At 40.4% G+C, this 115,343-nt stretch carries 112 protein-coding genes (2 of these 112 cut by a window edge); 47 read left to right on the top strand and 65 right to left on the bottom strand.

The features are described from left to right. The 3 genes in view from CH377_RS12335 to CH377_RS12345 are tightly spaced (at most 4 nt apart) and all read left to right on the top strand, a layout consistent with a single transcriptional unit that may run on beyond the window. Positions 1–754, top strand: the 3' portion of a protein-coding gene (locus CH377_RS12335) for an LA_3334 family protein (RefSeq protein WP_100724100.1). 119 nt of this gene lie to the left of the window's left edge; 754 of the gene's 873 nt are visible here — the last part of the coding sequence; the start codon falls outside the window, past its left edge; it ends in the stop codon at positions 752–754. Then, positions 751–2,136 (top strand): kelch repeat-containing protein, encoded by a 1,386-nt coding sequence (locus CH377_RS12340; RefSeq protein WP_100724101.1) that lies wholly within the window; start codon positions 751–753, stop codon positions 2,134–2,136. The genes CH377_RS12335 and CH377_RS12340 overlap by 4 nt, the downstream gene beginning before the upstream one ends. Before the next feature lie 4 nt (positions 2,137–2,140). After that, positions 2,141–2,770: a tetratricopeptide repeat protein gene (locus CH377_RS12345; protein WP_100724102.1), complete on the top strand. Its 630-nt coding sequence runs from the start codon at positions 2,141–2,143 to the stop codon at positions 2,768–2,770. 126 nt (positions 2,771–2,896) lie between these two features. Here the strand turns inward: CH377_RS12345 and CH377_RS12350 are convergent, their stop codons facing one another. The 6 genes from CH377_RS12350 to CH377_RS12375 form a co-directional block, all read right to left on the bottom strand. Further along, on the bottom strand, positions 2,897–4,216 hold the full coding sequence (locus CH377_RS12350) for an N-acetylmuramoyl-L-alanine amidase (RefSeq protein ID WP_423789933.1): 1,320 nt from the start codon (positions 4,214–4,216) through the stop codon (positions 2,897–2,899). A 134-nt stretch (positions 4,217–4,350) separates the two neighbouring features. After that, the gene (locus CH377_RS12355) at positions 4,351–5,106 is read right to left on the bottom strand and encodes a hypothetical protein (RefSeq protein WP_100724104.1); all 756 of its coding nucleotides are present in this window, start codon (positions 5,104–5,106) and stop codon (positions 4,351–4,353) included. Between the two features lie 54 nt (positions 5,107–5,160). Next, entirely contained in the window at positions 5,161–5,847 is a 687-nt protein-coding gene (locus CH377_RS12360; protein WP_100724105.1) for an O-methyltransferase, read from the bottom strand. Between the two features lies 1 nt (position 5,848). Continuing rightward, the gene (locus tag CH377_RS12365) at positions 5,849–6,679 is read right to left on the bottom strand and encodes an MBL fold metallo-hydrolase (RefSeq protein ID WP_100724106.1); all 831 of its coding nucleotides are present in this window, start codon (positions 6,677–6,679) and stop codon (positions 5,849–5,851) included. Further along, positions 6,679–8,112, bottom strand: coding sequence for a M16 family metallopeptidase (locus tag CH377_RS12370; RefSeq protein WP_100724107.1), 1,434 nt, complete (start codon positions 8,110–8,112; stop codon positions 6,679–6,681). The genes CH377_RS12365 and CH377_RS12370 overlap by 1 nt, the downstream gene beginning before the upstream one ends. Further along, a complete protein-coding gene (locus CH377_RS12375; protein WP_100724108.1) occupies positions 8,109–9,686 on the bottom strand; it encodes a M16 family metallopeptidase in 1,578 nt (525 codons plus the stop codon). Before CH377_RS12375 ends, CH377_RS12370 begins: the two co-directional genes overlap by 4 nt. Before the next feature lie 95 nt (positions 9,687–9,781). Here CH377_RS12375 and CH377_RS12380 point away from each other — a divergent pair, with 95 nt between their 5' ends. Then, positions 9,782–10,402: a hypothetical protein gene (locus tag CH377_RS12380; RefSeq protein WP_100724109.1), complete on the top strand. Its 621-nt coding sequence runs from the start codon at positions 9,782–9,784 to the stop codon at positions 10,400–10,402. Positions 10,403–10,418: 16 nt separating this feature from the next. Continuing rightward, positions 10,419–10,838: a lipoprotein gene (locus CH377_RS12385; protein ID WP_100724110.1), complete on the top strand. Its 420-nt coding sequence runs from the start codon at positions 10,419–10,421 to the stop codon at positions 10,836–10,838. A 101-nt stretch (positions 10,839–10,939) separates the two neighbouring features. Here the strand turns inward: CH377_RS12385 and mpl17 are convergent, their stop codons facing one another. From mpl17 to CH377_RS12415, 6 genes are all read right to left on the bottom strand, one after another. After that, complete coding sequence (gene mpl17, locus CH377_RS12390; protein ID WP_100724111.1) at positions 10,940–11,335, bottom strand: cell surface protein MPL17; 396 nt, start codon at positions 11,333–11,335, stop codon at positions 10,940–10,942. Between the two features lie 37 nt (positions 11,336–11,372). Then, positions 11,373–11,867, bottom strand: coding sequence for a YajQ family cyclic di-GMP-binding protein (locus CH377_RS12395; RefSeq protein ID WP_100724112.1), 495 nt, complete (start codon positions 11,865–11,867; stop codon positions 11,373–11,375). Position 11,868: 1 nt separating this feature from the next. Continuing rightward, a complete protein-coding gene (alaS, locus tag CH377_RS12400) occupies positions 11,869–14,628 on the bottom strand; it encodes an alanine--tRNA ligase (RefSeq protein ID WP_100724205.1) in 2,760 nt (919 codons plus the stop codon). An 83-nt stretch (positions 14,629–14,711) separates the two neighbouring features. Continuing rightward, positions 14,712–15,110, bottom strand: coding sequence for a 30S ribosomal protein S9 (gene rpsI, locus CH377_RS12405; protein WP_100724113.1), 399 nt, complete (start codon positions 15,108–15,110; stop codon positions 14,712–14,714). 13 nt (positions 15,111–15,123) lie between these two features. Further along, positions 15,124–15,573: a 50S ribosomal protein L13 gene (gene rplM / locus CH377_RS12410; protein WP_100724114.1), complete on the bottom strand. Its 450-nt coding sequence runs from the start codon at positions 15,571–15,573 to the stop codon at positions 15,124–15,126. Between the two features lie 67 nt (positions 15,574–15,640). Beyond that, positions 15,641–16,456, bottom strand: a complete 816-nt coding sequence (locus CH377_RS12415; RefSeq protein ID WP_100724115.1) for an LA_0442/LA_0875 N-terminal domain-containing protein — start codon at positions 16,454–16,456, stop codon at positions 15,641–15,643. A 179-nt stretch (positions 16,457–16,635) separates the two neighbouring features. Between CH377_RS12415 and CH377_RS12420 the strand changes: the two genes are divergently transcribed. Both CH377_RS12420 and CH377_RS12425 read left to right on the top strand, forming a co-directional pair. Then, positions 16,636–17,214, top strand: coding sequence for a hypothetical protein (locus CH377_RS12420; protein WP_243402043.1), 579 nt, complete (start codon positions 16,636–16,638; stop codon positions 17,212–17,214). A gap of 188 nt (positions 17,215–17,402) precedes the next feature. Further along, positions 17,403–17,960 carry a hypothetical protein gene (locus CH377_RS12425; protein ID WP_243402044.1) on the top strand — a complete coding sequence of 186 codons (558 nt, stop codon included), beginning with the start codon at positions 17,403–17,405 and terminating at the stop codon, positions 17,958–17,960. 58 nt (positions 17,961–18,018) lie between these two features. On the opposite strand, the gene CH377_RS12430 is transcribed toward CH377_RS12425, so the two are convergent. Next, positions 18,019–18,663: a YceI family protein gene (locus CH377_RS12430; protein ID WP_100724118.1), complete on the bottom strand. Its 645-nt coding sequence runs from the start codon at positions 18,661–18,663 to the stop codon at positions 18,019–18,021. 58 nt (positions 18,664–18,721) lie between these two features. Here CH377_RS12430 and thiL point away from each other — a divergent pair, with 58 nt between their 5' ends. From thiL to CH377_RS12445, 3 genes are read left to right on the top strand one after another with little or no spacing between them, the layout of a single operon-like run. After that, positions 18,722–19,642 (top strand): thiamine-phosphate kinase, encoded by a 921-nt coding sequence (gene thiL / locus CH377_RS12435; RefSeq protein WP_100724119.1) that lies wholly within the window; start codon positions 18,722–18,724, stop codon positions 19,640–19,642. A 48-nt stretch (positions 19,643–19,690) separates the two neighbouring features. Further along, positions 19,691–21,019, top strand: coding sequence for an MFS transporter (locus CH377_RS12440; protein WP_100724120.1), 1,329 nt, complete (start codon positions 19,691–19,693; stop codon positions 21,017–21,019). Between the two features lie 8 nt (positions 21,020–21,027). After that, entirely contained in the window at positions 21,028–22,191 is a 1,164-nt protein-coding gene (locus tag CH377_RS12445) for a DUF418 domain-containing protein (protein ID WP_100724206.1), read from the top strand. Positions 22,192–22,198: 7 nt separating this feature from the next. Here the strand turns inward: CH377_RS12445 and CH377_RS12450 are convergent, their stop codons facing one another. Continuing rightward, positions 22,199–25,975, bottom strand: a complete 3,777-nt coding sequence (locus CH377_RS12450) for a PAS domain S-box protein (RefSeq protein ID WP_243402045.1) — start codon at positions 25,973–25,975, stop codon at positions 22,199–22,201. 220 nt (positions 25,976–26,195) lie between these two features. On the opposite strand from CH377_RS12450, the gene CH377_RS12455 reads away from it, so the two are divergent. Further along, positions 26,196–26,630 carry an MAPEG family protein gene (locus CH377_RS12455; RefSeq protein WP_100724121.1) on the top strand — a complete coding sequence of 145 codons (435 nt, stop codon included), beginning with the start codon at positions 26,196–26,198 and terminating at the stop codon, positions 26,628–26,630. Here the strand turns inward: CH377_RS12455 and CH377_RS12460 are convergent. From CH377_RS12460 to CH377_RS12525, 14 genes are read right to left on the bottom strand one after another with little or no spacing between them, the layout of a single operon-like run. Further along, positions 26,614–27,234, bottom strand: coding sequence for a hypothetical protein (locus CH377_RS12460; RefSeq protein ID WP_100724122.1), 621 nt, complete (start codon positions 27,232–27,234; stop codon positions 26,614–26,616). The two genes, CH377_RS12455 and CH377_RS12460, sit on opposite strands and share 17 nt — an antisense overlap. Before the next feature lie 26 nt (positions 27,235–27,260). Continuing rightward, a complete protein-coding gene (locus CH377_RS12465; RefSeq protein ID WP_100724123.1) occupies positions 27,261–27,776 on the bottom strand; it encodes an SseB family protein in 516 nt (171 codons plus the stop codon). 1 nt (position 27,777) lies between these two features. Then, entirely contained in the window at positions 27,778–29,256 is a 1,479-nt protein-coding gene (locus CH377_RS12470) for an NADH-quinone oxidoreductase subunit N (RefSeq protein ID WP_100724124.1), read from the bottom strand. Next, positions 29,253–30,902, bottom strand: a complete 1,650-nt coding sequence (locus CH377_RS12475) for a complex I subunit 4 family protein (protein ID WP_100724125.1) — start codon at positions 30,900–30,902, stop codon at positions 29,253–29,255. The genes CH377_RS12470 and CH377_RS12475 overlap by 4 nt, the downstream gene beginning before the upstream one ends. Beyond that, on the bottom strand, positions 30,903–32,834 hold the full coding sequence (gene nuoL, locus CH377_RS12480; protein ID WP_100724126.1) for an NADH-quinone oxidoreductase subunit L: 1,932 nt from the start codon (positions 32,832–32,834) through the stop codon (positions 30,903–30,905). It abuts the gene before it with no gap. A 4-nt stretch (positions 32,835–32,838) separates the two neighbouring features. Further along, a complete protein-coding gene (gene nuoK / locus CH377_RS12485) occupies positions 32,839–33,174 on the bottom strand; it encodes an NADH-quinone oxidoreductase subunit NuoK (protein WP_020768973.1) in 336 nt (111 codons plus the stop codon). Next, positions 33,171–33,782 carry an NADH-quinone oxidoreductase subunit J family protein gene (locus CH377_RS12490; protein WP_100724127.1) on the bottom strand — a complete coding sequence of 204 codons (612 nt, stop codon included), beginning with the start codon at positions 33,780–33,782 and terminating at the stop codon, positions 33,171–33,173. The genes nuoK and CH377_RS12490 overlap by 4 nt, the downstream gene beginning before the upstream one ends. After that, entirely contained in the window at positions 33,776–34,834 is a 1,059-nt protein-coding gene (gene nuoH, locus CH377_RS12495; RefSeq protein WP_100724128.1) for an NADH-quinone oxidoreductase subunit NuoH, read from the bottom strand. The genes CH377_RS12490 and nuoH overlap by 7 nt, the downstream gene beginning before the upstream one ends. Beyond that, the gene (gene nuoF / locus CH377_RS12500; protein ID WP_100724129.1) at positions 34,835–36,133 is read right to left on the bottom strand and encodes an NADH-quinone oxidoreductase subunit NuoF; all 1,299 of its coding nucleotides are present in this window, start codon (positions 36,131–36,133) and stop codon (positions 34,835–34,837) included. It abuts the gene before it with no gap. Positions 36,134–36,144: 11 nt separating this feature from the next. Further along, entirely contained in the window at positions 36,145–36,624 is a 480-nt protein-coding gene (locus CH377_RS12505; RefSeq protein ID WP_100724130.1) for an NADH-quinone oxidoreductase subunit NuoE family protein, read from the bottom strand. Beyond that, positions 36,624–37,838, bottom strand: a complete 1,215-nt coding sequence (locus CH377_RS12510) for an NADH-quinone oxidoreductase subunit D (RefSeq protein ID WP_100724208.1) — start codon at positions 37,836–37,838, stop codon at positions 36,624–36,626. The genes CH377_RS12505 and CH377_RS12510 overlap by 1 nt, the downstream gene beginning before the upstream one ends. Positions 37,839–37,848: 10 nt before the next feature. After that, positions 37,849–38,370: an NADH-quinone oxidoreductase subunit C gene (locus tag CH377_RS12515; RefSeq protein ID WP_100724131.1), complete on the bottom strand. Its 522-nt coding sequence runs from the start codon at positions 38,368–38,370 to the stop codon at positions 37,849–37,851. Further along, the gene (locus CH377_RS12520; protein WP_020768877.1) at positions 38,367–38,927 is read right to left on the bottom strand and encodes an NADH-quinone oxidoreductase subunit B; all 561 of its coding nucleotides are present in this window, start codon (positions 38,925–38,927) and stop codon (positions 38,367–38,369) included. Before CH377_RS12520 ends, CH377_RS12515 begins: the two co-directional genes overlap by 4 nt. Then, positions 38,918–39,295, bottom strand: a complete 378-nt coding sequence (locus CH377_RS12525) for an NADH-quinone oxidoreductase subunit A (RefSeq protein ID WP_036089115.1) — start codon at positions 39,293–39,295, stop codon at positions 38,918–38,920. The genes CH377_RS12520 and CH377_RS12525 overlap by 10 nt, the downstream gene beginning before the upstream one ends. 505 nt (positions 39,296–39,800) lie before the next feature. Between CH377_RS12525 and CH377_RS12530 the strand changes: the two genes are divergently transcribed. Then, complete coding sequence (locus CH377_RS12530; RefSeq protein ID WP_100711069.1) at positions 39,801–40,265, top strand: MaoC family dehydratase; 465 nt, start codon at positions 39,801–39,803, stop codon at positions 40,263–40,265. An 18-nt stretch (positions 40,266–40,283) separates the two neighbouring features. After that, positions 40,284–40,709 (top strand): MarR family winged helix-turn-helix transcriptional regulator, encoded by a 426-nt coding sequence (locus tag CH377_RS12535; protein ID WP_008594860.1) that lies wholly within the window; start codon positions 40,284–40,286, stop codon positions 40,707–40,709. 6 nt (positions 40,710–40,715) lie between these two features. On the opposite strand, the gene CH377_RS12540 is transcribed toward CH377_RS12535, so the two are convergent. Beyond that, positions 40,716–42,428, bottom strand: a complete 1,713-nt coding sequence (locus CH377_RS12540) for an HsdM family class I SAM-dependent methyltransferase (protein ID WP_100724132.1) — start codon at positions 42,426–42,428, stop codon at positions 40,716–40,718. Positions 42,429–42,575: 147 nt separating this feature from the next. Continuing rightward, on the bottom strand, positions 42,576–43,544 hold the full coding sequence (locus CH377_RS12545) for an ankyrin repeat domain-containing protein (RefSeq protein ID WP_100724133.1): 969 nt from the start codon (positions 43,542–43,544) through the stop codon (positions 42,576–42,578). 206 nt (positions 43,545–43,750) lie between these two features. On the opposite strand from CH377_RS12545, the gene CH377_RS12550 reads away from it, so the two are divergent. Further along, positions 43,751–45,241, top strand: a complete 1,491-nt coding sequence (locus tag CH377_RS12550; protein ID WP_207797614.1) for an amidase — start codon at positions 43,751–43,753, stop codon at positions 45,239–45,241. A 6-nt stretch (positions 45,242–45,247) separates the two neighbouring features. Here the strand turns inward: CH377_RS12550 and CH377_RS12555 are convergent, their stop codons facing one another. Beyond that, positions 45,248–45,589 (bottom strand): hypothetical protein, encoded by a 342-nt coding sequence (locus CH377_RS12555; protein WP_100724135.1) that lies wholly within the window; start codon positions 45,587–45,589, stop codon positions 45,248–45,250. Positions 45,590–45,700: 111 nt separating this feature from the next. Between CH377_RS12555 and CH377_RS12560 the strand changes: the two genes are divergently transcribed. From CH377_RS12560 to ileS, 4 genes are all read left to right on the top strand, one after another. Then, a complete protein-coding gene (locus CH377_RS12560; RefSeq protein WP_100724136.1) occupies positions 45,701–46,180 on the top strand; it encodes a flavin reductase family protein in 480 nt (159 codons plus the stop codon). Between the two features lie 70 nt (positions 46,181–46,250). Beyond that, positions 46,251–48,482: a phosphoribosylformylglycinamidine synthase subunit PurL gene (purL, locus tag CH377_RS12565; RefSeq protein ID WP_100724137.1), complete on the top strand. Its 2,232-nt coding sequence runs from the start codon at positions 46,251–46,253 to the stop codon at positions 48,480–48,482. Next, positions 48,479–49,123, top strand: coding sequence for a leucine-rich repeat domain-containing protein (locus tag CH377_RS12570; RefSeq protein ID WP_100724138.1), 645 nt, complete (start codon positions 48,479–48,481; stop codon positions 49,121–49,123). The genes purL and CH377_RS12570 overlap by 4 nt, the downstream gene beginning before the upstream one ends. Positions 49,124–49,126: 3 nt before the next feature. Further along, positions 49,127–51,865, top strand: coding sequence for an isoleucine--tRNA ligase (gene ileS, locus CH377_RS12575; protein WP_100724139.1), 2,739 nt, complete (start codon positions 49,127–49,129; stop codon positions 51,863–51,865). 13 nt (positions 51,866–51,878) lie between these two features. Here ileS and CH377_RS12580 read toward each other — a convergent pair whose 3' ends face one another. From CH377_RS12580 to CH377_RS12590, 3 genes are all read right to left on the bottom strand, one after another. Beyond that, positions 51,879–52,565, bottom strand: coding sequence for a DUF1003 domain-containing protein (locus CH377_RS12580; protein WP_100724140.1), 687 nt, complete (start codon positions 52,563–52,565; stop codon positions 51,879–51,881). An 18-nt stretch (positions 52,566–52,583) separates the two neighbouring features. Continuing rightward, positions 52,584–53,327, bottom strand: coding sequence for an LA_1326/LA_4305 family lipoprotein (locus tag CH377_RS12585; protein ID WP_100724209.1), 744 nt, complete (start codon positions 53,325–53,327; stop codon positions 52,584–52,586). 61 nt (positions 53,328–53,388) lie between these two features. Further along, positions 53,389–53,751 (bottom strand): STAS domain-containing protein, encoded by a 363-nt coding sequence (locus tag CH377_RS12590; protein WP_100724141.1) that lies wholly within the window; start codon positions 53,749–53,751, stop codon positions 53,389–53,391. 113 nt (positions 53,752–53,864) lie between these two features. On the opposite strand from CH377_RS12590, the gene CH377_RS12595 reads away from it, so the two are divergent. The 4 genes from CH377_RS12595 to CH377_RS12610 all read left to right on the top strand — a co-directional run bounded on the left by CH377_RS12595 (position 53,865) and on the right by CH377_RS12610 (position 58,345). Then, complete coding sequence (locus tag CH377_RS12595) at positions 53,865–55,691, top strand: hypothetical protein (protein WP_100724210.1); 1,827 nt, start codon at positions 53,865–53,867, stop codon at positions 55,689–55,691. Between the two features lie 21 nt (positions 55,692–55,712). Further along, positions 55,713–56,429 (top strand): amidohydrolase, encoded by a 717-nt coding sequence (locus CH377_RS12600; RefSeq protein WP_100724142.1) that lies wholly within the window; start codon positions 55,713–55,715, stop codon positions 56,427–56,429. 66 nt (positions 56,430–56,495) lie between these two features. Further along, positions 56,496–56,807: a DUF485 domain-containing protein gene (locus tag CH377_RS12605; RefSeq protein ID WP_100724211.1), complete on the top strand. Its 312-nt coding sequence runs from the start codon at positions 56,496–56,498 to the stop codon at positions 56,805–56,807. Next, on the top strand, positions 56,807–58,345 hold the full coding sequence (locus CH377_RS12610) for a sodium:solute symporter family transporter (RefSeq protein ID WP_100724143.1): 1,539 nt from the start codon (positions 56,807–56,809) through the stop codon (positions 58,343–58,345). The genes CH377_RS12605 and CH377_RS12610 overlap by 1 nt, the downstream gene beginning before the upstream one ends. 20 nt (positions 58,346–58,365) lie before the next feature. Here CH377_RS12610 and CH377_RS12615 read toward each other — a convergent pair whose 3' ends face one another. From CH377_RS12615 to CH377_RS12635, 5 genes are read right to left on the bottom strand one after another with little or no spacing between them, the layout of a single operon-like run. Further along, positions 58,366–59,460, bottom strand: coding sequence for an AI-2E family transporter (locus CH377_RS12615; protein WP_100724144.1), 1,095 nt, complete (start codon positions 59,458–59,460; stop codon positions 58,366–58,368). Then, on the bottom strand, positions 59,453–59,980 hold the full coding sequence (locus CH377_RS12620; protein WP_100724145.1) for a cyclic nucleotide-binding domain-containing protein: 528 nt from the start codon (positions 59,978–59,980) through the stop codon (positions 59,453–59,455). The genes CH377_RS12615 and CH377_RS12620 overlap by 8 nt, the downstream gene beginning before the upstream one ends. Positions 59,981–59,982: 2 nt before the next feature. Continuing rightward, positions 59,983–60,540, bottom strand: coding sequence for a lipoprotein signal peptidase (locus CH377_RS12625; RefSeq protein ID WP_008594863.1), 558 nt, complete (start codon positions 60,538–60,540; stop codon positions 59,983–59,985). Further along, entirely contained in the window at positions 60,537–62,240 is a 1,704-nt protein-coding gene (locus CH377_RS12630) for an ABC1 kinase family protein (RefSeq protein ID WP_100724146.1), read from the bottom strand. The genes CH377_RS12625 and CH377_RS12630 overlap by 4 nt, the downstream gene beginning before the upstream one ends. Before the next feature lie 11 nt (positions 62,241–62,251). Next, a complete protein-coding gene (locus tag CH377_RS12635) occupies positions 62,252–63,295 on the bottom strand; it encodes a Gfo/Idh/MocA family protein (RefSeq protein ID WP_100724212.1) in 1,044 nt (347 codons plus the stop codon). A 91-nt stretch (positions 63,296–63,386) separates the two neighbouring features. Between CH377_RS12635 and CH377_RS12640 the strand changes: the two genes are divergently transcribed. From CH377_RS12640 to CH377_RS12665, 6 genes are all read left to right on the top strand, one after another. After that, complete coding sequence (locus CH377_RS12640) at positions 63,387–64,799, top strand: UDP-N-acetylmuramoyl-tripeptide--D-alanyl-D-alanine ligase (protein WP_100724147.1); 1,413 nt, start codon at positions 63,387–63,389, stop codon at positions 64,797–64,799. A 47-nt stretch (positions 64,800–64,846) separates the two neighbouring features. Continuing rightward, on the top strand, positions 64,847–65,335 hold the full coding sequence (gene purE / locus CH377_RS12645) for a 5-(carboxyamino)imidazole ribonucleotide mutase (RefSeq protein WP_100724148.1): 489 nt from the start codon (positions 64,847–64,849) through the stop codon (positions 65,333–65,335). After that, positions 65,332–66,456 (top strand): 5-(carboxyamino)imidazole ribonucleotide synthase, encoded by a 1,125-nt coding sequence (locus CH377_RS12650; RefSeq protein WP_100724149.1) that lies wholly within the window; start codon positions 65,332–65,334, stop codon positions 66,454–66,456. Before purE ends, CH377_RS12650 begins: the two co-directional genes overlap by 4 nt. Before the next feature lie 181 nt (positions 66,457–66,637). Next, positions 66,638–67,690 (top strand): glycosyltransferase family 4 protein, encoded by a 1,053-nt coding sequence (locus tag CH377_RS12655; protein WP_100724150.1) that lies wholly within the window; start codon positions 66,638–66,640, stop codon positions 67,688–67,690. Between the two features lie 8 nt (positions 67,691–67,698). Then, positions 67,699–68,436 (top strand): class I SAM-dependent methyltransferase, encoded by a 738-nt coding sequence (locus CH377_RS12660; RefSeq protein WP_100724151.1) that lies wholly within the window; start codon positions 67,699–67,701, stop codon positions 68,434–68,436. 78 nt (positions 68,437–68,514) lie between these two features. Further along, positions 68,515–69,375, top strand: coding sequence for a lysylphosphatidylglycerol synthase domain-containing protein (locus CH377_RS12665; RefSeq protein ID WP_165780476.1), 861 nt, complete (start codon positions 68,515–68,517; stop codon positions 69,373–69,375). 18 nt (positions 69,376–69,393) lie between these two features. On the opposite strand, the gene CH377_RS12670 is transcribed toward CH377_RS12665, so the two are convergent. From CH377_RS12670 to rsmH, 8 genes are all read right to left on the bottom strand, one after another. Beyond that, on the bottom strand, positions 69,394–70,335 hold the full coding sequence (locus CH377_RS12670; RefSeq protein ID WP_100724153.1) for a glycosyltransferase family 2 protein: 942 nt from the start codon (positions 70,333–70,335) through the stop codon (positions 69,394–69,396). Positions 70,336–70,441: 106 nt separating this feature from the next. Continuing rightward, the gene (gene murC / locus CH377_RS12675) at positions 70,442–71,839 is read right to left on the bottom strand and encodes a UDP-N-acetylmuramate--L-alanine ligase (protein ID WP_100724154.1); all 1,398 of its coding nucleotides are present in this window, start codon (positions 71,837–71,839) and stop codon (positions 70,442–70,444) included. Then, complete coding sequence (locus CH377_RS12680; protein WP_100724155.1) at positions 71,839–72,915, bottom strand: UDP-N-acetylglucosamine--N-acetylmuramyl-(pentapeptide) pyrophosphoryl-undecaprenol N-acetylglucosamine transferase; 1,077 nt, start codon at positions 72,913–72,915, stop codon at positions 71,839–71,841. The genes murC and CH377_RS12680 overlap by 1 nt, the downstream gene beginning before the upstream one ends. Then, complete coding sequence (locus CH377_RS12685; RefSeq protein WP_100724156.1) at positions 72,912–74,063, bottom strand: FtsW/RodA/SpoVE family cell cycle protein; 1,152 nt, start codon at positions 74,061–74,063, stop codon at positions 72,912–72,914. The genes CH377_RS12680 and CH377_RS12685 overlap by 4 nt, the downstream gene beginning before the upstream one ends. Continuing rightward, positions 74,060–75,172: a phospho-N-acetylmuramoyl-pentapeptide-transferase gene (gene mraY / locus CH377_RS12690; RefSeq protein ID WP_100724157.1), complete on the bottom strand. Its 1,113-nt coding sequence runs from the start codon at positions 75,170–75,172 to the stop codon at positions 74,060–74,062. Before mraY ends, CH377_RS12685 begins: the two co-directional genes overlap by 4 nt. A gap of 192 nt (positions 75,173–75,364) precedes the next feature. Then, positions 75,365–76,867, bottom strand: a complete 1,503-nt coding sequence (locus CH377_RS12695; protein ID WP_207797615.1) for a UDP-N-acetylmuramoyl-L-alanyl-D-glutamate--2,6-diaminopimelate ligase — start codon at positions 76,865–76,867, stop codon at positions 75,365–75,367. Further along, on the bottom strand, positions 76,833–77,192 hold the full coding sequence (locus CH377_RS12700) for an FtsB/FtsL family cell division protein (RefSeq protein WP_100724159.1): 360 nt from the start codon (positions 77,190–77,192) through the stop codon (positions 76,833–76,835). The genes CH377_RS12695 and CH377_RS12700 overlap by 35 nt, the downstream gene beginning before the upstream one ends. Next, on the bottom strand, positions 77,189–78,151 hold the full coding sequence (rsmH, locus tag CH377_RS12705; protein ID WP_100724160.1) for a 16S rRNA (cytosine(1402)-N(4))-methyltransferase RsmH: 963 nt from the start codon (positions 78,149–78,151) through the stop codon (positions 77,189–77,191). The genes CH377_RS12700 and rsmH overlap by 4 nt, the downstream gene beginning before the upstream one ends. Before the next feature lie 309 nt (positions 78,152–78,460). Between rsmH and CH377_RS12710 the strand changes: the two genes are divergently transcribed. Both CH377_RS12710 and CH377_RS12715 read left to right on the top strand, forming a co-directional pair. Then, on the top strand, positions 78,461–80,455 hold the full coding sequence (locus tag CH377_RS12710) for a methyl-accepting chemotaxis protein (protein WP_100724161.1): 1,995 nt from the start codon (positions 78,461–78,463) through the stop codon (positions 80,453–80,455). Between the two features lie 25 nt (positions 80,456–80,480). Further along, entirely contained in the window at positions 80,481–82,472 is a 1,992-nt protein-coding gene (locus CH377_RS12715; RefSeq protein WP_100724162.1) for a methyl-accepting chemotaxis protein, read from the top strand. A 26-nt stretch (positions 82,473–82,498) separates the two neighbouring features. Here the strand turns inward: CH377_RS12715 and CH377_RS12720 are convergent, their stop codons facing one another. Genes CH377_RS12720 through CH377_RS12730 form a run of 3 tightly spaced genes read right to left on the bottom strand, consistent with a single transcriptional unit; the run spans position 82,499 to position 84,018 of the window. Further along, positions 82,499–82,849 carry a rhodanese-like domain-containing protein gene (locus CH377_RS12720; protein WP_100724163.1) on the bottom strand — a complete coding sequence of 117 codons (351 nt, stop codon included), beginning with the start codon at positions 82,847–82,849 and terminating at the stop codon, positions 82,499–82,501. 20 nt (positions 82,850–82,869) lie between these two features. Beyond that, the gene (locus CH377_RS12725; RefSeq protein ID WP_100724164.1) at positions 82,870–83,745 is read right to left on the bottom strand and encodes a CheR family methyltransferase; all 876 of its coding nucleotides are present in this window, start codon (positions 83,743–83,745) and stop codon (positions 82,870–82,872) included. A 3-nt stretch (positions 83,746–83,748) separates the two neighbouring features. After that, complete coding sequence (locus CH377_RS12730) at positions 83,749–84,018, bottom strand: STAS domain-containing protein (protein ID WP_100724165.1); 270 nt, start codon at positions 84,016–84,018, stop codon at positions 83,749–83,751. A gap of 176 nt (positions 84,019–84,194) precedes the next feature. On the opposite strand from CH377_RS12730, the gene CH377_RS12740 reads away from it, so the two are divergent. Next, positions 84,195–84,944: a menaquinone biosynthetic enzyme MqnA/MqnD family protein gene (locus tag CH377_RS12740; RefSeq protein ID WP_100724167.1), complete on the top strand. Its 750-nt coding sequence runs from the start codon at positions 84,195–84,197 to the stop codon at positions 84,942–84,944. 79 nt (positions 84,945–85,023) lie between these two features. Here the strand turns inward: CH377_RS12740 and CH377_RS12745 are convergent, their stop codons facing one another. The 4 genes from CH377_RS12745 to CH377_RS12760 all read right to left on the bottom strand — a co-directional run bounded on the left by CH377_RS12745 (position 85,024) and on the right by CH377_RS12760 (position 90,517). After that, the gene (locus tag CH377_RS12745; RefSeq protein ID WP_100724168.1) at positions 85,024–85,698 is read right to left on the bottom strand and encodes an LIC11874 family lipoprotein; all 675 of its coding nucleotides are present in this window, start codon (positions 85,696–85,698) and stop codon (positions 85,024–85,026) included. A gap of 84 nt (positions 85,699–85,782) precedes the next feature. After that, positions 85,783–87,138, bottom strand: coding sequence for an ammonium transporter (locus CH377_RS12750; RefSeq protein ID WP_100724169.1), 1,356 nt, complete (start codon positions 87,136–87,138; stop codon positions 85,783–85,785). A 58-nt stretch (positions 87,139–87,196) separates the two neighbouring features. Then, the gene (locus tag CH377_RS12755) at positions 87,197–89,053 is read right to left on the bottom strand and encodes a SpoIIE family protein phosphatase (protein ID WP_100724170.1); all 1,857 of its coding nucleotides are present in this window, start codon (positions 89,051–89,053) and stop codon (positions 87,197–87,199) included. Positions 89,054–89,290: 237 nt separating this feature from the next. Further along, positions 89,291–90,517 (bottom strand): alpha/beta fold hydrolase, encoded by a 1,227-nt coding sequence (locus CH377_RS12760; protein WP_100724171.1) that lies wholly within the window; start codon positions 90,515–90,517, stop codon positions 89,291–89,293. Between the two features lie 98 nt (positions 90,518–90,615). Between CH377_RS12760 and CH377_RS12765 the strand changes: the two genes are divergently transcribed. Then, the gene (locus tag CH377_RS12765) at positions 90,616–91,050 is read left to right on the top strand and encodes a hypothetical protein (RefSeq protein ID WP_100724172.1); all 435 of its coding nucleotides are present in this window, start codon (positions 90,616–90,618) and stop codon (positions 91,048–91,050) included. 1 nt (position 91,051) lies between these two features. On the opposite strand, the gene CH377_RS12770 is transcribed toward CH377_RS12765, so the two are convergent. Beyond that, positions 91,052–92,599, bottom strand: a complete 1,548-nt coding sequence (locus tag CH377_RS12770) for a glycerol kinase 5 (protein WP_100724173.1) — start codon at positions 92,597–92,599, stop codon at positions 91,052–91,054. A gap of 107 nt (positions 92,600–92,706) precedes the next feature. Continuing rightward, the gene (locus tag CH377_RS12775; protein ID WP_100724174.1) at positions 92,707–93,135 is read right to left on the bottom strand and encodes a host attachment protein; all 429 of its coding nucleotides are present in this window, start codon (positions 93,133–93,135) and stop codon (positions 92,707–92,709) included. 463 nt (positions 93,136–93,598) lie between these two features. Between CH377_RS12775 and CH377_RS12780 the strand changes: the two genes are divergently transcribed. From CH377_RS12780 to CH377_RS12810, 7 genes are all read left to right on the top strand, one after another. Next, positions 93,599–94,294, top strand: coding sequence for a hypothetical protein (locus CH377_RS12780; RefSeq protein ID WP_100724213.1), 696 nt, complete (start codon positions 93,599–93,601; stop codon positions 94,292–94,294). A 68-nt stretch (positions 94,295–94,362) separates the two neighbouring features. Then, positions 94,363–95,001 (top strand): HmuY family protein, encoded by a 639-nt coding sequence (locus tag CH377_RS12785; RefSeq protein WP_100724175.1) that lies wholly within the window; start codon positions 94,363–94,365, stop codon positions 94,999–95,001. After that, on the top strand, positions 95,001–97,493 hold the full coding sequence (locus CH377_RS12790) for a TonB-dependent receptor plug domain-containing protein (protein WP_100724176.1): 2,493 nt from the start codon (positions 95,001–95,003) through the stop codon (positions 97,491–97,493). The genes CH377_RS12785 and CH377_RS12790 overlap by 1 nt, the downstream gene beginning before the upstream one ends. 22 nt (positions 97,494–97,515) lie before the next feature. Then, complete coding sequence (locus CH377_RS12795; RefSeq protein WP_100724177.1) at positions 97,516–98,370, top strand: heme/hemin ABC transporter substrate-binding protein; 855 nt, start codon at positions 97,516–97,518, stop codon at positions 98,368–98,370. Continuing rightward, positions 98,367–99,497 (top strand): FecCD family ABC transporter permease, encoded by a 1,131-nt coding sequence (locus CH377_RS12800; protein ID WP_100724178.1) that lies wholly within the window; start codon positions 98,367–98,369, stop codon positions 99,495–99,497. The genes CH377_RS12795 and CH377_RS12800 overlap by 4 nt, the downstream gene beginning before the upstream one ends. Beyond that, positions 99,494–100,351: an ATP-binding cassette domain-containing protein gene (locus CH377_RS12805; protein ID WP_100724179.1), complete on the top strand. Its 858-nt coding sequence runs from the start codon at positions 99,494–99,496 to the stop codon at positions 100,349–100,351. The genes CH377_RS12800 and CH377_RS12805 overlap by 4 nt, the downstream gene beginning before the upstream one ends. Beyond that, positions 100,338–101,423, top strand: a complete 1,086-nt coding sequence (locus CH377_RS12810) for a hemin-degrading factor (protein ID WP_100724180.1) — start codon at positions 100,338–100,340, stop codon at positions 101,421–101,423. Before CH377_RS12805 ends, CH377_RS12810 begins: the two co-directional genes overlap by 14 nt. Before the next feature lie 53 nt (positions 101,424–101,476). Here the strand turns inward: CH377_RS12810 and CH377_RS12815 are convergent, their stop codons facing one another. From CH377_RS12815 to CH377_RS12825, 3 genes are all read right to left on the bottom strand, one after another. Further along, positions 101,477–101,905 carry a DoxX family protein gene (locus CH377_RS12815; protein WP_008595326.1) on the bottom strand — a complete coding sequence of 143 codons (429 nt, stop codon included), beginning with the start codon at positions 101,903–101,905 and terminating at the stop codon, positions 101,477–101,479. A gap of 128 nt (positions 101,906–102,033) precedes the next feature. Then, the gene (locus tag CH377_RS12820; protein WP_100724181.1) at positions 102,034–102,606 is read right to left on the bottom strand and encodes an MORN repeat-containing protein; all 573 of its coding nucleotides are present in this window, start codon (positions 102,604–102,606) and stop codon (positions 102,034–102,036) included. Positions 102,607–102,662: 56 nt separating this feature from the next. Then, positions 102,663–103,898, bottom strand: coding sequence for a metallophosphoesterase (locus CH377_RS12825; protein ID WP_100724182.1), 1,236 nt, complete (start codon positions 103,896–103,898; stop codon positions 102,663–102,665). Positions 103,899–104,030: 132 nt separating this feature from the next. On the opposite strand from CH377_RS12825, the gene CH377_RS12830 reads away from it, so the two are divergent. Then, positions 104,031–105,794 (top strand): GAF domain-containing SpoIIE family protein phosphatase, encoded by a 1,764-nt coding sequence (locus tag CH377_RS12830; RefSeq protein ID WP_100724183.1) that lies wholly within the window; start codon positions 104,031–104,033, stop codon positions 105,792–105,794. Between the two features lie 2 nt (positions 105,795–105,796). On the opposite strand, the gene CH377_RS12835 is transcribed toward CH377_RS12830, so the two are convergent. Then, positions 105,797–106,942: a M14 family metallopeptidase gene (locus CH377_RS12835; protein ID WP_100724184.1), complete on the bottom strand. Its 1,146-nt coding sequence runs from the start codon at positions 106,940–106,942 to the stop codon at positions 105,797–105,799. Positions 106,943–107,315: 373 nt separating this feature from the next. Here CH377_RS12835 and CH377_RS12840 point away from each other — a divergent pair, with 373 nt between their 5' ends. Beyond that, entirely contained in the window at positions 107,316–107,600 is a 285-nt protein-coding gene (locus CH377_RS12840; RefSeq protein ID WP_086448304.1) for an LIC10816 family protein, read from the top strand. Between the two features lie 95 nt (positions 107,601–107,695). Next, the gene (locus CH377_RS12845; protein WP_100724185.1) at positions 107,696–108,358 is read left to right on the top strand and encodes a DsbA family protein; all 663 of its coding nucleotides are present in this window, start codon (positions 107,696–107,698) and stop codon (positions 108,356–108,358) included. Between the two features lie 43 nt (positions 108,359–108,401). Here CH377_RS12845 and CH377_RS12850 read toward each other — a convergent pair whose 3' ends face one another. Continuing rightward, positions 108,402–109,424 (bottom strand): zinc-dependent alcohol dehydrogenase, encoded by a 1,023-nt coding sequence (locus CH377_RS12850; protein ID WP_100724186.1) that lies wholly within the window; start codon positions 109,422–109,424, stop codon positions 108,402–108,404. A 90-nt stretch (positions 109,425–109,514) separates the two neighbouring features. Here CH377_RS12850 and CH377_RS12855 point away from each other — a divergent pair, with 90 nt between their 5' ends. Then, the gene (locus CH377_RS12855; protein WP_100724187.1) at positions 109,515–110,090 is read left to right on the top strand and encodes a TetR/AcrR family transcriptional regulator; all 576 of its coding nucleotides are present in this window, start codon (positions 109,515–109,517) and stop codon (positions 110,088–110,090) included. On the opposite strand, the gene epsC is transcribed toward CH377_RS12855, so the two are convergent. From epsC to CH377_RS12875, 4 genes are all read right to left on the bottom strand, one after another. Then, positions 110,082–110,627 (bottom strand): serine O-acetyltransferase EpsC, encoded by a 546-nt coding sequence (gene epsC, locus CH377_RS12860; RefSeq protein WP_100724188.1) that lies wholly within the window; start codon positions 110,625–110,627, stop codon positions 110,082–110,084. The genes CH377_RS12855 and epsC overlap by 9 nt on opposite strands. 9 nt (positions 110,628–110,636) lie before the next feature. Then, a complete protein-coding gene (locus tag CH377_RS12865) occupies positions 110,637–111,038 on the bottom strand; it encodes a phage holin family protein (RefSeq protein WP_100724189.1) in 402 nt (133 codons plus the stop codon). Positions 111,039–111,046: 8 nt separating this feature from the next. Next, the gene (locus tag CH377_RS12870) at positions 111,047–111,235 is read right to left on the bottom strand and encodes a hypothetical protein (protein WP_100711012.1); all 189 of its coding nucleotides are present in this window, start codon (positions 111,233–111,235) and stop codon (positions 111,047–111,049) included. A gap of 61 nt (positions 111,236–111,296) precedes the next feature. Then, positions 111,297–111,899, bottom strand: a complete 603-nt coding sequence (locus CH377_RS12875) for a hypothetical protein (RefSeq protein WP_100724190.1) — start codon at positions 111,897–111,899, stop codon at positions 111,297–111,299. Between the two features lie 183 nt (positions 111,900–112,082). Between CH377_RS12875 and CH377_RS12880 the strand changes: the two genes are divergently transcribed. The 4 genes from CH377_RS12880 to CH377_RS12895 form a co-directional block, all read left to right on the top strand. Then, positions 112,083–112,958 carry a hypothetical protein gene (locus CH377_RS12880; RefSeq protein ID WP_243402047.1) on the top strand — a complete coding sequence of 292 codons (876 nt, stop codon included), beginning with the start codon at positions 112,083–112,085 and terminating at the stop codon, positions 112,956–112,958. Next, on the top strand, positions 112,897–113,508 hold the full coding sequence (locus tag CH377_RS12885) for a tetratricopeptide repeat protein (RefSeq protein ID WP_207797616.1): 612 nt from the start codon (positions 112,897–112,899) through the stop codon (positions 113,506–113,508). The genes CH377_RS12880 and CH377_RS12885 overlap by 62 nt, the downstream gene beginning before the upstream one ends. Positions 113,509–113,817: 309 nt before the next feature. Further along, positions 113,818–115,059 (top strand): 2-isopropylmalate synthase LeuA2, encoded by a 1,242-nt coding sequence (gene leuA2 / locus CH377_RS12890; RefSeq protein ID WP_243402056.1) that lies wholly within the window; start codon positions 113,818–113,820, stop codon positions 115,057–115,059. Between the two features lie 74 nt (positions 115,060–115,133). Then, positions 115,134–115,343, top strand: partial view of a DUF2079 domain-containing protein gene (locus tag CH377_RS12895; RefSeq protein ID WP_100724191.1) — the 5' end (the start) only. Its footprint extends 1,227 nt past the window's final position; the window shows 210 of its 1,437 coding nt (coding positions 1–210); its start codon is at positions 115,134–115,136; its stop codon lies beyond the right edge, outside the window.

Here is a 115,343-nt window from a genome sequence, read left to right on the forward strand (position 1 = left end):
AAATGTTCAAGTAAATTGGAAGGGTAGAGTTTATACTATTCCGAAAAAGGAAGTTCAGAAATTAGATTATTCTAAGAAGGGAAGTCAAACTTCTTATCGTTATTCTACTTTTATTTTAAAAGATGGAAGTAGGATTCGTGGTGTTATTGCCGAAGAAAGGGATAAGGGCTATACAATTAGGACTGATGTCGGATTTTTAGAAATAGAAAAATCTCAAATCCAAGATATGGACAATGGAGGTAGTTCTTCTCCAGATCTTCCAAATGAGTATTTAACTGAATCTGTAAAGCAACCTGAAACTATTCTTGGAGGGAGTCTAAGTTTTTTAGCTAATACTGCCCCGATCGCACCCGCTCATAGTGTAACTGGAGGTGCAGGATTTTTCGTTGAACCAGCTTTCTTATTTTTATCTGAAAAATATCAAGTTGGTTTTAAAACAGAATATCTCATTTCACCTGGAAATTCTAATTACTCCTTTCTAAACGCATATTCTTATATTAAGAAAGATTTTGGTTCGGGTGAATCAAAAAACTGGTATGGAATTCTCGGAGCAGGATTTGGTTCTGTTAGATATCAAAGGGGAGAAACACAAGTCTCTGGAGTAGACCCACTTGGTTATGTTGAGTTTGGATACCAAGGATGGAAACTAGGTAATATGGTTTTTCGATCGGGACTAAGAGCGAACTGTTATTTTGAATCAAGAGGAACAGTCTGCATGGGCGGATTAGAAATCTCTTTAGGTTATAGAATATGAAAAGTTTATACCGAAGTATTTTCTTTCTGCATTTAATAGCTACATTATCTTACTGCGATAATTCACCTTTGAATGAAGGAGGTGGATTAGAAGATGTTTCGATAAAATCTTTTTATCTATCGAACGGGTCAAAACAAGTTCAGTTCACATGGACCTGTTCAGAATCCGCTGAAGGGTATATCCTTTATTTTAACGGTAGCGGTTCGCAGAATATTCTGATAAGTCCGATGGAAGGAAAAACACATTTACTTCCGATAGCTAACCTGACGCCAAATTCCGAATATACTGCATATTTAGGATGTGGAAAACCAGAAGACAGAAGAGTCATGATGGTTCCCTTTAAAACTTGGATTAGTGATGATCCAATTAAAACAAGGGGTATTTGGATAGTAGGAGGAGTTGGAGCGGATAATAACCCAGTTGCACAGATAGACCTGTATGATCCTGTAGAAAACCGCTGGTACTCTTCTATAACAAGAGTACCAACTCCAAGAGCGTTTGCTTCTGTAGTAAATTTTAAAGGTAAGATTTTTGTGATTGGGGGATTAACAAAGTCTGGATCTACATTCTCTGTTTCATCAGTTGTTGAAGCTTATGAACCATTTACTGGGATATGGACAACCTATGGTTCTGCTCCAGATGCGATACATAGCGGAATTCCTGCTACCGTAGGGAATGAAATTTATATCATCGCTAATGCATTGGATACTAACGTAACCGTAGGGTATCCGACAAGCCGCGTATATAAACTATTTCCAGAAATCGGAACGCTAGGGACTTGGTCACCGCTCTTTACTTCCTTAACTCAAATCCTTCCGAGAGTTGATATGGGAGGTTGTGGAATCAACGGCAGTATTTTCTATACAGGAGGAAGATTAGCTTCCGACGGATCTGCATCTGCTTTTAATTCTGATGCATATATCCCCGCCTCTAACTCCACTACTTCAATTGGAGAGCCATCGATCAATACCTCAGCTCGTCACGGAATAGGGTCAGCTTGTTATCGTCCGATTCCAAGTGATCCAAATCCAGGGGATGGTCCTGGCGTATTAGCAGTCGGTGGTTCTACTTCTGGTAATCTATTCCAACCTGTTACACAAGTTACTCCAACGAATCTTTATGATTTTTATAGGCTAGGTACAAGTTCTGCGAATTTTCAAGCTGGTCCAGTATTACCAGTAGCAACATATTTTCCCGCAGTAGAAATTTCTTACGATCTCCGTAGGGCTTTTGTTTTTGGTGGTGCTACAGCATTAAATATCCCAAGTAAATCAGTCTATTCAATCGATTTGGGTAACCCTGTTGCAGGACCTTGGGCAAGCATTACTTCAGAAATGCCAGTCGCAAGATATGGACACTCAGCAGTAATTATAAGTAGGTAAAAGAATGCGAGAATTGTTCAGACCATTTTTTTTCTTTCTGCTTATTTCATCTTTTATTAATATTTATTCAGAATCAGCAGATACAAATTATTCTCAGATACGTGAATTGATTAACCGAAACAAAATCTCTGAAGCGCAAGAAGCTCTCAAACCGTTAATGGAATCTGATCCAGATAATCCCACACTTAATCTTTATCAAACAGAGATTTGGATAATTCAAGGAGAAGAAAATTACCATACCGGGAACTTAAAAACCGCCTATGAATATTTTACAAAGGCGCAGACTACTTGGGTAAGTCATCCTACTGTTAGAAGCAGAATAGCTGAGTTACGAGGAAAGACGTTGGTTGATCGACCTAAGACTGAGTTAAGATTTAAAACGAACAAACCGATTTCTTCAGAAATTCAGAATAAAGGAAATGTAATAGTTTTAGCAGACCCGGAAATCTTAGAGTTAACGAATCAACTTAAAGACGGGCTAAAGAATAGGATCACCGAGTTAGAACAAAGGATCATGGAAACCGATACAAAAAAAGAGTCCTTAAATATCCCGCAAAAATGGATTCTATCTTTATTTGGTATATCACTTTTGACTAATTTATTTCTATCGATATTATTCTTTAGAAAAAGTTAGAATGAAATACAGCAAGAACTCCCTCTGTAGGAGCTTACTCTTATGAAACAGATCATTTAGGCCCAACTACAATGTTGATCGATGGATACGGGAACCAGCTACCGATCATATCATGAACCACAAAAATCATTCCTCCCTTACAACCCTAAAGTAATTCCCTTCCTTCAAGTTTTCATAACGTGCCCAGTCTATTTTTTTCCCCTTTGGGACGTAAGGTAAATCCGCAGATTTGATTTTGATCCCATGGAATAAGGAATAAACACCCACTGCCAAGCTGATCGCAGTGTCCTTTCTTCTTTGGGTAAGGATTTTCATATCCTTCTCCTTATCAATATAACCAATTTCTAAATAAGCCGAGATTGCATTGATAAATGTAGGAAGACTATAAGTGGAGATATACGGTTTATTGATAGGACCGGGATTGGATAATTCTTCTTCCGAATTAGGCAAGGTTCTGAGACCATATTGCAAAAATCTCATGAGTTCGGTTGCAGCGTAATGATTGTCTCCTCCGAATCCTTCTGCGCCGTCTTCTCTTCTCCAGAGTTCAGGTTCGGCTCTTTCTCTATCCCAAAATTTTCCCTTGGCGGAATATTCCGAATGTTTTTTGGCATAGGGCCCAGGACCATCTAACACTGCTTTATCGATCCAACCGGTCGAGTCAGCATATTTCCAAGTCACCATGTTTTGGCGATATCCTTCGAAATTGGAAAGATCCGTTTTTTTCCCGGATTTGTTCGGCCAATAACCGTTAAAATAGATCCATGCATCCGCTACTGCGTTTTCTAAACGGGACCATTCCATTTTGAAACGCATCCACTCACTCCAAGGTCCATCTTCAAAAGATTTGGAAGATTTTCCTTCTGAGATTTTTCGCAAATTATAGAATGTGCGATAAGAAGGAGAAAGAACTGCTGCCATTCCTCCCGGATGTCCTTTCCAACTTGGATTCAAATGCAAAGATAAAACTAAATAAGGTCGAGCAGCGTTGATCCTAGAAATTCTTCCGGGTTTGATCTTTCCGGATTTTTTATCGGGATAATCATACAATCTATAAAAAGCATTCGGGTCAGAAGATAGATCGGCTCCTTCTTCCTTTGCTGTTTCTTCTCTAGTAAGATCCGAATCGATTCGGATCCAAGGGAGTGTATCGTTCGTGAATTTTTTTGCGTATGATCTGAATGTTTCGAATCCTTCCTGAGTTTTGGTAAGGTCCAGGATTTCTTTTACTTCTTTTGCAAGAGCTAATACTACTTCACTTTCTCTTCTAGATTTTGTTTGGGCGCCTGCCTTATAAGGTTCTAGATATTTATTAGAGATTGGGTCGTATTTATCTCCATGTTCTTCCTTAGGTTTTAGATCCAGACCGCCATGGCCTGGATCTATGACTATATTATAGGTTCTTTTCGGGTTTGTTTCTTGGGAAGAAACGGAAAATGAAAGAATAAGAACTAAAAGGATGGAAATTATTTTTCGTATCACGTATGGAAATTTATTTCTCCGGGGATATCAGGCACAGCCTGTTATCCCCATGTGATACGTCAAGGAAGGAATCCGAATGTTTTCGGCTGGGGAATCTTTTAAAGTTTAGATTCTGCGTACACCATATTGCGGTTGTCGCTCAGATCCACCTTGTATTTCTCCCGGACATTTTTACTTTCCTCTTCCGTTTTTAATTTGCTGAGGATAGAAATTCCGTATTCTTTCGCGATCCTTAGATGCATCAGGCTATCCTTAAATCTGGAGTCCCTTCTCATCTTCTCTGCTTGGATAAATTGGTAATAAGCGATCTGAAGTTTGTGTTGGTTATAAGACACTTCTCTTCCTGCGTATCCTTTCGCAGCTGCACCAGGTCCGGACTTTTGTTCGATGGATACGATCGCATCCGCGCATTCTCCCAAGAGCTGATCCACTTTTTGGTTATATAGATCGGAGAATTTTCCGTATAGTTTATTGGTCTCGTCTTCCGTTTCTCTCATCTTACGGCCGGCGACAATATATTTGCGCATTAAAGAATATCGATATGCTTCGTTGTATTTTTTCCAGATGGTATCGAAATCCTGTTGGGAATTCTGGACCTGAGATCCGAAATTTTTTACAACCACTTCTAAAGCGCCTAAATCATTTTTGATCTTGATCTGAGTGGAATCCAAGGTTCTGGCAAAATGGAATTCCTCCAAATAATCTCCCTGGTATTTAGGATCTTCAGCCGCATTGGCCAAGGCAGAACCCTTACCGTCATTACTTGTAGGTTTATTTTGTGCAGATACGCCGTACGAAATTATAAAGAATGCCGCAAGAACCGCGACGATCCGAGGGAAAGAAATTTTTGTCATGTGATCGACCCTTCGCGGTAATATAACACAACGCTTAAGAAGCAAACAAGCTTTTTATTGCTTAAAATCGAAACATAATATTCCGTCACCAACAGGGAATAAGGTGTATTCTATCTTGGAACTTTTGATTAGGGACCATAATTTGCGCACAGCCTGATCAGAAGGAGCTTGGTTTTCAGGATCAGCAATCCTTCCATGCCATAAAACATTATCATAGATCACTCTTAAATTTCTGGTTTTACCCTTTTCGAGGATCATTTCCAAAATTTCCGGATAACGGATCTTATCACAATCCACGAACATCAGCTCTTTTTTGCCTAAGGAAGAAGGTTCTAAAAATCCTTTTGCGATCTCAGAACAATCCGCATTTGTAAATTCCACTCTATTCGAATTAGGTTCCAACTTGGCAAAAAATTCTTTCGCGACTTGGATGAAGTCTGCTTCTCTATCTACTGTTTGGATCTTTGTATCTTTTCGGACTGAGGAGATAAGCCAGAATAAGGAAATCCCGTAACCGGTTCCTAGTTCCAAAATTACATCCGGATCCCAAGAAGAAGCTAAAAATGCAAGTACTGCTCCTGAAGCAGGAGTTAAAACAGGGAACTGATCTTGAGCGGCTCTCTTTTCCAGATCCTCCAGCCAATCAAAAGGGCGCTTTACTAATTCTGAATGGATCCAATCCTCTAATCCATCTTTATAAATAGAAGTCCCGTATTTCTGTTTTGGATTTTGTGAAGGCATATTATTCTGGAAGGAAAAGGTGGATCCTATCTTTTTCGGAGGGAGGGATTCTTTTAGATAACACTTTTCGAATATATGCCGGTGGATAACGTTTTGAAAAATGGATCAGAACTATTTTTTCATTTTTGAAAGAAGAGATATGATGTAAGATCTCATCCAGATGGATATGCCCCCACTCTCTTGCATTCTCTACATTCCTTTCATGGTCTATATAAGTGCATTCTAAAAATAGGATCTCTGATTCTGCCACATCCTTATGAGTAAGCACGTATTCTATTTTAGTATCTCCTGAAAAACTGACCACAGGCTTGGAATGAATTTCGTTGACGTCGATCCCTTCTTCTTTCTTTTTTAAAAGTTCGTTTCTGTCTAATCCTACAAATTCGGTCTTTAACTTTTTCTTCCTTTCGTAGATTGTATAACCCTGGGAATCAACTCTATGAAACGTTTTCCATACTTTAAAAAAATGGTACGCATCTATTTCTATTTCTTCCCCTTCTTCCAATCCTTTCATTTCGTAGGAATAAGGAAAATCCTCTATTTTAGAATAGAGGGATAAAATTTCTCTCATAGGCGCTTCTAAGGTTTTAGGAAGATATATTTTAGGAGGTCCTAATTTACGTAAGGACCTTTGAGAAATATAATAAGGAATTCCTGCAGAATGATCCAAATGTGCATGGGTCAGTAATAATCTATCTATATTGATACGATTTGGATTTTGGTGTCCTATATCGAACATCAAACTCAAACGTGGCATTACAATGGAGGTACGAATTCCTCCTTCTGAAATTCCTTCGAATAAATATCCTTTATGTTCGAACTTACAATCCATTATGGAATAGGATCTTCCGGACCAATCGTTTTTTGTCCAGGTAGCTCAGAAGAGACAGAAGATTTTGGCCCAGAGATCACTGCAGTCAGTTTATCTCTTCTAAAATATATTTTACCCACTCTTCTCAAATCCGCAAGAGATACATTCTGGATTTTATCCCTATAATTTTTAAGATAATCCTTAGGCATTTTATGTTCTCTGAAACGGACTTCGTTACGCAGAATTTCGACGGAATCGGTGAATAAGAAGATAAACTTGTTCAGGATCGCTTCTTTTGCATTCTTCAATTCTTCTTCACTTATATTAGAGAAGGTAGAATCTCCCAGAATTTCTCCCATCAGATTATAAACTTCCATGGTGCTTTGTGATTTTGTCTGAGTAAAAAAGTAAATTACAGAGTGATCTTTTTCAAAAACAGGATGACTGGAAGAAGAATAAGCCAACCCCTTATCCGAGCGGATCTTGCTCATAAAGTAGGAAGTAAAACCGCCACCTCCGACAAGATAATTCAAAACTTGGACGGCATAAAAATCCGGATCGTTATGAGCAGGCCCTACTCCTAAAAACAGAACCACATTCTGGGTGTTCGCCTTATCTATGATCAGATTTTTAATGTCTTTCTGTTTTAGGTTTTTATTTAATTCTTCCGGACTAGAGACTTGGGATTCCATCACAGGAGTTCCGGAAAATCCCGGCAGAATATCTCCTAAAAACTGAGGAATTTCTTCTTGGTTCCATTTGCCGCTTACAAGTATGGAACGCCTTGAACTTAATAATTGGTTCTTATAATATTCCTCTAGATCTTCTTCTTTTAATTGTTCAAGTGTCGCCAAGGAAAGAGCCTTTCCTTTTACTTTTCCTTGGTATACAAGTTCGTTCGCCTTTCTAAAAGCAAGACCTACGATATTATCATTTCTTCTTTTGATCTGTTCACCTAACTGCAATCTTGCGATCTCGAACGCTTCTTTTCCAAAGATAGGTTGTTTCAGAAATTCTGAAATGAGAGCCTTGGACTCTTGGTCATATCTGGAAAGCCAGGAGAATGTGAGGGTCACTGTATCCAGATCGGAATCCACTCTCAATTTGGAACCGTAAGATTCCCAAATCTCCGCAAAACTTTCTCCTGGATGAGAGGTTGTACCTCCCTTCTTCCAAGCCTCTGGAAAAATTTCCACTAGCTCAAAAGAGGTTTTAGCCTGAAAAGAAGGTCCTGAATAAAACGTGATCTCCAGAGTTTTGATCGGAAATTCGGAATTTTCCAGATACAAAATCCGCGTATTGGAATCCTGACCAATCTCCTTAATTTCAGGAAAATGGAATTCTAAGGCGGGGATCTTTACGTCTTTTACGAAATCTCCGGGAGCAGCAGTTAAGCTAACAAAAGAGAATAAAAATACAAAAGCGGAGATAGTTAATCTTTTTAGAATATTCATTTTTTTTCTCCGTCTGAATTGATCAGATCGCCTACAGTCAGGTTTCGAGGCGTAAAATATTTTTGGGCCACTCTCATAATATCATCAGGAGTGACCCTATCCAAACGTGCATAATCATCGAAAATTTCTGTCCAATCCCCGGCCACTAATTCGTAATAAGTAAGAACATCCGCAAGTTTGGAATTGCTATTTAAACCTCTGATATAATCGGCAACGATCTGATTTTTAATCTTTGCCAGCTCCTCTTCGGTAACCGCTTCTTTTTTAAGAGTTTCGATCTCTTCCAAGATAGAAGATTCTATCTTATCCGGATCGGCTCCCCTTACGTTGGTCACATAGATCGCAAATAAATTCGCGTATCTTTCTCCAGGCTCTCCGGTCCAACAAGCAACTCTTTGAGCGAGTTTGTCCCTAAGCACGAGGCGTTTATACAATCGTCCGGTTTCACCTTGGGATAATACTGCATCAATCAATTCCAAAACAGGTTTATCAGGATGAGGAGAAGCCGGAGTCAACCACCCCATCACTTTCATCGGACCGGAAGAATGTTTTACACTCACTCTCCTTGTTTCATGATCGAAACTTTCTGCCTCATGAGAAAGTTTTGGTGAAGGTCCGTCTGGAATATCTTCGAAATATTTTCTGACCAGTTTTTCGGTCTTATCAAAATCCAGATCTCCTACGATCCCTATCGCCATTTTATGTGGTCTATAATTCTTTTTGAAAAATTCTTCCGTTTTGTCTATATCCAAAAAAGGAAGATTAGATTCGTAACCGATCACAGGCATTCCATAAGAATGTTTAGGAAAAGCGGCCCCTAAAAATTTCTCTCTTAAGATCCCCATTCCTTGGTTTTCCACTCTCATCCTGCGCTCTTCCAGGACAACATCCCTTTCAGTATAATATTCTCTTAATATAGGATCTTTTAATCTATCAGATTCTAACTTTGCCCAGATCTCTAATCTATTTGCGGGAAGAAGTATCTGATAATTCGTAACATCATTTGTTGTGTACGCATTAAAACCTGTTCCCCCATTTTTTTCGTAAATATAAGAGTCCTCATTGGAAACTACGAATTTACGATGGAGCTCCAACAAGTTTTTGAATCTGATCTCTAAAATATTTTTATCTTTGATAAGTTTTTCAGGAACAGGCTCACCTTTAGCTGCCAATTCTCTTTCCTGAATACGATATGAATCTAAACGTTTTCCCCAAACACGAATCTGATCCAGATATACTTTTTCTTTTTTAGCATCAGTGACTCCTATATTCTTAGTGCCCTTAAAAAGCATATGCTCTAAAAGGTGGGCAGTACCCGCGATCTCAGGAGTTTCATCAGCAGCACCGACCAAAAATTTGGTATAAACTGCAACAGTAGGAGAATCGGCCCTTTTCATCATAAGAAGCCTGATCCCATTCTTCAAAGTCACCTTCTTCACTCTGGATTCCAAAGTGGTTCGGATCTCTGAGAAGATATCTTCGTTAGCGAATGCTTCGAAGTTTATAAAAATACAAAGAGTGAAAAACAAAAAGTTGAAACGAGAAATGACGGACTTGGAAAGATATTCCCACATAACCAACAAGATTTCCCCTAAAAGTTATGTTGTCCAGAAGATACCGGGAAAAAATCCCGCTGGTTTTTGTAGAGGGGAGCTTTAAACTAGGAACTATGTTGCGGGTTTCGTCGGTCTTATTCCTGACATTTTTTTTAGGGTATTGTGAGCCTGCAGATCCAGAATATAGAAGAAAGGTTTGGGATAATCTGAGCGACTCAGGTTTTATCTCTCATGATTATTTCCAAGTAGTTGTGACAGTTCCAGTCCCGAACCAAGAAAAACCTATTTTAACATTGAGAGAAGATTGTAAGGCAAGAGCCATCCGCAAAAGAGATGAGATGTCCGTGAACTTACTATTAGCTCAGATCTCGGAAGAAAGAAAAACTTGGATCGGAGTCGGGGTCAATTCTACAGTTCCCAAGTATGAACCACTTCCTGGACCACCCCAAGCAGTTCGGACCAAATCAAATTCTCCTATGGGTGCCGCTTCTATTGCTACCCAAAACGTACAATCCCCAGTAGAGGACGATTCTCCGGAAGAAAAAAAAGAAAAGAAGAAGACGGAAATCGTAAATGCTGATTATTTAACCTACCGAGCTTCTTTCGCTTGGCTTTTGGATAAACTGTTCTTATACAGAGAAGATTATAGCGACCCTAAAAGCTGCACATTTGTTTTTAGAGTTGTGAATGCGGATTTACTTAAGCGAACCTTAGAATCAAAAATAATTCCATAACAAAGGAATCCATCGCATGTATACAAAAACGATTTTCGCATTACTGATCATTTCTCTCATTTCCGTATGTAAAACACCCCAAACGGAAGAACCTAAAAAAGAAACTCCCAAGAATGTAATACAAGAATCCGCTCCGACTGAAGACGACCAATTCGTAAAAGCGACCGAAGGTTTTATCAACTCTTCAACTTACCAAGTTGTTGTATCATCCTTGGATGGAAACGAAGGTGAGGCATTGGATCTAGCCAAAAAAAGAGCCTTAAATCTTTTTATAGCGGAGAAGGGAGATTCATTCCGCCCTACCGACCGTAAATTCCTGAAAGAATTAGTGGATACTAAAGGAAAGTTTGTAAAAGTTTCTAAGCCGATCAACGGAAAGACATATTATTTATTTCATGTATCCCAACCGGATCTTAAGATAGAAATTAAGAAGTGATGAGACTTTGCGTGTAGGAACTCCAACACGCGTGACTAAAACAAGTTCACATAAAAAAAGCGGCTCTTTTGCCGCTTTTTCTTTCTAATAACTCTATTCGATTATTGTATAATTTCTTTTTGTAATATCTTTCCTGGGATACAGATATTCCTGTTATAGTCGCAGTAGAAAATTTTAGCGTGGATTTCCAACTCACCTTTTCCTTCTAATTTAACCTGCATAGGCTCTACCGATTCGAAATATTCTTTTTTACGGGTAGAAACTTTTCCTTTCAGTTTTAGATCCGCAGAAACTACCTTTAATCCCGATCCGGCATTAAGCAAAATACGGTGCGGAGCTTCTTTTTGGACCCCGAAATTTTCAGGATATGTAACTTTTAAAAGATAAACTGAAGGAGAGGATTTTTCTATCTTGAACTTGATCGGGTTTTCTTCCTCTGCAGAGAGTCCAGAGATCAGAAAAAGTGAAATAATTGCGAGAAATGTAAAACGTTTCATACGTAAATTAGACCCTTGGGATTTCGAAAGGTTTTGATTAACCCTTAAAATTTTGGAATTGAACGTCAAAAGGAAGATCTGCAGATTTCAAGAGTCTCATGATTTCCTGAAGATCGTCCTTCTTCTTTCCTTGTATCCTAACACAATTTCCCATAATAGTCGGGATCACTTTCAATTTAGAATCTTTTACGATCTTAGTAATCTCTTTGGTCTGTTCTTTTTCAAGACCATTACGAATTTTTACTTTCATCCGAACAGTATTACCTGTAGCAGGTTCCAATTTGGATTTAAAATCGAATGACTTAAGACCGAGCCCTCTTTTAGCCATCTTGTTAATAAGAACATCGATCACACTTTCTAACTTTGCTTCGTTATCTGAAATAAGAGTTAGGTTTTCTTCTTCCAGTTTGATCTCCGACTTAGAACCCTTAAAATCGAATCTGTTCTTGATCTCTGCGATTGCTTGGGTAACTGCGTTTTGTAATTCAGGTCTATCTATTTCAGAAACAACATCGAATGATGGATCGCTCATTTTATTTTCCCCCGTTCAAACTGGAACTTGCCTTTTCTAATGCGGAACTGACTGCTTCTTCTACTTTGGAAACTTCTTTTCCTCCGCCTTGGGCCATATCAGGTTTTCCACCGCCCTTTCCGCCTAAAATTTCACAGGCAGTTTTTACGAGTTCTCCACAATGGATCTTTCCAACCAAAGAAGAAGAACAAGTGATTACTATACTCGCATCTTCTGCGTTTTTGCTGGCAAGAATTGCTACTATTTCTTTTTCTCTAACTTTGATATTATCGGAAAGTCCTTTTAATGCCTTTGCATCCTTGGACTCGAAGATTGCAGAAACAATTTTAGCGGATCCAATTACTTTAGAATTTTCGAATACTTTCGCAATCACTTCCGGATTATTCTCGAAATCTCTGGACTCTCTGTTCTTTTTCTCTTTCAAGAACTTGGATTGGGTATCTTCCAATTCAACGGATAGTTTTTCGGAAAGATCTCTGAGAGAAACTACCGCGTCCGCACCTTTAGATTCGAACAAAGATCTGATCTCATCGGGTCCAGGAATGATAGTTTTGATAGAAAGTGAACTTCCTTCCACGCCCAATTCGTCTTTGATCTTAAGATTTAGATTTTGGACCGCTTCCGTTAATTCTGCAAATCTGTTTTGGAAGGTTTCCACAACCAGTGGACCTGCCACCGCTTCTATCCTTCTATTTCCCGCACCCGGGCTGGATTCTTTTTTAATGAAGAAGTATCCGATATCTCCAGTATTCCCTACGTGAGTTCCGCCACAGAATTCCAAGGAGCGATCTCCCATTTGAAGAACCCTTACGCTATCCCCGTATTTTTCGTCGAATGCAGCAACAGCTCCAGTCTTCTTAGCTTCTTCGATCGGTAAAACTTTGGTATCTACCGGGATATGGCGGACGATACTTTCGTTTACCCAGGATTCTATATTACGAATTTCTTCTACACTTAAAGGACTTGGATGGGAGAAGTCGAAACGCAAATATTCAGGAGAAACAATGGATCCTTTTTGAAGAACATGATTTCCGAGAAGTTTTCTGAGAGCACCATTCAATAAGTGAGTTCCTGAGTGATGGAATTTCAGCCTTTCTCTCCTTTCCTTCTCCACTTCTAGGGTTGCTTTGTCTCCCATGGAAAAACTTCCGGAGAGAACTGTTCCGATATGAAGAATGATATCATTTTCTTTTTGGGTATCTAAAACCTTAAAGACCGATTGTCCTTTTCGGATAAATCCTATATCTCCAACCTGTCCTCCACCTTCTGGGTAGAATGGACTGGAAGAAAACACCAACACTCCCGACTCGCCTTCTTTGAGAGAAGCTGTTTGTTTATTATCGGAGAATATAAATTTAAGATCTGATTCTGCTTCTAAAACATCATAACCCAAAAATTGGGTCTTGTCTGTCTTGATCCCTGTGAATAAGGAAACCTTGTTTGCTTTCCAAGTCTCGCGAGATGATTGCCTATCTTTCTCCAGTTCCTCTTCGAAACCTTTTTTGTCGAAAGAAAGTCCATGTTCTGCTACGATCTCTTCTGTCATCTCAGCGGGGAAACCATAAGTTCCATAAAGTAAAAAGCTATCTTTTCCGGAGAATATGCTGGAACCTTCTGATTTTGTTTTGGAAACAAGAACTTCTATCTTCTCTAAACCGATTTCTAAGGTTTTGAGGAATAATTCCTCTTCTGCGAGAAGTGTTCTTTCTACGGAAGAAATATGTTTTTCTAGATCGGGATATCTTTCTTTATAAATATTACATACCGATTTTGCTAGTTTGTACAGGAAAGGTTCTCTTAGATCCAGTTTTCTGGCGAATAATACTGCTCTACGGATCAAACGTCGAATAACGTATCCTCTTCCTGTTCTGTCAGGATAGATCCCATCAGACACAGTAAACAGAACGGAACGAATATGATCCGTAATTACCCTGAAAGGGACCTTAGTGGATTCGTTATAGGTTTTGCCTGAAATTTTTTCTACTTCAGTAATGATCCCACGAAGCTCGTCAGTATCATAAACTGAATCCACTCCTTGTAGTAGCAGGGCCACTCTTTCTAATCCGGAGCCAGTATCGATCCCGGTCTGTTTAAGAGGATGAAGATTTCCTTCAGTGTCTTGGTTGAATTGGTTGAATACTATATTCCAAAATTCTAAAAAACGATCGCAATCGCAACCTGGCTTGCACTCGTATTTAACTCCACAGTCCGGAAAAGCTTTTTCAGGTCCCCTGTCCAAGTATAATTCGGAACAAGGTCCACAAGCGCCACTGTCTCCAGCAGGTCCCCAGAAATTATCTTTTTTGCCTAAACGAGTAATCCTTTCCTTTGGAATACCTTTGGAGATCCAGATCTTCTCAGCTTCATCATCATTTTCGAATACTGTGATCCAGATCTTTTCTTTAGGAAATCCAAGATGATTTACGGAACAATCTAATGCATATTCGATAGCTTCTTCTTTAAAATAATCTCCGAAGCTGAAGTTTCCGAGCATTTCGAAGAATGTACAGTGCCTTTCTGTTTTACCAACATTCTCCAGATCGGTGGTTCTTAAACATTTTTGAGCAGAAGTTGCTCTAGTATAAGGAAGCTCTACTGCACCAGTGAATAAAGGTTTGAACTGCACCATCCCCGCAGTAGTGAATAGAAGTGTAGGATCTCCCGCAGGTAGTAGAGAGGAAGAAGGAACTACTGTGTGGCCCTTCTGCTTAAAATAATCTAAAAAGATTTTGCGGACTTCGGAAACTTTTTTAAAATTCATGATACCCCTTAAAACAGAAAATGCCCGAGGTCTTGCTGGCAAGAACTTCAGGCATTCCCAAAAATAGATCTAAAAAGCGTAGATTAACGTTTAGAGAACTGAGTTCCTCTACGTGCTTTGTGTAGACCGTATTTTTTACGCTCCACCATACGTGGGTCACGAGTCAGAAGGCCTTCTTTTTTAACAGTAGCTCTGAACTCGGGATTATAACGACAAATCACTCTTGCAAGTGCATGACGGATTGCTCCAACTTGCCCGATGATCCCTCCTCCGGAAACGTTTACTTTAAGATCGAACTTCTCAGCAACATTCATCAGAGTTAAAGCAGTGATAGCTTCTTTGATATTAGAGCGGCTGTTTTGCAGATAATCTTTGTAATCTTTATCATTGATTACAATTTTACCGGAACCTTCTTTTAATTTTACGCGGGCGATTGCGTTTTTACGACGACCTACTGCCCAGATTTCCTTGGCGCTTGCCATATTCTAATATCTCCTAGAGTTCCAGTTTGATCGGCTTTTGAGCGCCGAGATTATGCTCGGTTCCTGGGAAAATTCTGAAATGAGTTAACATTTCAGCACCGAGTTTACTTTTAGGAAGCATACCCTTTACTGCTTCATACAGGATTTTTTCAGGTTGTTTCACTCTCATGCTTTGGAGAGTAGTAGCTGTCATACCACCCGGATAACGAGAGTGATGGAAATATTCTTTTTGAGTCTCTTTATTTCCAGTCACAGCTACCTTAGCAGCATTGATAACAATAATATTATCTCCACAATCAACGTTGGGAGTAAAAGTAGGCTTATGTTTACCGCGGAGTCTAGTAGCGATCTCCGAAGCGAGACGACCTAAGGTTTTGCCTTCTGCGTCGACTACGTACCAAGCTTTATTAGCTTGTTCCTTTTTTAAGGAAGGAGTTCTATGCGGTTTAGATACGATTGGCATGGGTATGTCCTGTATTGGCCAATTTCGCGTACCGGCCTAAGGGGTCAAGGAAATACGGACAAAATTCCTAGAAACCTAGAGTAAAACTTGCTTCTGCGCCCCAACCCATTCTGCCAGCGGACCAATCAGGCCTAGGCACGACTGTCCAGGCTACCGGATTGGCGGATGCCGCCTGCTCCCAGGATTTTCCCAGGAAATAAGTGCGCACCAATTGGGCTAGATACACTCCACCCAATACATAAACAGAAGTATTATATGCATGGACGGAACTATCATAATCTGCTCTTGCTCCAGGGACTACTGTGAGAAGGTAGAAGTTTGCAACTCCTCCTCCGTATATATAAGCGCCAGTGGTGCTACTTTTGGAGACTGCATCGTCATATTTACTTTTTGCCGATTCTGCCTCGGACCTGGAATACCCTGCGTATCCTAAGCTAACTAAGAATGCCCCACCTGTAATCTTTGCTTCCAGTTTATTATCAGTATACCATTGTCCCCAGCCAGGTAAAATAGCAGAACGCCATACTGCGCTCCATCTGCTCCTGCTAGGTCCGGCAGAAGTGGGAGGTGGTATGATCTGGACAGGTTCCTCAACTACTTGAGGGTTTTCTTGGACCTTCTTCTCTTCTTCCTTACGGATACGGTTCTCTTCTTCCCTTGTGATATCTTTATAAATAATTTTTAATATATCTCTTTTGTTGATGTTTTGTTTGCCCGATTCGGTTTGCACGACGATCGTTTTCTCGTTTTGACCTACTACATTACCGATTACCTTGCCACCTTTGCGGAGAAGAATGGTCTGATCGGCAAATAACAGACCTGGAGTTAGGACCATTGCCAATAGGAAAAAAATTGTAAAACGGACTTTAAGATTTGGGCACATCTTGGCAGAATAAAATACTTTCAGATATTTTAGTCAAGTTTAATGAGAAATTCAAGGAGCTTTGTATTATATGAAGAAGGAAATTTCTTGCAAAAACAACTACTTTGGTTTTTAATCGTGCGGTGAAATCTTTTATTCGGCTGTCCTTCTTCTTTTTTATTCTTTCCTCAAACGCATGTATGAGCTCGAAAGTTTGTTCCGATCAGGATAAAAATTGTAGTATTCAAGAACAGATATATTCGATGATCTCCGCTCCTCAAGGGATATACTTATATTCAACTCAAACAACCTATCAAGGAAATTTAGCGGCCTACGGTTCCACTCTAGATGATAGCCTTCATAATATCTGTACTGTAAATCGTGTATTTGCATCGATTATCAATCCGAGTTGTATGAATGTTCTTCCTTTAGTTTCTACTTCTACGAATGTTATGTATAATTTTCCCGGGCTCTATGGTGTTCCAGACAATGTAAATTTCCCCATAAGAGGAGCAAGAGGAGAATTAATTGCTAACACTTGGTCAAATCTGTTTGCCGGATTATTCTTAACTTTTGAACAAGCAGGTGTTACTTCCCAAACGTTTTGGACATTTGCGAATGGAGGAGGAGGCTATAATTCTGCGGATAATTGTATTGTAGGTACAAACACGGGAGCTACAGGCGCAATCGGATCTCCTATAGACAATACTACAAATTGGCCTTTAACGGGAGCCCCTGCATGTGCTGAATCTCATCCTATCATTTGTGTTTGTTATTAATAAAGGATAACATTTTCGCCGATAAGCGAAGTTATAATTTCTTGCCTAAGGATTAACGAAGTTTTACCATTGGTTAGATGAAGCTTCGTATTCTTGCCATTTTATTTTTTTGTGTTTTATCCAACGGCTGTATTTCCGACAAAATCTGCTCCGACCAGGATAGAAGCTGCAATCCTGTCGCGAGCCTATTGAGCCTCTTCTCTGCTCCGGAAGGGATCTATGTATATTCTTCGATTCCTTCCTACGGTGGAAATTTAGCAATTTTAGGTGTGGGTACCCTGGACCCGAGCTTATCGACCATTTGTAAACAAGAACGCCCTTTTGCTGCTATCCTAGATGCAGGATGCCAAAGCGTTGCTCCATTAGTATCTACTCCTGGAGTGTCTGCCAATAACTTGACCTCGTTGTATGCCGATATTCCGACTAACTTACCAATGAGAGGAGGACCCACAGGCACAATACTCGCCGATGATCTGGCTTCTTTTTTCACCGTGGATTTGCATGTGACCTTAGAAGCTGCAGGTTTGGGCAGTACTGATTTCTGGACCTATGGAGATGCAAACGGGAATTACGCTTCTGGCGTTACTTGTAATGATGGAAGCGATAATACAAACGCCTTTACAGGATATATAGGGAGTCCTCTTCTATCTGCAGTGGGCTGGAATAATGTTATGGCTGCAAACTGCGACCAAGCTTATAAAGTATTCTGTATTTGCTATAGACCGGTAAGCGGCGGTGGCGGATAAGATAGAATATCTGAAATTTATAATATGCGGAGTGAATCGTTCACCCCGCTTTCAAGTTTTATTTACAATCTTTCTTTAAAGTAGATTTAATAGTAATCTCTACATCCGGCCAAAGAACGGATTTACCGTCCTTACTTTTATGAAGATCGCTACAAACTGTATTCAATGCAGTTAAAGCCTTGCCGGCATTCCAATTGTTTACGTCCACGAGGCCTTTTGCTTCTAAAACTTCTCCAGTTAAAGTAAATTGTAATGGAACATCCTTACTCACTCCATTCCAAACAAGTTTCACTATTCCGGTTCCGGATTTTCCATCTGTATCTAGTTTTGCAGAAGATACTGATCCTTCTATCTTTCCGCTCTTTTTCAGATTTCCGAAAAATGCTCCCTTGATCTTAGGATCTCTTTCTGCATTGCCACTGTCCAGATCCAAAGGATCGATAGAAAATTTTAAACCTTTTAACGCGTCCGGAACATTAGCCGAGGATTTAGCTCCTGAAATACTCACTTTTGTAAACTTGCCACCAACTCCGGTTTTTTCAGTGAATTTAAAAGCTTTCCATTCCAGACCGGTTGTCTCTTGGCTCACGGAATATTTGCAAGAAGCCTCTGCAGATAACGAATTGAATTGCAAACTTCCCGCAAGGGAGAATACTGAAAAAATCAGTACGGATTGATAAAAAGAATTTATACGTGATTTCATGGCCTTATACTAGGGTTGAAATAAAACAAAGTCAAGATTTTTAGATATTGGAAAACACTTGAACGAAGAAGAACTTATCTCCTCCTTATATCCTCCCGGTAAAGAACAGGAAAACGACTGTTATTCGGACAAAGAAGGAAACTTAATCACAACAGATACGATTGTAGAAGGAACTCATTTCCGTTTGGACTGGAGTCGTCCTGAAGATTTGGCAAACAAATTGGTCGAAGTGAACGTATCGGACATAGCAGCAGCTAACGGAATACCCCAAAAAGCATTTTTCAATTTTGGGCTTTCTCCTTCCTGCAATCGAAAAGAATTTTTAGAACCGTTTATCGATTCATTTAAAAATGCATTGAACTCTTATAAGATAGAATTATGTGGTGGTGACACTTATAGAACCCAAGAGTTAAACTTAACTTTAACTCTATTAGGAAAATCTACTTCTCCTGTAGACAGAAAGGGTGGAAAACCAGGAGATAATGTATATCTGAGCGGCCATATAGGAGCTTCTCTTTTAGGTTATAAAATATTAGAAGGCGCCCATATCTCGCTTTCTCCGGAAGTCAAAAAGGCCGCCTTGGATCGGCATTTAAGGCCTAAATCCAGGCTAAACTTAAGTCGTTCCTTATATTCAAAAAGCAGAATACATGCAGGAATGGATCTAACGGACGGACTCAAACAGGATGTATTCAAATTAGCAAAATCTTCTGGAGTCGGGATAGAACTGGATCTAGATAAACTTCCTTTTGAAGAAGGAGTAAAGGAAGCAATCGGGATCGAAGGTGTTTTAATATCTGGAGAAGAATTGGAACTTCTATTTTTATCTCCGGACGAATTGCCTTCTTCTTGGGAAGGGGTCCCTATCCGAAAAATCGGTAATGTTTTCGCTTTGGAGAAAGGTGAATCTCCTCAGGTAAGATATTCTTACGAAGGAAAAATGTATTCTCCTAAAGAATCGGGTTTTAGACATTTTTAATCAAATTCTACTTGTGCTTAATACATATACGATCATTCTTCCCGATCGATGAGAAACGGCCTATTTTCTTGGATTTTACCCAGCCCCTCTAAACCATTACGCTCCGAATCGGAAATCCGAACGCTTTATCCAAAGTTTCGTTGGAGAATTTTAGAAGCCACATTCTTAGGATATTCCGTATTTTATACTGTCCGAAACAATTTTCCGGTGGTTTCAAAGGAAATAGGTCAGGCACTCTCCTATTCACAAGAACAGATCGGGAACATTTTAGCGATCACTGCAATCTCTTATGGAATCGGAAAATTCCTAATGGGAGTATTATCGGATAGAAGTAATCCTAAGATCTTTATGCCCTTGGGCCTTGTTCTAACAGGAATTTGTAATATATGTTTCGGAGCTTCTTCTGATTACCAAACGCATTTGATCTTATGGGGATTAAACGGTTTATTCCAAGGAATGGGATGGCCTCCTTGCGGAAGATCCTTAGGGCATTGGTTTTCCGTTAAAGAAAGAGGAGAAAAATTTGCAGTCTGGAATATTGCGCATAATGTAGGAGGCGGACTCGTAGGAGTGATCGCAGCTTACAGTGCTTCTTGGTTCGGCTGGAGGAATGCATTTTATATTCCCGCCGCTCTTTCATTTTTAACCGCAATCTATTTGCATTTTAGATTATTAGACACCCCTCAATCTGTTGGACTTCCTTCTATTGAAGAATATTCAGGAACAGAAACTGATTCCGCAAAAGTTTCCGAATCAGAAAGAGAACTCAGCTTTAAGGAAATTTTTATAGATCTGGTGCTTCTAAATAAGTACATCTGGGTCTTTGCAATTGCGAATTTTTTTGTATATATTGTCCGGTATAGCCTGACGGATTGGGGGCCTTCTTATTTAAAATTTGCGAAAGGAGCAAGTTTAGAAAAAGGAGGGATCAGCACTTTAATCTATGAATTCGCGGGAATAGGCTCAACGTTGCTCGTTGGTTGGTATTCGGACAAGGTGGGAGGGAAAAGAGGATTAGTCAGCTTGGTTTGTATGGTCCCTATCCTATTCGCATTATTCGGAATATTACTTGTTCCTTCCGGATATTTATGGGCGGACCTTACACTATTCGGTGTGGTCGGATTTTTTATCTATCCACCTGTAATGTTACTCGGAGTAGCAGGATTGGATTTCACTTCTAAAAAAGCGGTCGGGACCGCAGCTGGATTTATAGGTCTATTCGGTTATTTAGGAAGGACTGCGCTTTCCAAAGGATTGGGATGGATGAGTTCGTATCCTTGGTTTCGCTGGGAACATTCTATATTTATAATATTTGCATCCGCAATTTTGGCCATAATATTTCTTGCATTCACCTGGAATTGGAAACCCAAACATTAGGGATGAACATGAAAAATAGGATAGGATTTATAGACTTCTTAAGAGGATTTGCGCTATTAGGAATACTCGCAGTTAACCTGCCCTATTTTTCAAAGCCGATGTATTTAGTCGCTTCCTTAGGAGAAAATTTAACTCTTCTGGATTCGATAGGCTCTTGGGTCGTGGCATTTTTTTTCGAATCTAAGTTTTATGTATTATTCTCCTTCCTATTCGGTTATGGATTTTTTATCCAATTAGAGAATAATCCCGAAACAAATTCCGGATCCAGGTATTTCAGAAGGATATTCGGTTTAGGAATATTAGGACTTCTGCATGGTGTTTTCTTATTCATCGGAGATATTCTTCTTTCGTACGCGATATTAGGAGCATTACTCTGGTTTTTAAGGAACAAAACTTCTTCTTGGTTATTAAAACTTTCATTATTCTTCCTTGTGATTGCAGTGTTCTGCAGGATAGGTATGAGTTTTGCAGAAGTAGAATTCAAAACCCAGTTAGAGGCAAACCTTCCCCGCCTCTTGGAAGAAAGTAGAAAAGCATATTTAGGAGGTTTTTGGGAAAGTAATGTGCAGAGGACAAAAGATACCATTCTTTCCATTCCATTTTTAGTATTTTACCAATGGCCTACCGTTTTCTCCATGTTTTGTTTGGGCTTTTACGCAGCCAAAAGTTCAATCTTTACGGATTGGGAAAGAACAAAGCCTGGATTTAAGAGACTTTTTCCTTGGGCCTTAATCCTTGGAATTTTAGGAAACCTGTTATATACATTACATTCTCGTCATATTCTGCCCGAGAATCCGGGTGCGTTCTTAAAAATTATTTATGCCATTTCCGATACTTTCAGCGCGCCTGCACTCACATTCTGTTATGTGTATTTACTCGGAAATTATTATCATTCAGAAAGAAGTTTTGCCGATAGGATTTGGTTCGAGACAATGGGAAAACTTTCTTTAACCTGCTATTTAGGAGAATCCTTAGTTTGCACTTGGATCTTTTGCGGCTGGGGACTGGGATATTTCGATCAAATCGGTAGTTATATTGTCTTAGTTCTGACTGTTCCGATTTGGATCTTCTGGGGAATGTTCTCGATCGTGTGGAAAAGGATTTTTTCTTTAGGTCCCATGGAATGGATACTAAGATCTTGGACTTATTGGAAGATGATCAAAATAACTTAAGACTCGATCAACTCATCCAGCGGAATATGATCCGAGCAAAATCCGCTTTTACCGCAGGCTTACTGATATAATCATCCATGCCTGCTTCTAAACATCTTTCCCTTTCACCGGAAACGATACCTGCAGTTACCGCAATGATAGGAACTCTATGACCTTCTTTCTCCAAAATACGAATCGCCTTAGTAGCCTCATATCCATTCATCTCAGGCATCTGTATATCCATAAAGATAAGATCAGGATTGATCTCTCTAAACTTGTCTACTGCTTCCCTTCCAGTTAATGCCTCTATACATTTTGCCTTAGGAAGGATCTTTTTAACGATACTTTTTGCGAGCATCATATTCACGGAATTATCTTCCGCTATCAGAACAGTTGCAGTTTTATGAATTGTAGGAGCCCCTTCTTGGTCCCTAGTATTCAAAGGGAATTCAAAAGGTTCTTTAAAGATCTGATTTCTAGCGAGAATATCGAATAACTTCTGCATATGAAGAGGTTTAGAAATTACTTCTTGGACTCCCAACTTTCTGGATTTTTCAGTGAGCAATTCTCCTTCTTCCGGATTTACGATCAGCACAATCGGTTGATCCTCACTTCTTATTTTCAGATCTTCTCTTACTTTTCGGACAAGTTCTAAACCGTCTCCTTCCGGCATTTCAGAATCCATCAAAATGATATCATATCTATTTCCATTGGATAAGATTCGCAACATCTCTTCTCCGTTTTTGGAAAAATCAGCCGGAATATTCTGCATGGATAACATTTCTCCGATCAACTTTATGTTTTCTTGATCCTTATCGGCTACCAAGACCTTTTTAATAGAACGTAATCTGATCCAATCCTCTCCCACAGTTTCGGAAATATTCAGCTTTAGATCGAAATAGAATGTGCTTCCTTTTCCCAATTCACTTTTTACTTGGAGGCCACTTCCCATCATAGATAAAAGTTTATTTGAGATAGCGAGGCCTAGCCCCGTTCCTCCAAATCTACGAGTAGTAGACACATCTCCTTGTGTAAAGGCTTCGAATATTTTGTCTTTTGCACCCGGTGCAATCCCGATCCCGGAATCTCTTACTGAAAATCTGAACTCTCCTTCTGTTTCTGAAATTTTTCTGAGAAGTTCTATTTTAAATTCTATCTCACCTTCTTCCGTAAACTTTACGGAATTACTGAATAGATTTACTATGATCTGCCGAAGCCTTACGTTATCCGCTTTTACATAACGAGGCACATCCCATGCGACATTCACTATTACTTCTAATCCTTTTTTTTGAGCTTGGAACTTGATCGTATTTACGATCTGGCTACAAAGTTCCAGAAGATTCGTTTTTTCATAAGATAATTCAAGTTTTCCAGCTTCAATCTTAGAAAAATCTAATATATCATTTATAATATCCAGCAATGATTCGGCAGACTGAAACACGGTCATCATATATTGGTGTTGCGTAGAATCCATTGAAGTCCGTAATAATAGATCGGAGAATCCTATGATCCCATTCAAAGGAGTTCTGATCTCATGACTCATATTCGCTAAGAAGTCCGATTTAGCTCTATTCGCCTGTTCAGCAGTCAGTTTCGCTTTTTTTAATTCTTCTCTTTGTAAGCAACTCTCAGTAATGTCCTGAGTGAACATCATGATCCCGCCTATAGAACCATCCAACTGATACCAAGGCCTGACTTCCCAGCGAAGATATTGGTCATGATCCCAGCCTTCCGGCCTCCAAACATCTTCGTCATTTTTTAAAACTTCTCCGGATAAACATCTTTGGTGAATATCCTTCCATTCTTGGGAAACATTCGGAAATACCTCGTAATGAGAAAGTCCTATGATATTCTTTCCAGACAAATGATACTCTGCTAGCCATCTTTCACTGATTGCAACGTATTTGATCTCTGTATCGAACATAGCGACTGCAGCAGGAGCATGTTCAACGAACGCAGAAAGTCTGGATTTTTCTTTGAATAATTCCAGCTCGGCCTTTTTTCTTTTATCTATATCGTATAATGCGCCGAAAATGCGGACACATTCACCATTCTCGAACTCCGCGCTCCCTACAGTTCTTACCCAAAGTTCATTACCCTTTGCAGTTACTATTTCCATTTCCAGATCGTAAGGAATACCTTTTGTTAAAAGTAAATTTACCGCCTCAGTTACCTTCTCTCTACTTTCACCTTCCTTTACGAATTGCAAACCTCCTTTGATATCCGGAACGTAGTCAGGAGGAACCTCATGCATTTCTTTTGTCACTGCGGACCAAGATCCTACGTTACGCTTAAGATCCATATCCCATGCCCCGATACGGACAAGTTTGCTCGTTTGTTCCAGTAATTCTTTCGCGTGTCTCAGTTCTTCTTCCGCTTTCTTGATCTCGTCAATATCCAATATCTGGGAGATAAAATGATTCGGTTTTCCATTCGCATCTCGGACTAAAGCTACGGAAAGAAGTGCCCATACAATCTCTCCATTTTTCTTAATATAACGTTTTTCTAAATGATAACCGGACCTTTTCCCATCCAAGGTCTCTGCTAATAGCTGAAGATCTTTTCCTAAATCTTCTTCATAAGTGATATCTTTAAAAGTTAACTTGGATAATTCTTCCCAATCGTATCCGAATAACTTAATTAGATTTCCATTCACTTGCATCCATCGTCCTTTCGGATCTAAGATGGCCATTCCGATGGCAGAATATTCGAAAGCACTCCTAAAGGAACTTTCCATCCTTTTTCTTTCGCCAATATCTCTTGCTATTTCCGCCGAACCCGTCATCTTCCCGGACGAATCGAACATCGGAGAGAGTGTGATGGACATTTCAATCCAATGTCCGTCCTTTGCCTTTCGGACAGATTCAAAATGAAGGTTCTCTTTTTCAGATTTGATCTTAAGATCGATCCTGGATTCTAAAGGTTTGGATTCATCCGGAACTAATAGATCAAATTTAGATCCGATCATTTCCATGGGAGTGTAGCCGAAAATTTTCTCCGCTCCATGATTCCAAGAAGTAATAATCCCATCCAAGTCTTTGCCGATGATGGCATCGTCAGAAGATTCCACAATTTTTGCCAAACGAAGATTGGCTAGCTCGGCATTTCGTATCTCAGAAATATCGTTAACGATTACTGAAAACCCTACTACCTTTCCATCCCTAAAATCAGGTATATATTTCGTTAATGTGTATCTGGAATGTTTCCCATCGGGAGAAGGGACCCTTCTTTCGAATAATTGCGCCTCTCCTTTTAAAGCCCCTTGTATATAAGGATAATTTAATTCGAATAATTGATCTCCTAAAACAGTTCTTATATGTTGGCCGACTATTTTTTTGGTCTCTATTCCGAACCATTCTTGATAGGCATCATTCGCCAATCGATTGATCAAATTGGAATCCCAATAACCAACCAGATCCGGAAGAGTATTTATTAGAAAAAGAAAATCCAATTCCTTTTTCAAAGAATAGATCTCCGACCCTTTTAAAATTTTAATTCCGCCGATACAAATTTGATCACCGGATCCATTTTTTAGGATTTTAAGTTTAGTATCTGTCTCTAACTCTTCGCCGGAGAATGTTTTATAACGGATCGGAAGAATTTTTGACTCTTGGATCTTATCTATCTGAGAATCCAATAGCTCATGATCTTTTTTGAAAAATATATCCTTCCAATTGATATCAGGGCTCGGGTCGGAAAATCCAAGAACAGATTTGAACTTGGGATTCATCCAAAATCGATTTCGATCCGAAAGATCCAAAACCCAAACACCATCCAAACCTTCGGTTTGAATGAACTGGAACACTTCCCAATCATTTTGTATCCAGTGGTAGACTAACTTTTCCAGGGAATCTTGCATTTTAAGTATAAGGATAAGACGAGAATAAAGGGTCCTTACATTATTCAAAAAGTCCCTGGAGTCAATGAAAATAGAAATGGAAGATCTTGAAATTCTGTGTCTTTTGCTTGATGATTAAAAGCAAAAGTATTTCATATAAAATTCTTCTCGATCTAAAGGTTTAGAAATGCAAAAAGAATATTGGCTTCTTCCGATCGGAGCGTTAGCTCTATTGACTTTTTTCGTATTATTGCAAATCCCAATTCGCCGCTTATACGCGGGCATTATCGGAAAAGTAATCGCAGACGATTTTAAGTTCGGAGAATCTAAAAATGTTCCTCAATGGGTATCCATTGCGAATCGGAACTATATGAATCTGCTGGAAATCCCCTTATTGTTCTACCTTATTTGTTTGATACAATACTTAACGGGCTCTAATGACTCTTTAAATTTTCAGTTGGCTTGGATCTATGTGGGACTTAGAACTATACATAGCTCGATCCATCTTACTTATAATAACGTTATTCACAGATTGATCATTTTCGCTACGAGCAATTTGATCTTGTTCGGGATCTGGGTGAATTATTTCAGAAAATTTTTGGAGATTACTTTTTGGGGATAAAAATTTCCTTAGACAATGCCCTATCTAAGGTCTTTAGTCCCATAAAACGTCCTAACCTTTCGTATTCCCCGCCTGAAGAATAAAAAGGCATTAGGAATATAAAGAAAACTTGATAATAGTAATCGTATTTTTCAGTTAAATCGACTGAACCTAAAAGTTCGCCCTTAGAATTATAAAAATCAGTGCTCATCGCAAAAGAGCCTTCTTCCCTGTATGGGCGAAAACCCCAACCCTTGGAGAATGCGTAATCCATTCCCCTATCCTCTGCCTGAGATTCCACAATCTTAATTTGGACTTTAAGATCTCCATCAGGAGATACGCTGACCTCTCTAAACAATCCGGAGTCTTCATATGCTGAAACCAGATATTGTGTCCAAGTTTCTTCTCTATTTTTCTGCTCATCTTCTTCCAAATTATAAGCGTGATCATCCTTTTCTGGAATATAGATCACTTTAATAGAAACCTTTTTATAATGTTTCAATACTTTTCCCTCATTTAAGGTAGAAGGAGAAGAAAGTTCCGATCTCGAAACTAAAATACAATTTGCGAATAATATGGATAAAAGAAGAAGGTTGAGAAAATATATTCGAAAAGAAGAATACATGGATGCGTTCGATCAAAAGGGAAGGATTATTTTTCCTTTTGCAATAATTCCAAATGATCCCTGGAAAGCAACCATAACGTAGAACCAGGATCTATAGCCACTCCGGAAACTCCCTTATTCTGTAGACCTAATGCCCATAATTCCTTTGCAGTGATAGGAACGAGTGCAGTATCTTTTTTAAAATAACGGAATGATTCGGAAGGATGAGAGAATGCAGGGAGGAACACTCTACCATGCTCATCACTTACATATAATAATACGATAGGTTCCGGTCCTTTTTTAGGGGGAGTTTTTTTCTTTTTTTTAGCGGCAGCTTTCTTTTTAGGTTTCGCCTTCTTCTTAGTAACTGCTTCTTCACCTGCATGAGGTATCAGAAAGTAAGCTTTAGTAAGTTCAGCGGAAAGTTTTTCCAAATTTTTTTCGGAACGATTCTTAGAATAAAGATAAATCGCTTCTCTAAACTTTGCATTCTCTCCATCGAACTTAGGAGTAGGCTCAAAATATTCTTTAATTGAAGAGAGAACTTTTTTAAAATTGGCCATCTTACTTTTGTAATTCTGCGGATTTGTTTGCAAATTTCAAACTATTCAAATCCTTAGGCTGGATAAAATACCATCCCACTAAAACTGCCGCCAAAGAAATCGCGGATACGAATAACACTCCGTAACTCGCTTTAGGAGAATCTAATTTAGAAATTTCTCCTTCTTCAGAACTCATATAAGTAAGTATTCCTACTTTTGCATAATAATATAGTGCTAATGCAGAGTTAGCAATCCCTCCGATGAGTAACCATCTTGAGATCTGATCCGTCCCTTCTGCAATTTTTTGGAATAGAAATAATTTGGCCCAGAACCCGCCTAAGGGAGGAATTCCGGCCAACGATAAGAAGAAAATAAATAATGCAAAACTAGTCCAAGGCCTGGACTTTGCAAGTCCTGCAATGGACTCATACGTTACATGACGATTTCCTTCTTCCAAGAAAGAAAGAATCGCGAATGCTCCCAAACTCATAAAAGAATACACGATCAGATAAAATAATGCTTCTTCTTTTCCGCCTAAGGAAATCCCCGCAACAACATAGCCTGCATGAGCGATGGAAGAATATGCCAAAACTCTTTTTAAACTTGTCTGCTTTAAAGCCACAAAGTTTCCGTAAGTCATGGACATCAGGGCTAAAATTCCCATAATCCAGGTCCATTCTCCAACGGAAGCTGAAACAGGAAGTTTTGAAAATACAACGAGCAATAATCCCATAGAAGCGGACTTAGAAGCCGTTGCCATAAATCCGGTTACTGGAGTTAAGGCACCTTCGTAAGCATCAGGTGTCCAAGAATGATAAGGAAATAATGCGATCTTGAACGAGATCCCGGTTAATAGAAGTAATAATCCGATTTTAGTAAAATTGGAATCAAATCCTGAACTCAGCAAAGGTTTTAAAGAATCCTGTAGATGAGTTGTGCCTGATCCCCCGAATAAGAATGCCATTCCGAATAAGAAAAACCCTGTGGAAAAACTTCCTAAAAGAAAATATTTCAGACTAGCTTCTAAAGAATAAACATCACTTCTTGCCATTCCTACTAGGACATACAAGCATACTGACATTAACTCCAATCCTACAAAGATTGTAACAGTATCCGTTCCAGAAGTCATCAGGAACATTCCGACCAGCGAAAAAAGAAGAAGAGGATAGAATTCCGGAAATTCCATATTATGTTGTTCTAATACTCGAGGAGAAGCAAGAACAGTGCAGAATGCGGCGATCAAGTATAACGCCCCAAACCAAAAACCTAATGTGGAAATCTCATAATGTCCTGAAAAATAAGTCCCCAATCCAGGATTCGATTGAGAAACAAACAAGGAGAAGAATGCCGCAATCAAAACCAAACCGGAAGTAAATCTTACGATCCTAAATTCAAATCCTTGGAAAAAGAACTGTAATCCAAGTAATAAGATCCCTCCTCCGGAAAGTACCAGAATTGGGAGTATAGAAATTAGATCATTGGAATTTGGAATTAAATTCATTCTTCCGCCTCTTGGGACACTGTCTTTTTACCTGGGATCCCTGTTCCTCTTCCGGAACTGATCCTATCCTCATAACTAGGAGGCTCGGTGCCCAAGGTCCTATAATTTATAAATTTCTTCTTAGTATTTTTCAAAGTACCTTCTTGTTCCAAAAAGGCCCTTTCTTGTAACGCTTGTTTAGAAGTCAGGTTTAATACCACTCGAGCGCTTGGTTTTAAATACGTTAGCAGAATATTAGGAAAAATCCCGGTTAATATTATAATTCCTGCAACTATGGAGATTATAAACTTCTCCCTTACATTCATAGGGGATAAACCGGAAGATAAAGAATTCGGCTCACCAAATAATAGGTTTCGAGCAAAGTATAACATATACCCTGCTGCGAAAATCACCGCAGTTCCCGCCAAAAATCCATAAATAAGGCTGTATTTGAAAGTCCCGATAAGAACCAAAAATTCTCCCACGAATCCGTTTGTTCCAGGAAGCCCGGCACTCGCAAAAGCAGCTAGACCGATCGCTACTGCCAAAAACGGAGCGGATTTAGCAAGACCGGAATAATCTTTTAGCTCGTTAGTTCCGGTTCTTTCATGCAAAAATCCTAATATAAAGAACAAAAGACCGGAAGTGAATCCATGATTCACCATTTGGAGCATTCCTCCTGCCACTCCCTCTTCAGTAAGAGTTAAGATCCCTAAAATACAGAAACCCATATGCGAAAGAGAAGAGAAAGCTATCAGACGTTTGCTATTTTTCTGAGTTAAAGCGACTAGAGCCCCGTAAACGATCCCTGCAACTGCAAGTGCAGTAAGTAGATTACGATATTCTAAAAATACCTGAGGAAAAATCGGAATAACAACTCTAACGTATGCAAATAGTCCGATTTTTAAGAGAATACCAGCTAAGTCTACGGAACCAACAGTAGGAGCTTCTTCGTGAACGTCAGGCATCCAGGTGTGGAAAGGAAATAGAGGCACCTTGATCGCAAATGCAAAACTAAATCCCACAAATAACCAAAACTTAATATTTGCCGGTATTAAATTCAAAGATACAACAGCTAATTCTTCTAGATCGAATGTGCGGGTGTAATGATATAAGACCAGAATACTCGCAAGCATGAAAACGGATCCGGTAAAAGAGAATACCAGATACTTCATTGCAGCCTTAATTCTTCCTTGTTCCCCCCAGATACCCACCATCAAAGTGAAAGGTAAAACCATCCATTCCCAGAAAACGTAAAATTGGATCAGGTTAACCGAAAGAAATACCCCGATCACTCCTGTTTCCACTAATAGGAGAAGTATAAAAAATTCTCTAATCCTTTGTTTTACATTAGAAAAAGCGGATAATACAGAAAGAAAGAATAGAAGCGCGGACATCGTTACGAGCAATAAGGAGAATCCGTCTATCGCTATATGATAATCCAGACCTCCTGACTGTAGCTTCAAGAAGTTCCAAATATGATGCGTAAATTGAAAACCGCTGTCTCCTCTCAAGAATTCCAAAAAAAGAGGAATGGTCATCGCGCAGACTCCCAGAGTCACAATCGCAGACCAAAGACGGATCCATTTTTCGTTTTTAGATAAGAATAAGAAAGGGATCCCTAAAACAGGTAAGAATAATAGAATGCTTAAATAGTACTGGGGCACTTAGATTCCCCTCCATAAAAATACGGACAAGATCAAAACAGTCCCTAATACAATTAGAAAAGCGTAATCTACTACGGTTCCTGTTTGGATCCTGCGTAGTAATGATGCAACTCCGCCGGAAATTTTTCCAGTTCCGGTTAAAACCCTATCGATCAAACGTTTTTCCACCACTTCGGATAAGAATTCGGATAAGGCGGAGATCGGCCCGATCAAAACGTTTTTAAAAATTTCATCTATGAAGTACTTGTTTGCAGGAAAAATTCTCCAGCCGGTATAAGTGGATTCATCTAAAGGCAGTTTTTCCTTTTTGCCAAAGAAAAACCAATAGATCCCTACTCCTAAAAGGATCGCTCCTAAAGAAAGTCCAGCAAGTAGGAGTTCCAACTGATGGCTTAAATGAAGTACTTCCGTGATACCCTTTTGCTGAGAAGAATACAATAATCCTTTTGCAAAAATAGGTAAGAAATATTTCTCTAAGAAATCAATTCCTCCCCCTAAAGATTCCGGAACTAATAAATATCCGGAGAATGCTGCGCCCAGTGCCAAAATCACTAATGGCAAAGTCATGGTCCAAGGAGATTCATGAGGATGTACATGATTGGAAACCCTGGACTTGCCGGTAAACGCCAAGAACGTTAGGCGGAACATATAGAATGTGGTTAAGAATGCCGTAGCAATCCCCATTCCAAAGAATACTGGATGGAAAAAGAACGCTTTTTCTAAAATCAAATCTTTGGAAAAAAATCCACTGAATGGGGGAGCTCCTACGATCGCCAAGGTTCCCAAGAGGAAGGTCCACCAAGTAATCTTCATCTGGGACTTCAGTCCCCCCATTTTTCTCAAATCCTGCTCATCAGATAATCCATGGATGACTGAGCCGGAACCCAAGAACAATAAGGCTTTAAAGAATGCATGAGTCAGCAAATGGAAAAGCCCCGCCACATAAGCACCGGTTCCCATTGCTACGAACATATATCCCAACTGAGAAACCGTAGAATAAGCTAAAACTTTTTTGATATCGTTTTGATAAACACCGATTGTCGCCGCAAAAAATGCAGTGAATGTTCCGATACAAACGATCCAAAAACCGACCTTAGGAACTAAGATAAAAATAAAATTCAATCTTGCGATCAGGAATAAACCTGCAGTAACCATAGTAGCCGCGTGAATCAAAGCTGAAACCGGAGTAGGTCCGGCCATCGCATCAGGCAACCAAACATGGAAGGGGAATTGAGCGGACTTACCCATTGCACCTATAAAGAAGCAAATCGCCACAAAAGGAAGTGCATTCAGTAAAAATTTTGCCTGAGGTAAAGATTCAGAAATTGTAATAAAGGAAACTGAACCGGCCAGCCAATATGTAAGAGCTATCCCACCTATCATCGCCAAGTCGGCGATCCTATTGGTAACGAAAGCCTTGATACTTGCTTGCGCTGCATTTTCCTTATGAGTATCAAAACCGATCAGAAGATAAGAACAAAGTCCCACACCTTCCCAACCGAAAAATAGAACCACGAGGTTTTCCGCTAAAACCAAATGGAGCATGAAGAATACGAATAGGTTTAGATACGAAAAAAACCTTCCAATCCCAGGATTACCTTTCATGTACCCGATGGAATATAGATGGATCAAACTTCCGATACCCGTAATAATCAGGGCCATAAAGAGAGAAAGTTGATCTACTTGGTAAGCAAGATCCACTTTAAAATTCCCAACATCCACCCAATTAAATAGGGTGATGATTTGAGCATCTTGTCTTTCTAGAGGACGGAATTGTAAATAAGCGAATACACTCGCAGCAAAAGATACGAAAGATAAAGAGGTTCCGATCGGACCTGATAAACCTTTCCAATACCTTCCGAATAATGCGTTTAGTACGGACCCAAGAAGCGGAGAAAAAGCCAGAACGGATATAAGGATTTCCCAACTCATCGCATTACCATTTCATTAAATTCATTTCGTCTACAAAACTTGTTTTTTTCTTTCTGTGAATTGCAACCACTAAGGCCAAACCGATCGCCGCTTCCACTGCTGCGATTGCCATCACGAAAAATACAACCACTTCTCCTTGAACCTGATGAAGTGATTTAGAAAAAACGACAAATACCAAATTTACCGAGTTCAACATGAGTTCTATACTCATGAAGATGACTACCGCACTTCTTCTGAATAGAACCCCGGCGACACCGATGGAAAAAATAATACAGGCAAGGATCAGCAGATATTCCACGGGGATTCCCGCGAGAGTTGGTTTCAGAATTCCCGGATTCATGGCTCCCCTTCTTCTGTTTTTTTACCTAAATTCTTTTTTCCTAATATAACTGCACCTAGTACAGCTGCTAAAAGTAATATGGAAACAATTTCAAAAGGAAGAAGGTAATCTAAAAACATGGAACTTCCCACCGCAGCAGTATTTCCTTCTGCGATCACTCCAGTTTTACCTTCTTCCGATTTGGATAATGTATACTCGTAAGACCCGGAGTCAGAATACCCTTTAGGAGAGGCATCCGTGTTCGGAACTCCCTCTCTTACGGAATGGATCAGAACAATTGCAAGCAACACGACTACGGAAAGGACCAAAACTTTTTTGATCGGATGATTCCAAAGTTTCGCAATCCCTTCATCATGCAAAGACAGAAGCATCAGAACGAAAACTACAAGTACCATGATGGCACCCGCATAGACCAAAACCTGCATGGTAGCCACAAAAACGGAACCTATAACCGCATAAATTCCGGCTAACGCGAAAAAGGAAAGTACAAGTAAAACAGCGGAACTGATTGGATTCGGATGAAATACGACTCCTAAGGCACCGGCAACTAATACTCCACTGAATATAAAAAAGAGCAGAAGTTGGGGATTATCGAATATTCCTACCATTTCCAGAAACCGTCCAAGCCAACATAAACACTTGCGATCAGAATATTCGCAACTGCCCAGGGGATCATTTTTTTCCAACCGATAGTCATCAACTGATCGTATCTGAATCTAGGCAGGGTCCATCTCACCCACATAAATAAGAATGCGAAAAATAAAACCTTAAGAGTAAAGAAACCTAGTCCTGCCCAGGCCTGCCAAACGGAACCGCTCAATATACCAAAAGGAAGATGGTATCCACCAAAGAATAGAATGGTGACTACACAACTCATAGTGATCATATTCATGTATTCCGCAATGAAGAATAACGCGAACTTGAATGCGCCGTATTCAGTATGAAATCCAACCACCAGTTCGGATTCCGCTTCTGCTAGATCGAAAGGAAGTCGATTTGTTTCCGCAAACATAGCCACTACGAAAACGGAAAATGCAATAAAGCCGGGAAGTTTAAAAATATTCCAAAGACCCACTTGCGCGTCGTTGATATCTGTAAGTTTTAAAGATCCAGTTAAGATAACAATAGCAGCAACAGAAAGACCAAGAGGCAATTCGTAACTGATCATCTGAGCCGTAGCACGGATCCCACCAATCAAAGAATATTTATTATTACTCGACCAACCAGCAAGGATGATCCCATAAACGGAAAGACTGGAGATCGCAAATAAGAACAAAATCCCTGTATCAGGATTTGCAATTTGAAGATCTAAAGAAGCAAATCCGACTTCCTTTGCCAAAAATTCAGGCAAAATCACGGTCCCACCCAAGGGTACAACTGCCCAAGCCATGATTGCACAAGTCATAGAGATCGCAGGTGCGATCAAATACATGACCCTGTTCACATTTTTAGGGAAAATCTCTTCTTTCGTTAAAAACTTGATCCCATCTGCTAACGGTTGTAAAAGACCGAGAGGGCCCGCACGATTCGGGCCTTTTCTGTCTTGGATAAATCCGGCTACTTTACGTTCTGCTAATGTATAATAAGCACATGCCGTGATGAACACTAAGAAAAAAAGCGCACTCTTCAGAAGCCAGAGTAGAACTATATTCCAATCCATCTATTGGGCCCCGCTTGTCGCAGGCTGGACTTCTTCTTTTACAGCCTTATCTTTTAATCTGGCTTCGAATTCATGTTTGAACTTTAAGATAGTAGGTCGGACAGCTCCAACACATGCATCGGAAAGAGGGCAAATGGTTGTTCCACCTTCCATATTTCGAGCTAAAGAAAGAATAAGATCCAAGTCTGCACTTGTTCCTTCTCCTTCTCTGATCTTATGTAGTAGATCCCTCACCCAATGAGTACCTTCTCTACATGGAGTACATTGGCCGCAGGATTCATGAGCGTAGAATCTTGCAAATCTGTAGGTGGTCTCCACTAGATCCGTGCCTTCTCCGATAACGATTACTGCGCCGGAACCAAGCATTGTCTTATGAGCCGCCATGGATTCGAAATCCATGTTTGCAGTCTTACATTCTTCTGCAGTTAGGATAGGAACAGAAGAACCGCCTGGGATCACCGCTTTTAACGGAACGTCATCCAGCATTCCACCGCAAAGATCATTCACTAATTCTAATAAAGGAGTTCCTAATTCTATCTCGTAAACTCCCGGTCTTTTTACATGACCGGAAACGGAGAATAAACGGGTGCCTGGGGATTTTTCAGTCCCGATCTTAGAATACCAATCAGCACCCTTGTCCAAAATATGAGGAACCGTGGAAAAAGTTTCCACATTATTCACCACTGTAGGGCAACGATATAGACCGGAAACCGCAGGAAATGGAGGTTTTAATCTTGGATGGCCTCTACGACCTTCCAAAGAATTGATGAGCGCAGTCTCTTCTCCGCAGATATAAGCACCTGCTCCCGCATATAATACCAGATCAAAATCAAATCCGCTACCTAGGATGTTCTTTCCCAGATATCCTTTTGCATAAGCCTCATCAATTGCCTTCTGCATGGAATCGATCCCTTTATTGAACTCTCCACGGATATAAAAAAATCCTTTGTTTGCGCCGATAGCTTTTGCACCGATCACCATTCCTTCGATGATCTGGTGGGGAAGATTCTCGATCAGTTTACGATCTTTGAATGTTCCAGGTTCGCCCTCGTCCGCATTGCAGATCAAATATTTAGGTTTCGGGATATCCTTAGGGATAAAGGACCATTTGAGTCCTGTAGGGAAACCAGCTCCCCCTCTTCCTCTCAACCCTGATTTTTTAACGATCTCTATAATTTCTTCCGGCGCGATAGAGAGGGCCTTTTTCATCCCGTCATAACCGTGAACCGATTCGTAAAATTCCAATTCGTTGGAACGAGGATCGTCTATAAATTTAGTGAGGATTTTCATTTCTGCCATAACGTTTCCCCTTAGGTTAAATCCTTTAAGATCTCATCCATTTTTTCAAACGTTAGATTTTCATAATATGAGTCGTTGATCTGGACCATAGGAGCGTATCCACATGCACCCAGACATTCTACTTCTTCCAAAGTGAATTTTTTATCAGGAGTTGTTTCTCCTAACTCAATTCCCAAACGAGAACAAATATGTTTTTCAAGTTTATCATTCCCTCTCATATAACAAGAAGAAGTTCCACAAATCTGGATATGATACTTGCCTACAGGCTTTTTATTGTATAGGGTATAGAATGTTGCGACCCCGTATACTTGCGCGAGAGAAATTGGAGAGCCTATCTTGTCTGCAAGAGCTTCCATTCCTTCTCTGTCCACATATCCTTGTTCCTTCTGTAGGAGGTACAACCCTGGAAGGATCACACTTCTTTTATCGGGAAACATCTCCAATAGTTTGTCTAGCCTTGCAACTGATTGGGAAGAAAATTGATAACTCATCAGCAGTCCAACTCCCCTGCGATCACATTCATTGAACTCATTGTAGCGACCGTATCCGCGAGAAGTGAACCTTTTACTAATTCAGGGAAAGATTGATAAAACCAGAAACATGGCCTACGAACATGTACTCTCCAAGGAGATTTCTCCCCTTCGGAAACGATATAAAATCCGAGCTCGCCGTTAGCGGCCTCGGTTGCCATATAATATTCTCCCTTAGGAACTTTGATCCCGTGCATGATCAATTTGAAATGGTAGATCAACTCTTCCATATTCTTATAAACCTTGCTCTTTTCAGGAAGATAAATATGAGGAATATCTGCGTGGTGGGCGCCTGTTGGAAGACCGTTAATTAACTGCTCCACAATTCGAAGAGATTGTCTCATCTCTTCCATACGGACAAGAGTCCTATGAAGAACGGAACCGTCCTCTCCTACAGGAATATCGAAATCCACCTTATCATAGAACATATAAGGATCGTCCTTACGAATGTCCCAAGGAACTCCTGCGGCTCTTAAATTCGGACCGGAATAACCGTAAGAGATAGCATCTTCTGCAGAGATACCTCCCACACCTTCCGTTCTATCCATAAAGATCCTATTATTTACTAATAAAGACTGGAACTCCTCTATCGCAGGACGAAGTCCTTTGATGATCGTTTTCACATCCTTTTCGAATTCAGGATAAATATCTTTTTCGAGTCCACCAACTCTACAGAATGTAGTGGTAAGTCTTGCACCCGTGAGTTTTTCCAAAACTTGATAGATATTCTCTCTATGATGGAATAAGTGTAACATCCCGGAGAATGCGCCAAGATCCACACCCAAGATACCATTGCAGATAATATGATCCATCACACGAGAAAGTTCGGAGACGATCATCCGAACGTAAGTCACCTTATCAGGAACTTCTATCTCGAGCATTTTTTCGACAGTAAGTATCCATCCTATATTATTCAGAGGAGTAGATACGTAATTCATTCTATCCGTACAAACTAGGAACTGATTATAAGTATAACGTTCTCCTAATTTTTCGAAACTGCGATGTACATAACCGATCACGGATTCTGCATCCACCACTCTTTCTCCGTCTAGCTGGATCACATTTTGTAGGATCCCATGAGTAGAAGGGTGAGAAGGTCCCAAGTTCACAAGTAGGTGTCCCTCAGGGAGTTTTTTCTGTTTGAGGCTGAAATGTTCCGCGGTTTTTTCGTACATCGCTGTCATATTAAGCCTCCATATCTTCTTTTAAGTGGATGGTGAGAAGGTCTTCTACCAGATAATCCTGACCGAAACCTTCTAAAGGATAATCTTTTCTTAATGGATGACCTTGGAAATTATCAGGCATAATGAGGCGATCCATTCTAGGATGGCCCGCAAAACGAATACCGAATAGATCGTAAACTTCTCTCTCCGGCCAGTTCGCACCTTTGAAAATACTTATGATACTTGGAACTTGTTCATCTTCTTCCAAAGCCACGCGGAATTGTACTTTTGTGGAGGATTTGTTTCCAGAGCGGAGAAGGTAACAGACTTCGAATCTTGGAGTTTTTTTGCCCAACCAATCGATTGCGGTCAGGTCATTTAGATAATTCAGTTCAATCCCAGGAGCTGTTTTTAAAGCGGAAAGAACAGGAACAATTCCTTCGGGTTTTAAGAAGAATGTAGGAAGATTTGTAAGTATTTCTTCTTCCTTGGAGATAAAATGAGGGAATTTGTCTTTTAGGAAACTCTGGATTGTTTCTTTCATCGGACGACCAGGGGTTTGTTTCTTTCGTTCATTTCCCGGATCTTATCCATTACTTCCTGTCTTCTGGCTTCTAACCCTTGGGTTTTTACTTTTTCCTGAAGTTTGATTACTGCATCCAAAAGTGCTTCTGGTCTAGGAGGACAACCTGGAACATATAGATCCACAGGAAGTATCCTATCAATTCCTTGTAAAACGGAGTATGCATGGAACATTCCTCCGGAAGAAGCGCAGGCTCCATAACTGATCACAAATTTCGGTTCAGCCAATTGGTCGTAAATTTCACGAAGCACCGGAGCCATTTTATAAGTGATGGTCCCAAGAACTAAGATCATGTCTGCTTGTCTAGGAGAGAAAGAAGGTCTTTCCGCTCCGAACCTGGCGATATCGTAATCCGCACAAGACGTACTCATATATTCTATCCCACAACATGCGGTCGCAAAAGGATAAGGCCATAAAGAGTAACTTCTTCCCCAATTGATCACGGAATCAACCGTAGCAATCTGAAAAGAATCTCCATAAGACGATCCGGGTTGAGCGAGTTGTTCGTTTAATCCCATTCCAAGGCCCCCTTCTTCCGAATATAATACAGTCCAACCACGAGGGTGAAAATAAAAACAAACATCTCTATTAAGAGAAAATTACCCAGTCCCGCCTCTTTGAATGATTTTAAATTCACGGCGTAAGGGAAAAGGAAGATCGCTTCTATATCAAAAAGAATAAATAGAACTGCGACCAAGTAGAACTTGATATTAAACAATCCCTTTGCATCCCCATAATACGGTACTCCGCACTCAAAAGTATCATGAGGCTTGGATTTTTTTTTGGGGTTTAGAAGGAACGCGAGTCCGAGTATGAGAGCGGAGAATCCTACTCCCAAGAGGAATTGAATCAGCAGGGGGCCTAGATGGTCCGGCGAACTTCCCATATCTAACTTCTATCAAACGCGATTACTCGCTTATGTCAATCTAAAATCCCGAAAGGTGCCTTTGCAAGAGGTCGGAAGACCGGATTCTATCATTTTCGAATTTTACAATTTTCCTTTTTTCGAAATGAGAATGTTTTTCAATAAGCTCTCTAAATTTTTCAGAAATCTAATCCTAAAAACAGAACGACTGTTCTATCCTTAAGACTAAACTTTAAGTTTTTTTAAAGTAGTTTAGTTTCATAAAGAGGTAAAGTATTTCAGTTTCGCACAGAGACACTAAGGCACGAAGGGGAAAGGTTTTATAATCACCCCCTTTTCTCCGTGGCTTTGTGCCTTCGTGCGAAAAACCTACCCTGTGCTACTTTCTCCTCCATTACTCCGTGTGAAAACTTTGCCCACCGAACAGAACAGTCGTTCTGGTTTTACCTAAAAAGTTGGTGACAAAACTATTTAATATCTTAGGGTACTGGACATATAGATCCAGCATTGACAGGGACAAAATCAAATGGCTAAACTCGTACTATCCAGCTTCGCAGAATTACAAGCATACGAAGGAAAAGAACTAGGCGTATCCGACGCTCACGAAATCACCCAGGCACAAATCGATACATTCGCAAATGCAACTTTGGACCACCAATGGATCCATACTGATCCGGCAAGAGCTGCTAAAGAATCCCCTTTCGGAACTACGATCGCTCACGGTTATCTTACACTTTCTATGGCTCCTTACCTATTGAGCCAGATTTTAGAATTAAGAAACATCAAAATGGGAATCAACTACGGAATGGAAAAACTCCGCTTTTTAGATCCTGTTAAGGTGGGTTCCAAACTCAAACTTAGAGCGGAATTGATTGAATTGAAGGACCTAAGAGGTACTGCAAGGATGACCTTAAAACTTAGCTTCGAGGTAGAAGGTGCCGCAAAACCTGCTGCTATCGGTGAAGTAATCTATCTCTACCAATTCGCCTAATCGGCAAGGTATTCTAAAATGAATCCTCGTACGATCATTTATCTGATTTCCAGGATCAGGGACGAATTCCACAGACGTTTGAATTCCGAACTGAAGGACAAAGGCTTGGGACAGCTAACTACTACCCATGCGGATATTTTATTCGCACTAGCAATGTCCAAAAGAGTTCCGATGCAGGATATAGCTCGGATGATAGATAGGGATAAGTCCACTCTGACTGCACTTGTGGACAAACTCCAAGATCTAGGTTATGTGGAAAGAGTGAGAGACACTCAAGACCAAAGAGTTGTTAATCTACAACTTACACGCAAGGCCTATTCTATCCGACCTGTGATGCTTGGGATCTCCAGATCATTGCTTGCAGGCCTTTATAAAGGTTTTACGGAACCGGAAAAGAAGGACCTAGTCCGGCTTTTGGATAAACTTTATAAAAATCTAAAATAGCTTCTCTTATAACCCGGTTAAGAATTCAGTTTCGATATTTTTGAGTACTGCTTCTTCTTCCGGGTTTCTGATTCCTTTTTCCCCTTTTTGTCTACGACCAGGAGTCCAAGGGCGGATCATATTCCTATAATTATGGAGTAATTTTCCGATCTTTTCCTTCTCCGCTTCTTTTAATTTTCTGAAATCGGGCACAAGAAGGGAATTCAGATCTCCCGGTTCTACTTTTCGCAGCCCCTGAGCATATTCCCTGGTTCTAGATTCCAATTCTTTACGCACATGAGGGGTTATCAGATAAGCAAATAGATACTCTTCGAAGTGAGCATATTCAGGTTTTGCGGAAAATCCATGAAAGCAGGTAAGATGAACTGCAGGACTTTGGTTGAATACGAATCTTACTTCTTCCCTATGGAAAGAAGTGGCTAAGATCCTACAAGGTCCCCTGTTCTCCTGAGAATGCCAAGGTTTTCTTTTAGAAGGAAGAAAACGTTTAGGTACACCTCGTTTTATTCCTTCTTCCAGATATTTGTTGATACCTTCTTGCTCATTAGTGTTAGGGACTTCTTTTGCATCTAAAAGCCAGACCTTGGCTCCTTGTGATTTCAAAGTGTTCCAATCATCTCCGGTAAAAAATGGAGAAAGTGCGTATTGAGCTTTCGGAATAGAAGATCTGAGATAGTTTTTAGGAATAGATAAGTTCGAAGCGTCTTTTTCGGATAAAAGAAAATACCCATTGTCCCCTGTCGCGATTCCTCTCCTAAAACTTCCGAATTCCTTAATAGGGACCCAACCGTGACGATTATCTTCGGACATAGTCACATAATTATTGTTAGGTGAATTTTTATCATCATTTTTTATATTTTGTACCGGTTCCGAGTAATCACTCAATAATCGAGTCCATTTTGCCTCAGCATCAGGACGGATTTTTCTCCAGACCATTTCGGAAAGCTCTATACTTTCTCCTTTAATGAATGATGAGGTCCTTGACCAAAGAAAACCTTCTTCCTTCTCTCTTGAATTTTCTAAGAACAGTATACAGGAAGAAGTAACAGCTCCTGTAAACAAGGACCAGGAAGAATCTAAGATAAGTATACGACGAAGATATCCGGATTGAATGATCGCTTTTTTTATCGGAACTCCATATCCAGCATTCAAGAATTCGTAAGGAACAAGTATAGACGCCCTTCCTCCGGGAGCTAAAAGTCTTAGTATACGAAGTAGGAAGAATACATACAAATTTGCTGTCCCTGGAATCTCGTCCTTGATGTCCTCCGCAAATTGACGGATCAATTTTTTTCCATGTTTGGAATGGCTTAGGCGAAGATAAGGAGGATTACAGAGTATGATATCATAGTTTTCTTTCTTTTCATTTTGTAGGAAGTCCCCTAACACCAAATGAAAACGATTTCTGGAGATCCCAGCCTTCTCCAAGTTTTGTATACACTTCTCGTGTAGTATTGGATCGATCTCCCAACCATGGAACTCGCTATCCAATTCTGGGAAATGGTCCTGGAATTTTTGGAAAAAAATTCCTTCCCCGGTCCCTGGATCGAGTATTTTAATTTTTTTCCCTTCTAAGGCAGCTTTGGTTTCGGAAACCCATTCCAGCATGGGACTGACCAAAGCAGAAGGCGTGAAGAACTGTCCTAAAGCTTTCTCTTTGGCTTTAGTATCCGGATTTTCTAGAGGAGGATCAACTTTGTCTTCGCATGGAACGATCATGAAAGAAATTTTCGCCTATATAACGTTGATATGACGACGAATCTACATGACAACCTTACAATTGTTAGAGGTTTTTAGAAAAAAGCATCCTATACCGAAATATCAGTTCGGTATACTCTAAAAACTGTATACTAAGAAGATTTTGTATTATTGTGTCTTGGAGGAAAGTTTTTCGGCCAAAATCCGTTCTATTTCATCCAGATGATATTCTTTTGCCAGATCTAGTACCGTCTTACCTTGGTTATCCGCTAGAGTAAGATCAGATCCGAGTTGGATCAATTTCTGAGCTGCAGAAACATTTTTCCTCTGGATGGCTTCCATAAGAGGAGTTTTTCCTTCTGCATCTCTATGATTTAGATTTGTTCCAGCCTTAGCTAAAACATCCAAAATTTTCAGGTCAGTTTGTTTGGGCTCTGTAGCATAATGAAATGCATTTCTTGCGCCGATCTGGTAAGTCCCATTAGGAGAATGAACATCCTTCAATCTGCTAGTGAACACTGCTTTGGAACCATTCGCTAACAGATATTCTGCAATCGCCAAATTAGAAGGAGAGGAAGCGCCACCCACAGCTAGGAAAAGTGGATATTCTTCGATACCACCTGGATCATGATTCGGGTTAGCACCGTTCTCTATCAAAAATTTTACTAGAACAAGACTTTGGTTCCGGATCGCCATATTGAGAAGAGAAACCGGTTTTTGGTCCTCCCCCTTTCGAGCCGTATATTCTACCAATGCGCCGGATTCGATCAGTCGTTTTGCTTCGGCCAGATCGTCCATATCGGGGATTTTTACCTTTAAGATAGGGATTAAACGATAGAATAGTACTGAGTTCCCATCTACATCCTGGGCGTTGATATTCGCTCCATGTTTGATGAGAAACTCAACTACGTCCTCACCTTCTGCAAGCATGATCGCAGTGCGGCCATCATCATCCTTAGCATCCACAGTCGCACCTTGGCCGAGAAGTAGCTCTACTTTACGAAGGTCCCCTTCTTTCACTGCGGATAAGAATTGTTTGTCCAGCTCGGTATCGGCCTCGATCGCCAAACTAAAGACGAAAACGAGCACCGCCCAGCTTCCACGTTTAAGTTTGCCGTATTTTGCCAATAAATCCATTATTCCGAACACCAATATTTACCTATCCTGATTTTAGCTGCGATTCTATAAATGAAAATTCCCCTTGGCTGGGGAATATCCTTGACCCAAGTGGGCCAAGCTTTATGCCTCTCTCCCTTAGAGCGTTTTATTCGGTAAATGGTTCCCAGTATTCTGTCTGGATTTACCCCTTCGACCGAGTCCTAAATCCATTTTGGCGGAAGAATATGAGTACTACAAAATTTCCATTCGATTCTTATGATAGTATCGGTCTTGCTGATCTGATCCGAAAGAAGAAGATCCAACCCAAAGAATTATTAGATTTTTCTGAAGCAAAGATTGATAGGTTCAATCCGGAATTGAACGCAGTTGTTTTGAACACGATCGACAAAGCAAGAGAAGAGTTGAGATCCGGCAAGATACTTAAGGGACCCTTTTACGGAGTTCCACTTCTTATTAAAGATTTATTACACCATGTGAAGGGACAGAAGATCACTTCAGGTTCCAAGGCTTACAAAAATTACATTCCATCCGATGATAGTGTTTTTGTTTCCAGGTTAAGAAATGCGGGATTCGTTTTTATAGGTACTACGAATGTTCCCGAATTTGCTTTAATGGGAATCACTGAACCGAAATTTCACGGACCAACTCGGAATCCTTGGGATCCGGAAAGAACTCCTGGTGGTTCTAGCGGCGGATCCGGAGCGGCGGTAGCGTCCGGAATGAGTTCTATTGCGACAGGCTCGGATGGTGGAGGATCTATTCGAATCCCAGCCGCTTATTGTGGACTATTCGGATTAAAACCAACTAGAGGAAGAGTTCCAGTCCGTCCTTACGGAAGAGTTTGGCAAGGAGCTTCTCAAGATCATGTTCTTACTAAATCAGTCCGAGACAGTGCAGCAGTTTTAGATCTAGTCTCAGGTGTCGGGATAGAAGAAGCATTCTCTATGGATAAAAATAAAACTTCTTATCTATCGGAAGCTAAGAAGTCTCCAGGCAAACTAAAGATCGCATATTCTTTCGCTTCTCCCATTGGAACCCCGGTCAATCAAGATCATATAGATGCGTTACACGACACAGTAAAGCTCTTAAAATCATTGGGCCATAAATTGGAAGAAAGTTCTCCTCAGGTGGATGGAAAACGTTTAGCAAAAGCATACGTGACCATGTATTTCGGAGAAGTTGCCTCTGAAATTTCTCGCTTAGACAAAGTATTAGGCAGAAAGGCCAAGATGGGAGATGTGGAATCCACTACTTGGATCTTAGGATTACTCGGACGATCTATATCCGCAGGTGAATTTGTATCCGCAATCCGATATTGGGATGAAGCAGCCTATATCTCAGAATCCTTTTTAGAAAATTATGATCTTTATCTGACCCCAACCACAGCAGAACCTCCCGCTAAAATTGGAGAGCTTGCACCGAAACTATATGAAGAAATTGCAATGCAGATCATCGGAAGGATCGGAACAGGTAAATTACTTTTGGCCAGCGGTATGGTAGACCAACTTGTAGAAAAAAATCTTTCGAGAACTCCGTTTACACAGCTCGCAAATCTTACAGGACAACCTTCTATGTCTGTTCCACTTTCTAAAACGACTCTTGGTCTACCGATCGGAATGTTATTCACTTCCAAAAGAGGAAGAGAAGATGTACTTTTCCGACTGGCAGGACAATTGGAAAAAGAAAGACCTTGGGCGGATATTAAGAAGTCCTAGAAAAAACTAAAAGCGGCTGGTATCGATCTGTTGTTCCGTTCTGAGGGAACTCAAAACTTCGGGAGTGATATCCTTCCCGCCGCGTAAATTTGTAAACAAGGATTGGATACTATAGATTGGTCCCCAAGGAAAACCCCACCAACCGAAAAGTAAAGTCACAACGGTGAACCCCAATCCTTTTAAAATAGAATTTTCCCTCGCGCGAATAAAATAAACCTTAGAAGGATTTTTAAAAGTCATAATCAAAATGGAGAACGTATAAAGATAATATACGAATTTTCCGCCTCTCTGTACTTCCGAGCGTATCTCAGCTTCCGACAATCCTTCGATCCCTTGTATGCTACTCATAAATCCTCTGAGAAATTCTATTACACTTGAGGTCGGTTTCGGTCAACAAAACCGGTATTTTTTTCACAATTCCCACTTTACAAATACTCTTTCTAAAACAATTTAAATTGTATGTCTTTCAGCGCGGACGAATTCAAAAATTCACTCTCTCATTTTGCATCCGGAGTAACTGTGGTGACCTTCTCCGATACCACTAGAGCCGGAGGATTAACAGTTAGCAGTTTTAGCTCACTTTCTTTGGATCCACCTTTGGTTCTTTTTAGCCTTCAAAAGAATATAGCAAGTCATGATCCGTTACTTGCTTCTGGTCTGTTCACAGTGAACATTCTATCGTCCGACCAGCAGGAACTTTCCAACCAATTCGCGTCCGGTAAAATAGACAAACATGAACTGATCCAAAAACTAGCCTGCGATCTAGGGCATAACGGGGCGCCTTTCTTGAACGGCACTTTGGCAAGGATAGAATGTGAATTGGAAAAACAAGTAGATGGAGGAGACCATACCATAGTGATCGGAAGAGTGTTATTCGCGGTATCCGATGACTCTAAAAGGCCTCTTCTCTATTACCGTAGGAACTACTATAATATCTGAACCCTAAGAACGGGATTTCAGCCCTAAAATAGTTTTCAGTGGGGGCCAAGTCCGAAAAACTGGTCCCGTAATGGAAAAAGAATCCGTCTCCCTCCAAGACGCTCTCGAACACGGTCTTACCTCAGAAGAATTTAGCAAAATCCAGGAAATCCTAGGCAGACTCCCTAACTCCACAGAACTCGGAATTTTCTCCGCAATGTGGTCGGAGCATTGCTCTTATAAAAATTCTATCCTCCAATTAAAAACTCTTCCTACAAAGTCTGATAAACTTTTGGCCCAAGCGGGAGAAGAGAACGCCGGTGCCATGGATATTGGCCAAGGACTGGCAGTTGTTTTCAAAATAGAAAGTCATAATCACCCTACTGCAGTGGAACCTTACCAAGGTGCAGCCACAGGAGTAGGCGGTATCATGAGAGATATCTTTACAATGGGAGCAAGACCTATCGTATCCTTAAACTCTCTTAGATTCGGTAACCCTGACGAACCAAGAAATAAATATTTATTATCCAGAGCAGTCAAAGGTATCGGAGATTACGGTAACTCACTCGGGATCGCAGTCTCAGGTGGAGAACTATTCATTGATGAATGTTTTTCCAAAAACCCTTTGGTGAATGCTATGACTGTAGGAATCGTCAGGCATGATCAAATGGCAAGCGCGACCACCGGAGGAAAGGTGGGTAACGCGGTATTCATCGTCGGTTCCACTACAGGAAGAGACGGAATCCACGGAGCTTCCTTTGCTTCCAAGGATCTGACTAAAGAATCAGAGTCCAAACGTTCCGCTGTCCAAGTAGGTGATCCGTTTATGGAAAAACTACTAATGGAAGCATCTCTCGAAGCTATCCAGAAAAAACTTTTAATAGGTATCCAGGATATGGGTGCAGCAGGGATTTCTTGTGCTACTTCTGAGATGAGTGCTAAAGGAAAATCAGGAATGAAGATCAATCTGGACCTGGTTCCTTTCCGCGAGACAGGAATGAATGCTTATGAAGCAATGCTTTCCGAAAGCCAAGAAAGAATGTTGGTAATCCCAGAAAAAGGAAAGGAAGAAGAGTTAGTTGCCATATTCAAAAAATGGAATCTAAATGCGGTCCAGATCGGAGAAGTAACCGATACAGGTCTATTAGAAGTTTATAAAGATGGAAATCTAAAAGCCAAAATCCCTGCAGACACTTTAGTTTTAGGCGGAGGCGCTCCTAGATACGTAAGAGAAACAAAACGTCCTGCTTACTTGGATCAAGTTTCTTCATGGACTCCTGATTCCACTCCAGATCTCCAAGAGAATGAAGCTGGCAAAAAACTACTTAAACTATTAAACTCTTGGAATATATCCTCCAGAAAACCGATCATCGAGCAGTACGATACTGAAGTTGGTCTAGTCAAATTGATCGGACCAGGCGCAGACGGAGGATTGTCCGCTATTCCTGATACGGATATGGCGTTGGCAACTGCAACGGATTGTAATTCCAGATTCACTTATTTGGACCCGTATTGGGGAGCAGCACTCGCTGTTTGCGAAGCGGCAAGAAACGTTGCTGTTACAGGTGCAGAACCTCTGGGCGTAACCAATAACCTAAACTTTGCGAATCCTTATATTCCAGAAAACTATTATATGTTTTCAGAATGTGTTCGAGGAATGGGAGACGCTTGTAGGTTTTTAGGACTTCCTGTCACAGGAGGAAATGTTTCCTTCTATAATGAGTCACCTGAAGGACCAATCTTCCCTACTCCGACCATCGGAATGGTTGGAATTCTGGACAAACAGAAGGAAGCGGTTTGGGGCGCTCCTAAGAAAGCAGGACTTAGTTTAGCTCTTATAGGTAAATTTAACCCGAGCCTGGGTGGAAGTGAATACCAAAAGGCTTTTTTGGGTAAAGTGCAGGGCCAGATCCCTAAATTCGAACTTTCCGACGAAAAATCATTATTAGAAGTTTTGGTCTCTCTTAGAAAGAACGCAAGCCTATCATTCGCTAAAGATCTTTCTTTAGGAGGGATCGGAGTAGCACTTGCAAAAATCGTAATACTCTCCGGACTCGGGATCAAAGCGGATCTAAGTGCGATCAAACAATCCAGAAAGGATCTTACACTTTTTGGAGAAAGTTCAGGTTCTGTTCTAATCGGTTACGAAAAAGGAAAAGAAGAAAGTATCAAGTCGCTCGTTGCTTCTAAAGGCCTGGACTTCCATTCTGTCGGAACTGTAGAATCTGATCCTAAACTCGAAATACAAGGGTACGGGATTTCCGCCTCTTCGAACGAACTAAAATCGGTTTATGAATCCGGTTTAGAGGAAATTTTCAAATGAGATCCATCCAAAAGATCGGTATCGCCTATTTAATTCTTTGTGCTGCTTTTATTATTTCGGATTGTAGACGCCCTGCTTCTGAAATTTTAAACGAGGCTTCTAAAAATCCGACCTCTATCGAAAAATTAGATTTGGGCCTTGGTAAGTTAGGAACAGTTCCTCCTGCGCTATTCAATTTTCCGAACCTAAAATGGTTGGATCTTAGAATGAACGAACTTACTTCTCTTCCTGAAAACACGGGAGACTGGAGTAATTTAGAACATTTGAATATTTATGGAAATGATATAGAAAAACTTCCCGCTTCAGTTTCCAAACTTTCTAAACTTAGATTTTTTTTCGCGGGAAATAACGATTTTGTCGGAATTCCTACAGAACTGGCGGGGACTTCCATTCAAGCTATTTATTTGGATTCTAATAAGATAGAATTCAAAGAATCTGATATAGATATAGTTATGGGATTTCCTAAACTGGAAGTTTTGGATCTTGCTAGAAACAGAAAGATTGCAGTTTTTCCTAAAAATTTTGGATTTTTAGCAAGCCATCCTAAGCTAAGACTTCTCATCCTAAAAGAGACTGGTTTAAAACCTTCTCAAATAGAATCCGCAAGAAAACTTCTCCCTAAAGTGAAGATAGAATTTTAATCTATGAAAGAAGAAGATAAGAAGAATCCATATTCAAATACCGTAATACTTCCTCAAACGGATTTTCCTATGAAGGCCGGGCTTTCCACAAGAGAGCCTGATCAGATCAAAACCTGGCAGTCTGAAAAGATACTTCGCAAAATGCAGGAAAAAAGAAAGGACCGTCCTCAGTTCATTCTTCATGACGGACCTCCTTATGCAAACGGTAACTTTCATACAGGACACGCGCTTAATAAGATCCTAAAGGATATGATCGTTAAGTCCAAATTTTTCGCGGGCTACCAAACGGACATGATCCCCGGTTGGGACTGTCATGGTCTTCCGATCGAAGTTCAGGTACTTAAGAACCTTGGAAAAAAAGCAAGAGAGATCGGCCCGGAAGAATTAAGAAAACTTTGTAGAGAATATGCGGAACAATGGGTCCAAAAACAAGGACAGGACCTTTCTCGTTTCTTATGTTTTTGGGAAGAAGGTAAGATCTACAAAACGATGAGCCCCGATTTCGAGGCAAAGATCGTAGAAGTTTTCGGAGATCTATTCGAAAAAGGTTATGTATACCGAGGCAAAAAGCCTGTATATTGGTGTATAGAACTTGCGACAGCTCACGCTGAAGCGGAGATAGAATATTATCCTCATAAATCTCCATCCATTTACGTAAAATTCCCTATCAAAGGGCAGGATGGAAAATTCTGCCTGATCTGGACGACTACTCCATGGACTCTTCCAGCAAACCTTGCAATTAGTTTTAATCCTAAATTCGCATATTCGTTTTATGCAACTCCTAACGGAGAAGAATTACTTATTGCAGATGGACTAAAAGAGGCGGTAGAAAAAGCTGCCGAAGTCCAACTCGTTAAAAAAGAATCCGTCTCCCAAGAAACACTTTCTAAAATGATCTTCCGCCATCCATTCTTGGATCAGGATTCTATTCCTCTTTTTGGAGAACATGTGACTCTGGATGCAGGAACTGGAGCAGTTCACACTGCACCAGGACATGGACAAGACGACTATAAGGTCGGTTTGGCTGCTGGTTTGGAACCTTATTCTCCTGTAGATGATTACGGTAGATATACTGACGAATTCCCGATGATGAAAGGGATCAAGGTCTGGGATGCAAACCCTAAGATCGTAGAATTACTTAGAGAAAAAAATCTACTTCTTCATTATTCTGAATTTGAGCATAGTTATCCTCATAGCTGGAGAAGTAAAAAACCTTTAATCTTCCGTGCGACTCCACAATGGTTTTTCCAAATGGATTACCAGCAACTCAGGGAAAAATCCTTAGAAGCGATCGACAAAGTAAGCTGGATCCCTAATTGGGGAATTACCAGAATTCGCTCCATGGTAGAAACTAGACCCGACTGGTGTCTTTCCAGACAAAGAAACTGGGGAGTCCCAATCCCAGCATTCACTTGCGAAAATTGTAATGAAACTCATCTAGATGCAAAATCCGTAAAGTTCTTCACCGATCTTGTAAGAGCCAAAGGAATAGAGATCTGGTATAGCGAACCTGCAGATTCACTTCTTCCTTCTGATACAAAATGTTCCAAATGTGGATCTTCCTCTTTCAGGAAAGGCAAAGATATTTTGGATGTTTGGTTCGACTCTGGAGTTTCTAATTTTGCAGTATTAAAAGAAAGAGGCAACGAACCTCCTGCAGATCTGTATCTGGAAGGTTCTGACCAACATAGAGGTTGGTTCCAATCCAGCCTCTGGCCTTCCATGGCGTTACGCGGAATTCCTCCTTATAAATCCGTTCTTACTCACGGATATGTTTTGGATGAACAAGGAAGAGCAATGTCCAAGTCCTTGGGCAATGGAATAGACCCGACCACGGATATTATCAATGTATATGGAGCCGATATACTCAGACTTTGGGTCAGCTCTCAGGACTTCAGAGACGATGTGAAAGTCGGAAAAGACGGCCTTAAGATCATCGCCGATAATTACAGAAAAATCCGAAACACATTCAGATATCTTTTAGGTAACTTATCAGGACATTCTTCAGACCAAAACCTAAATGTTTCCGATTTGGAAGAAGTAGATAAATACTATCTATCCAAACTGGCACAACTTGCAGAAGAATTAAAAAACCATTACGAGAATTATCAGTTTCACCAAGTATATCAGAAACTTCTTCTATTTTGTACTGTAACACTTTCCCAAGATTATTTCGAAATGATCCGAGACAGAATGTATTGCGACAGAAGGGATTCCAAAACCAGAAAATCTTCCTGCACTACACTCCAGATCATATTAGAAACTCTTTGTATATACTCGGCATCTATTCTAAGTTTCACTGCGGAAGAAGTTTGGAAAGAGAATGGTAAGAAAGAGTCAGTATTTACTGAAGAATTCCCGGATCTTTCTTCTTTCAGAAATAAAGAACTGGAAGTTAAGTTCGAAGAAGCATTGACTGCAAGAGAAACAGTCCATAAATCTTTGGAGCTTGCAAGACAGGCTAGCAAACTAGGAAAATCATTAGAAGCAGCAGTAGAGATCTCCTCTAAATCGGAGAATAAACTTCAAAAGGATTTTTCTTTAGAAGCCTTGGAATTGATCTTTACCGTTTCTCAGGTTAGTTTTGAAAAATCGGATAGAGAACAATTGTCTGAATATTCGGACGAACATTTTTCAGTTAGAGTTGTAAAACCTAAAGAAGAAGAATGTCCTCGTTGTTGGAGACATCCTGCGGAAGAAAGACATAACGGTCTTTGTAAACGTTGTGCAGCGGCCGTCTAAGGCCGCAGATACTCTATTTACGATTTCCTAATATTTGCATCATCTGCATCTGGATTTGCTGGATCTCAGTCAACCTTCTCCATTGGTTCTTGAGAATATGATCAATCTTTTCATGAAGATGTCGGATCTCAAGCTCAGCCTTTAGATTGATCTTGTAATCCATCTCGGATCTGGCTCTATCTTTTGCTTCTTGTCGATTCTGGCTCATCATGATGATAGGTGCCTGGATCGCAGCTAAAGTAGATAAAAGTAAATTAAGCAAGATAAATGGATAAGGATCAAATCTCCAAATGGAGAAGAATACATTGATACTGATCCATACCGCCATGGACAATCCGAACATTGATATAAATGTCCAACTTCCTCCGAAGTCAGCCACCTTATCCGCGACCCTTTGCCCGAAAGTTAATCCGGATTGAAATGTTTGGTTTAGATCTTCAGAGATCAATTCCTGGTTTTCCAGACTATTTTTAACTTCTTCTTCCAAGGAACTCAATTCTGAAGTTTCCTTTTGGATCATTCCCTGGATATACTTCATAGTAGCCAGATTCAATTCTCCCAAGGAGACCATCCGGCTACCTTCTTGAAATCTTGGATCTTTTTTGATTAGATCCAAAACCTCAGGATTGATATATTCGAAAGATATTAAGTCTTTAGGGTCCGTAATCGCAGGATTTAAGCAGCAATTTTCCGCATCCATGCTCGAATCCCTTCCGGATCAAGGTCTGTCGTTTTCGTCGGTGAGTTTGACAGGCTGGTACTGTTTTCTAGGAGTGAACTTGTATTTACTCGGATTTTTCATATCGAAAACTACCCATTTGCGTAATGGAAGTCCATCGATCTGCCCGAAGTCCACATTCTCGCCTTCTGCGATCTCAGTTCCGTCAAAACCGTGAGCTAATCTGATTTTTTCGATCCTGGTCCAACGGCTAAAATCCAGGGCAGCATCCCTATCCACAAGCTCACGTTTGACCCGTCCGAATAGAAGATTGATCTTACCTTCTGCCGCCCAAAGAACACAACTAGTAACCTCGTCGAAGGAGATCACCGATTGTGTATCATCATATTTGGAGATTATAAGAAGAAGTTTATCGTTCGGCAGATTTTTTAATGTATAAGGAAGGTCTCTTGCGAGTAGATCCAATTCGTGATCTGAAAATACAAAATCCGAAAAATAACCTACGGAAGAACGTTTAGAATATCTTAAATTTCCAAAGTAATCTTTAATCTTGGCCTGATCCAATTGGATAGGATGCTCCAATTTAATATCTTCATTCTTGGAAGTTTTATCAAAATCAGATAGGTCAGAAACGCTGATCGTAAAAAACCCCATTCCTTCGGAGCGGAACATCCGGTCCTTAAAAAAATAAGGATAACACCCGGAGAAACTAAACGCTAAAAAAAGGATCAGGGAAGTACGGAGAGCTTTTCCCTTCATAAAATCTAAAAGTGAAAAATTCATTACAGGACTCTTGCCGAATTGATTCATCTATTTGTTGGAACTTTTTAGAAGAGTTTCCGGTTCATTCTACTGTCAGAAATTCCCGAAAGTCGGGGTATTTCTCCAGAAATTCTTCGATGGTGTACAGATTTACAATTCTGTCTAGACCGGAAAGCCTAAAAACGGAATGTAGGGACTTATTTAGCCCGAATATATTTACAGTTCCTTGATGGTCCCTGATCTGATTTCTGACTTTGATGATAATGCCGATCCCAGAAGAGTCGATAAACTTTACGAGACCCAAATGAAAACTGACCACGGGGGGGTATCCCTCCCGAACGCTGTCCTCGAACTCCAGGTAAAAGTCCCTGGAATTATCCATCAAGATATCCTCCTGGACCGAAAGTACCAGGTGATTTTCTCGGGCGAGACTTTTAAGAATCATGGGAAAATAACAGGCCCAGGAATTCAGAGTATGTCAAGAAATAAGTATCTTTGTTGATTTATTTCGCCAGAAAGCCAAGATACAATCAGAGCGGTTTCCAAGGAATCCAGTCCATGTCCGAATTCGATAAAACCAGAAAAAGTATCGGTGCTAATAACCTAGATGATAAAGCCAGGCGGGAAATGTTCGACAAGTTCCAGTCCGCCGGCGGAAAAGTAGTCTCTGATAAGGATAAAAAAAGGGAAGAATCTCTTCGCAAACAAAAAGAGCAACCCCAAGTCCGCCAAGGTGCAAGAAGCCAAGCCGGGGGAAGAGACCCAAGACAAAACCAATCTTCTCAATCGGGAAGATCATCCGTAAAACAAGCACCTTCTAAACCAAACCCGATCATGGATCGTAAGGCATTAGAAGATGAAATGGGAAATTTTTTCAATCGTATGGCGGTCCGATTCAAATGCTGGATCTCCCGCGTAACGTCATTTTCTTCCAGTGACCTTCTACCTGCTTTTATGTCCGAGCTGAATATCGCAGGAAAAAAAGCGCTTCTGGAAATGAACTTCGTAGGGAACGACCTATTAGGAAACCCTGCATACGCTTCTAAAATCGCAAAGGAACTCGACGGACAAAATCCTCTCTACATAGAACTACTTGGTAGAATGCACAAAGCCTATGATAGCACTGAGCTGAATCAGCTTTTAGAAGGGCATAACGCGGCTCCCGATCTTCCTGTAGCGGTCACTAGAGTGAGACAACCTCTCTATTCTATATTCAAAAAACTGTATTATATGTATCCGTTCCAAGGTTCTTATGTAAAAGCGGTAACCTTGGGCTACCAGGCTTTGGAAAAGCTGGAAGGTAAACCAGCTACAGTTTATAATACCAAAAGAAAAAGGGCACTACAAGAATTCGATGTCCTCTACGGAACCATTTTTGATAAACTCTACCTTGCGATTCTCAGAAGTGAGGACAAAAATATCCCTCTTTTGAGCACATATATGGAGAATGTTCTGGGAATTCTTCCGGAAGAAAAACTAGGCCAAAGAAAACAGGGCGAAGAGTTAGACGAAATCTCCGGTGGGGTTCATCCAGAAGAAGAAGATACCGAAGAATCTCCGGAAGAAAAACCGATCGATCCGGAAGAAGGCCTTAGCAAAGAGCTGAAATACGGCCTAAAACTCATGAGATCTTTACCTTTGGATCAATTAAGAAAACGTCATGATGCCAGGGGAGAACATGAACTTCTCCCAGCGGGGGACAAAGCCTTCTTGACCTGGTTATTTTTCAAGGAGTTCGACGAGGAATATTCCTTCGTAATGACTACTAAGAAGATAGATCTAAAACCCACAATCGCGGCCGGATCTAAAATCGATTACCGTGAAAAACTGATCGATCTTTATGAGACGACCAGAGGGATCCACGAACAATTCAGGATCTACGACCAGTATTACAAAGAACTGGAAAACCATCTCAAAAATCCAGGCGCAAATTATATTGAAGCCTCCAAAAAAACTTCTGCCCTGGAAACTAAAAGAAGCCAACAGTCGCGTAACGTAAGAGTTACCGCTAAGGATTTTCTCCAGAAGGGAGCTGAACTTCTTTCCAAATTGATCGCGGATATGAAAGGCAAAAAAGAGATCGTGACCAATATGGAAACTTTAATGACTTTCGATCTGATGGAATCCAAAAAGAGATTGAATAAGAAACCAATAAAGCAGTGTATTATGGAATCTTATTGTTATGCTCTGGCGTTTTCCGAACGTTTGGAAAACGGAGATCTTTTCGGCGGAGTTCCTGAACTTTCCGCTGAGGAGATGGAAAAAGAATTCGGTATCAAGGCTGCAGCTGCTACTCCTGAAGCAGAAATTTTAAGTCCTGGTACAGAGTCCGGTGACGGAGAAGACGATAGTTTCGGTGTGGACCCTTCCATACTTTCCGATTAAATTCAAAGTCGCAGGTAAAGAGTGACCTCAGTAAAAATTACCCTTTTCCAAAAGGATCTATCCCAACCGGTTTCTCCTGAACAAAGAACCAAACTTTCTAAGGAAAAATCGGATTTCCTCATTCTTCCATTATACTTTCCAGGAGGAGGAAACGGTTCTCCTGAATCATTGGCTTCTCGTGCCAAAACTTTTTTAGATGAGATATTCGCAATCTCAGAAGTTTATAAAGGTGCGATCTTTGGCGGAGGAATGTTCCGAAGAGACGACGAGGGTAAATTAAGATTCTCTATTCCTATCGTGCAGAATATAGTATTAGTAGATTGGTACGATGTAAAAGGATTATCTTCCGAAGATTCTCCTGCAATCCCTGGCTCGGGCGAAGACTCTCTGATCCTAGGGGGATTTCGTTTTGGGATCTTTGCAGGTAAAGAGATCCAAGATAAATCCAAGCTGGAAAAATTAAAATCTGACAGGATTAATTTGGCATTCCATTTGGATTCTGTTTCGGATAACGGTACGAACTATTCCCAAGATCTTAAAAATTACGCGGATCTTTCCTCTCAGTACGGGATGTTCTTAGTACGTAGTTCCGGTTACGGTCTTCCTTTCGGTAAAAAAAGGATAGGAAGAAGTCTACTTTCCACTCCAACAGGAGTCACTTGGAAAGTGGCAGAGACAGAACAAGAGAAAGAGATCATCAAGACTGTTAACATAAACGGTATCAACGGTTTATTTTAAAAAAGCTTTTTATCCTTGCCAACCGGAGGTATAATTCTATTCTCTCCGCCGTTCCAAGGACTTCATATGAAGATAAAAGCTCATCAATTGATCGAATCCATCGAGTTTAAAAAATTAGTACGGACTAGATGGACAGTTAGTTTCGTTTTATTGTTTTTCCTATTCCTGAACTATTATGGATTTATACTCATCATCGCCTTAAAAAAGGAATGGATTACGCAAAAGTTAGGAAATTTCGGCAATTACGGATTATATGCGGGCGCATCCGTAATCCTATTTTCCTGGTTACTCACATTCTTATATGTTTTCTGGGCCAATCGATATTACGACCAAGAAGTAGAAGTATTAAAATCTAAATTAGAATCGGAGAATAGATAATGGAATCCTCTCTTGGGCAACCTAACTTCATCTCCGTTCTATTCTTCGTAGTATTTGTAATTCTCACATTGGGGATTACTTATTGGGCCGCTAAAAAGACCAAAACTTCCAGTGAGTTTTATGCTGCGGGAAGGTCCATTACAGGTTTCCAAAATGGTCTAGCTCTTTCAGGAGATTTCATGTCCGCGGCTTCCTTCTTGGGAATTTCAGGAATGGTAGCTTTAAAAGGTTATGATGGGATCATCTATGCGGTCGGTTGGCTCGTAGGTTGGCCGGCGCTCATGTTCCTTTTAGCGGAGCCATTGCGTAATTTAGGAAAATATACTTTTGCAGACGTATTAGCTTTTCGTTTAAAACAAAAACCTATTCGTATCGTCGCATCCGTCGGCGGGATTTTAGTAACGATTACCTACTCTATCGCTCAGATCGTTGGTTCTGGAAAGTTGATCAACCTAATGTTTGGACTTCCTTATGAGTTGGCTGTCCTGATCGTTGGCGGGGTCATGCTTTTATACGTTTTGTTCGGTGGAATGATTGCAACCACTTGGGTACAGATCATCAAAGCATGCCTTCTTCTTTTCGGAGTCACCCTGCTAGTAATTTTATCAATGGCACAATTCGGTTTCAGCTTGGAAAATTTATTCTCCGCAGTAGAAACAAAATTCGGGAGAACAGCATTAGAGCCAGGAGGTTTTGCTTCAAGCCCAATTGATTCTATTTCCTTGGGACTTGCCTTAATGTTCGGTCTATTAGGTTTACCTCATATTCTAATGAGATTTTACACTGTGCCTGATGCAAAAGAAGCCAGAAAATCCGTTGCTTATGCCACCACTTTCATAGGTTATTTTTATATCATCATTCCGATCGTAGGCTTCGCTGCGGCAGTTCTCATCGGAAGAGAACAGATTGCGGGAATTGATAAGGGCGGAAATATGGCGGCCGCACTTTTAGCTGAGTTACTTGGAGGCACACCATTTTTAGGATTTATCGCAGCAGTAGCATTTGCCACAATCCTTGCAGTCGTTGCGGGTTTAACTTTAGCAGCTGCTTCTACCATTTCTCATGATCTTTACTTCAATGTATTTACAGAAGGTAAGGCAACTGAAGACGAACAAGTCTCTGTTGCGAAGAAGGCGACCGTTGTATTCAGTATAGTAAGTATTCTTTTGGGGATCTTGTTCAAAGATCAGAACGTTGCCTTTATGGTGGGATTGGCATTTGCTATCGCGGCAAGCGGAAACTTCCCCGCATTATTCCTATCCATTCTCTGGAAAAATTTTAGCACAGTAGGTGGAGTATTCTCCATCTTAATCGGTTCTGTTTCTGCGACCTTGTTTATAATATTTAGCCCTACAGTTTGGGTGGATGTTTTTAAATTCGACCAGGCAATCTTTCCTTTAAAAAACCCTGCGATCGTTTCCATGTCCTTGGCATTTATTTCTGCATTCATTTTTTCTAAATTGTTTCCAGACGAAAATGCTGCCGCAAAATTCGAATCTGAAAAAGTCAGAGTTTATTTAGGAATTGGAGCAGAGTAAAGAAACCAAAGCTGCTTTGTTCAAAGCAGCTTATGATCTTTCATAGATCTATAAAGAGAAGCGATCGTCACTTTTAGGATGGCGGCGAGTGGAACCGCAACAAGCATTCCTGCAATTCCGAGCAAGCTTCCTCCCACAGTGACTGCACCTACGACGATCACAGGATGCAGAGAAACTGCATCCGAAATGATGACGGGTTGAACAAAAAAGTTATCCACCGCTTGTGCGATTAATACCACAATCAAGATCGCAACCATCAATTCATACATTCCCATTCCGTCGTTGATCGAATTCGGAGTAAAAATCCCCGCACCTTGGGTCAAAGTCATGAATAATGGAGGAACCATTCCGATAATAGGTCCTAAATAGGGAATCGAGTTTGCGATTCCCGCAAATAAAGCAAAAATATAAAAGAACTTTAAGCCGATCACATAGAAGCCGATCATAGAGATCGCAGTAATAATCGCACTTTGGATTACCAAACTTCTTAAATAATTAGTAATCTGTTCGTTGATCTTTGAAGCTACCATTAAGGTCATTTCAAAGTATCTATTCGGTACGAGACTTACTATATTCTTATATACGCCGTTCCCGTTTAACAGAAACAAAAATGCGAATAATGGTGTAACTACCAAGTATCCGATCAATGTGGGAATTATAGAAACCAAACCGCTTACCTGAGCATGAATCATTTCAGCTGCTTGTTTTACTAATTCATCAGGGCGAATTGTATCTTCCCAGCTTGCAGGATAATCATTGAATCTAAGCTGGAAACCAACTACCAGATATTTAAACTTAGCATCATCTATATCCTGTTTCCAACTCTTCATGATAGGTTGCAAAGTAGAAACGATCGGAGGCGCAACCTCCGTGGCAATCAGATAGATAGGAAGACAAAGTAAGAAAATGAGGATGGCAACCGAAACGATCCTGGGCACTCCCAATGTTTCGAAGTAGTTTATGGTTCCGTTAAATATATAGAACAGAATTAAGGATAGAGCGATCGGCACTATAAGAAGTTGCAAGCCGATTGTAAAAAATACGATGGCCGCCCCTACTAAAAAGAAAAAGATAGATCGGATTACGTATGTAGAGAGCGGTTTCGTATCAGGCATTTTTTTGTTTGCCCTTATAGTATGCTTTTTCCAATAGCTGATTGGTTTTCTGGAGTCTTTCTACCACAACTCCGGTAAGACTTAAAAGTATCTCGATTCCAATCTTAGGTTTGGTCTCTATAATTTCTTTTAAATCAGGCTGGAAAAATCCGAGTAAGGTAGAAGGTTCTTGCGCGACCGCAGTTGCTGTCCTTCTCTCCTCGGAGAACAAGGAAAGTTCTCCGAAGAATGAATGTTGATCAAGATGGGCCAGGTCCAATTCGACCCCGTCTCTAACAGAGCGGATCGCGACCTTTCCGTCAAAGATCATATAAAATCCTGCTCCGGCCTCTCCCTGTCTGAAAATTTCCTCTCCCTCTGAATATTGTCTAACGTGGACAAGCCTTGCTATCTCGTGCAAAGTCCTTCTTTTTAATTTTCCGAATACGGAGGTCTCTCGCAGGAAACGAATTATCTCAGGATTGGAGGTCCCTTTTTTCTTTATTATCTTTTTCCAGATGGGAAGTTGTAGGAAATTCAAAACTACTTCTTATCCTCTTCGATTTTCATAGTCAGGATCAATATTACCAACCCAACGCTTACGCAGGAGTCTGCGAAGTTGAAAGCAGGCCATCTATCAATCAAAAGCCAGTTCGGCCAATCAAAGTCTAGGAAGTCCACAACTCCGATAAACCTTCCTTCATAACGATTTTCTACAAATCCGAACTCAGCTCCGATCCCGATAATTTTTACAAAAAACTTATCTATAAAATTTCCGAATGCTCCCGACATTACAAGAGCCCAACCTGCAGGATGTCCCAGATCAGAATTTTTCCAACGATACGCAATTAGAACTAAGATAGCAACCGCTGTTAGAGCCAAAGAGGTTCTTGGGAAGCCCTGAAAAAGACCCATCACAAAACCGGTATTGAAAGTCAGAGTTAAACGGAAAAAATCTCCGAGCAATTCGATCGGGTTATGAGGTCTTAGATATAGTATAGCGATGTATTTGGTAACTAGATCTATAACTGTTCCAACAATCACGCTTATGATAAAGATAGGGGGATATACCTCTAAGAACTTCTTTTCGAAATATTTCACTGACGATTCCTTTTAGAGCTGAATTTATTTTTGATAACGGATAGAGCAAGGAGGATTCCAAAGAAAACGGATACTCCGTAAGCCACCATTGCTTGAGTTTCGATCCCTTTATCCAATCTATCGGTTCCATAATGGATACCAAAAAGTGTAAATGCGGCACTGATGATCTGATGACCTAAAGAATACATCTTCTTAGTATGTTGTTCCAGATCCGGAAGTTTATAGGCCTGCTTTCCTCGGTTTAAATTTTTAACCGCCTGTAATAATTCTCCAGGCAGAGAAACCGCCTGTCCCCAGATACCACCTTCCTGGACTAGAACCTTCTGCCATTGGTTCTCTCCTTGGAAGACCAGACCCTTAAATGGTTTTTCACCATAATCCAAAACAGTGCGGTATGGATCCAAATTTGCAGTAATTCCAACAAGAAGACCTAGAACTCTTTCCAATGGAACAAGAGCGGTCGGTAATTGGATCATTCGTAGAAGTCCACGAAGACTTGAATTGATCTCTTTTAAAAATTTCAGATCTTCGGGAGTATGGATCTGTTCGAACTTAATATTCTTAAATGAATCCGTATCAGATAAAAACTTAGAAAGTTTTTCCATGGAATAACGGACTACTTCTTCCAACTTCTCTCTATCCGCTTTTTTAGAAACAAGTCCTAACTCGTCAAGAGCCTCAACAAGCGCAGGATAGTCCTTTGTCATTGCGCAAAGAATGATCTTTCTAAGAGCGATAGCTTGGCTAGGAGGGATTTCCCCTACTGCTCCGAAATCTATAAAACAAAGTTTTTCATCCGGAGTATAGATCATATTTCCCGGATGAGGATCTGCATGATAAAACCTATATTCAAATATCATAAGGATATAAGCTCTGATCAGAAGATCAACCGGCCTCGACTTTGCTTGTCCTTTTTTTAAAGTACCAGCTTGAGTTATACGTTTCCCTTCTATAAATTGAGCGGTCAAAACGCTCTTTCCGCTCCACTCGGGAATTAACTTAGGAAAAACATAATCAGGCTCTTCCGCAAAATACCTAGCCATACGGTCCATGGACTCTGCTTCTAAACGAAGGTCTGTTTCTCTTCCTACTAATTTTGCTATTTCCTTATGAACTATTTTGAAATCGAATGTGACCAAAAATCGGTTGATCCTTTTTAAGAACTTACGAACTGCCTTTAGATCTTTTTCGATAATATCTTCAATACCGGGATATAAAATTTTAACTGCTACTTTCTCTCCTTTAAAAGTGGCAGAATGAACTTGTGCGATGGACGCAGATGCAAGAGGAGTTTCTGAAATATCCGGAAACACTTCTGCGATTTCTTTCCCGAATTCTTTTTTGAATCTTACCTTAATTTCTAAAAATGGATGTGGAGGAACACGATCCTGTAAATCCTGCAAAGGTTCCGTAAAACTTTCAGGGAATAGGTGAGAAAGAGATGCGAAATACTGACCAAGTTTTACATACACTCCTCCCATTTTCAGGAAGAAGTCCCTACACTCGAATCCCAATGATTTATAAAATTCTAATTCTCTTTCCTCTCTTGATTTGGAAGAAAGAAACAATCTTACAAATTTATAATACCAGAATAGACTGAATATTTTTTTCCATAGAAAGAAGCTACCTCTATAGTATCTTCCTCTTGCGGAATAAGAAGGCAATTGATTTGAATTTGTAGATTGGGAATTTGAAGGCATAGGTTTTAGATTTACGAAACTGTTCTAATTTCGGCGACGGTTTTGATCTTATGTAAAAGTTCCATGATGCCTAGATTCTCTCCGATATCCCCGGTTATTCTTGCTGATTTTCCCGTAAGAACATTACGCATCTCCGCATAAAGGTTCATAAACGGGTTCGATCCGAGGAATGATTTTTCGGGAAATGAGACTTCCGTCAAACTATTAAATCCCTTGTATTTCTTGGAAGGTTTAGAAACGAAAAGTCTCATACCATCGTTGGATAGAAGGATACGGGCCTCCGAGGTCATAATATCCATCTCGAATTGAAAATACTTCCGAGCACCCCCAGCTTCCAAAAACACGGCGGGTCCGGACTTATATTCCAAGAATGCGAGTGCTCTATCTTCGATCGGGATTCCCTTTCGCCTAGTCAAAGAAGAACGGATCCGGTCCGGTTTTCCCAAAAACCAATAGATCAAATCAACCGCATGAGTTCCATCATGGAATAATGGTCCAGTCCTTCCTTGGAAAGCCCTACCAGGGGCTAAGGCGGAAGTCAAAACGGAAGCGCGGATCGTACGAATTGGTCCGTACTTTTGAGAGTCCAAAACATGCTTTGCCCATACATATTTAGGATGGTACCTTCTCTCATGATTGATCCAAATTCGGATCCCTTTTTTACGGGAACTTTTTTCCAGATCCTTCGCTTGTAAAAAAGTTTCACAAACCGGTTTTTCTATCAGAAAATTCTTAACACCTCTTTCGATCCATTCGAGAGCATTTCTATAGTGAGATTCGGAAGGGCTCGAGATGATCGCAAGATCAGGCTTATATTTAGAAGGTAAATGATCAGGATCGGAGAAGGTGACGTGCTCTGGTAATTTCCACTGCTTACAAAACTTTTCCCTTTTATCCGGATTAGGATCGATACCTCCCAGAAACTCAAAATTCCTTTTACCCCAAGAAGAAAATAGAACACCGGAATGAGTGCAAGGTTTGGATCTATACGGATCTTTTTCCAAGGAAGAAGCAATCCTTCCCAAACCGATTAAAACAACCTTGGTTTTTCGCATCCCGCATACTTGAAAACCGGAACCGGAAGCTTGCAAGAGGAATTTTTAAAAATAGACTGCGAGTATTTTAGGTAGGAAGATATTGGGTCTGATGAAAGCCCCATTCCAATACGATCCTGAAACAGTAAGAAGGATACTACAAAGTCCATCCGACTTTTCCTTTCAAAAAGAATCGGAGATCACAAACATCAGTACAGCATCCGGAATGGTGGAGCCTGGGTCCTTATTCGTACCTTTAAGAGGAAATAGGGACGGACATGAATTTATATTAGATGCCTTGGAAAAAGGAGCCTCGTATTTTTTATGTGAGAAGGATCATCCAATTTTGGAAAGCCTTAGCTCAGAACAAAGATCAAAAGCGATCCAAGTCAAAGACACATTACTCTCTTTAGGAAAGCTCGCTACATTCCATAGATCCAGATTTAATCCGATATTGATCGCGGTCACAGGTTCCAGCGGAAAAACCACCACAAAAGAGATCTTATCCTCTTGCCTTTCCCCTTTGGAAGAAGGTTTGCTGGTCACTGAAAAAAATTATAATAACGAGATAGGAGTTCCATTCACGTTATTCAATATCAACTCTAAGACTAGATACGTAGTGTGTGAGATGGGAATGAACCATGCTGGTGAAATTTCCAGACTGACCAAAATGGCAAGACCGGATTATTCACTCATCACTACTATTGGGACAGCACATATAGAATTATTAGGTTCCAGAAAAGGGATCGCAAAAGCGAAAGCAGAAGTCCTGGAAGGAATGAACAAAGGTGGATTGCTATTCTATCCAGAAACGGGAGAATATAAGAATTTCCTAAAGCGCCGATGCCTACGTTACGGGATCAAGTTCAAATCGGTCCCGCTTAAAAGAAGAATAGAGATATTAGAAACCAATCGGGACGGATTTAAGATCTCATTCTTAAATTCTATACTGGATTGGAGCCTACCCGGGATCAAGTTACTGGAAAACCTAGCGTTATGTGTTTCCCTTTTGGAAGATATTGGAACTCCTACTGAATGGATACAGAACGGCATTAAAAACTTTAGAGCCGGCGACAAACGTTTGGATTTCCAGGTAGGGAATTATAAAATCCTGAACGACACATATAATGCAAATAGAGAATCCATGTTATCTTCCCTAGAGGCATGTTCACAGATATCTGGAGAAGAAGGATTTTACGCAGTGTTAGGTGACATGAAAGAAGTGGGGAATTATTCCCGCAAATTCCATACCGAGATCGGAAGTTTTGCAGCAAGTTTAAAGAACTGCAAAGGTATCTTTCTATTCGGAACAGAATCTTCTCACGCACTCAAGAGTTTCCGAAAAAAAGCAAATCAGGGACTTCTATCCTTCTCCTTTTCAGGCGATGAAGAAGGACTCAAAAACTTAGTAGATACGATCCGTAAAGAAGTGCCTCCCGGCTCTTATCTTTTAGCAAAGGCGTCCAGAGGAATGAGATTAGAAAGAGCGGTAGAAGAATTAAATTCCAGGACCAACGGTTCTTAAATGTTTTCGGACTTGCCTAGAGATCGATCTTAAGGGAATTTGCAAGTGTGAAAACGAAAGTTGCTATTATAATGGGAAGCAGTTCCGATTGGGAAACCATGAAAGAAGCGGTTACCGTCCTAAAACTGTTTGGAATAGAATGTCATACCGAAATCGTATCCGCACATCGTTCTCCAGAGTTATTATTCGAATTTTCTAAATCTGCAAGATCCAAAGGTTTTGAGATCATCATCGCTGGCGCTGGTGGAGCCGCACATCTTCCTGGAATGGTGGCTTCTCTCACTACTCTACCCGTGCTCGGTGTACCTGTACAAAGCAAGGCCTTATCAGGAATGGACAGTCTTTTATCCATAGTGCAGATGCCAGGAGGAGTTCCAGTCGGAACACTTGCGATCGGAACTGCAGGAGCAAAAAACGCGGGACTACTCGCTGCAAGAATATTGTCCTTACAAGACGAAACATTATCACAAAAATTGGAACAATACAGAAACGATATCAGAGAAGAAGCATTGTCCAAAAATAAAGACCTGATATGACAAAAATTCTAGTTCCTCCTGCAAGACTTGGAGTGATGGGATCAGGACAACTCGGAAGAATGTTCGCCCAAGAAGCAATCCGAATGGGTTATCTGGTATCCGTTTATTCTCCCGAAAGAAACAGTCCTGCTTCCTTAGCCGGAGCTTCCGAAACAGTTGCTCCTTATGAGGACGAAAGCTCACTTCAAACATTTCTAAAGTCCGTAGACGCACTTACATTCGAATTCGAGAATATACCAGGCGCGGAATTAAATTTTATCTCCGAATATTCAAAAAAAAATTCTCTTCCGGTTTTCCCGAGTCCCGAGTGCATCCGCATCGCACAACATAGGATCAGAGAAAAAACATTATTTTCTAAATTAGAACTTCCTACTGTACCTTTTTATCCGATCACAAACAAAGGAGAAGCAACAAAGGCAGCAGAGACATCCAAGTTCCCTGCAGTATTAAAAACTTCTTCCTTCGGTTACGACGGAAAAGGACAAACTAAATTCAAAACCAAAGAAGAATTCAGAGCCTGGGTTGGTTCACTCGGACAAGAACCGTTAGATCTAATCTTAGAAGAATGGTATGAATTCGATAAAGAAGGTTCTGTGATCTTAGCAAGAGATCAAAAGGGAAATATACTTTGTTATTCCCCTTCCGAAAATATTCACAAAAATCATATTTTGGATACGACCATTCATCCTGGAAATTTTTCGGACTCGATCAAAAAACAAATGATAGAATCCGCTAAAATCCTGGCAGAAGGAATAGATTATGTTGGTGTATTCGGATTAGAATTTTTTATCAAAGGTGATAAAATTGTTCTAAATGAATTTGCTCCTAGACCGCATAACTCAGGTCATTTTTCCCAAAACGGAGCAAATATCTCTCAGTTCCAACTTCAATTGAGATGTCTTACAGGACTTCCCCTTCCTTCTGAACTTTCTTCTCAACCTTCTTCCATGAAAAATATCTTAGGACAAGATTATCTACCTGATTCCACTCTTTGGGCGAAGTATCTTTCGGATGAAAGGTACACTCTACATCTTTACGGCAAGTCCGATCCAAGACAGGATCGTAAGATGGGGCATTGGAATTATGTGGGAGATAAAGCGGAGAAGGCGTTTCCTCAGTAATCTCTTATAGTCTTTTTTACTTGGAAGATTGAAAACCATTTCCCAAACGAAACAATGCTAACCAAGAAATATATTGACGCTTGCAAAAAGTAAACTTTTCTATTAGTTATTGAGCAATAAAAATTTATCAAAACCAAGATTACTATTTATTTCAAGAAAATGGCCACCCGCTATTGGGGGAATGGAAACTTATTCCTTTGAGCTTTATTCTGGCTTATTGACTAAGTATAATATAAAACTTTTAACTCTTCCAGGAAAAAGCAATGGCAAGCCTCCTACCTTATTATCACTAGGGATTTTTATCGCAAAAGTAACTCTATTTTGCTTATTGTATGGACCAAAATTCGATCGGATCGTATTTACTGATACACTTTTGTTTCCGGCTGCCTTTGTTCATTTTTTAGTAAATAGAAAGGCAAAACGTATCTCAGTCTTACATGGACTGGATTTAGTATATTCGAATCGGAATGGATTTAGTTCAATTATATACGGATTCGTTCTTAATTTAATTGTAAGTATCCGAAAGATTTTCTTTAAAATTGTTACAAATTCACGTTCAACACAATCTTTAGCAATTTCAAAAGGATTTGATAATACGTTAATTATTGTACCCTCATTACCAAACCAAGGGTTCACTTCTAATCTACCTAATGTTTTCACAAAGCCGGATAAATATTCGGTCAGTAAACATCCAATTTTTTACTTCGGAAGATTAATCCCTCGAAAAGGCTCTTTGTGGTTTGCTAAAGAAGTTTTACCCAATTTACCTGATGAAGTATGCTTTTTCATTTCCGGTACCATAAACGATCCTGCATATGCTGAAGAATTATTTTCCTGCCCTAAGGTAGTATATTTAGGAACAATCCCAGGAAACGAAATTGTAAATTATATTCGTTATAGCTCTCTGGTAGTTATGCCTAACATAAAAATCCCCGAGAGCACTGACAGAGAAGGATTCGGATTAGTGGCCATCGAAGCCTCGTCTGTTGGATGCAGATTGATCGCGAGCGATTTGGAAGGCCTATCAGATGCGGTTAAAGACGGTGTTACCGGTTTTCAAGTTTCTCCCAATGACCCCGTAAAATGGATCGATAAAATCCTAGAATTACTTTCTCAGTCACAAAAAGAAAAAGAAGAATGGACCCGCTCTTCCGCGGCCGCCACCAGGGAAATCTATTCTCAATCCTTAATGGTGAGTAAATTTTCAGATTTGTTAGAATCCGAATCAAATTAGAAATAACGATGGCAAAATCAGAAAATACGGATTTAAAACCGCATGCGATTTTAGATGAAAGCTCAAGATATCAAAAAGCGAAAAAAATCCATCTTCTTGCAGAAAAATTCGGACTACGTAAGAAAGGGACCTTACTCGAAGTGGGGACCGGATCCGGTTTTATCGCTGCTTATTTTACGAAAATATTTGCAGAAGTAAATTCTGTCGATGTGAATGATCAAAGACAAACTGTCGAAAACATACGTTTCAAAAAAATAGAAGACACAAAACTTCCTTTTAAAGAGGAATACTTTGATTTAGTAATTACAAATCATGTTATAGAGCACGTTGGCAATTATGAAAAGCAAATAGATCATCTGAAAGAAATCTCCAGAGTATTAAAAAAAGATGGGATGTTATATTTGGCTGTCCCTAATCGTTGGAGACTCATTGAACCTCATTATAAACTACCTTTGCTGAGTTGGCTCCCACGTTTTTTTTCTGATTTATATGTAAGACTAAGTGGGGAAGGAGATTTTTATGATTGCTTCCCACTCTCAAGATCGGCCGCATTTTCGATTTTAAAAGAGACTGGATTCGAAGTAAAAGAGGCAACATTGGAGGCAATCCAGATATACGCGGAAATAGAGTCCCAACATCCTATCATTAAATTCGTCACCTCGCTATTGCCATCTTGGATTTATATTCCTTTAATGCCATGGATGCCGACTTTAATATTCGTTTGTAAAAAAAATCTTAGGTTTTAATTGATGAATAAAAAAAGAATAAAGTTTATATTAACTCTTCTTTTCGTTTGCATCTCTTTCGGTTTTTTCGCCTTTTATTTGTATCGAAACTATCAAAATTTACCATATATCCATTGGAATGCCCAAACCGTTTTAGTTAGTGTCCTCGCCTTATTCATATATACGGGGAATTTTTTAATTGCAGGAACCATTTGGTTCATCCTCCTAAAAGACTACGGCGCAAAAATAGAATGGAAGGAAACGTTAAGGATAATATCTGTCTCACAATTTGGAAAGTATCTTCCTGGTAATATCGGCCAACATGTTGGAAGAGTCGTTTTAGCGAACGAAAAAGAAGTTCCAATTATAACAACACTCCAAACCCTTTTCATAGAATCGGCTATTTTAGCAATCGCTGGAATATCCATCAGCGTTCTCGGATTTTTTTTCTACAGTTTTCAAAGCTTTCATGATTCTCGAATCGTGATCATCCAGCTTATTGTATTGGCCTTAGTTGCATTATTCCTTCCAAAATTTTTCTTTTTTATAGTAAATCGATATGCAAAAGGAAGATTACTGAAATTTACAGGAGGAGTTCAATTACGAATTCCTAAATTATTCGCTTTAATTCAAGTAAGTGTTTTATATATTATCACATTTTTTAATATTGGAATTGTTTTAGATCTTATTGCAAAAAATATATTCGAATATCCGGATAGCAATATCTTCCTCTTAACAACCGCTTTTGCTTGGTCTTGGATACTTGGATATTTGACACCTGGAGCACCTGCAGGCCTCGGCATCCGGGAAGCGATTATAGTTGCGAGTCTTTCTTCACAATATGAGCCAGGAATCGCGATCGGACTTAGTGTTATCTTACGATTTATAACAACAATTGGTGACGGAGCAGTATTTTTAATTGCTTCTTATTATAAAAAGATTCATCAAACTTTAAAATAAAACCCTAAGAACCTATATTTACTGCTTTGAAAAGGTTCTCTTCTTCTCATAATACAAAATTTCTTCATGCAATTTGCGATTCATCCCGATCAAAAAAGCTAGGATCGCGGAGACCATGAACAACCCAGAAATAATTACTAATACTACGGCAAATAATAGAGATTGCACATGCCCCTTTCCAATCCCTAAATAGAAAAAGATCAGAAACCGGATCGCAATTGCCAACGCAGGAATAAACGCGGTAACCGCTAAAACGCCAAAAAATTGAAAAGGTCTATAGATGATCAATAACCTTATCAAAGAAGTTCCGGACTTCCACATATGTTGGAAAATATTTTTAAATAGCCTGGACTTTCGAGTTGGTGGATTCGTAGGGACCGGTATTGAAGAAACAGTCAGATCCATTTTGACTGCTTGCACGATCGTATCTAAAACATAAGAAAATTTAGTAGTTACATTCAGCCTTAAAAGACTCTCTCTGGAATAGGCTCTAAATCCGGAAACTGTGTCCGGAATATCAGTACCGATTAAATTTCGAACAACCATATTCCCAAACCATTGTAGAGTTTTCTTTAAAGGAGAAAAATATTCCACCTTCCAAGGCTCTCTATTTCCGATCACTATGTCCGCAGAACCATTTACGACTGGAGCAATTAGATCGGAAATATTAGAGGAAGGATACTGATTGTCTGCATCGGTATTTACAAAAATGTCCGCGCCACTTTCTAGAGCAACTTCTACTCCGGACTTGAAAGCTCTACCTAGTCCTAAGTTTTTTTTGTGGGAAATAATTTTACAACCGTATGAAGCGGCAATCTCTGAGGTACGATCTGTGGAACCATCATCCACGATCTGAATTTCTATCGTTTTGATACCGGGGATCTTTTTAGGGATCTCAGCGAGCACCGTAGAAAGAGTTTTTTCTTCGTTATAACAAGGGATGTTAATTACTAACTTCATCCTACTGCTTGTCAGGATGAGTGATTTTCATGATTCGTCCAATACTTTTTAAGATGTATCGGACTTTGAGTAAGTAATAAGCTTATTCGAAATTCTAAAATAGAATTTAGGACTTCAAGAATTCCAATCCCCAGTCCCGAACATTTCCCGCTCCTAAACTTACAAATACATCTCCCGATTTAAGTAGATCTTTCAATATAGAAAGATCCGCACCCAAATTTCCTGAAAGGATTTTGGGCCTTATCCTCATCTTGTCAGCGATAAGCTCAGAGGAGACTCCAGGGATTGGATCTTCTCCGGCAGAATATATGGGAAGAAGTAGAACTGTTTCCACTTGGTCCAAACTTTTGGCGAAGTCCTGGTATAAGTTTTGGGTTCTGGTATATCTATGAGGTTGAAATAAGATCACCGGCTTTCCTCTTCCTCCAGAAAGCTCTCTGATAGAAGAAAGAACAGCCTGAACTTCAGTCGGATGATGCCCGTAGTCATCATAAATATCCACACCATTCTTATTTCCGATATATTCTAATCTGCGTTTGACTCCTGCGTATCCTGAAACAGATTTAGCAGCTTCTTTAGGATCTGCTCCTAACGAATAGGCAGCAAGAACTCCCGCAAGTGAATTCGTAAGATAATGTTTACCGGGAAACCTGGAACTGATCTCGAATTCTTTCCCGTCTAAAAAGAATACTAACTTCTTATTTTCTATTTTATAATGTACTAAATTTCTGAAATTTTTCGATTTGAGGTTTATTTCGGAAGAAGAGGTAAATCCGAAAATTTTAGATTTGTCCTGTATAAGTTCTAGACAATCCGATATTCCGGGATCATCCAAGTCCAGGACCACGGTTTGGGTCCCGGAAGAAATAAATTGGGAGAATGCTTCTAATAATTTCTCCCTAGTATGATAGAAGTCCAGATGGTCCTCATCTATATTCGTGAGAATACGCACCTGCGCCTTATGATTTAAGAATGTGCCATCCGATTCGTCAGACTCAAAAACCCCTATCTTACCGGACGAAAATCTACCGCCCACTCCATTCAGAAAAGAAACATCTCCCCCCACCATCACGGAAGGAAAATACCCCAGATCATTGAGTATATGTGCGGTCATCGCGGTGGTCGTAGTTTTTCCGTGAGAACCGCCGACTGCGATACAAGTTAAATGTTCAAAACAAAGATGTAAAACTTCTGATCTATGAAAGAATCGAATCCCTTTTTGTTTAAAGAAAATAGCAATCGGATGAGAATCCAAACGGATCGCAGAAGAATAAATAGCCGCGTCGTATTCAACATTCTCTCCTAGATCAGAAAGTTTGGAGAATATTTTTACTCCCTTCTTCCCTAAGTTTTCAGTGACTTGGCTTTTTTTACCATCATAGCCTGAAACTTCGAAACCCGCGTCCGCCAATATATGCGCCAGGCTTGACATACCGGAGCCGCCGATCCCAAGAAAAAAAGGTTTAGAAAATCCTAATCTTTGTTGGATAGAATTTTTTCCCATTATTTAGTATTTTCGAAAAAGAAACTGGCAGTTTCGGTAGATGCATCCACATGAGAACATTCTAATGATCTAATAGACATTTCATTTAAAAGTTCAGGTTTCTCTGCATATTCATTCAGGATACGGAATAATTTACTTTCATCCTCATCCCTTTGTTCGAGCGAAGCAGCTGCACCATTTGCCTCCATATACTTCGCATTTGCAGTTTGATGATCATCTTTTGCAAATGGATATGGAATAAGGATCATAGGAAGTGCATAAGCCGCACATTCAGAAAGAACTCCAGAACCGGAGCGAGCTATAACTAAATTGGCCCATTCATAATGTTCAGCCATATTATCCGAATAAGAAATAAGATCTGCATCTTTTGTTTTTTTCGAAACTTCGTCGTATAATGCAGTACCCGTAAGCATCCTAAAACGGAATCGTTCCTGGATCACTTCATGTTTCATCAGGTTGACTACCATATTATTGATCTGTCTTGCCCCCTGAGAGCCACCCATTACCAAAACGTTAAATTGTTTTTTCTTTTTAGGATCCCATTTTTCGCTGAACTTCAAAGCGAGCTTAGGTACGGTTTTGGATCTTAAAGGATTTCCTAATATTTCCCAACTACAGGAAACTTTTGTATCCTTAGGGGGAAAACTAAAGGCGACTTTGTCCGCGAATCTAAAGAAGATACGATTTACTTTTCCAGGAATACAATTCTGCTCACATAGATACAATTTTTTCCCAAAAATAACAGCATATAAAAGAGCAGGAACGCTGGAATATCCACCCATACCGATCACTGCATCCACGCTGAGTTGCCTAAACTTGATCCAAGATCGGATAAGTTGGAATACGTATCTAATAGGTAATAAAAGAATATTTCCGGAAAGAGAAGGAGTATTATGCCAGACGACTTCGCAAGGAGCTTGTTTCAAATCTGGATTATCCTTATTTCGGATAAGAGAATGTAGGAAAACGTTAGAGATACCTAAGGAATCTTTTCGACTTACAAGACTTTCTGCGAGAGCGACCCCTGGGGAAATATGCCCCCCGGTCCCACCGGCTGCGATTAAAACCGATCTCATACGCCTATGTTTTCTTTTCTGGTTATATTGACAAGAATTCCGAAGGCCGCCAAAACCACGAGAAGTGAAGAACCTCCGTAGCTCATAAACGGTAAGCTGATCCCTGTGATTGGGAATAGCCCTGTTACCACATAACTATTGATAACGAATTGGGTACCTAAAATGAAAAGTAAACCCGCTCCCAAATAAAAACCGAAAGGGTCCTGTACTCTTTTTAGTAAAACATAGACTCTGGAAAGAAGTATCATTACCAAAGCAAAGAAGAATAAGAAACCGATAAACCCAAAGTCCTCCACATAGGTAGCAAGAACAAAGTCAGTATGACTATACGTTAGATATCTATGAGCATATCCGCTGGCTAATTTATTTCCAAACCAACCTCCATCTAAAAATGCCCTAAAAGAGGTCACTAATTGATGGCCTTCGTCATAACGAAAACGATATGGGTCCAACCAAACTTCCATTCTTTTTCTTCTATAACCTACCTGGCTGATCAGAAGATACGCTAAAGGAAGAGATACCAATCCTACAAGAAGAAGATTCCTAACTGGAAATCCAAACAAGAAAACGAAAGCTATCACCACGAATAAAATTTCCATCGTGGTTCCGAAAGCTGGTTCTGCTAAGATAAGTATTAGGACCGCTAGTAATAAAATTGCAGGAAGAATGAACTTCTTAGGATCTCTAGTCTCTTTCAATTTGAGTTTTACAATGAGAGAAGATAGATAAACTACAACAGCCAATTTTGCAATTTCAGAAGGTTGTAACTGATACGGCCCTATCCCGATCCATCTATGGAAGTTTCTTCCGTAGTAAGTCCCTACGGATTTTCCAACTCCTGGAATAAAAACTAAAATTAAAAGCAAAACGCTGATTATCATTCCGCCTAACGCGAATCTTTCTAAACGTTTATAAGGAAAATTTGCAAAGAAGAAAAATACTACAAGGCCAATGGTCGCCCATGCTAATTGTTTTTTTAGAAAATATTCAGAGTCTTGGAATTCTCTCCATGCAGTCACGGAGGAACTGGAATACATTACACATATTCCAAAAAGTAAAAGAAAGAATACTGCCCCAACTAGGACCAGATCGAAGGGGGAACCGGGAGATTCCCAAAAATCTTTGAACTTTCTCCCGAGAGCCTTCATTGAATTTTTAAACTAGATAAGGAGATGATCGCAAGAATGATCGCTGCGATCCAAAAACGAATTACCACCTTTGTTTCAGGAACTCCTCCCAACTCAAAATGGTGATGTAAAGGTGCCATTCTAAAAATTCTTTTTTGGGTCAGCTTAAAAGAACCCACTTGCAAGATTACCGACAATGATTCTGCAACAAAGATCCCACCCAGAATGATAAGTAGGATCTCTTTTTTCAACATCACACAAGTAAGTCCGATAGTAGCTCCCAAGAACAATGATCCAGTATCTCCCATAAAAACTTGTGCCGGATGGCTATTGAACCAAAGAAATCCGATCAAAGCTCCGGTTAAAGCAGCAAGGAATACACTATACTCATGAGCATGAGGAAGATAAGGAATATTCAGATAGTTTGCTGCCACAGGTGTTCCGGAAACATACGCAATCAACCCAAGAGTCCCAACCACAATCCCTGCAGTTCCACCGGCAAGACCGTCCAAACCGTCAGTTAGGTTTACTCCATGAGAAGATCCTAATATTACTAAAATTGAAAATGGGATCGCCAAATAACCCCAGGATAGAATCGGCCCTTTTACGAAAGGTAGGAATAAATCAGTCAAATGGAATAGGATCTTACCTGTTGTACCTTTTGGAGCTTCTCCAGTAGAATACAAGAACACTACACAAAAGATCGCAGCCAAAACTACTGAAACTGCAAACTTAGTGCGAGCTCTCATTCCACCTTTGATCTTTTTTACGGATTTCATATAATCATCTATGAATCCCAAAGTAGCGAAAGAAATAGAACAAACGAGTAATAGAAGAATATTAGAATTTCTTAAATTTCCCCAAAGGAGAACGGACACGACCAAGGCCGATACGATCATCAAACCACCCATGGTCGGGGTTCCTGACTTTGCGCTATGAGATTTTGGTCCGTCATCCCTTACACTTTCTCTGAATTTTAATCCGTGTAAGAAATCGATCACTCTTCCCCCAAACCAAAAAGTCAGGAACATAGAAGTTAATCCTGCCATCAAAGCTCGAACAGTTACATAGCTAAAAAGTCTTAAGGAATCTAGGTCTTGGAAAAATCTTTCGTATAAAAAATAAAACATATCGTTTCTATGAAGACAGATTCGCCCGCGCCAAGTACGAGTAAACGTAAAAAAGAAAATCTTCTTCTCTGTCTTAATTATCGACGCAAGTCAGGATCTGAGACATTTTTTTTGGATTAGGGTCCGCGCAAGATCAACTATAGTCGCACTGCTCCGGAAGCCCGGGAGAGCCGGACTATGGACGCTCGAAAGTTAGATACCGAATGCCTTTCGGATCTCTTCTCCATCATCAAAATGTCTTTTATCTCTGCCTATGATCTGGTAGTCCTCATGCCCTTTTCCGGCTACAAGAAGACAACCCCCCTCTTTTAAGTGAGAGACCCCGTAAAGAATCGCTTTTGCCCTATCTGCCTCTCTAAGCATCGGAGAATATCCGCTAGTAAAACCTGCTTGTATATCATCCAAGATACTCTCCGGGTTTTCTGTCCTTGGGTTATCTGAAGTAAGTATCACTTTATCCGCAAGTTCTTGGACGATTTTTGCCATCTTAGGGCGTTTAGTTTTATCCCTGTCCCCTCCACATCCAAAAAGTGCGATAAGCTCCTTTGGTCTGGATTCCCGGATACTTCTTAAAATATTCTCCAATGCATCCGGAGTATGGGCATAATCCACAACAGCCATGCGAGACTTATCTTTGCTATAATAGATCTGGAATCTTCCTGGGATCTGAGGAATACTTTCCAATGCAGTTAATAGTGATTTTTTCTCCCAGCCTAAACCAAGTGCAGTCACAAATGAAAGTGCAGTGTTCCTAACATTAAACCCGCCAAGAAGATTGGTGCTGATATCCGTATCTCCTCCCCAGTCATCCGAAAGTCGGATTTGGTAAGAAGTTTTTTCCAAAGAGAATGCCTCGGAATGGATCTCGAATTCTCCCGAACTTCTTCCAAGAGAAAAAATTTTAAGGTTCGGAGAAGAAGTTTCCACAGCGGATTTAAAATCTTTTCCACCTGGAGCATCCGAATCTATCACACCGAAAGTTTCCGGATTCAAAGCTACGGAAGAAAACAAAAGGGCCTTACTATTTAGATAATCTTCCATATCCGGATGAAAATCCAAATGATCCTGAGTAAGATTAGAAAATACTCCCACTTTAAAATGGACTCCGTTCGTTCTTCCCAGTTTTAATCCGTGAGAACTTGCTTCCATAAAAACATATTCCACTCCTGAATCATACATTTCTTTCAGAATGGATTGTAGGCTACTTGGATCAGGGGTTGTATATCCTGTGTCGGATAAAACTCCTTTAAATTTAACACCAGTGGTTCCAATGATACCGCAAGATTTTCCTTGAGACTCTCCAAGATAAGCCAAGATATGAGTTAAAGAAGTTTTACCGTTTGTTCCGGTAACTCCTATCACTTTTAGCTTGGAAGAAGGATCTCCTAAAATGATAGAAGCAATCGGCCCGGCTAAACTTTCCGGATCCAGGTCAGTTTTAAGAACGATCTTATTATCTAATTTCGGAATTTTTAATTTAGATCCTATTAATATATATTTAGAGGAAGAAGTCTTGGCATATTCTGCACCTTTATCACCGGAAGAATCAGGAAGGCAGAATAGATCATTCGGTTCTAATTTTCTGGAATCTGTGCGGACAAAGTTGAAGGTTTCATCCGAAGTATAAGATCCTGAACTTATTTTGATATCTGGAAAAAGACTAAGGAGCTCTGAAAGTTTCAAGTTCCGCCTCATTTCTTTCTGGAGGAAGAGTCACTGTAATGATCCGATCGCCCACTGTGATCGGTAAATAATGATATGTTTTACGATACAACGCTTCTATCCTACGAGCAGAAGTATATGTCGCCATTCCGATCTTTAAATCATCATTCTTCTTTAAAAGTTTTTCTTTTTCTTGGGAAGCAATAGCAAGTTCTCGGTTCAATCTAGAGACCTGAACATTCTGCCAAACGAATAAAAGTGCGATGCTAAAAGGAGCTAGAACCCAACCGAATATCCTAAACAAAAAACCTAGATCGGGCCAAAGATGAAGGGATAAAAATTCTGAAACTCTGCTCATTCTTCTTCGTCCTCCTCCTCCTCTTCTTCAATATCGGTAGGAAGTGATTTATGTATGACACGTAATTTTGCAGAACGGGACGCAGGATTTTCTTTTGTCTCGATATCCGATGGGAGCACAGGCTTCTTGGTAAGAAGTTTAGCTTCTCCGTCTCTCGCATAGTCCCTGAATAAATTTTTAATGATCCTGTCTTCCAAGGAATGGAAAGAGATCACTTGTAAGAGTCCACCTTTTGCAACCAGATCCAAAAGTTTTTTGACCCCAATCTCTATATGAAGAAGTTCCTGATTCACTTCTATCCTTAAGGCTTGGAAAACTCTTGTAGCAGGATGCCTTCCTGGAGGCCAAAATTTTCTAGGAATCACTCTGGAAACCAATTGTGCGAGATCTCCAGAGTAACCGATCCTAGAATGTCTTCTTCTTTCTAAGATAGCTTCTACAATCTTCTTGGTCCAACGCTCTTCGCCGTACTCGTAAAATATTTTGCTTAGAGCTTTTTCAGGATAAGTATTAATTACATCTTCCGCAGAGATACCACCGGCAGAAGAAAGTCTCATATCTAAAGGTTCGTTTTCCCTAAAACTGAAACCTCTTCCCGCATGTAATAGGTGAAATGTAGAAATCCCCAAATCCAAAAGGATACCGTCGGGAGGATTGGAAACACCGAAGCCGTTCAAGAACTCGGAGTCAAGGTCCGAAAAATTGGCTTCAATAGGAATAACTCTGGAAGAATACGCGGAAAGTCTTGCTTGGGCCCTGGAGAGCATGACCGAGTCTCGATCTACCAAAACCAGCTTAGAATTTGGAAACTGCTCTAAGAGTAGAAGACTATGTCCTCCTTCTCCCGCTGTTCCGTCCAAAAAAAGAAGTTCTCGGTCTTTATCGAACACGGAAAGGAAGAAAGAAATTATCTCCCGATAGAGCACCGAATAATGGACAGGTTCCAAGTCGTTTTCCAAGTTCTACCCGCTTATCCAAAAGGCAACCAAGAACCATGCCGTTTTTTTATTCTTTCAGGGGTTTGTTAGAACTCCAACAACTGTGACAAAACCAATACTTACCATAATCCGAAATGAGTATGATTATAAACTCACTAACGTGAAAGCACTAATGTCTTGACTGTCCTAGTTTCCTAGGTAGAATGCCTCCGTTCCAACTTCTCGATAAATAAAAATCCGCTCTGGTGACAAAGGTCTGAAAGGAATTGTCCGATTAGGCCGACGAATTATTGTAACTCTTAGCCTCCTCAGGAAGGCCTTATTATAAGTATGCAAAAAAGCAGTTTAAAGTTCATTCTTCTAGGCGCTGGCATCGTCATTCTTACTGTACTAACGTTATTGATCTCGGGTAATGCCTACTATTTCGGTCAAAAAAAGATCACAGAAAATCATTTAAACCAAATGCAGAATGTGGTAGCGGTGGTTGCTCAAGAGTTCGATGCATTCTTACTCTCTCATACCAATGTGGCTAAAACATTGGCTGCAGATCCAAGGGCAATACAAACTGCACTCACAGGTAAACCGATCGCCGGTGACTTCTTTAAAGAAGTACACCAAAGATACGGTATTTACGAAAACATTTTCGTGATGAGCCTGGATGGACAAAAAAGAATTTTAGCAGATAGTTTGGGCGGAAAGTCCTTGGGTTATAGAGCGCAAGGAGACGAGCTAAAAGAAAATATCATCGCAGTACAAGAAGGAAAACATTATTTAGGTCCTCCTCAAAAATCTCCAATCACCGGACTTCCTGTTGCAGTGATCTCCGTTCCGATCCGTAGCGGCGCAAATATAGTCGGAGTATTGAACATAGCACTCTCTTTCGAAGATGTTTCCGAAAAAGTAATCAATAAGATCCGTATCGGAGAACAAGGTTACGTTTCCGTAATGAGCCAAACAGGCCTCGTGATCGCTCACCCTAAAAAAGAAATGATCATGAACTTGAATGTGGCCAAAGAACCTTACGGCCAAAAAATGTTAGAATTAAAGAGTGGAGAAATTTTCGAATTCAGTTTTAAAGGTGCGGATCGTTACTCCACTATTTTCAGATTGGACCAATGGAGAATGTCAGTAATTGCAATCCAGCCCAAAACAGAGATCAGAGAAGCATTAGGAGAACTATTACTCTCCATCGGATTAATCAGTTTGGTCACAGTTGGAATTTCCATTTTCCTACTTTATGTTCTTTTAAAGAAGAGATTGGATCCATTAGTGAATGCTAGCAAACTCTTCCAGATCATGGCACAAGGCGATCTGACCTCAGACATTCAAGTTGTATATAGCGACGAGATTGGTGCCATGAGTGCGGATCTGAATTCTTTTATTTCAAGCCTTAGATTTTCTCTCAAGGATATCCAAAGAATTGCAATGGAACTTGCGTCTTCCGCGGAAGAATTAACAGTCTCTTCCCAGAGTTTTGCTACAGGAGCTCAGTCCACCGCTGCTTCTTCCGAACAAATGTCTGCTACTGTTGAAGAAATGTCGGCAGGTATGGAAAATATTTCCTCGGTCACAGATAGGCAATATTCGAATATATTAGAATTTCATACTAAGATAAAGGAACTATCTTCCGGAGTCAGAAAGATCGGCTCTGAGATCAAAAATACTCTACAAATAGCTGAGTCCATCTCCCAAGAAGCAAAAAGAGGAGAAAGCTCACTAACTGGAATGAGTAATATGATAGAAAATATCCTGAAATCTTCCGGAGAGATGAAATCTATCATCGGTATCATTAACGATATTTCCGACCAAACACAACTTCTCGCATTGAATGCAGCGATAGAAGCTGCTAGAGCGGGAGAAGCAGGAAAAGGATTTGCAGTCGTCGCAGAAGAAATTTCCAAACTTTCAGTCAAAACCGCTTCTTCTATCAAATCCATTGGTGAGATGATCAATAAGAATAATTCGGAATTGGATGAAGGCGCTAAAGGAATTCGTTCTTCCGTAGAGATACTACATAGCATTATCAAAAACGTGGACTCGGTTGGAGAAGCGATGAATCATCTATTCGAGATTACTTCTGCACAAGAATCAGTGAACAAATCCGTAGACGAACAATCTGATCGTGTTGGAACAGAAGCAGAAGGCGTAAAACTCGCAACCGATGAACAAAAAAGAGCAGTGAGAGAGATCGCTCAAGTAATCACTCAAATAAATGAACATACTTTAAATACTGCATCAGGTTCCGAACAAATGTCCTCGTCTGCTCAGAATCTCGCAACTACTGCCGAAGTGCTGAAAAATATAACCGAAAAATTTAAAATATAATCCGATCCAGATTCGACTCAACAAAATGCAAAGAAACAGTTTAAAGATCATTATACTCGCAGTAAGTACAATTACTATAGTCCTACTTACTGTCGGGGTTTCCTCCTTCGCATACTTTACCGCAAAAAAATATGTGGAAGAAGCTTATATAGACGAGATGAAAAAGATCTCGAAGCTCGCGGGAAAGCATATCAAGTTCTTCTTCGATCAACAGGCAACTTTGGCGGAATTCGTTAATTCCAACACCCCATTTGTCAAAGCAACAATTGCAAAAGATAAGGGAAGTCTAAATCCAACACTTGCAAACGTATTCAAAAAATTTGATACTTACGAGAATGTATTTTTATCTACGCCGGAAGAAAATCCCTTAGTATTCGCTGATGCTACTGGAAAAGCGATTAATTTCCGCTGGGGAGGGACCGGTTTTGACGCAAACATCAAAGCCGCATTAGAAGGAAAAAATCTTTTAAGTAAGGTAAATCCTTCTCCTGTGACAGGAGAAGCAGTTGCTGTTCTTACTGTTCCGACCAAAGACGGAAACCAAGTTGTAGGTATCTTAGGCTTTGCGATCTCACTTAGCAAAATGACAGAAGCAATCGTCAGTGGGATCACAATCGGATCGGACGGATATATCGCAATCACCGACATGAACGGAGTAGTCGTAGGACATCCAGACAAATCGCTCATCTTAAAGCTGGATCTAAGTAAAACGGATTGGGGCAAAAAACTAATGACCCTTCCCTCTGAGCAGCATATGGAGTATTTTTTTAAAAAGGACAAAATTGCAACAGTCTATGATGTTCCAGAATACGGGTTAAGAGTTTCTGCGGTGGTATCAAAAGACGAACTTGCAGAAGTAGTTCACCAAATGTTATTCAGGATCATCGCATTTGCACTCGTCTTCCTGGTCGTTTCTATATTTATTATTTATAAAATAGTGAATGTTCGCCTTCATCCTTTACAGGAAGCGAGGGAATTATTCCGCTCCATGTCTACTGGAGACTTAACAGCAAGTCTAAAAGTTTATCATGAAGATGAGATAGGAGATCTAAGCAAGGACACCAACTCTTTCTTAGAAAGTTTAAGAACTTCCGTAAGGGATATCCAAAAAATTTCCCAAGAACTTGCGGCTTCCGCAGAAGAACTATCTGCGAGTTCGGAAAACTTCTCCAATGGAGCACAGTCCACAGCGGCCTCTACGGAAGAAATGTCGGCCACTGTAGAAGAGATGTCCGCAGGGATGGACAATATTTCCGGCTCCATCTATAATCAGTATGCGAATATTTCACAGTTCCAGATCAAGATCACAGAACTTTCTCAAAGTGTGAACCAGATCGGAAACGAAGTCCAAGCTACCCTGAATATGGCAAAATCGATTTCCCTCCAGGCAAAAAAGGGAGAAGAATCCCTTTCCGGAATGAATGCAATGATCTCGAATATCTTGAAATCATCCGGAGAAATGACCGCGATCATCGGGATCATCAATGATATCTCGGAACAAACTCAACTTCTTGCATTGAATGCAGCGATAGAAGCGGCAAGAGCCGGAGAAGCAGGAAAAGGATTTGCAGTCGTTGCGGAAGAGATCTCTAAACTTTCAGAAAAGACAGCCTCTTCTATCAAATCCATTTCTGCAATGATCAATAAAAATACCGGAGAGTTGGATAGCGGAGCAAAAGGGATACAGGCATCTACAGAGATCATTCACGCGATTATCCGGAATGTGGATCAAGTTTCCGATGCGATGGACAGATTATATTCCATAACCGGTTCCCAAACGGATATAAACCAAGCTGTAACGGATAACGCAGGGAAAGTAAGGATCGAATCCGAAGCGGTAAAATTAGCCGCAGACGAACAGAAAAAAGCTGTTTCGGAAATTTCTCAAGTGATCATGCAGATTAACGAGCATACGATCAATACTGCATCAGGAGCGGAACAAATGTCCTCTTCTTCCAGAAACCTATCGAATACGGCGGAGATACTCAAAAATATCTCCGAAAAATTCAAACTCTGATCGTTTAGGATATTAAACTAAAAGATTCACTCGGAAACGACGGAGAATAGACGGTCTATTCTCCCTGCGTCCCTTACTTGGGAAAAACCTTCTTCTTCTAAGAAAGTTTTCGCTCTCAGGCTACGGCCTCCCGATTGGCAATATAGGATAATCTGTTTATCCTTAGGTCCCAACTCTTCCACTCTAGAAGACAGACTATCGATTGGAATATTAACTGCGCCAGGAAAATGACGCTTTTCATATTCGTTAGGACTTCTTACATCCACGACTAAAGCGCCCTTCCCCACCCATTCTGCGAGTTCCTTATCTTCTCTATTTTTGCAGGAGGAAAAGGAAAAAAGAGAGAGCATTATAAAAACATAAAATACTTTGAACATAGGATTTTCTCCGACAAATATCAAATTTTAGGTTTTTTCTGATAAACAGTATGACCTAAGAACTTATATGCTTCTGAGATCCCAAAAAGAGTCTCGGAATGGCCGATCACCAAAAGTCCTCTATCCTTCAAAACATGCTCGAAGTTCTCGAAAATTTTCTTTTGGGTAGGCTTGTCGAAATATATAATCACATTCCTGCAAAAGATACAATCCATCTTCTCCCTTATCGGATAAGGAGTTTCCAAAAGATTTACCTTATGGAATTCGATCATGGATTTAATCTCAGGTTTTACCTGATAAGTATCCTGATTTTTTCCGGAGAGGTCCTTCACTTTCAGAAAATATCTTTTTTTAAGAGCTTCACTCACAGGTTCTAAACGATCCGCTTTATAAATACCTTCTTGAGCGGTTTGTACTACATTCGTATCAATATCGGATGCATATATTTTAATATCCCAACCAGGCTTATGCATAAAATATTCAGCACATGTGACGGCTATAGTATAAGGCTCCTCACCTGTCGAACAAGCGCTGGACCAGATACGGAGCTGCTTTTTCCCGGACTTCAAAGCCTTCTCCTCAACGGAAGGAAAGAAGGTTTCTTTTAGAAATTCAAAATGATGGTTTTCTCGGAAAAAATCAGTTTTGTTAGTTGTAATACGATTGATGAGTTCGGTGAGTTCACTTTGGAAAAACTTACGGTCAGCTTGCAGGCCTCGGATATATTCCGAAACATTCTGCATCTTATGCATTCTTGCCCTGGAATTTAACCTGGATTGGACCATTATCTTTTTATGATCCGCCAAGAATATTCCGGTTTCCTTATACATCAAATCCTTGATGAATTTGAACTCTTCGTCCGTGATCTGAGAGAAACTGGAAAAATTATCATCCATAAATCAGCGAATACCCAATGCCTGGTCCAGAGAGACTAACTTAATAATTTCCAATAATTTAGGGCTAACATTAATCGTTTCCAAAAGTACACCCTGGCCTCGAAGACGATTTGCAAAAGCAACCAGGGTCCCTAAAGCGACCGAGGTAAGCACCTGCACCTCATCCAGATCCAAAATTACAGAAGCAGGATTCCCTTCTACGTGAGAATTCAAATAGGCACGCAAAGCCTCATGATCACCGTTTAGGATCTCATAATCTACTTTGATCAACATCGGTTTCGACGGACTCATTCCATAGATTGGACGAACAGGTCCCTACCTCGGAATACAGTCGGGAAACAGCCTGGAAAAGGAAAGGAAAAACTATTTTTTCTGGCTTAGAAGGGAAGCGTCGTTTTTCTGGTAAATAGGCTAAAAAAACGGATCTTTTTTCTGGAAAAAAACAATAAGTGAGAATTGGAATCGTCAAACATCTGAATGCCCGTCCCCTAACGTGGGGATTCGAGCAGAATTCAGAACATAAAGTTGTCCCGGAAAATCCCTCCCTTTTAAAGGATTATTTATTACGTGGCCTGGTAGATGTTGGGCTAATATCCTCCATCGAATGTCTACGAAACGAGGATGTTCTTTCCGTTTCCATGAAAGTCGGAGTCTGCGCCTCTAAGCAAGTCCGCTCCATTAAGTTTTTCAAAAATAAAAAGGAAGCCTACCCCCCTTATCGGATCCTCACAGACAACGGCTCGAGGACCAGCATGGCCTTGGTCAGAGTATTAGTACATAATGATTCTGGAAAATTACCGGAAGTAGCCCCCACAGACCCTAAGATCATTAAAGAAGAAATTTCTATCGGCAGAGGCTCCCATATGCTTTTCGGGGACAACGCATTATTCGCAGAATGGGATCCGGAAGTTTACGAAGTAAAAGACCTGGCAGAATGGTGGTACGAGACCACTGGGACTTCTTTTATATTCGCTCTATGGGCTTCTAAAAAACCATTGGAATTACCTGACAGCTTCTATGAGGATTCCTTAAAATACGGCTTAGCTCATATCGAAGAGATCATCCAAAAAGAATCCAGACTTCCATCCGATCTAGTCAGAACTTATCTTACTGAAGAACTACATTACGAAATCACAGAAAGCGATCGCAAGGGCTTTGAATTATTTGGAAAATATTGTAATGACCTGGGGATCTTGTAAGCACAAGCTTGCCAACGTTGCTCAAAGGGCAATGTGCCGTTAGGCCTTCGCGGCAGGCACCCAATCTCCACATAGAAAATTAGAAGACGAAGGTGATCCGATAGTCCCAGGACTTATTCCCGAACTTCTCCACAGTGTCCGCAAGAGGCAATCTATAAGCAAGTCTTCCTAAACTTTGTTCTCCACGGTTCGTATAACAAACGGAAGTGATCGGAAAATTCACTTTGAAGTTAAGTGCATTTCCTCGGATCAATCTCAAAGTTTCGCTCAAGACCTTTTTCTCTCCATCCATCTGCATAGATTCCAAAGATTTACTGATGGAAGGGAATTCTCTTTTAATATATATAGTATTCGCCTTCTCTTTTTTGATCTGAACATTTCCAATAAGTACATTTTCTAACTGAGAGATATCGCTGAAGTCTACCTTATAAGTAACCTTCGCTTTTTCGCGGAATACGCCGGGTTCTGCTTCTGAACTTTCTAATTTTTGGAAGGTATAATCTTTTAGTACGAGGCTTTTAGAAAAAAATCCCTTGTTCAACCTATTCTGGATCTCTTCCTTTCTGGTAGGAAGAAATTTGATCAGTGATTCTTCCGACTTACGTTTAGTAGGAACCACATAAGAGATTTCCAAAGTGCCACTTAGGTTGGAATTAATGGTCAAAGTTTCTTCGTATTCGAAGCAGCCGAAAAAAAGGAAACAGAGTAAGAAAAGCGATTTTTGGAAGAAGCGGATGGAAAAACCCGAACGCATACCTCAATTCGGGCGGAACCTTTCTTTTTCGTCAACGTAAAAGAAAACCCCCGCAGTCGGCTGCGGAGGTTTTCGTAAATCCGATTATTTGGAAATCGGATATGCTTCGTTTCCGTGCTCCAGAATATCCAGACCTTGGATCTCTTCGTCTTCAGAAACTCTTAGACCGATGGTAAATCTGAGCGCTAAGAAGATCACTAAACTCGCTCCGAATGCCCAAACAAATCCAATCCCTACACCTTGTAGCTGAACCAATAACTGCTCGATACCGCCACCGAAGAATAGACCGTTCACTCCGCCAAAAGCCTGCTCTGCGAATAGGCCTACAGCGATAGTTCCCCAAGCTCCACAAACTCCGTGAACTGAAACAGCCCCCACAGGATCGTCCACTTTGATCTTATCAAAGAATAATACGCTGAATACTACGAGCACCCCGCCTACAAGTCCGATGATGATCGCAGAACTGATACTTACGTTCGCGCAAGGAGCTGTGATTGACACAAGTCCAGCCAAGGCACCATTCAAAGAAAGACCTATATCCGGTTTTTTGAAAAGTATCCAAGTTACTACCATGGAAGAAACCGCACCAGCAGCTGCCGCAAAGTTAGTCGTAACTGCGATGATAGCGAAAGTTCCTCCGCCCACGGAAGTAGTAGACCCTGGATTAAATCCAAACCAACCCAACCATAGAATAAAAACCCCAAGGGCCGCAATCGTCATGTTATGACCTAAGATAGGAAGAACTTTCCCATCCTGGTATTTTCCAATACGAGGTCCGAGAACTATTGTTCCGGCAAGTCCTGCCCATCCACCTACAGAGTGCACTACAGTGGAACCTGCAAAATCTATAAATCCTGCTTCTACCAAATAACCTTTGTTATCCGGGTTAAATAAATTGGACCAACCTATCGAACCGAAAATTGGATATACAAATGCAGTGATCAATACGGAGAAAATTACGTAATCTACGAACTTGGTTCTTTCTGCCATAGCTCCCGAAACGATGGTTGCAGCAGTTCCCGCAAACACCAATTGGAATATGAAGAATGTAAACTTGCTCGGATCAGGTTTTCCATCCACCATCAAAAGGCTATCAGCCAAAGATATGGAACCGAATCCGATACCGCTAATAATCTGAGGCCCGAACATGATCGAAAATCCGATCAACCAGTACGCCAAAGAACCCAGAGAGAAGTCCATGAAGTTCTTCATGAGAATATTCACTGTATTTTTTGCTCTGGTAAACCCGGCCTCGACTAAAGCGAAACCTGCTTGCATAAAAAATACCAAAAAGCCCGCGATACAGGTCCATAACCAGTTCGTCTCATCTCTTAATATTGCAACTGCGCTTAATGCGGATTCGGCAGTCGCAGGATCGGCTTCATCAGCCCAAATTCCGCTCGAGGCAAAGGCGAGCGTAAGTAATATCAATATGCGCATATTTTTCCTAAATCTCCTATATATTTTTTGAACACGATTCCTGAACTTCGCTTATTAATTAAACCGCTTCTTTTCTTTGTTCCGAAACGACTAGATCTCCTGATTTTCTTTTTACTAATTCCTCCAACTTTTTAAGGGAAATTTTTAGATACTCATTCGTAGGCGCACTTTTGATCCCTTGCTGAAGGACCTTGATCGCCTTAGGAGTTTCATTATCTTTCAAATAACATCTAGCTAGTCTCAAGCTGGACTTTGCGTATGTATGATCGATTGCGAGAGAACGTTTTAATGCCCTCTTAGCCTCCGGAATATTTTCCAGCTCGTAATACGCTCTTCCTAATAGATAATGAATATGCTCGGATTCTTCTCCGCTGGTTTTGATATATTTCTCTAAGAACTGTACGCTCTTTTCAAAATTTCTATCTCTGTAATACATTTTTCCAAGAAGTACCAAACTGTCTTTGAGAGACTCGTCCATAGAGAATACTTCTAAAGCTTTGTCGTAAGCGACTTGGTCTTTCTTTGCTTTCGCGGCAGATTTTGCTAAAGAAAGTAATGTTTTAGCTTTTCCAAGCTCAGGATTGCATTGGAGTGCGAGTAAAGAAACGTCGTCTCCATTTCTCATATCTCCTTTATATCTTTTGAATCTTCCGATCAATGAACCGACTAAGTCTGCAACATAGATCTTATCTCTTTGTTCTTCTATGGTCGATTTTTCTTGGCGGATCCATTCTATAAAACGTTGGTTCCCTAATTCTTGGCGTTGTTCATTTTTCTGTTCCGTAATACCATCAGTAGGTAGAAATAGAATATCTCCAGGTAAGATCCTTCCGTGTTTCTCTTCGAAATTACTTCTTTCTACTTCGAAAATACCAAGAGGGACTCCTTGGGTATCCAGCTCTTCTATTCTTCCATGACCGTTATGGTAATGTAACATTTTTTGGTGAGCTGCATTCACATAGGAATAAGTGTAATCACTATAAACCTTCAGGATAAATGCAGTGAAATAAGTTCCATCCGGAAGCTGTGGCCGGATGGATTCACCCAACTCGGCCAAAGTTTCGGATAGTCCCATACCAAGGGAAGTACAACGTTGGAATTGATAGTGGATGGACATTGTGACTAACGCGGCAGGAATACCGTGCCCAGACACATCCACTATGATCGCAGTAATCGAGTTTCCTTGTCGGACCACATTAAAGTAGTCTCCGGAAACTTCGGTCATTGGTTCATAATAAGTTCCGAAATGTAAACCGTTCCAAGGAGCGATCGTTGTCTCTACGATCTGGCTTTGGACGTTACGGCCCATTCTCATATCCCATTCCAATTGTTTCAGGATCTGAGCCTCTCTTTCATTCGCATGGACCAAACCTTGGATCAAACGAACGCTTGTAATTGCAAGAGCAAGCTGGGAACCGAGTGCTTCTAAAATTTCTAGATCATCTTCTCTATAAAAAAATTCGGTGTCTGATTCTACGGCGATTGTACCTAAACAATCTTCCTTATACATAATCGGAACACACATAACGGCCCGAGTGGTTTCTCCCTCGTCTATGTATTCCGCATGATGTGTTAAATCCTGGATAAGCAAAGGCATACGGGTCTTAAAAGTGAATCCCGAATAACCTTCATCCTGACTGAGGTCTCTGCGAGGTGGAATTGTTTCTTTAAAGAAGCGAGAAGGAACCAAAAGATTTCCTCTCCACATCCTGAGGGTGGTATTATCACACTCAAAGATATCTTTACAGAGGCTTATTACGATATCATAAAGTTCCTCTTCCTTATCCGCGTTTGCGAATTCCTTACTGATATAAAGAAGGATATCGATCTTATTTTTTTCGGTTAAACCGCCGACGACTTTCCTTGCACCTCGGAAGCTAACTACTTTTCTTTGCCCAAATTTGAGTTCTATCATGGTCAAGCACCTCTACGTATCCGATTCTTTTTCTCTTTGGATTCGTTTCGCTCTACCGAGATCTTATGCAATTAGCGTACCAATTCTCCAAAACTAAATATTATGCCCAATTTCTGGATGTAAATTTAGAGTATGTTCATTATTTAAGCATATCTATATTGAGACATACTTTAGATTTGGTGAGATATGAGGAAGAATGCCACTCTTTTAAGGCAGCAAATCTGGAATTATGTAGTGTTAGGTGCGAATATTTTGTCTAAATTTTCTTTTTAATCTTAAAAACCAGCTCTGCTTTTTGGAGGTTCCATGTTCTCTTAAGAAGGTCTCTACCTTAGGAAACACATCGTCTTCTGCCTTCTCCGCTAAGATCAAACAACCATGACCATAATCGTCGCTGGCTCCTTCTTCCTTAGAGATCACATGAAATTTTTTGATCTTAGTTCCCGCTCTTTCATATACGAATCGAACCGTGTCAGGAGTTGCAATCGCATCATTTGCACCTGCGACAAATAAACTAGGAACAGTGATCTCTTTCTGGAGATCTATATAATTATAGAACCCGTTGAGGGAACTCATCTTCTTTGTCTCTATCCAAGACATGAATTGTTCAATCAGTCCTTCACTGATATTCTCAATAGCATTTTTCATTACTTTTTTCACTATTCTAGGTCGAGTTGCTTTAGGGTTATAAAGTATCTGATCGATAGGTGTGTAAATTTCTCCCGCTAAAGGAGCAAGCATGGAAGCCCCGAACTTCAGATCTAAAACTTTTCTGGCACGAGGGAATCTGGAGAGTAAACCTATTAGGCTCAAACCTAAATGGTTTAAATTTCCAGGCCCACCCAGAGAAACGAAACTTGCGATCTTTTCCTTTTCGGACTTAGGAGTGATCCCTAGATATGAATAAAAGATCATCGCACCCATAGAATGGCCCACCCAATTCACACGTTTACTTTCCGTTAAAGAAAGTACCTTGGAGATGATCGCGGGAACATCATATTTTACTAAATCATCAAAGGTAAAGTCCTCGTATCCGCCCCTGCTCTCATGGTAAGAACTCCCCGCTCCTCTCAAAGAAACCGCAAAGACTTCGTAACCTCTTAGTTTTAAATAATAAGGAAGAGAATGTCTTTTGTCCAAATCGATCACATACTTATTCGTAGCAATCCCATGCACTACGATTACCGGAGCAAGATCAGGATTTGGAATAGGAGGAATATGTCTGTGTAGAGCGATATTCCATCCGTCTTTTGTTTTTGCAAAATGTACCTCGTCTGCAATATCTTCCTGACCATATAAGCGAGAGAACCAGTCCAATAAAACAGGATATAAAACCAATACTGCGATCAAAAATAGGGAAAATACGATAGCGAGCGAGGAAGCGAAGACCGCAAAAAATATGATCGCGAAAAACGTAGTGATCAGATAAAAAGGGCCTCTTCTGTTCTTCAGGATAGCAATCACAACAGGAGAGGATCACTGAGACAACACGAATGTCAAGTATTCCCAAACATGCTTGCCTTGATTTTTAACCCGATTAAGATGACGAAATAGTTTCTAGAATGGATAAAAAGTTAGATTACAGACTCTATCGTTCTCCTTCCGGCTGGTACAGCATGGTGATCCCAGGCCATTGGCAGAATATTGTGATCGAAGGTATCCCTGCCTTTTTCGAAGAAAATGGTTCCGGTGCCATGCAAGTTTATGCTTTCGAAAATAAAGAAGGCGATTTCGATCCGGAACAAGAAATAGAAAGATATCTTGCGACCCACAAAATTGAATTTGTGAGAGAGATGGCGGCATTCTTCGAGAATAATGAAGGTGCTAAGATCATAGCATGTGAATTTTTAAAAGAAGACGGAAGGCATTGGATGGTCTATCTAGTCTCTACTAAAAAAAGAATGATCTTAATCACTTATAATGGAGACGAGGAGCCTACCGAAGAATTGGCAGAACAATTGACCACCGTGGTCAGCTCCATTCGTATCCAAGAATAATTCAATCTATCTTGAGAGTGGATTGAACTGCTCTATGCCAACGCTCCAATTTTAATTCCCTGAATTTCGAATCCATCTTAGGTTTGAAAATTTTGTAACCTCTTTCCAGTTTACTCAATTCTTCTAAACTTTTCCAATAACCGGAGCCAAGTCCCGCAAGATAAGCTGCACCTGTGGCGGTCATATCAGGTTCCGGTGCACGTTTCACTTCTACATTACAAAAATCGGCAAGACATTGTAGAAGAATATCCGATTGGGAAACTCCGCCATCCACCATGATCGAACTTACGGGAACATTCGTATCTTTCTTGATCCCTTCTAATATATCAAATAAAGATAATGCAATTCCTTCGAGGACCGCTCTTGCCACATGCCTTCTATGAGTTGCAAGTGATAATCCGAATACGGAAGCTTTTGCATTCGGATTAAAATGAGGATATCTCATCCCGGAAGCGGTTGGAACGAAGATCACTCCCTCGGTATCATTTGTTTGAGAAGCAAGTTCATTCAAAACTTTTGGGGTATCGGAAAGTCCGATTCCTTTTCCAAGCCAGTCGATTAGAGTTCCTACAGTGCCTGTAAAACCTTCCAACATATAAGTAGGTTTTCCTGCGAGTCTCCAAGCAACTAAAGGAAATAAACCTCTTTTAGAAAGTTTGGGTTTATCTCCCATGTTCATATCCACGAATGCACCTGAACCTTGGGAAATTTTAACCCCGCCTTTTTCGAAACATGCATGTCCGAATAAGGCCGCCATCTGATCTCCGACCACTGCTCTGATCGGAATTCCTGCACCGAATAGAGAAGGATCCGTAACACCAAAATCTGCAGCAGTATCTTTAACATTCGGAAAAATTTTCGTAGGTATATTGAAGATCCCACAAAGAGGAGCATTCCATTGTAATTGGAAAGGATTGAACATACCGGTTACTGTTGCATTAGAAGGATCGCTAATATGTTCTTTTCCTTTGGTGAGTTTGTACACGAACCAAGTGTCCAAGGTCCCAAAAAGTATCTCACCTTTCTTCGCTCTTTTCCTAAGTTCAGGATTTTTATCGAGCACCCATTTCAAACGAACAGAGGCGTGATCCGTAGTAAACTTTAACATATAAGTTGCGATCAACATAGGATTGCCTGTAATCGTTCCAAGAATCCTAGAAACAAATTGGATCACTTTCCATATCTTATTTGAATTCATCTCTGCGGAAGTTTTGCCTGCGCGAACATCCGCCCAACTGATCAATTTAGTTAAAGGTTTACCTGTTGATTTATCCCAAAGAAGAAAAGATCCTCTTTGGTTGCAAATCCCAAGTGAGTCCACATTTGCGGCTTGGAATTTTTTGTTCTTAAAAGTTTTTTTGAGAATAGAAACAAGTGCCTGCCAAAGTTTTTCTGGGTCATGTTCCAAGGCACCAGGCTCACTCACGATAGGAGGAGTTTTTTCGTATTGGCGAGAAACTATTCTGCCCTTCTTATCGAATAAGATAGCTCGGATCCCGCTTCCACCGCTATCGATAGAAAGAATATATTTTTCTTTTGTGGCAGCCATTCAACTCTCTCCAATTTTTTTACTGAGGTAGAATCCTTTAGGATTCGGCTGCGTCAATAAAAAAGCCGCCATGAAGGCGGCCTTAATAGTATCGACTCGAATGGATCTTATGCTTCGCTCACAAGCACGCTCTTAAGATGATTCATCAGATTGGACTCTCTTTCATGCACGATATCTTTAGGCATTTTATGATAGATCCTTTCTCTAGACTTATCATCAAGTTTGCCGAGGATCATTCCCATAAAGCCAGGTTCGGAAACCAAAATAAAATTGGAAAAAGAATCCTTCTTCCTTTCCAAGTTCATAAAATCGCTAAGTTTACCAGCAAAAGCCGCAGCCACTCTCTTTTTAGGTTCATGAAAAAAATCAAAATCAGATCTGGAAGCTTGCCCTGCTCCAGTAACTAGATCCGAATTTCTGAGTCTTCCTTCGGGATTCTCCATAGATTGCACCAGCTTCAAACCGTTAGTCGGCCCTTGGTATTCGAAAATTTTTGCCTCGCTTCGGTTTGCAACCACCACCCATTTTTTCTTCATACTGTACCCTCCTATTATGGAACTCTCCGTCACCGAAAGATTCGGAATTCGGCGAAGGTAGTTTTAACCCAAGGAGAAGGACCTATCAATTACTTTTCCCAAAACCTTCTTCTTTAAGGATTAGAAAAACTAAATATACTTTCTGTAATAAAATGGAATCTCTCTAAATCCAAAATTATTCTGAACATTGCCAATTCGCGGACAAATATCAATCCCCAGACCGCCAGATTGCCCGGCTTTTTGGGAATTCTTTAGTGGACTTTTCCGCATCGCTTCTGAGAATTGTTCTCATTCTTGGTTGACAGATTCCGAGAGATTTTGATTTTGAGTTTTAGACTCATTTCAAGACCTAAATATAGAAAACATGACTCCTACTAATGAGAATTGAGTCTCAACAGGAGAAAACATGAAACGGAACACAACCAAGACGCTATTGACGATGATTCTAGGAATATCCTTCTTAATGAATTGCGACCAAGGCTCGAAAGAGTCCAACGCTGCACTTGTACTAGGAGCTTTAAACAGCGCCTGCATAGATGCAGCAGTTGCTAATGATGAGATCGCGGAAACTGCAATCACTGCAGGGATCAATACTTTCCAATTGATCTCCATCCCAACTGCAGGTGCGGCAAGACATATCAGATTAGAAGGAGCATTGCTCCAGGCCCTAAGCGGACACGGAACCATCTACCTAGCAACTGGATACACTGATTCATTAGCAGGAACTACTTCTACACCTTCAACAACTGCAGGTGACGGAAAACTCGTAGTGAACATCTACCAAGGCGGACCAATGGTTTACGCAGGTTACTCTGCAACCACAGCTTATGGAACAGATGATGGAACTGCAACCGCAGCCCTCGGAGGAACCGGAACTAGCTTGTTCTCTTCCTTCACCACTACAGCAAGTGATGTTTGTTTAGATATCAGCGCAGATACAACACCAAAAGTTACGATTTGGGGAAGTGGGTACAAAGGTGCAAACTGCAAGAAGAGATGTACCCTTACTGAGTCTAACGCAATTATCAATAAAGCTAATTGGCCAAGCGGTGCAGGTATCGGCTCTACCGGTAGCACTAGCACTTATTACAAGACCGGCAGTTCTGCTTCCGGAGTAACAGCGACCAAGGTAGTAACTTATAGCACTACTGCGCTTTAAAAATTTTAGGCGGCCTTAATTCGGCCGCCTTCTGTCATTATTAATTTATGAAGAAGGGGGATTCGATAATGAAAACATTATATTCAATTTTCATTATTTTCATGGCAACTTTAACTGTTTTCTGCGGGCCTAGCACCGGAGGGGACGATGGACTTGCGATTTTAGCCGCATTGGAAGATGGCGGTGGAGGATGTATCAAAGCCCCTGGTGATACGACTACGACTCCCAATTCCCCATCTGCAGGAGTCAATACTACTAGAGTTAACGCTACTGCAAGCGGATGTTGGGCGTACATAGACCTAAAAGCAGGTGGAGTAGAAACTACTAAGTCAGGTACCTGGGATCTAAGATTTAAAAGATTCGTAATAGGTACAAACAGCGGAACCAGCGGTTCTGAAAATGGTGGCTCTTGTTTTAATGCAGGTGACACTAATCTTGCAGGTGTAACAGGAGGAGACTGCACTCCTCAAGTAGACGAACTCATGTCTCAAACCGGAGGCGGTGGATTCGGAACTGCAACAGAAAATGCAAGCCCCGCTCTCTGGGATTGGTACGATTATAACGGAACTACCCATATCCTTACACCGAAAGCAAGAGGGTATTTGATCCAAGGTTCAGACGGTTCTTTCTTCGGATTAGAGGTCACTGATTATTATGACGGTGCAAGTACCAGTGGATTTCCTACATTTAAATGGAAGACCCTCTGATGGGGAAGATCAAACCTTCTTCCGCTCCTAGGATATTATATCTGGTCTTATTTTCAGGTTTATGTTTCCTAGGAGTCCCTATCTTTTCCCAAGGAGAAGTTCTTCCTGAAAAAAAGACGGAAGAAAAAAAAGATGATTTAGATAAATCTAAAGTAAATCCGGAAGCCGGAAAAGATATAACGAATGGGAACAATGATAGAGGTTCCATCATCACCGTTACTGGTACTCGTAGAAAAGGTTTTCTAAAGGATTCCACAATTACTACCGAGGTGATCACCAGAAAAGATATAGATGCCATGGGAGCGAGAGATATCTCCCAAACTTTAGGAAACGTTCCAGGGATAGAAGTTCGCCCTGCACAAGCAGGAGAAAGAGGATCTACAGTTCGTTTACAGGGTCTAGCAGGTCAAAACGTTTTGATCTTGGTGGACGGACAAAGGACTACTGGACGTTTCAGCGGCTCCATCGACTTAACCAGATTTAAAGCGGAAGATATAGAAAGAATCGAGATCGTAAAAGGTGCGTCATCCGCTCTTTATGGTTCTGATGCAATCGCGGGTGTAATCAATATCATCACTAAGGAACAAAAAGATCCTTATTCCGCGAACTTTAGGACCTTTATGGGAGGAGGAAATCCAGTCTATTATGGAACTGGAACAGAGTTCCGTAACTATGCATCCGTAGGAGTACGTAGAGGGATAGTTTCCACCAATTTTACCGCAGGTTGGCATAGGGGAGATGGTTACGATCTAACTCCGGACGCAACCTTGGGACCTAAAAACGGAAGAATAGAAAGTCTTTCCTCTAGTTACTCGCCCTTCCCTACGAATACTCCTCTTTGGACAAAACTTTATATTTATCGTCAAAAACTTCCTTACGAAGGTCCTCTAGAATCTACTTCAGGTAGTGCATTCGAGGATATAAACGTTTCGAACAAAACTACTTTTGATATTTCGGAAACTTTTAAATTAGGATTTCAGTTCTATTATAGATATTTAAACCAAAATGCCGTAGATGCAGTCCCCCCACGAGGAGTGTACGATAGAAGTAATAAAACCCATGATTTTATGGGTGCGGTCAACGCAGATTGGGAAATTACTAAAACATTAAACTTAAACGTAAATACAAACTACGCCAGATTTTTTGATACTTATACATACGACCAAAGAAAGTCAGACGCCCAAGACAAAAGAGAGAAGTTAGACAACGCGGTTACAGAACTAAGGACACGTTTAGATCATAAGATCTCCGATGGACATGTGATCTCTTACGGTGCAGAAACATTAATAGATCAATTCTCTTCCGCAAGGATCGCTCCCGATTGTAAGAGAAATTTCCCAAATATTTGTGCGAGCGATATCTTAGGGGGAACAGATCCTTATCAAACTCAAAACGGGTATGCACAAAGACAAAGAAACGCATTTTATATACAGGATGAATGGAGAGTTTCCAGCGCCCCAAGGATCCAGATTGTTCCAGGGATCCGCTCTGACCACGACTCTATCTACGGAGGACAGGTCCTTCCTAAATTAGCAGTTCGTTACGATGTGACTGATAAATTCCGCATTAGAGCAGCCAACGGTTTAGGATACAGAGCTCCTAGTTTTCAGGATTTATATTATAATTTCATAAACCCAGGCGTGGGTTATAGAGTGGCTGGAAATCCCAACTTAAAGCCGGAACTTTCTCGCAGTTATAACTTGGGTGGAGAATGGGAGCCGAATAAGGTATTCTGGTTCAGCTTTAACTTCTTCTATAATAATATTGATAACCTAATCGGATTCAGAACGAACCCAACCAGAGACGCATCTGGATTACAGATTTTTAATACATCCAATTACCAAAAGGCTCTTACCAAAGGATTTGAATCTTCCGTAACTCTTAGAGTTCACCAAAATGTTTCTTTGGGCGGCGGTTATACGTATACCGACACAAGAGATGAATTAACCAATCTTCCTTTAGAAGGAAGAGGTTATCATAGATGGAACTTAAACGTTCGCTTCGATCATCAGCCTAGCGGGTTTAGTTTCTCCTTGTTCGCGGTGATTTTCGGGAAACAACCGTATTACTGTACGAAAAATCCTCTTTGGTGTGATCCCGTTCTTCCTAGCGAATTATCTGCTCTCTCCGCTCAGTTAACCTCTCAGGCTACGAATACGATCAACGCATTATTCGGAAGTATTCCAGGCGGAGTTCAGGAATATTGTACGGAAAGAAACTTATCTTACTGTACTACTGCCGCGACCTACGGAATTCGTATGGTTAATCCTCATACAAATTTGAACTTCCGGATTTCTCAGAAAGTTTTAGGTGCTTTCGAGATATTTGCAGGTGTGGATAACGTTTTAGATACATTCGATCTTACTTATAATCCTCAGAAGCCTAGATTCTATTATGTGGGGATAGACGGAAGATTTAATGCAACGTCTGGTCCTGCCGATTATTCTGCGGCTCCGATGCCTTCTACTTCGCCTGTACCGGGAGTCCGGTAAAAATAAAATTGGGAGAACCAATATGAAAAAACTAATAAGCTTAGCTTTGTTCCTCTGTTTACCTGCAACTATATTCGCAGAGGCAAAAGAACTCAGGATCGTAACATTAAACGGAACCGTTTCCGAGATCGTTTTTGCATTAGGAAAAGGTAAATTAGTCGTAGGAAACGATACTTCTTCCCTTTATCCTCCTGAAGCAGTATCACTTCCTAAAGTAGGTTATCAAAGAATGCTTTCCGCAGAAGGGATTCTTTCTTTAAAACCGAATCTAATCCTTGGATTAGAATACGCAGGTCCTCCCGAAGTAATTGAACAACTTAAATCCGCCGGTTTAAAAGTGATTATCTATCCTGGATTACCTGGAGTAGAGCCTGCGCTAAATAATATTCTTGCGATTGGAAAAGAGATCGGAGCCGAAAAAGAAGCACAAAAGATCGTACAAGATATTCGCAAAAAACATTCCAAAATTGCGGAGAAGGTTTCCAAACTAAAATCCAAACCGAAAGTATTATTCGTATATCATAGAGGAACAAGCCTCGCACAAGTTTCCGGAACGGAAACTCCTGCAGACGAAATGATCCGACTCGGAGGGGGAGCCAATGCAGTCGATGGATTCAAAGGTTTTAAACCGATCACTCCTGAAGCGGTAATCGCAGCACAACCTGATATCATCTTAATTCCGAGCAGAGGTTTAGAAAGTCTTGGCGGAAAAGACGGAGTGTTCGCACTTCCTGGTGTGAAAGATACTCCTGCCGGAAAAAAATCCAGAGTGGTTGCGATAGATGATCTAGTTCTCTTAGGTTTTGGCCCAAGACTTGGTCAGGGTATAGAGGAATTATTCGAATCATTCCATCCAAAAACACCTGAGAAAAAATGATCGTATCTTCTTTGGAGACTTCTTCCTCTGAAATGAAACCTAAAGGGGAAGAAAGGAAGAAAAATGCAGGACGCAAAGTCCCAGCCATCTTCGTATATGCAGTGTTAGCTGCCGGACTTTTTGGAATAGGAATACTTTCCCTTAAATTCGGTTCTATCCAACTTTCCACGGGAGAAATCCTAAAAGTATTACTATTAGGACAGGATTCCTTATCCGAATTAGAAGTCCCTCATTCCATTTTAGTTTGGAATTTGAGAATGCCTAGGCTAGTATTATCTATGTTAGTTGGGGCATGTCTTGCTTCTGCTGGCGTTTGTATACAAGGACTATTTCGAAACCCATTAGTAGAACCTGGGTTCATAGGAGTGAGTCCCGGAGCGGCATTAGCCGCTTCTACTTGGATCGTATTTTCAGAAAAGATACTTACCTTCTTTCCGGCCGAGTTAAGAGGAAAAGAAAGTTTCTTATTACAGTTATGTGCATTTGGCGGAGCTCTTTCTGTTTCCTTCTTCTTGCATGTGGTTTCTAAAAGAGAAGGCGGAGGATTTTCCTTAGTTCTGGTGCTTGCAGGGATCGCAGTGAATGCAACTGTCGTTTCCCTTTTGGGATTTTTATCTTATCTAGCGGATGATACCCAACTTAGAAACCTAACCTTCTGGAGTTTGGGAAGTATGGCAGTCGCAAGCTGGCATAAAATTTATCTATTGGGTACTGTCCTTCTCGTTGTTACTTTCTTCTTCCCTGTATTAGCTAGAGGTTTAGATGCATTGGCATTGGGAGAAGCAGAAGCTTTTCATACGGGTTTCAAAGTGAGAAGGATCCGAAACCTCACCATCGTTTTAGCAAGTCTGTTAGTAGGTGTAAGTATTTCCATCTGCGGGAATATTGCATTCGTTGGTTTAATCGTCCCTCATATTCTGAGAATGGTTTTAGGGCCTGGTCATAAAACATTATTACCCGCTTCCTTATTCGGAGGAGCACTTCTTCTTGCGATCGCAGACTTAGCGGCAAGAACTGTTGCCTTCCCTTCAGAACTTCCGATCGGAATTATCGCAGCAGGAATAGGTGGTCCATTCTTCTTATTCTTAATCTTACAAGCAAAACGTAGAGAAGGAGAATTTAGATGAGCCTAGTATTATCAGACATTTCCTTATCAAGAGGTGGAAGGTTCTTATTATCAGGGGTAAACTTAAGTTTATATCCTGGAGAACTTTTGATCGTGCTTGGTCCAAATGGAGCAGGAAAATCCACCTTATTAAAATTATTCTCAGGGGAAATATCTCCGGACAAAGGATTGGTGCTATTGGATGGGATCCCTTTGTCTGAATATGATTCGGAAGACTTGGCACTCAGAAGAAGTGTACTTTCTCAAGAATCAGAGATCCATTTCCCATTTATCGCAGATGAGATCGTCCGGATGGGAAGGTCCTGCTCTAAATTAAGAGTTCCTAAACCGCTAGAGGATCAGATCACCGAAGAAGCATTCCATTCGGTCAATCTAGGAGAAAGAGAAAGATTTCAAATTTATAATAAACTTTCCGGTGGGGAAAAACAAAGAACCCAGATGGCAAGGGTTTTAGTGCAGGATAAAGAACCTACCCAAAGAGAAAGTTATGTTCTTTTGGATGAACCGGGTGCCTCTTTAGATCCGAACAGAATACATTCTTTATTAGAAAAAGCAAAAAAACTCAGCAAAGAAGGGAGAGGAGTTCTCTGTATTCTCCATGACCTGAACCTTGCATTGAGATACGCAGATAGGATCGCAGTATTAAAAGAAGGTAAAATACTAGCGGATGGCGTTCCTGGGAATATTCTGGATGAAAAATTCGTATTAGAACATTTCCTATTGAGAACCCAAAAAGTTCCCTTCCCGGAAGGAGGGCATTATTTGATCCCTCTTGGTCCCGCAGAACCAAATAAAATAAACGGCCTGTCCTATACATTAGATGCTAAAGGAGTCAAAGAAAATGTCCATCGCTGAATCGTTAGAGATCGAGAATATCATCAAAGATTGGAAACAGATCAAAGAAACACAACCTCGTCTTAGAATGAGAGAGATCGCTTCCCAACTCAAAACCTCGGAGGGTGGACTACTCGCTGCCTCTGAAATTTCCAAGGCGGAAGGATTTCCTCAAGTTTCTTCTCTCCAAACAAATTGGGGCGAATTATTCGCAAAGTTCGGGGAATTAGGACATGTAATGGTCCTCACTCGTAACGAAGCCTGCGTACATGAAAGAAAAGGAATATTCGAAAAAGTAAGTTCCGGTCCTGGACATATCTTAGTCGTTGGAGCAGATATTGATCTCAGACTTTTCCCAGGAATTTGGAAATTCGGTTTCGCAGTGGAAGAACCTAAACAAGATTCCACACAAAGATCTTTCCAATTCTTCAATGAAAATGGAGAAGCAATGTTCAAACTTTTCCTTACGGACAAATCGAATGTATCCGCTTGGGAAAAATTAAGATCGGAATTCAAAAACGGATCTCCGGACTTCTCCCCTTTATTCTCCTCTGAAAACAAAAAAGGAACTGCGGTCGCAGAGAAAAAAGAGATCAGCTCGGAAATCAAAGAAGAGTTCCTGAGCGACTGGGGAAAATTAGAAGATACCCATGAATTTTTCTCTCTATTAAAAAAACATGGTGTTTCCAGGATCCAATCCATGGAGATCGCCGACGGGAAATTCACCAAAACTGTAGAGCCTAAAGCTGTCTTAAGAATGTTGGAAATGGCTTCCTTAGACAGAAGCCCTATTATGGTTTTTGTGGGAAACCCTGGATCAATTCAGATCCATACGGGAGAAGTCACCAATATTAAAGTTTTAGAATCTTGGTGGAATGTCCTAGATCCGGAATTCAATCTACACTTAAGATCGGATCTAATTTCTAAAGTTTATATCGTGGATAAACCTTCTAAAGACGGAGTCATTCACTCTATGGAAGTATATGATGCAGATGGAGAATTGATCGTTCAGTTTTTCGGAAAAAGAAAACCGGGACAACCCGAAAGAACTGATTGGGTCGGTTTACTGGACAAGGTATCAGAGCCAGTCTGAAGTCAGGTCGTTAGCTCTTCTGGAATATGTCCAAAGAGCTAACGATATTTCCTTTAAACACTCTTATGTGTTTCTATATAAAAATCCGCCGAGATACGACCGGATCCATACAATGAAAAGTGTAAAAGTAAAAGTAGGATCATGGATGCATAAGGCAGATTTGATCCTGCGGACACAAAACCTTCTCTTGCATGTATGAACAAAACGGCCCCGACTAGTACGGGCAATTGTAAAATCGCGGAGAATCTAGTCAGAAGTCCTACCATCAGCAGCACACCACCACAAATGTGAGCGATCACTATATAATGGGCCAATAATGTAGAAGCATAAGGAGCATTATTTAATTCCATTAGTCGGATAAGCGCATCCGTATCCGCAAGGAATGCAAGTCCCTTATACACCAAAACCCCGCCCAAATATACGCGGACCATATCGATCCACCAATCCCGATGAGTCTCTAACCAATCATGCCATCTTTCCATACGGACCTCCGTCCTGCGATGGAACATTCTATCTTTCTTTTTTTGAAATGCAAGACCTCTTGTAAAAAAGAGATCTAATATAATCGAACAATCGTTTATTAATATTTGTTTAAACTCATCCGAAAGGATTATTTACAGAATAGCTTTCTATTCTCTAATCTACATCTTGCAGTTCTGCCGGCTTTGGTATACTTACCGTTTCCGTTACCTTCTGCCGTAAATGATCCGCTAAAAACGGAACCATCTCGAAACACATAACGTCCGGCGCCTGATTTTTTATCATCGGACCAATTACCTTCGTATCTGTCTCCGTCGGAATAAGCTAAGGTCCCCCAACCTTCTCTCATCTCACCTGAAAATCTACCTGAATAAACGTCTTTTGTATCATAAACATAGACACCTTCCCCATTCTTGCAGTTTCCTTTTTTGCATCCCGGAGAACCGCTTGCAAAAGATCTTATATTAACTCCAGGACTAGGCTCCGGTTTTCTTTCAATAGGTTTACCATCCGCATCTTCATCGAAATATTCTCTAGAAGAAATATCAGAATCTTGGTCCCTATCATCCGCCTTCTTTTTAGGTTTTAGTCTTTCGATCTCTGGGTTGGACTTAGGTTTTGGTTTGGAACAATTTGAAAAGAAGAAGTAGCTGGAAAATATGAAAACGAATAAGGTAATCGAACTGAAAATTTTTTTGATCATTCTGGATCCCGGATTCCGTATAGAGAGCCCGGGAAGATCAGAATGTCAATAAAGTTCTAAGACTGTTTTTCCAAAACGAGCAGAGTGATCTCGGAAGGCGCACCTATTCTTAAAGGAGGCCCCCAATATCCAGTTCCTCTGCTCACATAAAGTTGGGTCTCTTCCCATTTACTGAGTCCGGCCACGAACTTTTGGAATAGATGGATGAACACGTTTCCAGGAAAGTATTGACCTCCATGAGTATGGCCTGAGAGCTGAAGATCATATCCCACTTTCGCGGCTTCAAAAATTGAATTAGGCTGGTGAGCGAGTAACACTTTATAATGAGCGTTTTCCGTTCCGATAGAAGCCTGTTTAGGATCAGTTCTATGACCTGGGATAACCGTATGAGCCTTATAATCCGTTACACCTGCAACGGCAATCTTAGCACCATTGTGATCTATTAGTTTATTCTGATTTAGTAATACATTGATCCCAAGATCCTCCAACTCCCTGATCCAGGCAATCACTCCGGAATAATACTCATGGTTTCCGGTCACGAAGAATGTACCATATTTGGATTCCAGATCCTTTAGAGGAGAAACATGATGTTTCAGCATGTTCACTGTTCCATCTACCAAATCTCCGGTGATAGCGACCAGATCCGGCTCGAGGGAATTTGTCTTAGAAACTACAACTTCCAAAAAATTCCCTTTGATAGTAGGTCCAATGTGGATATCAGAAAGTTGAGCAATCTTAAAGCCGTGAAGACCATCCGGCAGATCTTTTACCTTGATCTTCACATATTTAACGGTAGGCGTTTTTTTAGCCTGATAAAATCCGAAGGCTGTCAACCCACCAGCAAGTCCCAAAAGTGCAAAAGAAGAAAATCTGGCTAAAAAATCCCCTCTTCCAAATTTTTCCGATCCGAATAATGCCTCGGTTTCGGCTGATGCGACAGAAATACTTTTGGATTGTAGAAGGTCCGAAAGATAGTTAACACCTTTCCAAACCAAGTTTCCCAGATCCTTAAAGACAACGAAGGAAACCAAAATGGTCGCAAACCCCAAAGTGGTAAATGCGGAGTAAGCCCAGAACTTTTGCCATTGGGTTTCCCTAAAAAATAAACTTAAAAGATAAGCACTAGGGGTAAGAAGGACCAGAAAAACCACTCCGATCCAAAGAGAAACCTTCTGAAAAGTTCCGAGTTCAAAAGGTGCGATCAAACGACTGGTCGCATAAGAATAACCTATCAAAAGGATTACTGTAAAAACACTGAGAAAAATCACTAACCTTTGCAAATCGAACTCCATTGACAGACTCATATATCCGACCGAAAAAAAGGGTCGGAGTTCCTCTAAAAAACGCCTTTCTCACATTTTGTTCCGAGAGAAAACGACAATCCGTTGACTTACTTCCCGATCCATGAGAGTCTTGCCCCATCTATGTCCACTATTGACTCGGAAGCCAGAAAATACAAAAGCCTACTGAATACGAGTACGATCCTAAACGCTAACCTGGACCTTTACCAACTTCTTCCTTTGATCATGTTGTATTCCAAAGATCTACTGGAAGCAGAAGCGAGCTCCCTATTTCTATTAGAGGAGAAGGACGGATTTTTATACTGTGAAGTCGCCTTGGGCGAAAAAGGAGAGATCGTCCAAAAATATGCAAGGTTGGAACCGGGACAGGGAATCGCAGGCTGGGTCGCAAAAGAGAAAAAAGCAATCATACTAGAAGACGCATATACTGATCCAAGATTTAATCCTGCTTTGGATCAAAAAACAGGATTTAGGACAAGATCACTTGTTTGCGTTCCTTTATACATTGCAGACAAAGTGATCGGAACTCTCGAAATTCTGAACAAATCGGATAACAGAAGTTTTGAAACCTCGGATGTAGAGGTTTTAAATTCACTTTCCGAAATGGCTGCAATCGCAATCAAAAATGCCCAGGCTCATGAAGCTCTGAAAAAGAGAGTGTTGGAGCTCCGACTACTTTATGAATTCGAAAAATTAACTGTCGCAGAAAAGAGTATCAACGAATTAGGAAATTGGCTTATAGACAAGGTACTCGAATTTTTAGAAGCAAAAGCAGGAACCATTTATATAGCAGATCCTACCTTAGAAGTACTTCGAGTTTTAGCTGCCAGAGGAATTCCAGAAGAAGCCATCCATAATATACAAGTCCCTTATGGAGAAGGAATTTCAGGCTGGGTCGCAAAAGAAAAACAAAGCCTACTCATTCAAAATCTGGACGAAGATCCAAGATACGATAAAAGTGCTAAATATAAATTCGAAGCAAACTCACTCATTTCGGCTCCTTTATTATTCAGAGGAGAATTATTAGGAGTTATCAGCGTAAATAATAAATACTCGGGATTCGCATTCACACATGCAGATCTAGAAATGTTGGGCGCAATCGCAAATAGACTCAGTGTTACCATCAAAAATGCTAATCTATTTCACAAAGTTTTAGATACGGACAGAGAACTAAAACGTGCTAGAGAAGTAATGCATAAGATACTCCCATCTAGTCTTCCTTATGTGGGAGGCCTGGAGTTTGGAGTACAACATATCCCTTACGATAATGTAGGCGGAGATTTTTATAATATTCTAAAGTTGGATGAAAATCGAAGCGCTGTTCTTATTGCAGATGTTTCGGGCCATGGACTTTCCGCTTCTGTTGTGGCAACGGTCATTCATACTGTAGTTAGCACATTCGATTCGGAAACATTAGGAAGTCCTTCCAAGTTTTTCACTGCGCTCAATTACGCATTATATAATAAATTAGCTGGGAATTTCCTAACTGCATTTTATGCGATCATTCATACGGGCACAAATACGATGTCTTATACAAACGCAGGTCATAATCCTCCTATCTTGTATAGAAAATCAGAAGGAAGCTCCTTACATCTAGAAACAAAAGGAAAATTGGTCGGAGTGATCCCTGATCTTTTCTTCGAAGAATATGTAACCGCTTTCCAACCCCAAGATAGATTGGTATTGTACACGGACGGACTTACTGAACACTCCAACTCGGACAGAACCAGAAGATATAGCGAAGATTTGCTTACTCTAGCGGTTCGCAATCATTCTCAATCACATTCAGCAGAAGCTGCTGAAAGTTTGATTAAAGAATGTAGGACCTATTGCCATAGATCCGATTTTGAAGACGATGTTACTCTGTTGATCGTGGATCGAGTTTAGGACTATAATTTAGAAAATCTGGTGATTGCTTCCGGAACAATTCCGAAAACATGATCCATTGCGGCAAGTCTCCAATCTTCCCTGTTTGGATAGAACATTTGTTTAAATTCTTCTCGTACCTTATCCGCTTCAGATTCCGATTTTGAACCGTGAAAACGAATACGATTCTCGCTGATCATCAGGAAACTACCACGGATCGCACCACGAACACTCAAATTACCGAAGGTCCCGAGCTCTACAGTGATCGGAAATAGATCTTTACCTTTTGTTAAAATTTTCCCGAAGAAATCGGTAAAATCTCCTGAAGTTCTATAAAAGTCTTCTTCTCCCTCATTCAATAATAAACCGAAATCGCCGAATACCTTTTTCAAATTTTTATCTTCTCTAGAACCTTTCTCTGCATTTTGCATGAGACTGATCCCGTTTTTTTCTCCATAACCGGTATGAAAGTCCAAAATCAAAATACGCTCGTATGGTTTAAGAACTTTTTTAAAATACTTTCTTAAAACTCTTACAACAGGTTCAGGTTTCCTGCCTCCATAATATATCCCTTTTGGAAATTCATATTGCCCGTTTACTGCTGCATCCAAAACATATTTTGCACCAAAACGGATCACCACTCCCAAAAACCGGATAATGAAGAATATATACTCAAATAAAAAATTACCGAACTCTGAACCTGGATTTAAGAAACTTTGAATCTTTCTGTATTTTTTGTTTTTGAACTTCTTGTGTAACTTCTCTCTCTTTAAAGCAAAGTTACGGTTTAAATCCACATTCCTTTCGTTCACTCTAAGGAAATTTTTGAAACCGTGAGCATTAATCCCATGCAGGATCAGAAAATCAGAATTTTTAGGAAGTTTATAAGTGCTTTTATCATCTAGTAGAAATTCCTCAATCCATCTGCGTTGAAATGCGGAACCTGCGAATCCTTCCACTCCATGGATGCCAGAACTCATAATAACCAGGCGTTTTGCAGGCTTTTTCCTTTCTCCTAAACAAAAGACATCCAATACTCCCCCATCTTTGGGGATCTCCAGACATTCATAGTCGAAGCGTTCGAACTTGGATTTTAACTGCTTTTTGTAGGATAAGAATGCCTTTCTACAGGCTTCGTAGGTTTCCAAATAGTACGATAATACGTCCACTGAATCACGAACATACTTAACGCCGTTCTCCGGTCCAAAAAAAAATTTTACCTTTAGATTACGATTCGATGAAAAGAAGAAGGACCGCTATCGCTGACCACTCGCTACAACGGTCTTCTACATTTAAACAAAAACTCAAATTGCATTAATATATTATAATGTACTAAATATAAAATCATGTAACCAATAGAAAACTATCACTCTCGTGATACATAAGATAAAAATATAATTTAACCCTTAAGAACTATGATCCTAATACTATTATTAATCACTCGTTATATTACATGATATTTTTTTAAAATAATTTTTCAACTCTTGTGAAATGTGTGAACCCCCTCATCGGTCTAACCTAGTACCTTAAGGAGGTATGAACATGGATACAGTGACCATCTTCGCATTAGCGCTTTTGGCTGTTCCTGTGTTTGCCCGGTTTGCCCGAGTATCCAAGGATGCGATGAATCGCTATCACCTAATAGGATTGGGAGGTCTTTTCCTAATTCTTGGTGAAGCTACGAAGATTACTGCGACTAAAGTTACACCTATAGCAGCAGTTCTTCCTATGATTGACATCGCAACTGCGATCCTAGCTTACGCGGGGGTACTTTTCGGGGTAGTATGGTTATCGCTCTACTACGTCAAACACCCGAACGAAATCTAAAAAGAATCCTCCTATTTGAAAAGGAATGGAAGGCGGGACATGTTCCCGCCTTTTTTAGTTGGAAAAGATAAAAGAAGAATTTATCCCTGTAATCTGTGAGCCTAGAATTCAAACGCCCGGATACCAAACATTCCATCCTATACGTAGCCGATCCGATTTGTGCTTGGTGTTACGGTTTCTCTCCCGTTTTTGAAAAGGTCAGAGAAAAATACTCAGACAGGATAGAATTCACATTAGTGCTCGGTGGATTAAAATACGGACCAGAAGTGGAAACATTCTCAGAAGATGTAACCGAAAAATTAAAATACCTTTGGAAGGAAGTAGAAAGGATCTCTAAAAGAAATTTCCACTACGATATACTCCAAAACCGCATTATTAAATATGATTCTGAACCCGGTTCCAGAGCGGTCATCACAGCACAAAGGATCAATCCTAGTCTATCTTTCGCTTTTTTAGATAAGTTATTAGAGAGTTTCCATTCCAAAGGAAAGGACCCCGGCGATTTCGAAACATATGCGGAGATTGTTTCTGAACTTTCTATTCCTTTAGATGAATTTAAAGAATTATATTATAGAGAAGAAACTCTCTTGGAAACCAGAAACGATTTTAATTATGGATATATATTAGGTGTAACCGGATTTCCTTGTTTGGTATTTTCAGACGGTTTAGACAGAGGAATCTTAACCAAAGGATATTCTTCCTTTGAAGAGGTGGATGCGCTTTTGGGGGATTATTTCAGGTCTATAGGACAATATTAAAAAAATAAGGACGAGTTTCCCCGTCCTTCAAATCCAATGTACTTCATCTGACAACGATCAACTTAGTCTCCTCTTCCAAGAAAGCATCTGCCGCTTCCGACCAAGATGCTTTACGTGTGGTGACCTTAGAAGGATCGAAACCTTCCTCTTCTACTAATCTCAAAATTTCAGGGATCCATTCTCTGGATCTAACTCTTCCCAAACGAATTGTAGCCCCATTATTATATAATTCTAAATAAGGGATCGGAATATTATTGGTCCAGAAGATAGAAGCAGATCCGAATTCACCTTCTATTCCAAGAGATCTAAGACCACAGTCCCAACCTTCTGCAGTTCCGTTCGCATCTGCCACTATATCAAACTTACCTAAACTTTTTGGAAAAGAGGTGACCTGCTCCACTTTTACTCCATAAGATTCGGCAATCTCTAAACGTTTTTTATCTGTGTCTACATATACAAGTTCAGAGGCGCCCATATGTTTTGCAAGGGCAGCAGTATATAATCCTATACTAGAGGCAAAACCTCCGAGTACTAAGACCGACCTATTCTTGTTTTGTTGGAGATGTATACCTACCAACTTCCATGCTTCTACAATATTATCACTGATACTTGCGATAGCTGCAGGATCGGTTTTATTAGAAAATGGAATCAACATCTCTTTTGCATACGGGACCAAGACAGAATCGGAGATTGCTCCGCCAAATTCTTTTGCACCTTTTCCCATTCCGTAAGCACTTGTATGAGGAACAGTGCTGCAACTTTTAGTCAGGCCTGTTTCACAATTTGCGCAATGTCCACAGGAAATCTGGAATGGAACCGCAACACGAGTTCCTTTAGGAAATAGTGAGGATAACTCTTCACTTGTTTCTATAATTTCTCCCACAAATTCATGACCCAAAGGAAAAGGAGGACGGAATAATGTTTGTCCCCTTAAAATTGGAAGATCCAAATCGCATCTGGCAACCGCCAAGGGACGGACCAATGCTTGGTTCGGTCCGGAAAGTTGAGGATCCGGGACTTCTTCCCATTCTACTCGATTTCTTTTAGAAAATAGCAATTGTTGCATGGTTTTCCTCCAATAGACCAATCAGTCTATTCGCGATCTTCCTTATAAAAATAGGATAGACCAGTTAGTCTATCATTTTATTTTAGTCCGATGAGCAAACTAGAAGGTCCCTTCGAAAGGATAGCATCTACTGCCGTCCGCTTAATGTATTCCCAAGGATACGCTGGGACCTCTATCAACCAGGTGATCGACGAGTCAGAATCCCATAAGGCAAGTTTTTACAGATATTTCCAGACCAAAGAGGATCTGGGAAAAGAATACCTAGATCGACAAGGAAAAGATTTTCAAGACGGCTGGGAAAGATTAATGGAAAGATCCGAAACTCCGGAAGAGTTCATACATAGATGGATGGCCCTTTTGAAAAAGCAGGTTAAGTCTGGAAAGTATTTCGGCTGTCCTCTTGCTCGATTTATGGGAAGCCTAGATAAACCTGAACCTGACTTAGCTGAAAGAAGTTCTTCCGTATTAGAATCTTGGACCTCTTGTTTAGAAAATTATTTCGAAAAGAATAAGAAGACTCTTACACTTCCTGCAAATTTTGATTCTAGGAAGAAAGCGGAACTATTTCTAAAATTATTCCAGGGGAATTCACAATTTTATGTGATGACACACGATCCCAAATATTTTAACGAATTAGAAGAAGAGATGCTCTCAAACCTAAACTAGTTTTGTTTTTTTAAGGGAGATCTTAACTTTTTTCCCTTTTAGTCGGACGATTTTTCCGGGGGCGCCCACCACAGTACAATCATCCGGGATATCATGATCTATGACCACAGCTTCCGCTCCGATCTTCACGTTATTTCCCACGTGAACCGGACCTAAAACTGTTGCTCTTGCTCCTATAAGCACATTGTTCCCTACGGTAGGATGACGTTTTCCTTGATGGTTTCCTGTTCCACCTAAGGTAACTCCATGGAATAAGATACAATCGTCACCTATCTCTGCAGTCCCGCCGATTACGATCCCCATTCCATGGTCTATGAATAATCCACTTCCTATCTTTGCGCCGGGATGGATCTCAATCCCTGTAAGGAAACGATTGAATTGAGAAATAAATCTGGCTAAAAACTTTAATCTTATCTGATATAAAGGATATGCAATATACTTATGCATCAGAATGGAATGCAACCCGGGATAGAGTATGAATTCCAATCCCCTGGCAGCCGGGTCGTTCTTAAAAATTGCTTGGATCTCTCGAATCATTCGGAAAATCTAATAGGATTTTTTCTTTTTACGATCTGATCTGGAATGCTCTTCGCTACTTTCTCTTTTAGCTACGTAATTTGCCAAGGTGAGAATTGCTCCTCCCCAGAAAGCGGCCCAGAAGCCAGGCACGAATATTTTATCAGGGAATATATTAGCAATCCAGAATAGAACGATAGCATTCACAACAAGACCGGCAATTCCCAAGGTCAAAAGATAAACCAAATATCCTACACCGAAAGTGACCAGGACAAGGAACCATCTTAAAACAAAATTTAAAAATCCGAAGAATAGAACGATTACTATTACGTCCCAAACATTATTGCTGACACGAAATCCTGAATCAATCAGAGGAAAAACGAATACTACTACCAAGGATTGTAGCAAAACGGAAAAAAGAAGTCTGTACATCTATGTCCTTAAACTGTAGAATCTAGGAACTGTCCCAAATGAGGAGGCAAACCGCCTGGAGGAACCACAAGTGTTTGCGGTTGCACAATAGCGTTGTCCGAAACGGAAGCAACTTCTCTGGGTTGGTCTCCTACTAGAGCGGGAGCCGAAGAATCGGAATATAAAATTTGTCGAGATCCGACCGCCATATATGGCATATTCTTCTTCCTTTCTGTTATATTCTTCTTATTAGACGAATTAGAAAAGCAAAATTATAATCTAACCTTCTATAACCAATCCACAATCCATCTTTTCGACCACGAATCCCGTATAGATCAACGGATAAAGTAAATAAGTTCCGAGTCCTGCAACCCAGGCAAATCCTGTGCGAGGAGTATCTCTCACTCCTGTACTTTGGAAAAATAGACGAACTGATCTAAACGGTTTTTTACCTGGGTTAGACAATGCCAAAGTTTTATCGGTAATCCCCAAACCACAGTTATGAGTGAGTTTGTTTCCTTCGATAGTGATTAGAACTTCCTTTCTTTCGGATCTAGTCCAAGAAACCCTTCTGGTGACTGTGCCTTCTAATTCCAATTCTTTGGATCTGGCCCCAGTTCCGACTAAGATTGGAAATTTAGCATATTCCCTATCTAATCTTCTATCTTTACCTTCAACCCCAGTAGCAAATGTTGCCATCAAAGTTTTTACATCGTATTCCAAATCATCTTCGAATTGGACTAGTACTGGCATTTCAGATCTTTGTTCTCCGGAAGAAGGCAACTGAATTTCAGGATTTTGCTTTTCCGCTCCTGAACAAGATAGAAACAATAAAAAAGCAGATACAAAAAGTATAATCGAATATTTAGAGAATGAATTCATAGAATGTCCGGCACTTCTATGAAACCTCGGAAAGAATTTCTGTCCAGCGAAAATCGAGGTTGGACGAATACAAATCTGTAAAGGTTACAAACAAAACAGGTTATAGAAATTTATTTCCTATGTCCGACTTAGAATTTGGCGAGGATATAAAATAAGCGCCAATACCAACTGGGAAGGCCTATTATGCAACACTTATCCATAAACCATCAAATACTTCTAATATTTTCCCCGGCAAAACCAAAACGCAAATTTTCTAGACGAGTACAGATCTTAATTTTATTATCTATATACTCATGCTCTTCTTTTCCAAGAGGAGATAAATCTTTAATTTCAAGAGAGCATCAATATTCTCTCTTTTATACGAATGAAGAAGGTAATGTATACAGAACAGACCTAAGTCTTAAGACAAAATATAAAGACGCATACGCAGATCTGGAAAAATTCGATTCAGAATTTATAGCCCCCCAAAAACAAAAATACACGGAAAGGATCAAAGAAGTTTCCTTATATAAATCGGAACTCAAAAAAGACAGCAGTTCTATTATAAGAAAATTAGGAGGAGTACTTGCAATCGCTGCGATCACTCCTGTCCCGTTCGCTTTTGAAACCACTTTAGTCTTGGGAACCATCTACGTGACATACCAGAAAGTAACCGAAACTCCAGAAGCGAAGATCAGAAAAAAACATGTAGAATTCCTGATCAATGAATGTGCAAATTCGGAAGACAGCTTAGAAAATTTCAAAGAAGATCATTTGGACAATTTCGTTTCTCATTGGAAAAAGGAATTTATGAAAGAATCCAATCATTTCGTGAACGCTGATGATTGGGAAGACGTTCGTTTACTCGATACTCTTATGGAAAAATACCAGATAGATAAGGAATGGCTCAAGATCAACGCGGAATGGGAATGGAAAGCCTCTTCTCAACATTGTAATAGAGAAACCAAAGAGGAAAAAGATAGTCGTATCCATAAGGAAGAAAAGAAATGGAAAAAGAATGGATCCAAGACTGAAAACCGCATTGGACTATCTGAAACGAGGAGACTCGAATTCCGCTAAGTCCGTATTGATCTCTTGGACTGAGTCTGAGCCGAATAATCCTAACGCATTTTTTCATTTAGGAATGTGTCTTTCTCAATTGGGGGATATGTCCCCCGCAGAATCCGCGCTCCAAGAATGTATTCGTTTAGAACCAGCGCATGTACAAGCCTGGGTGGGACTCGGTGTTTTATTTGCCCGCAAGAAGGATAAACCTAAAGCGGAATTCCATCTTTCCAAGGCATTGGAATTGGATGATAATGATGTATTCGCCAAAAAGAATTTAGCGGCAGTTTATACCGGTGCTTCTAAATTTGATCGTGCATTGGATCTACTAAAAGATCTCCCTGAGTCCGAGTTATCAGATTCCCCCACTCTGTATGCATTAGCGATTTGTTATGTAAGAACAAATCGTTTTGAAGAAGCGAGAGAAACCTTCCAAAAATTAGAGATCGTTGGCATCCCGGACCAGGTCAAAAAAGAATATCTCCAGCTCAAACAATTGCTGGAAGAGAAACAATTCGAGCAAGGTGGGATCTGGAGTTTTCTTAAAAAAGAAGAGGACATTTGATGACTGCGACAGTGATGCGCAGCATTTTTTTCTTTTTTACTTGACTTCCTTTTCCAATTTGCCGAGTCTAAAAGTATAAGTATGGCGCAAAATTTCTTCCAAGCTAATATGCTCGGTCTCCTCTTACTCCTTCTTTGGAGTTGAGAGGACGGAAACTTGCGTGTGCAAAAACCCGCTCCTCTGAGCGGGTTTTTTTGTATCAGGGCTCTTTCCCGGCAAAATTCCTCGCTTGAGGCCGGAAAAAGAGAGTGCCCAATGGAACAAAAACCAAACTCAGATTTAGCAACACAATATCCTTCCATCCAAGAAATGATCATACCCGGTCAGGGTTTGAAAACTCCTCCTGTATCCCCATTCTTCATGGATGTAACATTAAGAGATGGAAACCAGGCATTACGCAAACCTTGGAACCTAGAAGAAAAAGAGATCATATTTAAGAGACTTGTAAAGTTAGGAGTACAAGGGATAGAAGTTGGATTTGCTTCCGCAAGCAAACAAGACTTCGAAGCTTGCTCTTATCTTTCTTCTTTGGCTCCGGAGAATATTGCAATCTCCAGTCTTTCTAGAGCTGTGGAGAAGGAGATAGATCTTTCTTGGGAAGCGATCCGACATGCTCCTCGCCCAAGGATCCATATAGTTTACCCTATTAGCGATTTTACGATCAGAAACGTATTAGGGATTTCAGAAAAAGAAGTTAAAGAAAACATTATACGATCAGTTGCATATGCACGCAAATTGGCCGGAAATTACGGAGAAGTGCAATTCTCCGGAGAACATTTCGGAGATTCATTGGAGAATATGGACTTTGCTGTGGAAGCTTTCCAGGCAGCCTTGGACGCAGGTGCGGATGTAGTTAATCTTCCAAATACTGTGGAAAGATACAGACCGTATTTATTTGTAGCAATGGTCCGAAAAGTTGCGGAGTCATTGCCTCAAGGAAGTAAAATTTCAGTCCATACCCATAACGATCTGGGAATGGCAACTGCAACCACTGTAGAAAGTTTTTTTGCAGGAGCCACTCAATTGGAAACTGCGTTAAACGGTTTGGGAGAAAGAGCAGGAAACACAAACACTTACGAAGTTGCGATCGCTCTTCATAATTGTGGAGTCAAAGTCGATTTGGATCTTCAGACAATTTATGAAACTTCCAGGATCGTTTCTCGTATGTCAGGAGTTCCAATCCCGGAAAAAGCACCCTTGATCGGAGAAGACGTAATCGCTCATAGAAGCGGGATCCATCAAGACGGAGTTTCCAAAACAAAAGATATGAAGAAGGGAGCCTATCGTGCTTTCGATGCGAACTTAATAGGAAGACCCGAAGGAGATAGGATCGCATTCACAAGCCAATCAGGCAAATCCGCAATTTATGAAATCTTAATACAATCTGGGATTTCCGTTTCCAAAGAAGAAGCTTCTAAATTGCAGCCTATTTTGAAATCAATCTCAGAAAATTCAGGCGGAGGAGAATTGTCGATTGAGGAGATCAAGAGTGAATTAGGCAAGTTAAGGAGTATTGACTCACCGGATCGGAAAAAAATTTCAGTAGATTAGTACGACAATCCGGAAGAATAAAAATAAGTATTTTCAATCGGTTTCCTATACAAGAAATTGGTTCGTAATTTCCTATGAATCTTTTTAGATACGGAACCGAACGAAAGTCTTGGATTTTATTCTTATCTTCCCTTATCTACTTAGTAACTCTATCCGGTATCCAATATGCCACTCTTCAGATAGAATGGCATGATTCCGGTTCGATCTTATATGCTCTCGCAACTCCTAAATCTGTAGGGTATTTTTGGTCTTACGAATTCAGCGTACCATTTCTCCAAGAACAT

This window comes from Leptospira haakeii, assembly GCF_002812045.1.
GTDB classification, from domain to species: Bacteria; Spirochaetota; Leptospiria; order Leptospirales; family Leptospiraceae; genus Leptospira_B; species Leptospira_B haakeii.

Excerpts from the sequence above, each read along its gene's own strand:
- CH377_RS12340 (WP_100724101.1), top strand. The coding sequence starts at position 751 with ATGAAAAGTTTATACCGAAGTATTTTCTTTCTGCATTTAATAGCTACA.
- CH377_RS12345 (WP_100724102.1), top strand. The coding sequence starts at position 2,141 with ATGCGAGAATTGTTCAGACCATTTTTTTTCTTTCTGCTTATTTCATCT.
- CH377_RS12355 (WP_100724104.1), bottom strand. The coding sequence starts at position 5,106 with ATGACAAAAATTTCTTTCCCTCGGATCGTCGCGGTTCTTGCGGCATTC.
- CH377_RS12360 (WP_100724105.1), bottom strand. The coding sequence starts at position 5,847 with ATGCCTTCACAAAATCCAAAACAGAAATACGGGACTTCTATTTATAAA.
- CH377_RS12365 (WP_100724106.1), bottom strand. The coding sequence starts at position 6,679 with ATGGATTGTAAGTTCGAACATAAAGGATATTTATTCGAAGGAATTTCA.
- CH377_RS12370 (WP_100724107.1), bottom strand. The coding sequence starts at position 8,112 with ATGAATATTCTAAAAAGATTAACTATCTCCGCTTTTGTATTTTTATTC.
- CH377_RS12375 (WP_100724108.1), bottom strand. The coding sequence starts at position 9,686 with ATGTGGGAATATCTTTCCAAGTCCGTCATTTCTCGTTTCAACTTTTTG.
- CH377_RS12380 (WP_100724109.1), top strand. The coding sequence starts at position 9,782 with ATGTTGCGGGTTTCGTCGGTCTTATTCCTGACATTTTTTTTAGGGTAT.
- CH377_RS12385 (WP_100724110.1), top strand. The coding sequence starts at position 10,419 with ATGTATACAAAAACGATTTTCGCATTACTGATCATTTCTCTCATTTCC.
- mpl17 (WP_100724111.1), bottom strand. The coding sequence starts at position 11,335 with ATGAAACGTTTTACATTTCTCGCAATTATTTCACTTTTTCTGATCTCT.
- CH377_RS12395 (WP_100724112.1), bottom strand. The coding sequence starts at position 11,867 with ATGAGCGATCCATCATTCGATGTTGTTTCTGAAATAGATAGACCTGAA.
- alaS (WP_100724205.1), bottom strand. The coding sequence starts at position 14,628 with ATGAATTTTAAAAAAGTTTCCGAAGTCCGCAAAATCTTTTTAGATTAT.
- rpsI (WP_100724113.1), bottom strand. The coding sequence starts at position 15,110 with ATGGCAAGCGCCAAGGAAATCTGGGCAGTAGGTCGTCGTAAAAACGCA.
- rplM (WP_100724114.1), bottom strand. The coding sequence starts at position 15,573 with ATGCCAATCGTATCTAAACCGCATAGAACTCCTTCCTTAAAAAAGGAA.
- CH377_RS12415 (WP_100724115.1), bottom strand. The coding sequence starts at position 16,456 with ATGTGCCCAAATCTTAAAGTCCGTTTTACAATTTTTTTCCTATTGGCA.
- CH377_RS12420 (WP_243402043.1), top strand. The coding sequence starts at position 16,636 with ATGAGCTCGAAAGTTTGTTCCGATCAGGATAAAAATTGTAGTATTCAA.
- CH377_RS12430 (WP_100724118.1), bottom strand. The coding sequence starts at position 18,663 with ATGAAATCACGTATAAATTCTTTTTATCAATCCGTACTGATTTTTTCA.
- CH377_RS12440 (WP_100724120.1), top strand. The coding sequence starts at position 19,691 with ATGAGAAACGGCCTATTTTCTTGGATTTTACCCAGCCCCTCTAAACCA.
- CH377_RS12445 (WP_100724206.1), top strand. The coding sequence starts at position 21,028 with ATGAAAAATAGGATAGGATTTATAGACTTCTTAAGAGGATTTGCGCTA.
- CH377_RS12455 (WP_100724121.1), top strand. The coding sequence starts at position 26,196 with ATGCAAAAAGAATATTGGCTTCTTCCGATCGGAGCGTTAGCTCTATTG.
- CH377_RS12460 (WP_100724122.1), bottom strand. The coding sequence starts at position 27,234 with ATGTATTCTTCTTTTCGAATATATTTTCTCAACCTTCTTCTTTTATCC.
- CH377_RS12465 (WP_100724123.1), bottom strand. The coding sequence starts at position 27,776 with ATGGCCAATTTTAAAAAAGTTCTCTCTTCAATTAAAGAATATTTTGAG.
- CH377_RS12470 (WP_100724124.1), bottom strand. The coding sequence starts at position 29,256 with ATGAATTTAATTCCAAATTCCAATGATCTAATTTCTATACTCCCAATT.
- nuoL (WP_100724126.1), bottom strand. The coding sequence starts at position 32,834 with ATGAGTTGGGAAATCCTTATATCCGTTCTGGCTTTTTCTCCGCTTCTT.
- nuoK (WP_020768973.1), bottom strand. The coding sequence starts at position 33,174 with ATGAATCCGGGAATTCTGAAACCAACTCTCGCGGGAATCCCCGTGGAA.
- CH377_RS12490 (WP_100724127.1), bottom strand. The coding sequence starts at position 33,782 with ATGGTAGGAATATTCGATAATCCCCAACTTCTGCTCTTTTTTATATTC.
- nuoH (WP_100724128.1), bottom strand. The coding sequence starts at position 34,834 with ATGGATTGGAATATAGTTCTACTCTGGCTTCTGAAGAGTGCGCTTTTT.
- nuoF (WP_100724129.1), bottom strand. The coding sequence starts at position 36,133 with ATGGCAGAAATGAAAATCCTCACTAAATTTATAGACGATCCTCGTTCC.
- CH377_RS12505 (WP_100724130.1), bottom strand. The coding sequence starts at position 36,624 with ATGAGTTATCAATTTTCTTCCCAATCAGTTGCAAGGCTAGACAAACTA.
- CH377_RS12510 (WP_100724208.1), bottom strand. The coding sequence starts at position 37,838 with ATGTACGAAAAAACCGCGGAACATTTCAGCCTCAAACAGAAAAAACTC.
- CH377_RS12515 (WP_100724131.1), bottom strand. The coding sequence starts at position 38,370 with ATGAAAGAAACAATCCAGAGTTTCCTAAAAGACAAATTCCCTCATTTT.
- CH377_RS12520 (WP_020768877.1), bottom strand. The coding sequence starts at position 38,927 with ATGGGATTAAACGAACAACTCGCTCAACCCGGATCGTCTTATGGAGAT.
- CH377_RS12525 (WP_036089115.1), bottom strand. The coding sequence starts at position 39,295 with ATGGGAAGTTCGCCGGACCATCTAGGCCCCCTGCTGATTCAATTCCTC.
- CH377_RS12530 (WP_100711069.1), top strand. The coding sequence starts at position 39,801 with ATGGCTAAACTCGTACTATCCAGCTTCGCAGAATTACAAGCATACGAA.
- CH377_RS12535 (WP_008594860.1), top strand. The coding sequence starts at position 40,284 with ATGAATCCTCGTACGATCATTTATCTGATTTCCAGGATCAGGGACGAA.
- CH377_RS12540 (WP_100724132.1), bottom strand. The coding sequence starts at position 42,428 with ATGATCGTTCCATGCGAAGACAAAGTTGATCCTCCTCTAGAAAATCCG.
- CH377_RS12545 (WP_100724133.1), bottom strand. The coding sequence starts at position 43,544 with ATGGATTTATTGGCAAAATACGGCAAACTTAAACGTGGAAGCTGGGCG.
- CH377_RS12550 (WP_207797614.1), top strand. The coding sequence starts at position 43,751 with ATGAGTACTACAAAATTTCCATTCGATTCTTATGATAGTATCGGTCTT.
- CH377_RS12555 (WP_100724135.1), bottom strand. The coding sequence starts at position 45,589 with ATGAGTAGCATACAAGGGATCGAAGGATTGTCGGAAGCTGAGATACGC.
- CH377_RS12560 (WP_100724136.1), top strand. The coding sequence starts at position 45,701 with ATGTCTTTCAGCGCGGACGAATTCAAAAATTCACTCTCTCATTTTGCA.
- purL (WP_100724137.1), top strand. The coding sequence starts at position 46,251 with ATGGAAAAAGAATCCGTCTCCCTCCAAGACGCTCTCGAACACGGTCTT.
- CH377_RS12570 (WP_100724138.1), top strand. The coding sequence starts at position 48,479 with ATGAGATCCATCCAAAAGATCGGTATCGCCTATTTAATTCTTTGTGCT.
- ileS (WP_100724139.1), top strand. The coding sequence starts at position 49,127 with ATGAAAGAAGAAGATAAGAAGAATCCATATTCAAATACCGTAATACTT.
- CH377_RS12580 (WP_100724140.1), bottom strand. The coding sequence starts at position 52,565 with ATGGATGCGGAAAATTGCTGCTTAAATCCTGCGATTACGGACCCTAAA.
- CH377_RS12585 (WP_100724209.1), bottom strand. The coding sequence starts at position 53,327 with ATGAATTTTTCACTTTTAGATTTTATGAAGGGAAAAGCTCTCCGTACT.
- CH377_RS12590 (WP_100724141.1), bottom strand. The coding sequence starts at position 53,751 with ATGATTCTTAAAAGTCTCGCCCGAGAAAATCACCTGGTACTTTCGGTC.
- CH377_RS12595 (WP_100724210.1), top strand. The coding sequence starts at position 53,865 with ATGTCCGAATTCGATAAAACCAGAAAAAGTATCGGTGCTAATAACCTA.
- CH377_RS12605 (WP_100724211.1), top strand. The coding sequence starts at position 56,496 with ATGAAGATAAAAGCTCATCAATTGATCGAATCCATCGAGTTTAAAAAA.
- CH377_RS12610 (WP_100724143.1), top strand. The coding sequence starts at position 56,807 with ATGGAATCCTCTCTTGGGCAACCTAACTTCATCTCCGTTCTATTCTTC.
- CH377_RS12615 (WP_100724144.1), bottom strand. The coding sequence starts at position 59,460 with ATGCCTGATACGAAACCGCTCTCTACATACGTAATCCGATCTATCTTT.
- CH377_RS12630 (WP_100724146.1), bottom strand. The coding sequence starts at position 62,240 with ATGCCTTCAAATTCCCAATCTACAAATTCAAATCAATTGCCTTCTTAT.
- CH377_RS12635 (WP_100724212.1), bottom strand. The coding sequence starts at position 63,295 with ATGCGAAAAACCAAGGTTGTTTTAATCGGTTTGGGAAGGATTGCTTCT.
- CH377_RS12640 (WP_100724147.1), top strand. The coding sequence starts at position 63,387 with ATGAAAGCCCCATTCCAATACGATCCTGAAACAGTAAGAAGGATACTA.
- CH377_RS12650 (WP_100724149.1), top strand. The coding sequence starts at position 65,332 with ATGACAAAAATTCTAGTTCCTCCTGCAAGACTTGGAGTGATGGGATCA.
- CH377_RS12655 (WP_100724150.1), top strand. The coding sequence starts at position 66,638 with ATGGAAACTTATTCCTTTGAGCTTTATTCTGGCTTATTGACTAAGTAT.
- CH377_RS12660 (WP_100724151.1), top strand. The coding sequence starts at position 67,699 with ATGGCAAAATCAGAAAATACGGATTTAAAACCGCATGCGATTTTAGAT.
- CH377_RS12670 (WP_100724153.1), bottom strand. The coding sequence starts at position 70,335 with ATGAAGTTAGTAATTAACATCCCTTGTTATAACGAAGAAAAAACTCTT.
- murC (WP_100724154.1), bottom strand. The coding sequence starts at position 71,839 with ATGGGAAAAAATTCTATCCAACAAAGATTAGGATTTTCTAAACCTTTT.
- CH377_RS12680 (WP_100724155.1), bottom strand. The coding sequence starts at position 72,915 with ATGAGATCGGTTTTAATCGCAGCCGGTGGGACCGGGGGGCATATTTCC.
- CH377_RS12685 (WP_100724156.1), bottom strand. The coding sequence starts at position 74,063 with ATGAAGGCTCTCGGGAGAAAGTTCAAAGATTTTTGGGAATCTCCCGGT.
- mraY (WP_100724157.1), bottom strand. The coding sequence starts at position 75,172 with ATGTTTTATTTTTTATACGAAAGATTTTTCCAAGACCTAGATTCCTTA.
- CH377_RS12695 (WP_207797615.1), bottom strand. The coding sequence starts at position 76,867 with ATGAGGCGGAACTTGAAACTTTCAGAGCTCCTTAGTCTTTTTCCAGAT.
- CH377_RS12700 (WP_100724159.1), bottom strand. The coding sequence starts at position 77,192 with ATGAGCAGAGTTTCAGAATTTTTATCCCTTCATCTTTGGCCCGATCTA.
- CH377_RS12710 (WP_100724161.1), top strand. The coding sequence starts at position 78,461 with ATGCAAAAAAGCAGTTTAAAGTTCATTCTTCTAGGCGCTGGCATCGTC.
- CH377_RS12715 (WP_100724162.1), top strand. The coding sequence starts at position 80,481 with ATGCAAAGAAACAGTTTAAAGATCATTATACTCGCAGTAAGTACAATT.
- CH377_RS12720 (WP_100724163.1), bottom strand. The coding sequence starts at position 82,849 with ATGTTCAAAGTATTTTATGTTTTTATAATGCTCTCTCTTTTTTCCTTT.
- CH377_RS12725 (WP_100724164.1), bottom strand. The coding sequence starts at position 83,745 with ATGGATGATAATTTTTCCAGTTTCTCTCAGATCACGGACGAAGAGTTC.
- CH377_RS12730 (WP_100724165.1), bottom strand. The coding sequence starts at position 84,018 with ATGTTGATCAAAGTAGATTATGAGATCCTAAACGGTGATCATGAGGCT.
- CH377_RS12745 (WP_100724168.1), bottom strand. The coding sequence starts at position 85,698 with ATGCGTTCGGGTTTTTCCATCCGCTTCTTCCAAAAATCGCTTTTCTTA.
- CH377_RS12750 (WP_100724169.1), bottom strand. The coding sequence starts at position 87,138 with ATGCGCATATTGATATTACTTACGCTCGCCTTTGCCTCGAGCGGAATT.
- CH377_RS12755 (WP_100724170.1), bottom strand. The coding sequence starts at position 89,053 with ATGATAGAACTCAAATTTGGGCAAAGAAAAGTAGTTAGCTTCCGAGGT.
- CH377_RS12765 (WP_100724172.1), top strand. The coding sequence starts at position 90,616 with ATGGATAAAAAGTTAGATTACAGACTCTATCGTTCTCCTTCCGGCTGG.
- CH377_RS12770 (WP_100724173.1), bottom strand. The coding sequence starts at position 92,599 with ATGGCTGCCACAAAAGAAAAATATATTCTTTCTATCGATAGCGGTGGA.
- CH377_RS12775 (WP_100724174.1), bottom strand. The coding sequence starts at position 93,135 with ATGAAGAAAAAATGGGTGGTGGTTGCAAACCGAAGCGAGGCAAAAATT.
- CH377_RS12780 (WP_100724213.1), top strand. The coding sequence starts at position 93,599 with ATGAATTGCGACCAAGGCTCGAAAGAGTCCAACGCTGCACTTGTACTA.
- CH377_RS12785 (WP_100724175.1), top strand. The coding sequence starts at position 94,363 with ATGAAAACATTATATTCAATTTTCATTATTTTCATGGCAACTTTAACT.
- CH377_RS12790 (WP_100724176.1), top strand. The coding sequence starts at position 95,001 with ATGGGGAAGATCAAACCTTCTTCCGCTCCTAGGATATTATATCTGGTC.
- CH377_RS12795 (WP_100724177.1), top strand. The coding sequence starts at position 97,516 with ATGAAAAAACTAATAAGCTTAGCTTTGTTCCTCTGTTTACCTGCAACT.
- CH377_RS12800 (WP_100724178.1), top strand. The coding sequence starts at position 98,367 with ATGATCGTATCTTCTTTGGAGACTTCTTCCTCTGAAATGAAACCTAAA.
- CH377_RS12805 (WP_100724179.1), top strand. The coding sequence starts at position 99,494 with ATGAGCCTAGTATTATCAGACATTTCCTTATCAAGAGGTGGAAGGTTC.
- CH377_RS12810 (WP_100724180.1), top strand. The coding sequence starts at position 100,338 with ATGTCCATCGCTGAATCGTTAGAGATCGAGAATATCATCAAAGATTGG.
- CH377_RS12815 (WP_008595326.1), bottom strand. The coding sequence starts at position 101,905 with ATGGAAAGATGGCATGATTGGTTAGAGACTCATCGGGATTGGTGGATC.
- CH377_RS12820 (WP_100724181.1), bottom strand. The coding sequence starts at position 102,606 with ATGATCAAAAAAATTTTCAGTTCGATTACCTTATTCGTTTTCATATTT.
- CH377_RS12825 (WP_100724182.1), bottom strand. The coding sequence starts at position 103,898 with ATGGAGTTCGATTTGCAAAGGTTAGTGATTTTTCTCAGTGTTTTTACA.
- CH377_RS12830 (WP_100724183.1), top strand. The coding sequence starts at position 104,031 with ATGTCCACTATTGACTCGGAAGCCAGAAAATACAAAAGCCTACTGAAT.
- CH377_RS12840 (WP_086448304.1), top strand. The coding sequence starts at position 107,316 with ATGGATACAGTGACCATCTTCGCATTAGCGCTTTTGGCTGTTCCTGTG.
- CH377_RS12850 (WP_100724186.1), bottom strand. The coding sequence starts at position 109,424 with ATGCAACAATTGCTATTTTCTAAAAGAAATCGAGTAGAATGGGAAGAA.
- CH377_RS12855 (WP_100724187.1), top strand. The coding sequence starts at position 109,515 with ATGAGCAAACTAGAAGGTCCCTTCGAAAGGATAGCATCTACTGCCGTC.
- epsC (WP_100724188.1), bottom strand. The coding sequence starts at position 110,627 with ATGATTCGAGAGATCCAAGCAATTTTTAAGAACGACCCGGCTGCCAGG.
- CH377_RS12865 (WP_100724189.1), bottom strand. The coding sequence starts at position 111,038 with ATGTACAGACTTCTTTTTTCCGTTTTGCTACAATCCTTGGTAGTAGTA.
- CH377_RS12870 (WP_100711012.1), bottom strand. The coding sequence starts at position 111,235 with ATGCCATATATGGCGGTCGGATCTCGACAAATTTTATATTCCGATTCT.
- CH377_RS12875 (WP_100724190.1), bottom strand. The coding sequence starts at position 111,899 with ATGAATTCATTCTCTAAATATTCGATTATACTTTTTGTATCTGCTTTT.
- CH377_RS12880 (WP_243402047.1), top strand. The coding sequence starts at position 112,083 with ATGCAACACTTATCCATAAACCATCAAATACTTCTAATATTTTCCCCG.
- CH377_RS12885 (WP_207797616.1), top strand. The coding sequence starts at position 112,897 with ATGGATCCAAGACTGAAAACCGCATTGGACTATCTGAAACGAGGAGAC.
- leuA2 (WP_243402056.1), top strand. The coding sequence starts at position 113,818 with ATGATCATACCCGGTCAGGGTTTGAAAACTCCTCCTGTATCCCCATTC.